The 114,047-nt window shown below is 60.0% G+C and carries 111 protein-coding genes and 1 riboswitch (2 of these 112 cut by a window edge); of the genes, 72 read left to right on the forward strand and 39 right to left on the reverse strand.

Annotation, left to right across the window (positions count from 1 at the left end; genetic code table 11):
* Positions 1–691 carry the start of an FAD-dependent oxidoreductase gene (locus IMCC20628_RS25770; RefSeq protein WP_052766325.1) on the reverse strand. The gene continues 1,373 nt to the left of window position 1, outside the view, so 691 of the gene's 2,064 nt are visible here — the first part of the coding sequence; the start codon lies at positions 689–691; its stop codon lies off the left edge, out of view.
* A 104-nt stretch (positions 692–795) separates the two neighbouring features.
* On the opposite strand from IMCC20628_RS25770, the gene paaG reads away from it, so the two are divergent.
* The 4 genes from paaG (at position 796) to IMCC20628_RS06320 (ending at position 4,047) form a co-directional block, all read left to right on the forward strand.
* Positions 796–1,593: a 2-(1,2-epoxy-1,2-dihydrophenyl)acetyl-CoA isomerase PaaG gene (paaG, locus tag IMCC20628_RS06305; RefSeq protein ID WP_197078401.1), complete on the forward strand. Its 798-nt coding sequence runs from the start codon at positions 796–798 to the stop codon at positions 1,591–1,593.
* Positions 1,590–2,033: a hydroxyphenylacetyl-CoA thioesterase PaaI gene (paaI, locus tag IMCC20628_RS06310; RefSeq protein ID WP_047029506.1), complete on the forward strand. Its 444-nt coding sequence runs from the start codon at positions 1,590–1,592 to the stop codon at positions 2,031–2,033. Before paaG ends, paaI begins: the two co-directional genes overlap by 4 nt.
* A 78-nt stretch (positions 2,034–2,111) precedes the next feature.
* A complete protein-coding gene (gene paaK / locus IMCC20628_RS06315; RefSeq protein ID WP_047029507.1) occupies positions 2,112–3,422 on the forward strand; it encodes a phenylacetate--CoA ligase PaaK in 1,311 nt (436 codons plus the stop codon).
* Positions 3,423–3,426: 4 nt separating this feature from the next.
* Entirely contained in the window at positions 3,427–4,047 is a 621-nt protein-coding gene (locus IMCC20628_RS06320) for a TetR/AcrR family transcriptional regulator (RefSeq protein WP_047029508.1), read from the forward strand.
* A gap of 61 nt (positions 4,048–4,108) precedes the next feature.
* On the opposite strand, the gene IMCC20628_RS24625 is transcribed toward IMCC20628_RS06320, so the two are convergent.
* On the reverse strand, positions 4,109–4,285 hold the full coding sequence (locus IMCC20628_RS24625) for a YegP family protein (RefSeq protein ID WP_082128038.1): 177 nt from the start codon (positions 4,283–4,285) through the stop codon (positions 4,109–4,111).
* Between the two features lie 269 nt (positions 4,286–4,554).
* Here IMCC20628_RS24625 and IMCC20628_RS06325 point away from each other — a divergent pair, with 269 nt between their 5' ends.
* Positions 4,555–5,904 carry a CoA transferase gene (locus IMCC20628_RS06325; RefSeq protein WP_245307887.1) on the forward strand — a complete coding sequence of 450 codons (1,350 nt, stop codon included), beginning with the start codon at positions 4,555–4,557 and terminating at the stop codon, positions 5,902–5,904.
* Positions 5,905–5,937: 33 nt separating this feature from the next.
* Here IMCC20628_RS06325 and IMCC20628_RS06330 read toward each other — a convergent pair whose 3' ends face one another.
* Complete coding sequence (locus IMCC20628_RS06330; RefSeq protein ID WP_047029510.1) at positions 5,938–6,615, reverse strand: DUF1295 domain-containing protein; 678 nt, start codon at positions 6,613–6,615, stop codon at positions 5,938–5,940.
* 122 nt (positions 6,616–6,737) lie between these two features.
* Complete coding sequence (locus IMCC20628_RS06335; protein ID WP_047029511.1) at positions 6,738–7,130, reverse strand: GFA family protein; 393 nt, start codon at positions 7,128–7,130, stop codon at positions 6,738–6,740.
* Between the two features lie 328 nt (positions 7,131–7,458).
* Here IMCC20628_RS06335 and IMCC20628_RS06340 point away from each other — a divergent pair, with 328 nt between their 5' ends.
* The 5 genes from IMCC20628_RS06340 to IMCC20628_RS06360 all read left to right on the forward strand — a co-directional run bounded on the left by IMCC20628_RS06340 (position 7,459) and on the right by IMCC20628_RS06360 (position 13,709).
* Positions 7,459–8,418, forward strand: coding sequence for a TAXI family TRAP transporter solute-binding subunit (locus IMCC20628_RS06340; protein ID WP_047029512.1), 960 nt, complete (start codon positions 7,459–7,461; stop codon positions 8,416–8,418).
* 95 nt (positions 8,419–8,513) lie between these two features.
* Positions 8,514–10,619, forward strand: coding sequence for a TRAP transporter permease (locus tag IMCC20628_RS06345; protein ID WP_245307888.1), 2,106 nt, complete (start codon positions 8,514–8,516; stop codon positions 10,617–10,619).
* Positions 10,620–10,988 (forward strand): DUF1850 domain-containing protein, encoded by a 369-nt coding sequence (locus tag IMCC20628_RS06350; RefSeq protein WP_047029513.1) that lies wholly within the window; start codon positions 10,620–10,622, stop codon positions 10,986–10,988.
* Positions 10,989–11,084: 96 nt separating this feature from the next.
* Positions 11,085–12,362 (forward strand): DUF3422 family protein, encoded by a 1,278-nt coding sequence (locus IMCC20628_RS06355; RefSeq protein ID WP_047029514.1) that lies wholly within the window; start codon positions 11,085–11,087, stop codon positions 12,360–12,362.
* 360 nt (positions 12,363–12,722) lie between these two features.
* Entirely contained in the window at positions 12,723–13,709 is a 987-nt protein-coding gene (locus IMCC20628_RS06360; protein WP_156174426.1) for a transcriptional regulator GcvA, read from the forward strand.
* A gap of 12 nt (positions 13,710–13,721) precedes the next feature.
* Here the strand turns inward: IMCC20628_RS06360 and IMCC20628_RS06365 are convergent, their stop codons facing one another.
* Positions 13,722–14,399: a TetR family transcriptional regulator gene (locus tag IMCC20628_RS06365; protein WP_052766326.1), complete on the reverse strand. Its 678-nt coding sequence runs from the start codon at positions 14,397–14,399 to the stop codon at positions 13,722–13,724.
* A gap of 79 nt (positions 14,400–14,478) precedes the next feature.
* Here IMCC20628_RS06365 and IMCC20628_RS06370 point away from each other — a divergent pair, with 79 nt between their 5' ends.
* From IMCC20628_RS06370 to IMCC20628_RS06430, 13 genes are all read left to right on the forward strand, one after another.
* Entirely contained in the window at positions 14,479–15,840 is a 1,362-nt protein-coding gene (locus IMCC20628_RS06370) for an NAD(P)-binding domain-containing protein (RefSeq protein ID WP_197078402.1), read from the forward strand.
* Positions 15,837–16,739, forward strand: a complete 903-nt coding sequence (locus tag IMCC20628_RS06375; RefSeq protein WP_047029517.1) for a bile acid:sodium symporter family protein — start codon at positions 15,837–15,839, stop codon at positions 16,737–16,739. Before IMCC20628_RS06370 ends, IMCC20628_RS06375 begins: the two co-directional genes overlap by 4 nt.
* Complete coding sequence (locus IMCC20628_RS06380; protein WP_047029518.1) at positions 16,736–17,674, forward strand: SDR family oxidoreductase; 939 nt, start codon at positions 16,736–16,738, stop codon at positions 17,672–17,674. The genes IMCC20628_RS06375 and IMCC20628_RS06380 overlap by 4 nt, the downstream gene beginning before the upstream one ends.
* On the forward strand, positions 17,671–18,438 hold the full coding sequence (locus tag IMCC20628_RS06385; RefSeq protein ID WP_197078403.1) for an SDR family NAD(P)-dependent oxidoreductase: 768 nt from the start codon (positions 17,671–17,673) through the stop codon (positions 18,436–18,438). The genes IMCC20628_RS06380 and IMCC20628_RS06385 overlap by 4 nt, the downstream gene beginning before the upstream one ends.
* An 82-nt stretch (positions 18,439–18,520) precedes the next feature.
* Complete coding sequence (locus tag IMCC20628_RS06390; RefSeq protein WP_047029519.1) at positions 18,521–20,059, forward strand: AMP-binding protein; 1,539 nt, start codon at positions 18,521–18,523, stop codon at positions 20,057–20,059.
* 114 nt (positions 20,060–20,173) lie between these two features.
* Entirely contained in the window at positions 20,174–20,845 is a 672-nt protein-coding gene (locus tag IMCC20628_RS06395; RefSeq protein ID WP_156174427.1) for a CerR family C-terminal domain-containing protein, read from the forward strand.
* Positions 20,845–21,798 carry an HlyD family efflux transporter periplasmic adaptor subunit gene (locus IMCC20628_RS06400; protein ID WP_047032324.1) on the forward strand — a complete coding sequence of 318 codons (954 nt, stop codon included), beginning with the start codon at positions 20,845–20,847 and terminating at the stop codon, positions 21,796–21,798. Before IMCC20628_RS06395 ends, IMCC20628_RS06400 begins: the two co-directional genes overlap by 1 nt.
* Positions 21,795–22,712, forward strand: a complete 918-nt coding sequence (locus IMCC20628_RS06405; protein WP_047029521.1) for an ABC transporter ATP-binding protein — start codon at positions 21,795–21,797, stop codon at positions 22,710–22,712. The genes IMCC20628_RS06400 and IMCC20628_RS06405 overlap by 4 nt, the downstream gene beginning before the upstream one ends.
* Positions 22,709–23,845, forward strand: a complete 1,137-nt coding sequence (locus tag IMCC20628_RS06410) for an ABC transporter permease (protein ID WP_047029522.1) — start codon at positions 22,709–22,711, stop codon at positions 23,843–23,845. The genes IMCC20628_RS06405 and IMCC20628_RS06410 overlap by 4 nt, the downstream gene beginning before the upstream one ends.
* Before the next feature lie 463 nt (positions 23,846–24,308).
* On the forward strand, positions 24,309–24,605 hold the full coding sequence (locus tag IMCC20628_RS06415; protein ID WP_047029523.1) for a hypothetical protein: 297 nt from the start codon (positions 24,309–24,311) through the stop codon (positions 24,603–24,605).
* A gap of 106 nt (positions 24,606–24,711) precedes the next feature.
* Positions 24,712–25,008 carry a hypothetical protein gene (locus tag IMCC20628_RS06420; protein WP_047029524.1) on the forward strand — a complete coding sequence of 99 codons (297 nt, stop codon included), beginning with the start codon at positions 24,712–24,714 and terminating at the stop codon, positions 25,006–25,008.
* 111 nt (positions 25,009–25,119) lie between these two features.
* Positions 25,120–25,416 (forward strand): hypothetical protein, encoded by a 297-nt coding sequence (locus tag IMCC20628_RS06425; protein ID WP_047029525.1) that lies wholly within the window; start codon positions 25,120–25,122, stop codon positions 25,414–25,416.
* Positions 25,417–25,557: 141 nt separating this feature from the next.
* A complete protein-coding gene (locus IMCC20628_RS06430; protein WP_047029526.1) occupies positions 25,558–26,154 on the forward strand; it encodes a transglutaminase-like cysteine peptidase in 597 nt (198 codons plus the stop codon).
* Between the two features lie 28 nt (positions 26,155–26,182).
* On the opposite strand, the gene IMCC20628_RS06435 is transcribed toward IMCC20628_RS06430, so the two are convergent.
* From IMCC20628_RS06435 to IMCC20628_RS06450, 4 genes are read right to left on the reverse strand one after another with little or no spacing between them, the layout of a single operon-like run.
* Positions 26,183–27,844 carry a phosphoethanolamine--lipid A transferase gene (locus IMCC20628_RS06435; RefSeq protein WP_047029527.1) on the reverse strand — a complete coding sequence of 554 codons (1,662 nt, stop codon included), beginning with the start codon at positions 27,842–27,844 and terminating at the stop codon, positions 26,183–26,185.
* A gap of 55 nt (positions 27,845–27,899) precedes the next feature.
* Entirely contained in the window at positions 27,900–29,270 is a 1,371-nt protein-coding gene (locus IMCC20628_RS06440) for a HAMP domain-containing sensor histidine kinase (RefSeq protein WP_047029528.1), read from the reverse strand.
* Positions 29,267–29,938 (reverse strand): response regulator transcription factor, encoded by a 672-nt coding sequence (locus tag IMCC20628_RS06445; protein WP_047029529.1) that lies wholly within the window; start codon positions 29,936–29,938, stop codon positions 29,267–29,269. The genes IMCC20628_RS06440 and IMCC20628_RS06445 overlap by 4 nt, the downstream gene beginning before the upstream one ends.
* A 5-nt stretch (positions 29,939–29,943) precedes the next feature.
* Positions 29,944–30,264, reverse strand: a complete 321-nt coding sequence (locus tag IMCC20628_RS06450; protein ID WP_052766328.1) for a PepSY domain-containing protein — start codon at positions 30,262–30,264, stop codon at positions 29,944–29,946.
* Between the two features lie 131 nt (positions 30,265–30,395).
* Here IMCC20628_RS06450 and IMCC20628_RS06455 point away from each other — a divergent pair, with 131 nt between their 5' ends.
* The 4 genes from IMCC20628_RS06455 to IMCC20628_RS06470 all read left to right on the forward strand — a co-directional run bounded on the left by IMCC20628_RS06455 (position 30,396) and on the right by IMCC20628_RS06470 (position 34,695).
* Positions 30,396–30,668, forward strand: coding sequence for a PepSY domain-containing protein (locus tag IMCC20628_RS06455; RefSeq protein WP_047029530.1), 273 nt, complete (start codon positions 30,396–30,398; stop codon positions 30,666–30,668).
* A complete protein-coding gene (locus IMCC20628_RS06460) occupies positions 30,668–31,249 on the forward strand; it encodes a cytochrome b/b6 domain-containing protein (protein WP_047029531.1) in 582 nt (193 codons plus the stop codon). The genes IMCC20628_RS06455 and IMCC20628_RS06460 overlap by 1 nt, the downstream gene beginning before the upstream one ends.
* 177 nt (positions 31,250–31,426) lie before the next feature.
* Entirely contained in the window at positions 31,427–32,833 is a 1,407-nt protein-coding gene (locus IMCC20628_RS06465; RefSeq protein WP_047029532.1) for a bifunctional enoyl-CoA hydratase/phosphate acetyltransferase, read from the forward strand.
* 332 nt (positions 32,834–33,165) lie between these two features.
* On the forward strand, positions 33,166–34,695 hold the full coding sequence (locus tag IMCC20628_RS06470) for a cache domain-containing protein (protein ID WP_047029533.1): 1,530 nt from the start codon (positions 33,166–33,168) through the stop codon (positions 34,693–34,695).
* 103 nt (positions 34,696–34,798) lie between these two features.
* Here the strand turns inward: IMCC20628_RS06470 and IMCC20628_RS06475 are convergent, their stop codons facing one another.
* The 5 genes from IMCC20628_RS06475 to IMCC20628_RS06495 all read right to left on the reverse strand — a co-directional run bounded on the left by IMCC20628_RS06475 (position 34,799) and on the right by IMCC20628_RS06495 (position 42,925).
* A complete protein-coding gene (locus IMCC20628_RS06475) occupies positions 34,799–35,653 on the reverse strand; it encodes a universal stress protein (protein WP_047029534.1) in 855 nt (284 codons plus the stop codon).
* A gap of 109 nt (positions 35,654–35,762) precedes the next feature.
* Positions 35,763–37,247, reverse strand: coding sequence for a SulP family inorganic anion transporter (locus IMCC20628_RS06480; RefSeq protein WP_047029535.1), 1,485 nt, complete (start codon positions 37,245–37,247; stop codon positions 35,763–35,765).
* Between the two features lie 219 nt (positions 37,248–37,466).
* Complete coding sequence (locus IMCC20628_RS06485) at positions 37,467–40,946, reverse strand: AAA family ATPase (protein WP_047029536.1); 3,480 nt, start codon at positions 40,944–40,946, stop codon at positions 37,467–37,469.
* Positions 40,946–42,250 carry a DNA repair exonuclease gene (locus IMCC20628_RS06490; RefSeq protein WP_047029537.1) on the reverse strand — a complete coding sequence of 435 codons (1,305 nt, stop codon included), beginning with the start codon at positions 42,248–42,250 and terminating at the stop codon, positions 40,946–40,948. The genes IMCC20628_RS06485 and IMCC20628_RS06490 overlap by 1 nt, the downstream gene beginning before the upstream one ends.
* A gap of 168 nt (positions 42,251–42,418) precedes the next feature.
* Entirely contained in the window at positions 42,419–42,925 is a 507-nt protein-coding gene (locus IMCC20628_RS06495) for a transglutaminase-like cysteine peptidase (RefSeq protein ID WP_197078404.1), read from the reverse strand.
* 458 nt (positions 42,926–43,383) lie between these two features.
* Between IMCC20628_RS06495 and urtA the strand changes: the two genes are divergently transcribed.
* The 5 genes from urtA to urtE all read left to right on the forward strand — a co-directional run bounded on the left by urtA (position 43,384) and on the right by urtE (position 49,295).
* Positions 43,384–44,670: an urea ABC transporter substrate-binding protein gene (urtA, locus tag IMCC20628_RS06500; RefSeq protein WP_197078462.1), complete on the forward strand. Its 1,287-nt coding sequence runs from the start codon at positions 43,384–43,386 to the stop codon at positions 44,668–44,670.
* 63 nt (positions 44,671–44,733) lie between these two features.
* Positions 44,734–46,683, forward strand: a complete 1,950-nt coding sequence (urtB, locus tag IMCC20628_RS06505; protein ID WP_047029538.1) for an urea ABC transporter permease subunit UrtB — start codon at positions 44,734–44,736, stop codon at positions 46,681–46,683.
* Between the two features lie 4 nt (positions 46,684–46,687).
* Positions 46,688–47,860 (forward strand): urea ABC transporter permease subunit UrtC, encoded by a 1,173-nt coding sequence (gene urtC, locus IMCC20628_RS06510; protein ID WP_047029539.1) that lies wholly within the window; start codon positions 46,688–46,690, stop codon positions 47,858–47,860.
* Positions 47,857–48,597 carry an urea ABC transporter ATP-binding protein UrtD gene (gene urtD / locus IMCC20628_RS06515; protein ID WP_047029540.1) on the forward strand — a complete coding sequence of 247 codons (741 nt, stop codon included), beginning with the start codon at positions 47,857–47,859 and terminating at the stop codon, positions 48,595–48,597. The genes urtC and urtD overlap by 4 nt, the downstream gene beginning before the upstream one ends.
* 2 nt (positions 48,598–48,599) lie before the next feature.
* Entirely contained in the window at positions 48,600–49,295 is a 696-nt protein-coding gene (gene urtE, locus IMCC20628_RS06520) for an urea ABC transporter ATP-binding subunit UrtE (RefSeq protein ID WP_047029541.1), read from the forward strand.
* Positions 49,296–49,583: 288 nt separating this feature from the next.
* Here the strand turns inward: urtE and IMCC20628_RS06525 are convergent, their stop codons facing one another.
* The gene (locus IMCC20628_RS06525; protein WP_047029542.1) at positions 49,584–50,702 is read right to left on the reverse strand and encodes a YeeE/YedE family protein; all 1,119 of its coding nucleotides are present in this window, start codon (positions 50,700–50,702) and stop codon (positions 49,584–49,586) included.
* Between the two features lie 103 nt (positions 50,703–50,805).
* Here IMCC20628_RS06525 and IMCC20628_RS06530 point away from each other — a divergent pair, with 103 nt between their 5' ends.
* Entirely contained in the window at positions 50,806–51,732 is a 927-nt protein-coding gene (locus tag IMCC20628_RS06530) for an MBL fold metallo-hydrolase (RefSeq protein ID WP_047029543.1), read from the forward strand.
* 40 nt (positions 51,733–51,772) lie between these two features.
* Here the strand turns inward: IMCC20628_RS06530 and IMCC20628_RS06535 are convergent, their stop codons facing one another.
* From IMCC20628_RS06535 to IMCC20628_RS06555, 5 genes are all read right to left on the reverse strand, one after another.
* Positions 51,773–52,486, reverse strand: coding sequence for a hypothetical protein (locus IMCC20628_RS06535; protein ID WP_052766330.1), 714 nt, complete (start codon positions 52,484–52,486; stop codon positions 51,773–51,775).
* Positions 52,483–53,493: a YHYH protein gene (locus IMCC20628_RS06540; protein WP_197078405.1), complete on the reverse strand. Its 1,011-nt coding sequence runs from the start codon at positions 53,491–53,493 to the stop codon at positions 52,483–52,485. Before IMCC20628_RS06540 ends, IMCC20628_RS06535 begins: the two co-directional genes overlap by 4 nt.
* Before the next feature lie 254 nt (positions 53,494–53,747).
* A complete protein-coding gene (locus tag IMCC20628_RS06545; protein ID WP_047029544.1) occupies positions 53,748–54,839 on the reverse strand; it encodes a YeeE/YedE family protein in 1,092 nt (363 codons plus the stop codon).
* A gap of 90 nt (positions 54,840–54,929) precedes the next feature.
* Positions 54,930–55,235 carry a metalloregulator ArsR/SmtB family transcription factor gene (locus IMCC20628_RS06550; RefSeq protein WP_047032330.1) on the reverse strand — a complete coding sequence of 102 codons (306 nt, stop codon included), beginning with the start codon at positions 55,233–55,235 and terminating at the stop codon, positions 54,930–54,932.
* 41 nt (positions 55,236–55,276) lie between these two features.
* Positions 55,277–55,762, reverse strand: a complete 486-nt coding sequence (locus IMCC20628_RS06555) for a transcriptional regulator (protein ID WP_343123253.1) — start codon at positions 55,760–55,762, stop codon at positions 55,277–55,279.
* 95 nt (positions 55,763–55,857) lie between these two features.
* Between IMCC20628_RS06555 and IMCC20628_RS06560 the strand changes: the two genes are divergently transcribed.
* The 14 genes from IMCC20628_RS06560 (at position 55,858) to modC (ending at position 68,720) form a co-directional block, all read left to right on the forward strand.
* Entirely contained in the window at positions 55,858–56,592 is a 735-nt protein-coding gene (locus IMCC20628_RS06560; RefSeq protein WP_047029545.1) for a cytochrome c biogenesis protein CcdA, read from the forward strand.
* Between the two features lie 10 nt (positions 56,593–56,602).
* Complete coding sequence (locus IMCC20628_RS06565; protein WP_047029546.1) at positions 56,603–57,190, forward strand: thioredoxin family protein; 588 nt, start codon at positions 56,603–56,605, stop codon at positions 57,188–57,190.
* A 128-nt stretch (positions 57,191–57,318) separates the two neighbouring features.
* Positions 57,319–57,780: a sulfur oxidation c-type cytochrome SoxX gene (soxX, locus tag IMCC20628_RS06570; protein ID WP_047032332.1), complete on the forward strand. Its 462-nt coding sequence runs from the start codon at positions 57,319–57,321 to the stop codon at positions 57,778–57,780.
* 24 nt (positions 57,781–57,804) lie between these two features.
* Positions 57,805–58,260 (forward strand): thiosulfate oxidation carrier protein SoxY, encoded by a 456-nt coding sequence (gene soxY, locus IMCC20628_RS06575; protein WP_047029547.1) that lies wholly within the window; start codon positions 57,805–57,807, stop codon positions 58,258–58,260.
* 21 nt (positions 58,261–58,281) lie between these two features.
* The gene (soxZ, locus tag IMCC20628_RS06580) at positions 58,282–58,605 is read left to right on the forward strand and encodes a thiosulfate oxidation carrier complex protein SoxZ (protein ID WP_047029548.1); all 324 of its coding nucleotides are present in this window, start codon (positions 58,282–58,284) and stop codon (positions 58,603–58,605) included.
* 66 nt (positions 58,606–58,671) lie between these two features.
* Entirely contained in the window at positions 58,672–59,520 is an 849-nt protein-coding gene (gene soxA, locus IMCC20628_RS06585) for a sulfur oxidation c-type cytochrome SoxA (RefSeq protein WP_047029549.1), read from the forward strand.
* Between the two features lie 233 nt (positions 59,521–59,753).
* On the forward strand, positions 59,754–61,454 hold the full coding sequence (soxB, locus tag IMCC20628_RS06590; protein ID WP_047029550.1) for a thiosulfohydrolase SoxB: 1,701 nt from the start codon (positions 59,754–59,756) through the stop codon (positions 61,452–61,454).
* Positions 61,455–61,548: 94 nt separating this feature from the next.
* On the forward strand, positions 61,549–62,832 hold the full coding sequence (soxC, locus tag IMCC20628_RS06595) for a sulfite dehydrogenase (protein WP_047029551.1): 1,284 nt from the start codon (positions 61,549–61,551) through the stop codon (positions 62,830–62,832).
* On the forward strand, positions 62,816–63,925 hold the full coding sequence (locus tag IMCC20628_RS06600; protein WP_047029552.1) for a c-type cytochrome: 1,110 nt from the start codon (positions 62,816–62,818) through the stop codon (positions 63,923–63,925). Before soxC ends, IMCC20628_RS06600 begins: the two co-directional genes overlap by 17 nt.
* Before the next feature lie 111 nt (positions 63,926–64,036).
* A complete protein-coding gene (locus IMCC20628_RS06605) occupies positions 64,037–64,690 on the forward strand; it encodes a c-type cytochrome (RefSeq protein WP_047029553.1) in 654 nt (217 codons plus the stop codon).
* 27 nt (positions 64,691–64,717) lie between these two features.
* The gene (locus IMCC20628_RS06610; protein WP_047029554.1) at positions 64,718–65,992 is read left to right on the forward strand and encodes an NAD(P)/FAD-dependent oxidoreductase; all 1,275 of its coding nucleotides are present in this window, start codon (positions 64,718–64,720) and stop codon (positions 65,990–65,992) included.
* Between the two features lie 160 nt (positions 65,993–66,152).
* A complete protein-coding gene (modA, locus tag IMCC20628_RS06615; RefSeq protein WP_047029555.1) occupies positions 66,153–66,944 on the forward strand; it encodes a molybdate ABC transporter substrate-binding protein in 792 nt (263 codons plus the stop codon).
* Entirely contained in the window at positions 66,937–67,635 is a 699-nt protein-coding gene (gene modB, locus IMCC20628_RS06620; RefSeq protein ID WP_047029556.1) for a molybdate ABC transporter permease subunit, read from the forward strand. The genes modA and modB overlap by 8 nt, the downstream gene beginning before the upstream one ends.
* Positions 67,632–68,720 (forward strand): molybdenum ABC transporter ATP-binding protein, encoded by a 1,089-nt coding sequence (gene modC / locus IMCC20628_RS06625; protein WP_047029557.1) that lies wholly within the window; start codon positions 67,632–67,634, stop codon positions 68,718–68,720. Before modB ends, modC begins: the two co-directional genes overlap by 4 nt.
* Before the next feature lie 16 nt (positions 68,721–68,736).
* Here the strand turns inward: modC and IMCC20628_RS06630 are convergent, their stop codons facing one another.
* Positions 68,737–69,609: a LysR family transcriptional regulator gene (locus tag IMCC20628_RS06630; protein ID WP_047029558.1), complete on the reverse strand. Its 873-nt coding sequence runs from the start codon at positions 69,607–69,609 to the stop codon at positions 68,737–68,739.
* A 99-nt stretch (positions 69,610–69,708) separates the two neighbouring features.
* On the opposite strand from IMCC20628_RS06630, the gene IMCC20628_RS06635 reads away from it, so the two are divergent.
* Both IMCC20628_RS06635 and IMCC20628_RS06640 read left to right on the forward strand, forming a co-directional pair.
* On the forward strand, positions 69,709–70,854 hold the full coding sequence (locus IMCC20628_RS06635) for a TauD/TfdA family dioxygenase (protein WP_047029559.1): 1,146 nt from the start codon (positions 69,709–69,711) through the stop codon (positions 70,852–70,854).
* A complete protein-coding gene (locus IMCC20628_RS06640) occupies positions 70,851–71,465 on the forward strand; it encodes an HD domain-containing protein (RefSeq protein WP_047029560.1) in 615 nt (204 codons plus the stop codon). Before IMCC20628_RS06635 ends, IMCC20628_RS06640 begins: the two co-directional genes overlap by 4 nt.
* Positions 71,466–71,471: 6 nt before the next feature.
* Here the strand turns inward: IMCC20628_RS06640 and IMCC20628_RS06645 are convergent, their stop codons facing one another.
* The 4 genes from IMCC20628_RS06645 to phnF all read right to left on the reverse strand — a co-directional run bounded on the left by IMCC20628_RS06645 (position 71,472) and on the right by phnF (position 75,089).
* Positions 71,472–72,125 (reverse strand): methyltransferase domain-containing protein, encoded by a 654-nt coding sequence (locus IMCC20628_RS06645; protein WP_047029561.1) that lies wholly within the window; start codon positions 72,123–72,125, stop codon positions 71,472–71,474.
* A complete protein-coding gene (locus tag IMCC20628_RS06650) occupies positions 72,122–73,366 on the reverse strand; it encodes a DUF3419 family protein (protein WP_156174429.1) in 1,245 nt (414 codons plus the stop codon). The genes IMCC20628_RS06645 and IMCC20628_RS06650 overlap by 4 nt, the downstream gene beginning before the upstream one ends.
* Positions 73,367–73,415: 49 nt before the next feature.
* Entirely contained in the window at positions 73,416–74,231 is an 816-nt protein-coding gene (locus IMCC20628_RS06655; protein ID WP_052766608.1) for a UDP-2,3-diacylglucosamine diphosphatase, read from the reverse strand.
* Positions 74,232–74,333: 102 nt separating this feature from the next.
* Positions 74,334–75,089, reverse strand: a complete 756-nt coding sequence (phnF, locus tag IMCC20628_RS06660; RefSeq protein WP_047029563.1) for a phosphonate metabolism transcriptional regulator PhnF — start codon at positions 75,087–75,089, stop codon at positions 74,334–74,336.
* 103 nt (positions 75,090–75,192) lie between these two features.
* Here phnF and phnG point away from each other — a divergent pair, with 103 nt between their 5' ends.
* Genes phnG through IMCC20628_RS06695 form a run of 7 tightly spaced genes read left to right on the forward strand, consistent with a single transcriptional unit; the run spans position 75,193 to position 80,504 of the window.
* Positions 75,193–75,675: a phosphonate C-P lyase system protein PhnG gene (phnG, locus tag IMCC20628_RS06665; protein ID WP_047029564.1), complete on the forward strand. Its 483-nt coding sequence runs from the start codon at positions 75,193–75,195 to the stop codon at positions 75,673–75,675.
* A complete protein-coding gene (gene phnH, locus IMCC20628_RS06670) occupies positions 75,675–76,295 on the forward strand; it encodes a phosphonate C-P lyase system protein PhnH (RefSeq protein WP_047029565.1) in 621 nt (206 codons plus the stop codon). The genes phnG and phnH overlap by 1 nt, the downstream gene beginning before the upstream one ends.
* A gap of 3 nt (positions 76,296–76,298) precedes the next feature.
* On the forward strand, positions 76,299–77,426 hold the full coding sequence (locus IMCC20628_RS06675) for a carbon-phosphorus lyase complex subunit PhnI (RefSeq protein WP_047029566.1): 1,128 nt from the start codon (positions 76,299–76,301) through the stop codon (positions 77,424–77,426).
* Between the two features lie 23 nt (positions 77,427–77,449).
* Positions 77,450–78,358 (forward strand): alpha-D-ribose 1-methylphosphonate 5-phosphate C-P-lyase PhnJ, encoded by a 909-nt coding sequence (locus tag IMCC20628_RS06680; protein WP_047032334.1) that lies wholly within the window; start codon positions 77,450–77,452, stop codon positions 78,356–78,358.
* Positions 78,358–79,182 carry a phosphonate C-P lyase system protein PhnK gene (phnK, locus tag IMCC20628_RS06685; protein WP_047029567.1) on the forward strand — a complete coding sequence of 275 codons (825 nt, stop codon included), beginning with the start codon at positions 78,358–78,360 and terminating at the stop codon, positions 79,180–79,182. Before IMCC20628_RS06680 ends, phnK begins: the two co-directional genes overlap by 1 nt.
* A gap of 3 nt (positions 79,183–79,185) precedes the next feature.
* Positions 79,186–79,893 carry a phosphonate C-P lyase system protein PhnL gene (gene phnL, locus IMCC20628_RS06690; protein WP_047029568.1) on the forward strand — a complete coding sequence of 236 codons (708 nt, stop codon included), beginning with the start codon at positions 79,186–79,188 and terminating at the stop codon, positions 79,891–79,893.
* Positions 79,890–80,504, forward strand: coding sequence for a DapH/DapD/GlmU-related protein (locus tag IMCC20628_RS06695; protein WP_047029569.1), 615 nt, complete (start codon positions 79,890–79,892; stop codon positions 80,502–80,504). Before phnL ends, IMCC20628_RS06695 begins: the two co-directional genes overlap by 4 nt.
* Here IMCC20628_RS06695 and bluB read toward each other — a convergent pair.
* The gene (gene bluB / locus IMCC20628_RS06700; RefSeq protein ID WP_047029570.1) at positions 80,501–81,181 is read right to left on the reverse strand and encodes a 5,6-dimethylbenzimidazole synthase; all 681 of its coding nucleotides are present in this window, start codon (positions 81,179–81,181) and stop codon (positions 80,501–80,503) included. The two genes, IMCC20628_RS06695 and bluB, sit on opposite strands and share 4 nt — an antisense overlap.
* 48 nt (positions 81,182–81,229) lie before the next feature.
* Positions 81,230–81,411: riboswitch (cobalamin riboswitch) on the reverse strand.
* Positions 81,412–81,592: 181 nt separating this feature from the next.
* On the opposite strand from bluB, the gene phnC reads away from it, so the two are divergent.
* The 7 genes from phnC to phnN all read left to right on the forward strand — a co-directional run bounded on the left by phnC (position 81,593) and on the right by phnN (position 88,476).
* Positions 81,593–82,474: a phosphonate ABC transporter ATP-binding protein gene (phnC, locus tag IMCC20628_RS06705; RefSeq protein WP_047029571.1), complete on the forward strand. Its 882-nt coding sequence runs from the start codon at positions 81,593–81,595 to the stop codon at positions 82,472–82,474.
* Positions 82,475–82,530: 56 nt separating this feature from the next.
* A complete protein-coding gene (gene phnD / locus IMCC20628_RS06710) occupies positions 82,531–83,442 on the forward strand; it encodes a phosphonate ABC transporter substrate-binding protein (RefSeq protein WP_047029572.1) in 912 nt (303 codons plus the stop codon).
* A 75-nt stretch (positions 83,443–83,517) separates the two neighbouring features.
* The gene (gene phnE, locus IMCC20628_RS06715; RefSeq protein WP_047029573.1) at positions 83,518–84,483 is read left to right on the forward strand and encodes a phosphonate ABC transporter, permease protein PhnE; all 966 of its coding nucleotides are present in this window, start codon (positions 83,518–83,520) and stop codon (positions 84,481–84,483) included.
* The gene (phnE, locus tag IMCC20628_RS06720; protein WP_047029574.1) at positions 84,480–86,024 is read left to right on the forward strand and encodes a phosphonate ABC transporter, permease protein PhnE; all 1,545 of its coding nucleotides are present in this window, start codon (positions 84,480–84,482) and stop codon (positions 86,022–86,024) included. Before phnE (IMCC20628_RS06715) ends, phnE (IMCC20628_RS06720) begins: the two co-directional genes overlap by 4 nt.
* Entirely contained in the window at positions 86,024–86,731 is a 708-nt protein-coding gene (locus tag IMCC20628_RS06725; RefSeq protein WP_047029575.1) for a DUF1045 domain-containing protein, read from the forward strand. The genes phnE (IMCC20628_RS06720) and IMCC20628_RS06725 overlap by 1 nt, the downstream gene beginning before the upstream one ends.
* Entirely contained in the window at positions 86,732–87,871 is a 1,140-nt protein-coding gene (locus IMCC20628_RS06730; protein WP_047029576.1) for an alpha-D-ribose 1-methylphosphonate 5-triphosphate diphosphatase, read from the forward strand.
* Complete coding sequence (gene phnN / locus IMCC20628_RS06735) at positions 87,871–88,476, forward strand: phosphonate metabolism protein/1,5-bisphosphokinase (PRPP-forming) PhnN (protein WP_047029577.1); 606 nt, start codon at positions 87,871–87,873, stop codon at positions 88,474–88,476. The genes IMCC20628_RS06730 and phnN overlap by 1 nt, the downstream gene beginning before the upstream one ends.
* Before the next feature lie 9 nt (positions 88,477–88,485).
* Here phnN and IMCC20628_RS06740 read toward each other — a convergent pair whose 3' ends face one another.
* Positions 88,486–88,743 (reverse strand): hypothetical protein, encoded by a 258-nt coding sequence (locus tag IMCC20628_RS06740; RefSeq protein WP_047029578.1) that lies wholly within the window; start codon positions 88,741–88,743, stop codon positions 88,486–88,488.
* 234 nt (positions 88,744–88,977) lie between these two features.
* On the opposite strand from IMCC20628_RS06740, the gene IMCC20628_RS06745 reads away from it, so the two are divergent.
* On the forward strand, positions 88,978–89,784 hold the full coding sequence (locus IMCC20628_RS06745; protein WP_047029579.1) for a metallophosphoesterase: 807 nt from the start codon (positions 88,978–88,980) through the stop codon (positions 89,782–89,784).
* 24 nt (positions 89,785–89,808) lie between these two features.
* On the opposite strand, the gene IMCC20628_RS06750 is transcribed toward IMCC20628_RS06745, so the two are convergent.
* Positions 89,809–90,213 (reverse strand): rhodanese-like domain-containing protein, encoded by a 405-nt coding sequence (locus IMCC20628_RS06750; protein ID WP_047029580.1) that lies wholly within the window; start codon positions 90,211–90,213, stop codon positions 89,809–89,811.
* Positions 90,214–90,452: 239 nt separating this feature from the next.
* Between IMCC20628_RS06750 and IMCC20628_RS06755 the strand changes: the two genes are divergently transcribed.
* The 3 genes from IMCC20628_RS06755 (at position 90,453) to IMCC20628_RS06765 (ending at position 95,130) form a co-directional block, all read left to right on the forward strand.
* Positions 90,453–91,334: a bile acid:sodium symporter family protein gene (locus tag IMCC20628_RS06755; RefSeq protein ID WP_047029581.1), complete on the forward strand. Its 882-nt coding sequence runs from the start codon at positions 90,453–90,455 to the stop codon at positions 91,332–91,334.
* An 11-nt stretch (positions 91,335–91,345) separates the two neighbouring features.
* The gene (locus tag IMCC20628_RS06760; RefSeq protein ID WP_047029582.1) at positions 91,346–92,998 is read left to right on the forward strand and encodes an FAD-binding dehydrogenase; all 1,653 of its coding nucleotides are present in this window, start codon (positions 91,346–91,348) and stop codon (positions 92,996–92,998) included.
* Positions 92,999–93,123: 125 nt separating this feature from the next.
* On the forward strand, positions 93,124–95,130 hold the full coding sequence (locus tag IMCC20628_RS06765) for a CocE/NonD family hydrolase (protein WP_047032335.1): 2,007 nt from the start codon (positions 93,124–93,126) through the stop codon (positions 95,128–95,130).
* A 24-nt stretch (positions 95,131–95,154) separates the two neighbouring features.
* Here IMCC20628_RS06765 and IMCC20628_RS06770 read toward each other — a convergent pair whose 3' ends face one another.
* Positions 95,155–96,144 (reverse strand): alpha/beta hydrolase, encoded by a 990-nt coding sequence (locus IMCC20628_RS06770; protein WP_047029583.1) that lies wholly within the window; start codon positions 96,142–96,144, stop codon positions 95,155–95,157.
* Between the two features lie 41 nt (positions 96,145–96,185).
* Between IMCC20628_RS06770 and IMCC20628_RS06775 the strand changes: the two genes are divergently transcribed.
* The gene (locus tag IMCC20628_RS06775; protein ID WP_052766331.1) at positions 96,186–96,905 is read left to right on the forward strand and encodes an HAD family hydrolase; all 720 of its coding nucleotides are present in this window, start codon (positions 96,186–96,188) and stop codon (positions 96,903–96,905) included.
* Positions 96,906–96,921: 16 nt separating this feature from the next.
* Here IMCC20628_RS06775 and IMCC20628_RS06780 read toward each other — a convergent pair whose 3' ends face one another.
* The 3 genes from IMCC20628_RS06780 to IMCC20628_RS06790 are packed head-to-tail and all read right to left on the reverse strand — an operon-like array spanning position 96,922 to position 100,429.
* A complete protein-coding gene (locus IMCC20628_RS06780) occupies positions 96,922–98,541 on the reverse strand; it encodes an ABC transporter ATP-binding protein (RefSeq protein ID WP_047029584.1) in 1,620 nt (539 codons plus the stop codon).
* Complete coding sequence (locus IMCC20628_RS06785; RefSeq protein ID WP_047029585.1) at positions 98,538–99,452, reverse strand: ABC transporter permease; 915 nt, start codon at positions 99,450–99,452, stop codon at positions 98,538–98,540. Before IMCC20628_RS06785 ends, IMCC20628_RS06780 begins: the two co-directional genes overlap by 4 nt.
* Positions 99,449–100,429, reverse strand: coding sequence for an ABC transporter permease (locus IMCC20628_RS06790; RefSeq protein ID WP_047029586.1), 981 nt, complete (start codon positions 100,427–100,429; stop codon positions 99,449–99,451). The genes IMCC20628_RS06785 and IMCC20628_RS06790 overlap by 4 nt, the downstream gene beginning before the upstream one ends.
* 405 nt (positions 100,430–100,834) lie before the next feature.
* On the opposite strand from IMCC20628_RS06790, the gene IMCC20628_RS06795 reads away from it, so the two are divergent.
* Entirely contained in the window at positions 100,835–102,442 is a 1,608-nt protein-coding gene (locus tag IMCC20628_RS06795; RefSeq protein WP_047029587.1) for an ABC transporter substrate-binding protein, read from the forward strand.
* A 56-nt stretch (positions 102,443–102,498) separates the two neighbouring features.
* On the opposite strand, the gene IMCC20628_RS06800 is transcribed toward IMCC20628_RS06795, so the two are convergent.
* The 7 genes from IMCC20628_RS06800 to IMCC20628_RS06830 all read right to left on the reverse strand — a co-directional run bounded on the left by IMCC20628_RS06800 (position 102,499) and on the right by IMCC20628_RS06830 (position 110,500).
* The gene (locus IMCC20628_RS06800) at positions 102,499–102,951 is read right to left on the reverse strand and encodes a PACE efflux transporter (RefSeq protein ID WP_047029588.1); all 453 of its coding nucleotides are present in this window, start codon (positions 102,949–102,951) and stop codon (positions 102,499–102,501) included.
* A 247-nt stretch (positions 102,952–103,198) separates the two neighbouring features.
* Positions 103,199–104,782 carry an indolepyruvate oxidoreductase subunit beta family protein gene (locus IMCC20628_RS06805; RefSeq protein ID WP_047029589.1) on the reverse strand — a complete coding sequence of 528 codons (1,584 nt, stop codon included), beginning with the start codon at positions 104,780–104,782 and terminating at the stop codon, positions 103,199–103,201.
* 3 nt (positions 104,783–104,785) lie between these two features.
* The gene (locus IMCC20628_RS06810; protein ID WP_047029590.1) at positions 104,786–106,933 is read right to left on the reverse strand and encodes an indolepyruvate ferredoxin oxidoreductase subunit alpha; all 2,148 of its coding nucleotides are present in this window, start codon (positions 106,931–106,933) and stop codon (positions 104,786–104,788) included.
* Between the two features lie 25 nt (positions 106,934–106,958).
* Entirely contained in the window at positions 106,959–107,555 is a 597-nt protein-coding gene (locus tag IMCC20628_RS06815; protein WP_047029591.1) for a VOC family protein, read from the reverse strand.
* Positions 107,556–107,615: 60 nt separating this feature from the next.
* Entirely contained in the window at positions 107,616–108,107 is a 492-nt protein-coding gene (locus IMCC20628_RS06820; RefSeq protein ID WP_047029592.1) for a MarR family transcriptional regulator, read from the reverse strand.
* Positions 108,104–109,681 carry an NAD(P)/FAD-dependent oxidoreductase gene (locus tag IMCC20628_RS06825; RefSeq protein WP_047029593.1) on the reverse strand — a complete coding sequence of 526 codons (1,578 nt, stop codon included), beginning with the start codon at positions 109,679–109,681 and terminating at the stop codon, positions 108,104–108,106. The genes IMCC20628_RS06820 and IMCC20628_RS06825 overlap by 4 nt, the downstream gene beginning before the upstream one ends.
* Positions 109,682–109,708: 27 nt before the next feature.
* The gene (locus IMCC20628_RS06830) at positions 109,709–110,500 is read right to left on the reverse strand and encodes a cyclase family protein (protein WP_047029594.1); all 792 of its coding nucleotides are present in this window, start codon (positions 110,498–110,500) and stop codon (positions 109,709–109,711) included.
* Positions 110,501–110,636: 136 nt separating this feature from the next.
* Between IMCC20628_RS06830 and IMCC20628_RS06835 the strand changes: the two genes are divergently transcribed.
* The 3 genes from IMCC20628_RS06835 to IMCC20628_RS06845 all read left to right on the forward strand — a co-directional run.
* The gene (locus tag IMCC20628_RS06835; RefSeq protein WP_047029595.1) at positions 110,637–112,211 is read left to right on the forward strand and encodes an NAD(P)/FAD-dependent oxidoreductase; all 1,575 of its coding nucleotides are present in this window, start codon (positions 110,637–110,639) and stop codon (positions 112,209–112,211) included.
* Between the two features lie 22 nt (positions 112,212–112,233).
* Positions 112,234–113,766 (forward strand): ABC transporter substrate-binding protein, encoded by a 1,533-nt coding sequence (locus IMCC20628_RS06840; RefSeq protein ID WP_047029596.1) that lies wholly within the window; start codon positions 112,234–112,236, stop codon positions 113,764–113,766.
* 64 nt (positions 113,767–113,830) lie between these two features.
* Positions 113,831–114,047, forward strand: the 5' end (the start) of a protein-coding gene (locus IMCC20628_RS06845; RefSeq protein WP_280949427.1) for an ABC transporter permease. Its footprint extends 794 nt past the window's final position; only the first 217 of its 1,011 coding nucleotides appear in the window; the start codon lies at positions 113,831–113,833; the stop codon falls past the right edge of the window.

The following is a 114,047-nucleotide window of genomic DNA, read 5'->3' on the forward strand; positions in this document are numbered from 1 at the left end:
AGCCCTTGGCTGATTTGGTGATTTCCGCCTTGAGAGCTGTCAGGTCAGCGTTTTCAACTGTGCGGACAGAGGTGTTTTGCGGTCGGGCAGGTAGGGCGTCGCGGAAGGTGGCAATCGCCGCCATGGGATCGCCTGAAAAGACGAGATCCAGTCCGCCGAACTCTTCAAAGGTTTTGGCCGTGACCGGCTTGCCATTGGCGGCCATGCGCGCGGCGCGTTCCAGTCCGATGACGCGAGGCAGACGCTGGGTGCCGCCGGCGCCGGGGATCAGGCCGAGGTTGACTTCGGGCAGGCCGAATTTGGTCTTCTCATCAGCAATGCGCCAGGCGCAGGCCAGCGCCAGTTCCAGCCCGCCACCGAGAACTGTGCCGTGCATGACGGCGATGAACGGTGTGGCACTGGCTTCGATGGCATCAAGCACATCGGGAAGATGTGGCAGCGGTGGCGGTCCGGCGAATTCAGAGATGTCACCGCCGGCCACGAATGTGCGTCCGGCGCAAACGATTGCGGCGGTGATGCATTTCGCTTCATTGACCAGTTTCAGCGCATCCATCAGTCCTTTGCGGACACTCACCGAGAGCGGATTGACCGGCGGATTGTCGATGGTGACCAAGGCGTGGCCGTTCTCGATGACGACATCAACAACCTTTGTGCCCGGACCTGATTGTGGGGTGGCGGAACGGGTGGTCACGATGGCGGCTCCTCGAGAATTTTCGGCAAATCTGACGGTGAATGATGGTGGATTATTAATTGACCAACCGGTCGGCCTATGCAACCATTATTTTCAGGAGGACCTTGGCGATGAGTGAACCTGTCTTGCATTCCTGGAACGGCGGCGTGCTGGAAATCACGCTGAACCGACCGGATAGACTGAACTCTTTCAACGACGAGATGCATGTGGCATTGGCTGAGTGCATGGACATGGCACGCGACGATGCGCGATGCCGGGCCGTGCTGCTGACCGGGAGTGGCCGCGGCTTTTGTGCCGGCCAGGACCTCAGTGCCCGCGACCCGGCGAAGATGTCCGGTCCACCGGATCTCGGCGATACGCTGTCCCGCTTCTACAACCCATTGATCCGGAGTATCCGGGCTCTTCCGAAGCCAATGGTCTGTGCCGTCAACGGCGTGGCAGCAGGCGCAGGGGCGAATGTGGCGCTGGCCTGCGACATCGTGCTGGCGGCGCGCAGCGCAAAGTTCATCCAGTCGTTTGCGCGCGTTGGCCTCATTCCCGACGCGGGCGGCAGCTGGATGCTGCCACGGCTGATTGGTGAGGCGCGGGCCAAGGCGATCGCCATGACTGCCGAACCGGTGTCTGCCGAAAAGGCTGCCGATTGGGGCATGATCTGGCAAGTTGTCGAGGATGCGGAGCTTATGAGCGAGGCGCGGTCGCTTGCCACCCGTCTTGCAGCAGGATCGACCGCCGGACTGGGCCGCATGAAAGGCCTGATCCAGGCTGCAGCCGGGCAGGAGCTCGACGCGCATCTTGACCTTGAAGCCCAAACCCAGCGCGAAGCCGGTTTTTCTGCTGACTATGCGGAAGGGGTAAGCGCCTTTCTGGAGAAGCGCGAGCCGAAGTTCGGAGGCTCGAAATGAGCGGGATTTCGGATCAGGAACGGGCCGAACGTTCGTCGGTCGCGATGCTGAAACATGACCATACCACAAAGGGCATGGGCATGAAGGTCGAGGCGGTGGGGCCAGGGACCGCGACCATTTCGATGGTGGTGCGCAAGGACCATCTCAATGGTCACGGCAGCTGCCATGGCGGGGCGATTTTCACGCTCGCCGACAGCGCTTTTGCCTTCGCCTGCAACAGCCACAACAAGGTGACCGTGGCGCAGCATTGCTCGGTGACTTTTCTGGCGCCGGGGCGCGAAGGCGACCGGCTGACGGCAGTCGCGCGGGAAGTGACGCTGGCCGGACGCTCGGGCATCTATGACGTGACGGTAACCCGTGATGACGGCGTGGCGATTGCCGAATTTCGCGGGCTGTCGCGCACTGTCTCGGGCGCGCATTTTGAAGAGCCTGCTGCCTGAGCCGCAGCAGGGCAGAATTTGGGAGTGGGCGCGCGAGACAAAATGACATCCGCGCCCTGGTGATTTGAGGAGATCCCGATGCTTGATCTGACGCCCGACCGGGCCAGTCTTGATCCGATTGAAATTGCGTCCCGCGACGAGATCGCTGCGTTGCAGCTCAGCCGGATGCAATGGTCGCTGGCCCATGCCTATGAGAATGTGCCGCACTATAAAGCGGCGTTTGACGCCAAGGGTGTGCATCCGGACGATCTCAAGACGCTGAGTGATCTGGCGAAATTCCCGTTCACCACCAAAAGCGACCTTAGGGACAATTACCCCTTCGGCATGTTCGCCGTGCCGCGTGAGCAAATCACACGCCTGCATGGATCTTCGGGCACAACCGGCAAACCGACCGTGGTGGGCTATACCGCGGGCGATATCGACACCTGGTCTGATCTGGTGGCGCGCTCGATCCGTGCTTCGGGCGGCAGGCAGGGCGACATCGTGCATGTCTCCTATGGCTATGGGCTGTTCACTGGCGGGCTTGGCGCCCATTACGGCGCCGAGAGGCTTGGCTGTACCGTCGTGCCGGTGTCGGGCGGCATGACCGAGCGGCAGGTGGCGTTGATCACCGATTTCAAACCCCGCGTCATCATGGTGACGCCGTCCTACATGTTGTCGATCCTCGACGAGTTTCGTGCCAAGGGCATTGACCCGCGCGAAAGCTCGCTGGCTGTGGGCATTTTCGGGGCCGAGCCCTGGACCAATGCGATGCGCAACGAGATCGAGCAGGCTTTCGACATGCATGCCGTCGACATTTACGGGCTGTCGGAAATCATGGGGCCGGGCGTTGCCAATGAATGCGTCGAGACCAAGGACGGGCTGCATATCTGGGAAGATCATTTCTATCCGGAAGTGATCGATCCGGTCAGCGGTGAAGTGCTGCCTGACGGTGAAATCGGCGAGCTGGTGTTCACCACGCTGTCGAAGGAAGCGCTGCCGATGGTGCGTTACCGCACCCGCGACCTGACCCGGCTGTTGCCCGGCACCGCGCGCTCGATGCGGCGGATGGAGAAGATCACCGGGCGTTCCGACGACATGATGATCCTGCGTGGAGTCAATGTATTTCCCACACAGATCGAGGAGCAGATTTTGAAATGCGCCGGTCTTGCGCCGCATTTCCAGATTGAACTGAGCCGCAGCGGGCGGATGGACGACATGACCGTGCATGTCGAATGCACGCTTGTTGCCACCGGCGAGGACGCTCGCGCCGCATCCGGCAAGGAACTGGCGCATCACATCAAGAGCGTGGTCGGCGTGACGGCACGGATCAATGTGGCGGAACCGGGCAACGTGGCGCGCTCCGAGGGCAAGGCCAAGCGGGTGGTCGATAACCGGCCGCGGAGCTGAATTTATGGCCCGGACCATTGCCAAGGACTATGAAGCCAAGCGCGAGGCGATCCTGAAGACCGCTGCCGTGTTTTTTGCCGAACAGGGGTTTGATCGGGCCTCTATGGGCAAGCTGGCGCAAGCCTGCGGTGTTTCCAAGGCGTTGATATATCACTATTATCCGTCCAAGGATGCGCTGCTTTTTGACATTATTGATACCCACCTGACGGAACTGGTGGATATGGTCGAGACAGCTGCTGCCGAGCCGGGCTCAGCCTCTGTGCGGCTGCGGGCGCTGATCAGGGCAATCCTGATCGCCTACAGGGATTCCGACGCTGAACACAAGGTGCAGCTTGACGCGCTGTCATCGCTGCCCGAAGAAAACCAGATCCATCTGCGCGCCCTGCAACGGCGGCTGGTGACCTGCATGTCGGACAGCGTGCGGGCGATCGAGCCGGAGCGGTTTGCAGACCGGCCCGAACTGGTGGGGCCGGTGACCATGTCGATCTTCGGCATGCTCAACTGGTTTTTTCTCTGGTACCGGCCAGGCGGTCCTGTCGACCGCGATGCCTATGCCGATATTGTCGCCGACATGGTGATCGGCGGCTTGCCGGCGGTGTGCGCGGCTGAAGCGGCCAAATCATAGCGAGGCGGGGACAGTCACTTCCGGCGCTGTGCGACCAAAGCAACGGTCCCCTGACTATGCCTCAGCTGTTGTCTTCGGTGGGCGCTCCCGGACCGTTTTTCTTGATCGAGTCGATGGCGTTTTGCGCACTGGCCTTGCTCGAATAGCCTTCCGTCGAAAACATCACTTCGCTGTTGTATTTGAATCGAACCCGGAACTCGCCGGCCTTGTCCTTGTAGATTTCGAACTTGTGGGCCATGTGCTTCCTCTCCATGCAGTGTGAATCATGCCAAAGCAAGGTGCCAGTATCCGGCTGCGTTCACAAGCGGGGAAAAGCATTCATGCGTGGACATGCAGGTCGGGCTTTGCGCGAGGCAATGGCTGGGTGCGTGGTCAATGATGCTTTCGGTTGGTTGATCAATCAACATTGACGAATTCCGGATTTATAGCTTGTGTGACGGCCTGACCGGAAAAAGGACCTCTGTGATGCCACAACACTCAAGCAGTGACAGTGCCAGGACCGAAAGGATGATGTCCGCATTGTGGGGTGCCCTTGGCGGCGAGCCCGATCTGATCGACAAGGTGCATGTCAAGGGCGAGGGCTCGTTGCCGTCAGTCTTTGCTGTGAGCGATTTTGCAGCTGCCGCGATTGCCACGGCCGGATCGGCGCTTGCCGAATGGACCGGGGCGCGGTCGGGCAGGATTCCAGATGTCAGTGTCGACCGGCGGCTGGCCTCGCTATGGTTCGGCTTTTCCATCGCACCGCAAGGCTGGGAGTTGCCGCCGGTCTGGGATGCCATTGCGGGGGATTACGCGACCGCGGATGGATGGATCCGGCTGCACACCAATGCGCCGCGTCATCGCGTGGCAGCGCTGAGTGTGCTGGGAACCGCGCCTGAACGTGACGCTGTTGCTGCCGTGGTGGCGACATTGCGGGCCGACGATCTCGAGTTGTCGATCGTGGCCAATGGCGGATGTGCGGCGGCGATGCGCAACCGGCAGCAATGGGCCGATCACCCGCAGGGCCGGGCGGTGTTGGCGGAACCTCTGATGCGGATGGACATGGGGGCAGGCGCGCCGGACTTTGCAGCCGATTTCGATGTGTCACGGCCGCTTGCGGGCGTAAAAATTCTGGATCTGACACGGGTTCTGGCGGGGCCGGTGGCAACTCGGTTTCTGGCCGGATTTGGTGCTGATGTGCTGCGGGTTGATCCGCCGGCATGGGACGAGGGGGCGGTGATACCGGAGGTGACGCCGGGCAAGCGCTGCGCGCGGCTTGATCTGAAAAATGCAAGTGATCGCGAGCGTTTCAAGGACTTGCTGGCCGAGGCCGACGTGCTTGTGCATGGCTACCGTCCTGACGCGCTGGAGGCTTTGGGATTGGGCGGCGAGGTGCGCGGGCAGCTCAATCCGGGGCTGATCGATGTGTCGCTGGACGCCTATGGCTGGAGCGGACCATGGTCGGGCCGGCGCGGCTTTGACAGTCTGGTGCAGATGAGTTGCGGTATAACGCAAGCCGGGATGGCGCTTGGAGGCGCGGACAGGCCGGTGCCGCTGCCGGTTCAGGCACTGGATCATGGTGCCGGGTATCTGCTTGCCGCGGCGGTGATGCGCGGGCTGACGCTGCGCCACAAACAGGCGACCGGATCGTGGTGGCGGACGTCGCTGGCCGGTGTGGGCGGTTTTCTCACTCGTTATCCGCAAAAACCGGAAGCCGGAGGGATCGGCAAGCCGGAGCGGGCGGATTATGCCGATGAGTGGGAGCAGACGGATTGGGGTCCGGCGCTGCGGTTGCTTCCGCCGATCCGGCTCGACAATGCGGCGATGGGTTGGGACCGGCCAGCCGGGAAGCTGGGCACATCAGCGCCAAGTTGGTAGAACCGGGCAGGGCTGGTCGGGCCGCATGTCGGCTCAGTAGATGAACGGAATGAATTTGGCGGTGCTGGCCGCGTATCGTTCAAATTCAGCGCCGTAACGGGCCGCCAGATATTTATCCAATGCCGGGATGTGAAACAACACAAAGCCGGCAGTCACAAAGATGGGGATGGCCCAAGCGAAGATCGATGCTGCCAGAATTGCCCATCCGGTGAACAATATCGCGTCACCAAAATAGTTGATGTGCATGGAATAACCAAACAATCCTTCAGTGTAGCAGTGGCCTTTTGCAGCAGGCTGTTTCTTCCACTTCCATCGTTGGAATTCGGAAGCCGTGTTCAAACCGGATCCGAGAAGAACCAGCGCGAGCGCAACCCAATCCATGCTGCCCAAAGGCGTAGGGGTATCATCAAGAATACCTGCCCCCAACAGCAGAAAGCCGATTTCAAAACTGGCCATGAACAGCAAAAGGCCAAAAACTTCGGACAATGCGACCTGCCGCTTGAGGAGAACAAACAGCGTCACGCAGTGTCGCGCCCAGTAAAGGACTGCGCAAAAAGCAAGAAGGCGCGCGCGCATCGGGTTAAGCCAATCATAGGCACCGAATGCCAGCCACAGGCACAGTGCGGCGATACAGCCATGAATCAAGGCGAATGTCAGCTTTTGCGGGAAGGATCGATCATGGTCACGACTAACACCACCAGAACCTGACATCGGACTCTCCTTAAGACGATTTGAAGATTACCAAGACCAAAGCCGCCAAGCGCGTCACGAAGGTTGTAAAAACCGCCTGATCTCACCGCCATGCGGTTCAGCCGTCTTCCCGTTGGTGTCGGTCAGACCTCGGACCGGTCTGTTGTGCCGCGATTGCGTGCGTATTGTCGGCTCAGCGGAAACGGTGGCAACCAGGACTCGCGACGGCTGATCCAGAGTTCATAGGTCGGCTTGAGTTGGTCAGGCGCATCCAGGGAGCCCAGATTGATCTCGATTTCGTCTCCGCTGCTTCCGAAAACTGTCGACCCGCAGTTCGGGCAGAAATGCCGGCCGGTGTAGTCGCGTGTTTCGCCCTCTATTGTCACTGCATCCTGAGGGAACACCGCGGATGCGTGGAAAAGCGCGCCATGATGTTTGCGACAGTCCAGACAATGGCAAAGGCCCACGCGGTAGGGGAGGCCCGACGCCACAATCCGGACCTCGCCGCACAGGCAACTGCCGGTGAATTGTTCCATGCTGCCTCTCCTGAGAAACCGGATGACAGAGATGTGTAAACCGAGCTACCTCATGCGTACACGGTGCTGGAATTGGCAGACCTTTGCTTTGGGAGATGTGGGATTATTACCAGACATCTGGACAAACAGCCTGCATTGCATCACATGTGTTTTTGCCAGTAGCTGCCTGCCATCTGGCAAGAAATCGGCGGTTCTCGGCTTCGGGTATGGCCAAGCTGCGGAAATCCTGTAAGGCTGAATACGGCACGCTCTTTGCTCGCAACATGCAGTGGCAAAGTGGTGTGGAGAAGAGCGCTTTACATGTCTTAGAACACGGAGGAAAATCCTGATGATCAACATCAATCGAAAAAGCTTTGTAACCCTTTTGGCCGCGACGGCCATGGGGCTGTCGCTGGCGCCGGCCAAGGCCGCCGACCAGTTCGTCAACATCCTGACCGGCGGCACTTCGGGCGTCTATTATCCGCTCGGCGTCGGCCTGTCGAAGATCTATGCTGAAAAAATCGATGGCGTGCGCACGCAGGTGCAGTCGACCAAGGCATCGGTGGAAAACCTCAACCTGCTGCAGCAGGGCAAGGGCGAACTGGCCCTGGCGCTCGGCGATTCCGTCAAGCTGGCCTGGGAAGGCGATGCGGATGCAGGCTTCAAGGCACCGCTCGACAAGCTGCGCGGCATTTCAGCCGTCTACCCGAACTACATCCAGATCGTGGCGTCGAAGGACTCGGGCATCGCCAATTTCGCTGACCTGAAGGGCAAGAGCCTGTCGGTCGGAGCGGCCAAGTCGGGCACAGAACTCAACGCGCGCAAGATCTTTGAAGCGGCCGGCATGTCTTATGAGGACCTGTCGAAGACCGAATATCTGCCATTTGCGGAATCGGTCGAGCTGATCAAGAACCGTCAGCTGGATGCGACGTTGCAGTCGGCTGGTCTTGGCGTCTCGTCGATCAAGGATCTGTCGACTTCGATCGATGTGCAGTTGGTGGCCGTGCCTGAAGATGTGGTCAAAGCCCTTGGCGCACCTTACATCTCCGCGACCATTCCCGCAGGCACCTACACTGGCCAGGACGCCGATGTTCAGACCGTGGCCGTGGTCAACTTCCTCGTCACGCATTCCGATGTCAGCGACGATCTCGCCTATGAGATGACCAAGCAGCTGTTTGAAAACCTGCCTGAACTGGAAGCCGCCCACAAAGCTGCTGCGCAGATCAAGCTCGAGAATGCGCTCAACGGCATGCCTGTACCGCTGCATCCCGGTGCAGAGCGTTACTACAAAGAAAAAGGCATGATGTAAGACCGGACGCAAGTTCGGTTAGCATCATCATTTGACCGTGGCGGCACCTCAGTAGAGGGCCGCCACGGGTATTTGCGTTTTGGGGAGGATACCGCATGCTTCATGATCAGACGCCGCATCAGATGCCGGAGGGGCAACCCGATCTGAGCCTGCATGATCCATTGGCTGAAAGTTTTCCGGCCACACGCGAAGGGCGATTGCTGTTCTGGATCGCGTTGGTTTTCTCGGTTTTCCAGATTGCCACGGCAGCCCATATTGTTGATTTCGCCAGCCAGATCGTGCGGGCGTTCCATGTCGGCTTTCTGATGTTGCTGACATTCCCTCTGATCGCGCTGGCGCGCAAATCCGGTCCGGCGGTCAAGACCATTGCCTGGATCGCAGGCGGTCTCGGCGTCGTTGTCGCCTTCTATCAGTGGTATGAATATACCGAACTGCTGTTGCGCGCCGGCGATCCGCTGGAGCGCGATATCGTGCTCGGCGTGATTGCGCTCGCAACAGTGTTCGCAGCAGCCTGGGTGATCATGGGGCCGGCGCTGCCGATCATTTCCGGCGCGTTCCTGGCCTACTGCCTGTTCGGCGAATATCTGCCTGCGCCGCTGGATCACCGCGGCTATGATTTCGCCCAGGTCATCGACCACATGGCCTATGGCACCGAAGGCATTTACGGCATCCCGATCTTTGTCTCTTCGAGCTTCATTTTCCTGTTCATCCTGTTTGGCGCTTTCCTCGAGAAGGCTGGCATGATCCAGCTGTTCACCGACGTGTCGCTGGGTCTGGTCGGCCACAAGCGCGGCGGGGCAGCCAAGGTCTCGGTGATCTCATCGGGGCTGATGGGCACGATTTCCGGGTCCGGCGTCGCCAATGTGGTGACCACCGGGCAATTCACCATTCCGCTGATGAAGAAGTTCGGCTACCGCTCGGCCTTTGCCGGCGGGGTGGAAGCAACCTCCTCAATGGGCGGGCAGCTGATGCCGCCGGTGATGGGCGCGGTGGCGTTCATCATGGCCGAGACTCTCGGCGTTGAATATTACGAAGTCGTCCAGGCGGCGATCATTCCAGCCGTGCTCTATTTCGCTTCGGCTTTCTGGATGGTGCATCTGGAAGCCGGACGGCACAATCTGGTCGGCCTACCGAAGGATGAATTGCCATCGCCCTTGAAGGCGCTGAAAGAACAGTGGTTCCTTGTGTTGCCGCTGTTGATGCTGATCTATCTGCTGTTTTCGGGTTACACGCCGCTGTTCGCCGGAACCGTCGGACTGGCGCTGACGGTGCTGCTCATTCTCGGCGGTTCAATCGCGTTGGGACTGCCAGCCGGGGTGATCCGGATCATCTTCTGGGTCGGGCTTGGCCTCATTGCCGCGGCCTTTCTGCAGTTCGGCATTATGGTGATCCTCGCCGCCGTGCTGGCACTGGTGGCCTGGAACGCGTTGAGCAAGGGCGGGCGGGAGACACTTGTAATCTGCCGCGATGCGCTGGCCGAAGGGGCGAAAACCGCACTGCCGGTGGGCGTCGCCTGCGCCGTTGTCGGCATCATCATTGGTACCATGACGCTAACGGGGGCCGCCAATACGTTTGGTCAGTTCATCGTTTCAGTCGGTGCGCACAGTCTGTTCCTGTCGCTGGTGCTGACGATGATCACCTGCATCGTGCTGGGGATGGGGATTCCGACAATCCCCAACTACATCATCACGTCGTCGATTGCCGGTCCGGCGCTGCTGGAGCTTGGCGTGCCGCTGATCGTCAGCCACATGTTCGTGTTCTATTTCGGCATTCTGGCGGATCTGACACCGCCGGTGGCGCTGGCCTGTTTTGCAGCCGCGCCGATTGCCAAGGAGAACGGGCTGAAAATCTCGATGGAGGCGATCAAGGTGGCAGCCGCTGGCTTCGTCATTCCGTTCATGGCAGTCTACACCCCGGCGCTGATGCTGCAGGATGGCGGGCCGCTGGCGGCCGAGATCGGCTATGTGCCTGCGGTCATCTATGTGGTTGCCAAGACAACGCTGGCTATCGGACTGTGGGGCGCGGCCGTGATCGGGTTCCTTGGCAGCCGGCTCGGCTGGCCGATGCGCGGTCTGGCGATGGTTGCGGCCTTCACGCTCGTTGCCTCCGTGCAATTGACCGACGAGATTGGTTTCGCGCTGGCGGCTGCTTTCGCGTTTCTGGCATACAGGCAAATGCGCGCCAGCGAGGCACTGGCCTAGATGGGACTTGCGCTGTGCGTCGCTGCTGCTGGCAAAGCGATCGTCATCGCCACGGGGATCTTCAGCCTGTCCTGGACCCATTCGGTTGAGAAGACCGAGTGGCGTGAGGACTGGCGGGTGACGCCAGGCGGGTTGGAACTGACCGAAGCGCGGGTCAAGGGCTCTGGTGCGGGCATGGATCCGGGCGAGGGTGCGAAGCTAGAGAACGGGTGGTGGGTATGGACCCCGGAGTTGCCATTGGTGCCGGAACTGGTGCTGGCCGCGTCCGGTGCGACAGTGTCTGGCTGGAACCTGTGTCATGCGGTTGAGTGCATGGAACTTGGCGCCGACGCGGAGGTGCCAGTGCGGATCGAGGCGTGTGAGCGCTGAATTGTCGCTTTGATCTGGTTGGTAAGCGCTTTATACATAGAATTAATGCAATGTTTAGGCGCGCATCGAGAGGCGGATTGAGAGGGACAGCAGAGCATGGGCAGATTTTCATTTCCGATGGCTGCGGGGCGGGCCGAGGCGCTGGGCGAGATCCATGCGCGGCCCTATGCGCTGGTGGGCCAGTCGCGGGTGATCTTTCAGCTGGCGTTTCTGACCGAAGGCGGCGCGGTGGTCGATCATGCGGTGCTGGCCGAACTGGCACGCGCCCGCGGCGTGGCGGTGCCCGGCCGTGATACCGCGCATTTTTCCATGGGGTGGGGTCAGGGCACGCTGCGCTGGGAGCGGCACACGGAATTTTCCACCTATTTCTGGGATGCGCCGGCGCCAGCGCGGTTTGGCGACAGCATCGACACGCATCCTTTTGGTGACCAGTTCTCGGCGCCAGGCAGCATGATCTCCGGAATCAGGCTTGAGGTGCGGGCGGATTCGGCCGAGACGCAAGCGGCGATGGACAGTTTTGATCCGACCAGCCTGTGTCTGAGCGAGGTCAAGGGTGGGCAGGCGATGATCGCCACCGATTTCCGCCAGGATGGCAACGGCCTGACCCGGATTCTGGTGATCGACAAGGGCATGACCGATGCCGGCCGCGGCGCAGTGGTGCAGCGGCTGCTGGACATCGAGACTTACCGGACGCTGGCAACGATCGGATTGTCGCTGGCGCGGTCGTTGTCGCCGGAAATGCGGCGGATCGAGGACAGTCTGACAAAAATCACCCAGGCGATGAAGACCGGCGCGCGCGAAAATGCCGACAGCCTGTTGTCGGACATCACCGGCCTTGCTGCCGAGCTGGAAGCCGGCGCGGCACTCAGCCTTTACCGGTTCGGGGCGAGCCGCGCCTATTACGACATCGTGCGCGAGCGCATTGCCTCGCTGGATGAAACCCAGCAGCCGGGGTTCGAGACCATCGGCGCGTTTCTGGAAAAGCGGCTGGCACCGGCAATGCGCACCTGCCAGTCGATCGAAGAACGTCAGGCCAATCTGTCGCGCAAGCTGTCACGCGCCACCACGCTGTTGCGCAGCTGGATCGATGTCGAGCTGGCGCAGCAAAACAGTGCGCTGTTGAGTTCGATGAACCGCCGCGTCAAGCTGCAACTGCGCATGCAGCAGACCGTGGAAGGGCTCTCGGTCGCCGCCATTTCCTATTATATCGTCGGCTTGTTCGGCTATCTGGCCAAGCCGCTGGACGGCTTTGGCCTGCCGATCAAGTCCGGCCTGGCCTCGGCGCTGTTCGTGCCGATTGCCATCGGATTTACCTGGATGGTGGTGCGCTCGATCCGCAAGAAGCATGACGCCGAGGATCAGACCGGCGAATAGCGCTCAGGTCTGTGCTACGCCCAAAACCGTCTAAACAGCATATTCAACGCATGGATCTTGGCCAGGAGCTTATGTTCGCCCCAGGCCAAAAGTGATTGTTCTCGGTGGATGCAAAGGCCCCGGGTTAACAACCGGAGCAGCAGGCGCAGTGGCTGTTACTTGGCCGACCGAAGCATTTTGGCGCCAGAATGCAAAATGGTTTCGATGCCAACCACAGCCCGGTAAGCTGCCCGGGAAAAAATAAGCGAAAGCGCGACTGACTGGTTTGGAAGCTGGGCGTTCATTGGTTTGTCTCCAAGGTTGGATTTGACATCAGGTCTATGGTCTCATCTAGCCTGCATTTGACAGGCTGGACAAACGGTGATTTCTATCTCGATGAATAAGAAAAACTTATTTGTCCACGATTGGAAATCCTGTATGCGCCGGTTGCCTCCACTAAAATCACTGCAAGCCTTTGAAGCTGCGGCCAGATGGTTGAGTTTTACTAAGGCTGCGGAGGAGCTTTTCGTTACCCCGGCTGCAATCAGCCAGCAAATCAAGCAGCTGGAGGCCTACCTCGGCATTCCGCTGTTTCACCGCATGACAAGAGCGGTGCAGTTGACCGAAGAAGCCAAGACCGTGCTGCCTTTGGTAACGGAAGGTTTTGACAGGCTCGCAGAAGCGGTCGAACGCCTGGCTCTCGAGGAGGAAACCGGCTTGCTGACCGTGAGCAGTGCCCCGACCTTCGCGATCAAATGGCTGGTCCATCAACTGACGGATTTTTCGAACAAGTATCCGGACATTGATGTGCGGCTCGACGCCTCGCTGGAGACCCGCGACTTTCAACGCGACGGCATCGATGTGAGCATCCGCCTCGGGATGGGGGATTATCCGGGGCTTCATGTGGACCGAATCTTTGGCGAAGAAGTCAGTCCGGTGTGCAGTCCGAAGCTGATGAGCGGTGCAAAGCCCCTGGGCTCGCTCGAGGATCTGAAGAACCATCGGCTGCTGCATGTCGAGTGGGGGGCTCTGACCTTGCAATCACCCGATTGGCGGATGTGGGCCAAGGCGGCCGGACTTGACGACATCGACGTCAAGCGTGGCCCGAGATTCACGGTTGAAAGCATGGCGATCGAAGCTGCGATCAACGGCGATGGCGTGGCCCTGGTCAGCCATTCCGCGGTAGTCGAGGATTTGAAGGCGGGCCGGCTGGTCAGGCCGTTCAATCTCGCCGTGCAAAGCGACATCGGCTATTGGCTTGTCTGCCCTCACAGCCATATGCGGCGTGCAAAAGTCAGGGTGTTTTGCGAGTGGCTGCTGGCGGGGGCCTCAAAGAACGCTCGGGAAGCGACACCGGCTCTGCCGTGACAGTGCTGGGCATCAACCGCTGATCGCGGCGCGCATACCTGCTTCGCAGAATCGGACCAGATCATCGGCCAGACGGTGTTTTGCAGCCTGCTGGCCAGATGCCGCCGACAGCGCTTCGATGCGCCAGGTCGAGGTTGACAGCGACAGCATGGCCGAGACCGAGAACACGAATGCTACGGCGATCGTGGCCTGATCCGCTTTGGGGAACAGTTTTGCGATCTCGCTGATGAAGGCACCGGCGGTGGGGTCGAAGCAGCGCTCCGAAATCGCGTGCCAGCGAGCATCCGCCGAAACGATGGCCACCAGCCTTGCATAGGCCAGCCATTGCGGATCGCCGGCGCCGGCCTTTTCCAGATAGGGGCGCAGGAAGGCCGACAGCACGGCGTCGAGCGTCAGTGGCTCGTCTTTGGCTTTCCGCGCTGCCAGCGCCTCAAGCCGCAACTGCGACAATTGTGATGCCCGTCGCTCGACGACGCGCTCAAACAATGCTTCCTTGCCGCCATGGTGAAAGCTGATTGACGCCAGTTGCGCGCCAGCGCTAGCGGCAATGTCGCGCACCGAGGCGCCGTCATAGCCGCGCTCGGCAAACAGGATTTCAGCCGCATCGAGAATACTCAGACTGGTGGCCAGGGCCCGCTGCGAAATGGCGCGGCGGCGTGGCGGGTTGGGGGCATCTGAAATTTCGCTCATGATTCATCTTGCCTTATTATGAACGATCGTTCAATTGTAGGTGGAAGAGATAATCGACTGAACCAGGGGAGGGGGACAGTTGGACACGCAATTGACACCGGCAGGCGAAAATCCGGCCGCGAGCCAAGACAGCCAGTCGCGCTATGCGCTGATCGGCGCCGGGCCGATGGGGCTGGCGATGGCCAAGACACTGATCGAGCAGGGCATTGCCTTTCAAGGGTTTGAGCTGCATTCCGATGTCGGTGGGCTATGGGACATCGATGGTCCGAAATCGACCATGTACGAGACCGCGCATCTGATTTCGTCGAAGAAGATGACCGAATTTGCGGATTTTCCGATGGAAGACCGGGTGGCGGAATATCCGTCACACCGCGAGCTCAAGTCCTACTTTCAGAAATTTTCCGATCACTATGGAATAAGGAATCATTTCCTGTTCAATACAGAAGTGATGTCTGCCGTGCCAATGGGCAAGTCCGCTGACGGATGGCGTCTGGTCTGGCGCGATGCAGAGGGCAAGGAGCACGAGGGCGAGTTTGCCGGACTGCTGATTGCCAATGGCACCCTGTCCGAGCCAAACATGCCGGAGTTCAAGGGGGATTTCGCCGGAGAGCTGATCCATTCCAGCGCCTATCGCGATCCCAAAATCTTCAAGGGCAAGCGGGTGCTGATCATTGGTGCCGGCAATTCGGGCTGCGACATTGCGGTGGATGCGATCCATCACGGCAAGAGCTGCGACATCTCAATGCGGCGCGGCTATTATTTCGTGCCCAAATATGTCTTCGGCCGTCCCGCCGACACGATGGGCGGGGCGATCAAACTGCCGATGTGGCTCAAGCGCCGCGTCGATGGCATGATCCTGAAATGGTTTACCGGCGATCCGGCGAAATACGGCTTTCCGAAGCCCGACTACGCGCTTTACGAATCCCACCCGGTTGTCAATTCGCTGATCCTGTTTCATGCCGGTCATGGCGACATCACGGTCAAGCCCGACATCGATCGCTTTGACGGCCATACGGTGCATTTCAAGGATGGCGGCCAAGCCGATTACGATCTAGTTTTGGCGGCGACCGGATACAGCCTGCATTACCCGTTCATCGACAAGGCGCTCTTGAACTGGCAGGGCGATGCGCCGCATCTGTTCCTCAATTGTCTGCATCCCGAGCGTGACGATGTGTTTGTGCTGGGCATGGTCGAGGCCTCGGGGCTCGGCTGGCAGGGCCGGCATGAGCAGGCCGAGATGGTGGCGCGCTATATTGCCGGGCTCAAATCGGGCATCATGGCAGCCAAGGCGTTGAAGGAAGAAAAGGGCGCCGGGTTCACCCGGGCAACCGGCGGGATGAAGTATATCGATCTGCCGCGCATGGCCTATTATGTCGACAAGGCCACCTACCGGACCGCCGTGACCAGCTGGATCGCGGCTCTCAAGGGGAATGGCAAATGACCGAAATCGATGCCGTACGGCTGAATTTCAGCCCGGAAAGCCTGACCTTGCTCAATGCCATCCTGGCCATTGTGATGTTCTCGATCGCGCTGGATCTGCGGCCATCCGACTTCCGCGCACTGCTGCGGGCGCCGAAAGCGCTGTTGACCGGCATGGTGTCGCAGTTCCTGGTGCTGCCGGCGCTGACCTACCTGATGTTATTGGTCACCAATCCACAGCCGTCGATTGCGCTGGGGCTGATCCTGGTGGCGGCCTGTCCGGGTGGCAATATTTCCAATTTCATCACCCATCGCGCCGGTGGCAATGCGGCGCTGTCGGTGTCGATGACCGGGGTGGCCACTCTTGCCGCGATCCTGTTCACGCCGCTCAATGTGGCGTTCTGGGGCAATCTCTACGAACCGACGCGGGCGCTGTTGCGAACAACCACGCTGGATCCTGTGTCCATCGCCATCACCGTGTTCTTCATGCTTGTGCTGCCTTTGATCCTCGGGATCGTGCTCAATGTGCAAAAGCCCAAGCTGGCGGCGCGCATCCGCAAGCCGATGCAAGGACTGTCGATGGCGATCTTCATCGGCTTCATCGTGCTGGCGCTGGCTGCCAATTGGAGCTTTTTCCTCGCCTATGTGGCCGCAGTTGCCGGGCTGGTGGTGCTGCACAATGCGCTGGCGCTGTCGGGCGGTTATCTGACGGCCACGGTGATGCGGCTTTCCGATTATGACCGGCGGGCGATCACCATCGAGACCGGCATCCAGAATTCGGGTCTTGGCCTGGTGCTGATCTTCGCCTTCTTCGGCGGACTTGGCGGCATGGCGGTGGCTGCGGCGTTCTGGGGCATCTGGCATGCGATTTCCGGACTGGCGCTCGCCAGCCTCTGGTCGCGCAGCGAGGCGAAGCGATGAGCCGGGTACTGGTTACGGGTGCTGCGGGGGCTGTCGGGCAGGTGCTTCTCGAAGAATTGGCTGCGTCGGGTTGCGAAACACTTGCGACCGATGTGCGGCGGCCGCAGGCACTGCCCGAAGGCGTTGCTTTTGAAACACTCGACGTGCGCGGCGACGATGCCGGCCGCTTGGTGGAAGCGTTTAACCCGGATGTGATCATTCACCTGGCCTCGATCGTCTCGCCGACGCGCGGCATGACCCGGAAATTTGCCTATGATGTCGATGTCCAGGGCACCCGCAATGTTCTCGACGCGGCGATCACCCACGGGGTCGAGCGGCTGGTGGTGACCTCGTCGGGGGCGGCCTATGGCTACCATGCCGACAATCCGGTGCCGCTCCACGAGACCGACGCGCTGCGCGGCAACAGTGAATTTGCCTATTCCGACCACAAGCGGCAGGTCGAGGAGATGCTGGCGCGGGCGCGCGTCACTCACCCGGATGTCGAGCAGGTGGTGCTGCGTGTCGGCACCGTGCTTGGCGCCGGGCTTGAAAACCAGATCACCGAACTGTTTCACCGTCCCAAGCTGATCGCGGTTTACGGCTCGGACAGCCCGTTCGTGTTCATCTGGACCCGCGATCTGGCCCGCATCCTGTTGCGCGCCGCCACGAACGGTCCGGCCGGTATCTTCAATGTCTGCGGTGATGGCGCGCTGTCGGTGCATGACATTGCGGCCAGTCTCGGCAAGCCGGTGATGGCGCTGCCGGCCTGGTTGCTCAAGGCCGCACTTGCCGTGGCCAAGCCGCTCGGTGTGTCGCGCTATGGACCGGAACAGGTGCGGTTTTTGCAATACCGCCCGGTGCTCGACAACACCGCGCTGAAGACGGTGTTCGGTTATCAGCCGGAATTGACCAGCGCCGAGACTTTTGATCTGTGGAAGAAGGCGGCCGGACTGTGAGCCCGGTGGCGGTGATCACCGGCGGCGCGGGAGGGCTGGGTCAGGCCTTTGCCGCTCAACTGGTGGCGGAGAGCTGGCAAGTGGTGCTGGTCGATCTGCCAACGGCGTTGGCGACTTTGTCCCCGGCGAGTGACCGGGTGGAGCGGGTCCGCTGCGACCTGACCGATGAAGCCGCGGTGGCCGCGGTCTGCGCCGGGATTTCAGCCGATTATCCGGCCATTGATCTGGTCATCCACAATGCCGGGGTGACCCAGATCGGCCTGTTTTCGGAGACCACGCTGGCCTCGCAGCGGCGGGTGATGGAGATCAATTATTTCGGCTCGGTGCGGGTGGCGTCGGGTCTGTTGCACGCGGTACGGGCGGGCAGGGGGACGCATCTGGCGATCTCCTCGGTGGCGGGCTTCGCGCCGCTTTGCAAACGCACCGCCTATGCGGCGAGCAAGCACGCGCTCAACGGCTTCTTCTCTTCGCTCGCATCGGAAGAAGCGCAGCATGACGTAAAGGTTGTGATTGCCGCGCCCTCCTTCGTGGCCACCAATTCGGGACGGCTTGACGCCGGGACGGATGGTATCGGCAGGCCGGGGGCTGCGACGGACGGTTTTGACGAGATGAGCCCGCAGCGGGCCGCCGAAATCATTCTCGATGGCTGGCGGCGCGGCAGACGCTTTGTCCCGGTGGGACGGGTGGCGACGCTTGGCTGGTTGATCAACCGGCTGTCGCCCCGGCTTTATCACTGGCTGATGATGCGAAAAATCCGCGACTGAGACATGCCCCTTGCCGCGTGGTGCATTGCCATTTGCCGGTGTCGGCGCGATGGTTTCTGCACTGAGGATTGGGGAGAGAATCATGAATGTCGCGGAATGGCTGGCGCGCAGCGGCCGGAAATATCCCGGCCATCCGGCATTGTTTTCAGGCGCTCAACAGATTGCTGATTATCGCGGCTTTGCCCAAAATGCTGCGGCTATCGGCGCGGGCCTGCGCGAGCATCATAGTGTCAAGCCGGGGGACCGGGTGGCGATCTTTGCCAAAAATACGCCCGCCTATCTGGAAGCGATGTTCGGCGCTTGGTTTGCAGGCGCTGCCATCGTGCCGATCAACGCCAAGCTTCATCCCAAAGAGGCCGCTTATATCATTGCCAATTCCTGTGCGTCGGTGGTGTTTTGCACCGCACCGCTTGGGGCGGAACTGACCGGGGCGCTGGCGCAGCCTATGCCTGTGCTGATTGATCTGGCGGGCGTGGACTTCGAGGCCTTGCGACAGAGCCAACCGCTTGCAGCCCACGTGGCGCGGGAAGGATCGGACATGGCGTGGCTGTTTTACACCTCGGGCACCACCGGCCGCCCCAAGGGCGTGATGATCAGCCATGCCAATATGCAGGCGATGGTGTTTTCCTATCTTGCGGATGTCGATGCGGTGCATGCGAGCGATGCGGCCTTGTATGCGGCGCCACTGAGCCATGGCGCCGGGCTCTATTGTCTGCAGCACGTGCTCAAGGCCGCACGCCACGTCGTGCCGCTGTCGGGTGGTTTCGATCCGGATGAGATCTTTGCGCTGGCCCGCAGCCTCGGCGACATCCACATGTTTGCCGCTCCCACCATGGTCAAGCGGCTGGTTGCATCTGCCCGGGAGCTTGGCGAAACCGGGGAAGGGATCCGCACCATCGTCTATGGCGGCGGGCCGATGTATCTGGCCGACATTGTTGAGGCGGTCGAGGTTCTGGGGCCGCGGTTCTGCCAGATCTATGGCCAGGGTGAGAGCCCTATGACGATCACCGCACTTGATCGCGCTTCGGTAGCTGATCGCACCCATCCGCGCTGGCGCGAGCGGCTGGCCTCGGTGGGCACGGCACAATCATGTGTCGAAGTCCGCATTGTTGATGATGCGGGCAATGTCATGGCCACGGGAGAGACCGGCGAGATCTTGGTGCGCGGCACGCCGGTCATGTCCGGCTACTGGCGCGATCCTGATGCCACCGCTGCAGCGCTGCGTGATGGCTGGCTCTGGACCGGCGACATGGGCGCGCTTGATGCGGACGGGTTTTTGACGCTGAAAGATCGGTCCAAGGACGTGATCATTTCCGGCGGTACCAATATCTATCCGCGCGAGGTGGAGGAGGCCTTGCTGACCCATCCCGGCGTCCGCGAGGTCAGCGTCGTCGGCGTGCCCGATGCCGAGTGGGGCGAAAGCATTCTGGCCTTTGTGGTCACAGATCTGGACGCGCCCCCGGATGCGGCGGAGCTTGATCAGCATTGTCTTGGCTCGATCGCCCGGTTCAAGCGGCCGAAGGTCTACCGTTTTGTGTCCGAACTGCCCAAGAACAATTACGGCAAGGTGCTCAAGACCGAATTGCGCAGGGTGTTTGCTGACGAGCAGGCTGGCAGCTAAGCCGGTCGCGGCGGGAACCATGGAGGCCGCGGGAGACGTTATTCAATCAATCGATTGATTAATTATTTCTCTGCGCTATCATCGTGGCAGTCACACCTGCCAGTGAGGATTGCCGTGCCGCCGAAACTCTCAGCCCAGACCGGAAAAGCCGGAGACCAGACCCGCATGGCGTTGCTGATGGCAGGCGTGCGACTGTTCGGCACCAAGGGGGTGGATGCCACCTCGACCCGCGAGATCGCTGCCGCGGCCAATGCCAATATCGCCTCCATTGCCTATCATTTTGGCGGCAAGGACGGCTTGCGGCTGGCCTGTGCCGAAATGGTGGCCGGGCGGATTCAGGCCGTGGTGCTCCCGTTTCTGCAGTCGATCGACGCGCACGACGATCCGGCGGCGGCGCAAGCGGCATTCGAGCGGGTGATCATGGGCGTGGCCGATTTCATGCTCGGGCAGGTCGAGGCGCGCGACATTGCCAGCTTCATGGTGCGTGAAATGGGCATTCCCGGTCCGGTGTTCGACAAGGTCTATGCCGATTTCATTCTGCCGGTGCATCGCAGCCTGTGCACGCTTCTGGGACTGGCCACCGGCCAGGATCCCGAAAGCGACCTGATCCGCCTTGGCACTTTCAGCATAGCCGGCCAGGTCGTCTATTTCCGCATCGGCCATGCCATCGTTGCCAGGCGGATGGAATGGAAGCATCCCGGGCCGGACGAACTCACGGCGATCAAGACCGTCATTCTCGGCAATATCCGCGCCTTTGTCGCCACCACCAGGAAACCAGTCCGATGATATCCTTTCTCTGTTCGCTTCCGCTGCTTGCCGGATTGTTTGCCGCCTGCAACGGCGCCGGTCCGCTGGCTGTCGGCTATGTCGAGGGTGAATATGTGCTGGTGGCGCCGATCGAGGTCGCCCAGATCGTCGAGATCAATGTCCGGCGCGGCGACCAGATTATCGCCGGACAGCCGCTGGGACGGCTGGAACGGCGCGATGCGGAGATCGCCGTTGCCCAGGCCGAAGCCGGGCTGGCGCAGGCCGAGAGCCAGCTGGCCAATCTGCAAGAGGGCCGGCGGCCGGAGGAAATCGCCAGCATCACGGCGGCACTGAGGTCCGCCCAGGCCCAGGCCGACGAGGCCGAGCGCGTGCGCCAAAGGCAGGCCGATTTGTTGAAGCAGGGGATATCGACGCAAGCAACCTATGATTCCGCCTCCACGGCGGTCGAGCTGGCCCAGGCCAAGGTTGCCGAGCTCGATGCCAATCTGGCCGTGGCGCGGCTACCGGCGCGCACCAACGAGATCAAGGCGGCGCAGGCCGCGGTCGAACAGGCCAAGGCGGTGCTGGAATCGGCCGAGTGGCGGCTGTCGAAGCGCACTTTGTCGGTGCCGCTGGCGGGCGTCGTCTCCGACATCATCCGCAACGCCGGCGAGGTCGCGGGTCCGCAGGCTCCGGTGTTGTCGGTTCTGCCCGACGGTGCACGCAAGCTCCGGGTCTATGTGCCGGAATTCGCGCTGTCGAGCATCCACGTCGGCAGCGTCCTTGTGGTGCATTGCGATGGCTGCGGCGAGGGCATGGGCGCCACCGTCAGCTATGTCTCGGCCGATCCCGAATTCACCCCGCCGGTGATCTATTCTCTCGAGAACCGGCAGAAGCTGGTTTACCTGGTCGAGGCGCGTCCGGATGCGGATGCCTGGGCGCTGGAGCCGGGACAGATTGTCGATGTCGATCTGCAAGGCGAGAGCCAATGAACGCCATCGAGGTCAGCGGGCTGGTCAAGCGGTTTGGCGACAAGACCGTGGTCGATCATGTGTCGATGCAGGTGGCGGAAGGTGAAATTTCCGGATTTCTCGGCCCCAACGGATCTGGAAAGACCACCACCATCCGGGTGATGTGCGGGTTGCTGACGCCGGACGAGGGCGAAGGCCGGGTTCTGGGACACGACATCCGCACCGAGGGCCGGCTTATCAAGCTCAATGTCGGCTACATGACCCAGAAATTCTCGTTTTACGAGGATCTGTCGATCGAGGAGAACCTGACCTTTGTCGCCCGTCTTTATGATCTCGACCCCGTGTCGACGGTGGTGCGCGATACGCTGGAGGATCTCGGGCTGTCCTCGCGGCGAAAACAACTGGCGGGCACGCTGTCAGGCGGCTGGAAACAGCGGCTGGCACTGGCCGCCTGCATCATGCACAAGCCGAAGCTGTTGTTGCTCGATGAGCCGACTGCCGGTGTCGACCCGAAGGCGCGGCGGGAATTCTGGGACGAGATCCACATGCGCGCCAGCGCCGGGCTGACGGTGCTGGTCTCGACGCACTATATGGATGAGGCGGAACGCTGCCACCGGATCCACTACATCTCCTATGGCAAGCTCCTGGCCAGCGGCACGGTGCCCGACGTGATCCGCGACGCGGCGCTGACCACCTACTTCCTCGAAGGCGGCAAGATCAATGAAGCGGCGCAAATGCTTGAGGGCATGGACGGTGTTGATCAGGTGGCGCCCTTTGGCCTGACCCTGCATGTGGTCGGTCAGAACGCGGCATTGCTGGAGCCGGCGGTGGCACGCGTGGCCCAGCAAACCGGGGCGACTTACCGCCAGGGAACCACCAGTCTCGAGGATGTCTTCATCCAGTTCATGGGCAAATCGACGGACAACATGGCATGAGCGCGCTGTTCTCGTTTCGCCGGCTGATGGCGATCATCGCCAAGGAAACCATCCAGATGCGCCGCGATCGCATCACCTTCGCGATGATGCTGGGTGTGCCGCTGATGCAGCTGGTGCTGTTCGGCTTTGCCATCAACAATGATCCCAAGGGACTGCCCGCAGCCCTGGTGACGACCAGCCAGGACCATTATACCCGCGCCATGGTCTCGGCGATGGAGAACACCGGTTATTACCGTTTCGTCCATGTGGTGGCGAGTGCGGCTGAAGCCGAGCGGCTGATCCAGTCGGGTGCTGTGTCATTCGTTGTCACCGTGCCATCGGATTTTGCCCGGCGGGTGCAGCGCGGTGATCATCCGCAGATCCTGATCGAGGCAGATGCAACCGATCCCTCGGTGGCCTCAGGCGCGATCTCGACGCTTGGCACGGTGGCAGCACAGGCGCTGCTGCGCGAACAATCGGCCGAAGCGCTGGCCGCGCAGCAATCGACAGCCGCGCTCGAGGTGGTGGTGCACCGTCTCTACAATCCCGAAGGCATCACCCAGTACAACATCGTGCCCGGCCTGCTCGGGGTGATCCTGCAACTGACCATGGTGATGATGACCTCGATGGCGCTGACCCGCGAGGTCGAGCGCGGCACCATGGAAAACCTGCTGGCGATGCCGGCGAGTTCGCTCGAGATCATGCTTGGCAAGGTGTTGCCCTACCTCGCAGTGGGCGGGGTTCAGGTGGTGGTAGTGCTGACTGCGGCGAAATTCCTGTTCAATGTGCCGTTTGTCGGTTCGCTGACGCTGCTTTTGGTCTCCATCCTGATCTTTGTTCTGGCGCTGGTGCTGCTGGGCTATGCATTTTCGACGCTGGCGCGGACCCAGATGCAGGCGATGCAGCTGACCTTCTTCTTTTTCCTGCCGTCGCTGCTGCTGTCGGGCTTCATGTTCCCGTTTCGCGGCATGCCGCCCTGGGCGCAGACGCTGGGTGAAATCTTTCCGCTGACGCATTTTCTCAGAATTATCCGCGCCGTCATGCTCAAGGGCGCCGACCTGCAGGGTGTGGCCACGCCGTTGGCGGCGCTGCTGATCTTTGTGGCGGTGTTCATGGCGCTGGCGCTGGCCCGGTTCCGGCGAACGCTGGATTAAATCCACTCTGATTTGCCTGCAGAGACGTTCGGGATTCGTTTTGGCGTCCAAACGGGTCATTTTTGGCCTGACGATGGCGACTAAAAAATTGCTGATTTTGTTCTCGGGTTGTTACGACGTCTGCTGAAAGCCGGTTTTGGTCGGCTTTTTATTATTTTGAACGTCGTTTTGTGAACGCTGCGGACACAACGTGGTGCACAGTCACGTTTCGCGTCATCTGCTCCATGACAAATTTGATTTCCTTAAGATACTGAAAAATAACGAAATACCACCTTGCTATGAACTCGCAACGTTGGTTTCAAGATATAGTTTCAGCACGTGTTCTCACAAAAGTGTGGTTGGCAATTTTATCTGGGCGAGCCCATTTGAAAGTCATCGGAACGCAGCGAACAAGCGCCTCCCAACGCCCCGCCGTTCCGCATGAAAATTTGAACAAGAACACAATGACGACGGAGAAAATACCATGAACAAGATCATCATCGCACTCGGCCTTACACTCGCAGCATCCACCGGCGCTTTCGCCGACTCCACAGCACTTGACGCCTACGATGTGCCTGCCGCACAGGGCTCCGCAACATACGCTGTTGGCGTTTCCAACGACCTGGTCAGCTACGACCGCACCGGCAATGACGGTTCGCCGTCCTTCCAGGCACCGCAGGGTGACGTTGACTACACGGCGACTGCTTCGGTCGGCGACGTGTCCAATGACAAGGTCACCTATGACCGCGCCGGCAACGATGGTTCGCCGCGCTTCCAGTAAGCCGCTCCCGCAGGTGGCGGAGCCAATGCTCCGCCGCCGCTGAGCCGGAAATCAAAACAACAGGTTGTCCTCCCAAGACACGACCCGAATTCAAAGGAATATCATCATGAACAAGCTCATTATCGCACTCGGCCTCACTCTCGCAGCATCCACCGGCGCCTTCGCCGACTCCACAGCAATGGACGCCTACGACGTGCCTGCCGCACAGGGCTCAGCCCCATATGCTGTTGGCACTTCCAACGATCTGGTCAGCTACGAGCGCGCCGGCAATGACGGTTCGCCGACATTCCAGGCACCGCAGGGTGGCGTTGATTACACCGCAACCGCTTCGGTCGGTGACGTGTCCAACGACCAGGTCGTCTATGACCGCGCCGGCAACGATGGTTCGCCGCGCTTCCAGTAAGCCGTTCTCGCAGGTGGCGGAGCCAATGCTCCGTCACCGTTGAGCCGGAACCTAAATAAAATCAATGTGTTGTCCTCCCAAGACACGACCCGAATTCAAAGGAATATTATCATGAACAAGCTCATCATCGCCCTCGGCCTGACCCTCGCAGCATCCACCGGCGCCTTCGCCGACTCCATAGCAATGGACGCTTACGACGTGCCTGCCGCACAGGGCTCGGCCACGTATGCAATTGGCACTTCCAACGATCTGGTCAGCTATGACCGCGCCGGCAACGACGGTTCGCCGTCCTTCCAGGCACCGCAGGGTGGCGTTGACTACACCGCAACCGCTTCGGTCGGTGACGTGTCCAACGACCAGGTCGTCTATGACCGCGCCGGTAACGATGGTTCGCCGCGCTTCCAGTAAGCACAGTCACATCGTGCAGACACAGCGGGGCATCAGGTCTGACCTGAGTGCCCCGTTTCTGTCTGAATATTCTGACATCGGTTACGTCATCATCAATGGGCGGGCCGCAATGCAACACTTACCGGGAACGAAAGGACTATCATGACCAAGTTCAATACCGCCTTTCTGCCTGCCGCTCTTGCGACCCTGATGCTGTCGGCGACATCTGTTCCTGTATCCGCCGCAAGTTGGTTGAGGCTTGGCACCTTTACCAGCCGTCCCTATGGTCACGTCGATTATTGTGCCCGGCATATTCGCGATTGCGGCGTGCGGATGAAACACACCGCCTTGCCGCCGGCCAGGCTGGCCGTGCTCGAACAGATCAACAGGGCGGTCAATCTGGCCATCACGCCTGTGACCGACGAAGAGCAGTATGGCCGCTACGAAGTGTGGAACGTGAATGCCAAGGCCGGTGACTGCGAAGACTATGCTCTCGAAAAACGGGCACAGTTGATGCGCAAGGGATTTCATCCCGAAAACCTGCTGCTGGCCATGACCCATACCGGAACAGAGTTCCACACTGTGTTGGTGGTGCGGACAAGAGTGGGTGATTTCGTGCTCGACAACCTCACCGAGGAAGTTTTGCCGGTGTCGGCGAGCCGGCTCGATTTCATCAAGGTTCAGTCACCCGATCATGGTGGCAACTGGCTCAAGGTGACCGGGAAAACCAGCGCGGCGCCCAAAGCTTCCACAAGTTAGAGCGCGCCGGGATTCCGGTCGAAAATTCTCATGGCTGGCGCCGGGAAGCGGACTGCAACTCGGCCTTGGGCGGCTTCGATGCCGCCCGACATTGAGCCGTGAGGTCAAGCGCCGGATCGTAATGCGCGGCTTCCACGCCCATCAAACCCAGAACCGTGTGAAACAGATTGTCCTGCGACACCGGATCATCCGCGTGGGTGGCGAGGCAAGCGGTGGTGCTGCCGAAAATATTGGAATGACTGTCCGACTCCCACATCAGGAACGGTATATGGGTCTGTTCCTGGGGTGCGAAGAGGTAAGGCATGCCGTGCAGGTAGAGACCCTTTTCGCCCAGCGATTCGCCATGGTCCGACATGTAGATCATCGCGGAGGCAATACGGTCTGAACGGGCTTCCAGCATGTCGATGACCTGGGCCAGCATATGGTCGACGGCGACAATGGTGTTGTCATAGGCGTTGGTGATTTCCTCACTGGTGCAGTCGGCGAATTCGGCGGTCTGGCAATCCGGCCGGAACAGCCGTTCCTCCTCCGAATAGCGGGCATAATAGGCTGGGCCGTGGCTTCCCAACTGATGCAGGACAAGGGTCGCATTGCCCTTGATCGAATCGAGCCAGGGTCCAAGCGCGTCGATCATGACCTGGTCGTGGCACTCGGTGTTGACACAAAAACGTGGGTCGTTTTCTGTTGAGAAATCCCGCTTCGAAATGCGTGTAGCCACTTCCTTGTCGCCAGTGTTGTTTTCCCACCATTCGACCGTCACGCCGGCGTGGGCGAGTACGTCCATCAGGTTTTCCTGGGCAAGTCCCTTGTCGCTCGAGTATTCGTCACGGCCATAAAGTGAGAACATGCAGGGAAGAGAGACCTCTGTCGCGGTTCCGCAGGACGAGGCGTTGCGAAAATAGACGATGTCACGTTTCTCAAGCTGAGGATTGGTTTTCCGCTCGTAGCCGTTGAGGGAGAAGTTCTGGGCACGGGAGGTTTCGCCTGCGACAATGATGGTCACCACTGGTTTGTCGGCATGGGCCAGTTGCACTCCCGGGTTGGCGTCCGGGTCGAGGGGGGCTGCGACTATGTTTTTCTCTTTTCCCTGACGAATATAGTATTTCGCCACGCTCACCATCGGCATGACCGGGTTGAGCTTCTTGATGATGATACGGTTGTTGCGCATGGTCGACGCAATGGTCGGGTACTGCCAGAACGACAGGATCAGGGCGATAAGCAGCAGCGGTACGATCAGTTTCAGGTTCGCCACCAGCTTGGAACCAAAAGTCAGATGCCGGATGCGCACCACCGCAACCAGCCCTGAAGGCAGCAGGGCGTAGATGAACATGTGGCGAAAGAACGCCGGTGTCATCAGATGTCCGGCCTCTGCGGGGGTTGTGTGAACAGCGTTGCGGATCATGTCGGTGTCTATGATGACGCCGAACTTTTGCATGAACCAGGAAGACGCGGCGGCGCTGACAATGGCCAGGATGAATATCGGCTTGGTGATGTATTTCACCGACACGCTCAGAAACAGCGCGGCCAGCAGCGCGGACATGCCGACGCAGAAAGCAACAAGTCCTTCGCGATGATCGCCAAAAGCCGTGAATATATCGGTCCAGAAGGCCGTATTGACGACGAAGATGATCCAGGCTGCGACGAGGAGACTCAAGGTGACGCTGCCGAAGACGGGTCGGTGAAAGTTCATAAAGGATATTCCTGACAATATTTTTGGTTCTGGTTGGTCTTGGCTCTGTCGGAAGTCAGGACGGAGGGTGGATAAGGGGGATGGAGACACGTGCTTCCAGTCCTCCAAGCGCTGAACTGCGCAATTCAAGCTGTCCGCCGAAGGATTCAACGATGTCACTGGAGATCGCCAGGCCAAGTCCGGCACCCAATGCCGATTGGTCCAGCCTCTGGTCCGGTTTCATCGCGCTGGCGATGCGGGCCGGATCCAGGCCGGGACCGTCATCGCCAATGCGGATGATGAGGGCGGTGGAAGATGTCTCAGTGTCCACCAGCACCCGGCTGCGGGCGAAACGAACTGCGTTTTCCGCGAGATTGCCTATGAGTTCATTGAGGTCATCGGGATCGACGGGGACGGTCGCCCTGGCGTCGACGCTACATTGCAGGTCCAGCTCTTCACCGGCCGGTGTGCGCTTGAGCGTCCGCAGAATGCCGTCGACAACCGGCTTGAGCGGCGTCTTGTCGTGGCTGCGGCCGTGGCGCAGCCGGGCGCGGGCAAGTTCGCGCTGCATATGCCGGCTCATACGCTGGGCGAGTTCGGCGATGTCATCGGCGATTTCGGTTTCACCCTTGGCGCGAAGCCGCTCGATATCGGTTTCCAGCGCCGATAGCGGTGTTTTCAGACCGTGGGCAAGATTGGCGGCCCGGTCCCGCGCCCGGCTGATTGCGGCATCCTGAGCGTCCAGCAGGGCATTGACCTCCTCGACCAGCGGCGAGACTTCGCGCGGAACGCCATCGGATTCAAGTCGCTTGCGGTCACCGGACCGAATGGCGCTGATCCCGGACAGAACGCGATAGACAGGCTTCAGGCCTTCGCCGATCTGCAGCAGAAAGCCGAGCAGCAGAACCACGCCGAGGATCGCCAGAACCGGGGCAAGGTCTCTTGCAAAACCGCTGGCCAACGCGCTGATCTCGGCCCTGTCGATGGCCACCGATACCCGCAATTTGTGATCGCCATCCGGAGCTGAAAGCAGCACCATTGATTCATGAACCAACAGTTGTGAAGCCTCGGGGCCGGTGACGTCGTGAACATGGGTCTCCCCCGGCTGCAACACGTCGCCGGGAATATCGAGAAACGTATCCCACAAGGACCTCGACCGTAGTTGCGAGCCAGCCGTGACATCGTCAACCTGCCAATACAAACCACCAAAAATGGACTGGAACCTGGGATCAACCGGCTCGCGAGCCAGCGACAGAGCCGAACCGGCATCGAGCCGCAAACCACCGGTGAGCTGGGTCAGGTGGGTGTCGAGTTCCTGGCCGACGCGGCGCTCGAGATGGCGGGCAAACAGAGCCGACAAGCTGAATCCGGTGACCAGCAGTGCCGCAGCGACAACGATGACAGCATAGGCAAAAAGCCTGAATCGCAGGGAGCGGGCAGGTTTCATGACGCCTCGACAGGCACGTCGACGATATAGCCGAAACCACGCCGCGTTTCGATGAGGGTGGACGGCAACTTGCGCCGCACACGTCCGACCAGCACTTCAATGGCGTTGGATTCGCGCTCGAAGTGGACTGACTGCAAATGTTCGGACAGTTCCTGTTGGCTCACCACACGTCCCTTGTTGAGCATCAGATAGGCAACCAGGCGATATTCCTGAGGCGATAGATTGACCGGGACGCCACGGACGCTGAGCCGCATTTGCCGTGTGTCGAGTTCTGCCTCGCCGACGATGACCACCGGGTTGGCCTGTCCGCCGGAGCGGCGGATGATGGCGCGCAACCGGGCAACCAGTTCTTCCATGCGAAAGGGTTTTGGCAGGTAATCATCGGCACCGGCATCGATCCCTTCGACCCGTTCGGTCCACGCGCCTCGGGCGGTCAGCACCAGAACAGGAAAGTCACGTCCGCCGGCGCGCCAGCGCTTGAGCACGCTCAACCCGTCCATGCCGGGCAGGCCGAGATCGAGGATGGCGGCTGCATAGGTTTCTGTGTCGCCGAGGAACCAGGCCTCTTCGCCATTGGTTTCAGTGTCGACCACATAGCCGGAAGCTTCCAGCGCACGGCTGACATCCTCCCGGATACGATCATCATCTTCGACAAGCAGAACGCGCATCAGGCTCAATCCTCGTCTTCAAGTCGGAGGATTTCCGCGGTGCGGGCATCGATTTCATACTCAAGACGGCGGCCTTCACTGTTGATGATATAGATCTCGTAAATCGGCATTTCCCGTGAGTACTCGAATTCAATTTCGACAATCCGACCTTGAATTTTCCCTTTCACCTTTTCGAGTATTTCAGTCAATTTCATGACCTCGCCGCGCTTTATGGCGGCGTCGAGACTGGCGCGCTGATGATGGTCATCGTCATCATCCGCAGAGGCGGATGCAAACACAGGTTTGATGGCTGCGAACAGCAGCAGGAGAAAGCCATATCGGTTCATGATCGCATCATCCGGGTTTCAACATGACAAAACGCTGACACTCCTCCTCAGCGGCTTGTCATGAGCGCCGTGCGAGAACAGCCAGGTCAATGGCCGGTGGCCAATATCGCACTTCTTGAAGGAGACAAAACATGAAGACCATACTCATCGCAGCAACCCTTGTCACACTGCTTGCGCCAGCCGCAGCATATGCCTCCCAGGACTGCCCCGACGTGCCGCGCGATCAGTGGATGAGCGACGCTGCCATCACCGAAAAGGCCAAGACCCAGGGCTTTGACGTACGGTCGATCAAGGTTGAGGACGGCTGCATGGAAGCCTATGCGCTCGACAAGGACGGCAAGCGCGTCGAGGTCTATTTTCATCCGGGCACCGGTGACGTGCTCAGGGTGAAGGCTGAAGACTGATGGCCGCAGTCACGACCACGATGGAAACCGGCGACACCCAGTCGCCGGCGACCGTCCGGGTGTGGGACCCGCTGGTCAGGATCTTCCACTGGTCGCTGGTCGGCTTGTTCAGCTTTGCCTTTCTCACCGGCGATGAATGGCAAGTGCCGCATGAAACCGCAGGCTATATCATTGCGGGCCTGATTGCGTTCCGCGTGCTCTGGGGTTTGGTCGGATCGCGGCACGCGCGGTTTTCGTCCTTCATCTACGGGCCGTCGACCGTAGCCGGGTTCGTTGCTGATACGGTTCGGCTGAAGGCGCATCGGTATCTGGGGCACAACCCGGCAGGCGGCTTGATGGTGCTCGGTCTGTTGCTGGCCAATTCGGTGATTTCGCTCAGCGGCTGGATGATGACGACAGACGCCTATTGGGGCGTCAAATGGGTTGGGGAACTGCATGAAGGTGCGGCTTTTGCAGCACTTGGCCTCGTCGCGCTGCATATTGGCGGAGTGGTGCTTGCAAGTTTTGAACATGGCGAAAACCTGGTTTGCGCCATGTTCACCGGTAAAAAACGTGCGGCCGGTCCCGATGACATAGCCTGAGTGTCATCGCCCCCTGATACTGAGTCTGACCTGCCAGTAGCTGACGCACTGGCGGGTCATTTTGTCTGTCTTGTATCTGTTGGAGCTGTGGGGCAAGGTCGCTTGCACGCGGGTCGTGCCCAGAACCCGGTTGCCGGGCACCCGCCGCTATCAAACGGACTGTCCTTGGAGCAACGCATGAACCTGATTGAAAACCGCACTCTTGATGAAATCGGCATTGGCGAGACTGCGGATCTCGAACGGATACTGACCCGTCAGGACATGGCGCTGTTTGCCACCGCATCAGCCGACGTCAATCCCGCCGATATCGATGCCGATGATGAGGAAGCCGCGGGTCTGCTGCAGGGCATTGCACATGGCATGTGGGCAGGCACTCTGATTTCGGCGGTTCTGGCCACGCGATTACCGGGGCCGGGAACTGTGCATCTGGGCCAGACGCTGGCCTTTCACCAGCCAGTCAGCATTGGCGACAAGATCACGGTGCGGGTTGAGGTGACCGGCGTCGACAGGAACTCGGGTCATGTCACGCTCGATTGCGCCTGTGTCAATGCAGACGGTGTGACGGTGGTGTCAGGCACCGCCGAGGTGCGCGCTCCGCGCCAAAAGATCAAACGCCCGGTCGCCCGTATGCCCTCTGCCGGACGGCATACACATGGTGTGCGGTTTGGGGCGCTGGTGGAGAAGGCCAGATCGCTTGACCCGCTGATCACCGCGATTGTGCATCCCTGCGATGATCTCAGCCTGGGCGGCGCGATTGCCGCGCGCGACGAAGGCATGATCGTACCGGTGCTTGTTGGTCCGCAAGCCAAGATCAAGGCAGCTGCCGAGGCGGCCGGACTGGATTTGCAGGGTCTGGAAATTGTTGATGCGCCGCACAGCCATGCGGCGGCCGAAATGGCCGTGGCTCTGGTGCATGAGGGGCGGGTGGGGGCCTTGATGAAGGGCAAGCTGCACACCGATGAATTGCTCTCCGCCGTGCTCGACCGGACCCATGGACTGCGCACCGAGCGGCGGTTGAGCCATGTCTTTGCGCTCGACATGCCAGGCCAGAACCGGACGCTGTTTGTCACCGATGCGGCGATAAATATTTCGCCCGATCTCGAGGCGCTCAGCGACATCGTCCAGAACGCTATTGATCTGGCGATTGCGCTGGGCGTGGAAACCCCGCTGGTGGCGCTGTTGTCGGCGGTTGAAACCGTGACCGGCAAGCTGCCGTCGACGCTGCTTGCCGCAGCGATCTGCAAGATGCATGACCGTGGCCAGATTGTCGGTGGCAAGGTGGATGGTCCGCTGGGGTTCGACAACGCCATCTCGCCGGCTGCCGTGGCGGCAAAGGGCATCGTCTCGGATGTGGCGGGCTATGCCGACATTCTGGTGACGCCCAATCTCGAAAGCGGCAACATGATCGCCAAACAGCTGATCCACTTGGCCGGCGCCTCATCGGCCGGCATTGCGCTCGGCGCCCGGGTTCCGATCATGCTGACCAGCCGGTCGGACACCGTCGACGCCCGCATTGTTTCAGCCGCGCTGGCCAAGGTGTTTTATCACTGGCGGCGGCAGAGGCCGTTGGGCTTGCCGGGGTAGGGGGCGTGTTCTGTGATCAGATTCGACTGAAAGCTGATGTCTGATGCCGTTTGATTTCGTACGGCTTTGCGAAGCGGCTGTTCGTTGAGAAAGGTTCTGGAACGACCGGGTAGTCCTATCGGATTCATTTGAATGATAACGTACATACATCAATCCATCGCGTTGCCGAATCCTTTGCACTTTCTGTTGGATGCAGTGCTGTTGCAGGTACATCACCGGGCCTTGCGAAAGTCGCATCGTTCCGTTCGGGGGATCTGTAGCAAAACCGCTATAGCCAACAAAATGCATTCTCGCTAAGCATTGCTGCTAGGCGATTTTGGAGAGGATGCTCAGTGGTCACCAAAGCGATTGCTGGTTCAGCGCGTGCTGCGATAACATTCATTATCGCAACCTTGCTCATCTATTCATTTATCGTTGGTTCCCTTGTCTATCAGGGGTTCAATGACGCGGAAGAGCGGGCCGAGGCTTCCGCAACCGCAGCTGCCAAGGCGGTGAAGATCAATACCGGGTGGATCGTTGAGGTCGCTGCGCAAGCTCTGCGGCGTATGGACTCCGCGCTTGGGCGAGATGTACAGCCCAATGATACATCGACTTTGACTAACGTAAGAGACGCTCTCGAAGGCCTGCCCGCCAGTGCCAAGGCTTACATCGTCGCGGCCGAAGGTCAGACCCTCTACACGACCGATTCCAACTTCGTAAACATCGACATTCGTGACCGAGAATATTTCTCCGCCCCGGCAGCGGGCAAGCCCTTCTTCACCTCGTCGCTTCTGATCAGTCGCCTTGATGGGAGTCAGATCTTTGCGTTCAGCCGACGGCTTGAGCGAGGTGGTGTGTTCATCGGCGTGGCAATAATTTCATTCGATGCGGCCCTGCTGGAAGACTTGCTTGAATCGCTGGACCTGGGAACTGATTCAACCATCAGTATTCTGCGCTCTGACGGAATGCTGGTTGCGCGTTACCCGCAATCGGACGCACCGGCAGACCTGAGCAAGTATGTCCTTTTCACCGATCTGCTCCCGAAAGCTGACTTTGGTGTCTACACCAGCAATTCTCCCGTCGATGGCGTACAACGAGTGGTTAGCTACCAGACGGTGCCGGGCACGGAACTTATCGCCCTGGCTTCGGTAGGGACGGCCGAAACGGTAGGTCGGTTCTGGCAACGTGTCTGGATATTCCTGGCGATCGTCATTCCGACCAGCCTGGCCCTGGCGATCTGCGCGATCTGGATCATCCGGCTCCTGCAACGGGATGGCCGTCGTCACGAAGAGCTAAGAACAGCTCTGGCCACGAATACGATGTTGTTTCGCGAGATCCATCACCGGGTCAAGAACAACCTGCAGTCGATGCAGTCGCTCGTCAGGATGCAAGATCTTCCTGAAGCCATCAAAACCGATATCCAGTTGCGGTTTGCCGCCATGTCCTCTGTCCACGAGCATATGTATAACCATGATGCCTTTGCCGCCCTTGATGCTCCGACGTTCATTGCTTCAATCACAGAATCGCTTTTTCAGGCGTATGGCTCATCGGCCAAGCTAACTCTCGACATAGATCCAGTCTCTATCAGCCATGATCGGGCGACGTCATTGGCGCTGCTGATCAATGAAGTCGTCACCAACGCCTTCAAATATGCTGATCTGGACAAGCCTGATGCTGCAATTTCCATCAGCCTCAAGCGCTTGACCCAGGGCAGGGCAAGGCTTGTCATTGCGGACAACGGGCCCGGGTTTGATATCGCAAGCGCCCGCACCGGCATGGGCACAAAAATCATCAAGGGCATGGTAATGCAACTCGGTGGATCGCATACCTATACGTTTGACGAGGGCACGGTCTTTTCCACCGAGATCAATATTGACGAGTAACCGGCACCCATTCGTCAGGACCTTCGGGTGGCGACCCCCCCCCCCCATCCAATCTGCCGAATTCAACTCATGCGATGGCCGGTGTAGTCAGGCTTTGCCGAGATCACCGCATCAACAGCACTGGCGCCTTGCAGGAGCGCAGCATTTCGGTCGTTGTCGAGCCGATGACGAAGCTGCGGATGCGGGAGTGGCCGTAGGCGCCCATAGCGACCATGGAGGCGCCGCTTTCCTCGACTCGCTGGGCCAATACCACGTCGGGCTGGCCCGACAGGATGGCGGTCTCGACGCTCAGGCCCGCGCCTTCGAGCAGGGCCTTGGCGTTTTCGAGCGCGCGTTCGGTGTCGCGGTTGCGGCTTCCGACGGTAATGACGTCGATGGTGAGGCCGGCAAACAGCGGATTGCGGGCGATGTGATCGACAACACGCTGGCTTGATGCGCCGCCATCATAGGCAATGACCGCCTTTTTGATCGGCTTGAAGGCGCGGGACGTTACAAAGACCGGCTTGTGGCTGGCGCGGATGAAGCGTTCGAGATGCGCGCCGAGGCGCAGGCTGGCGAAATCGGCTTCTTCGCCGCGCTTGCCGACCATGATCATGCTGGCAGGGCCTTCCTGCTCGATCACCGTGTCGACAATTTCGCCCATACGAAGATGGGCGCCGGCAACCTTCTGGCCAGCAGCTTCGATGATGGCGCGGGCATCGTCGAGGATGGCGCGGCCCTTGAGCTGCAACAGCTTTGCGCGCTGTTCATCGAGCGTTGACAGCTCCTCAAGCAGTGCCGTGCGTGCGCCCAGCGCAATCGAGCCGGACAGATCGGATGTGTCGCTGCCGGAGCGGCGGCCCAGCACGTGCAGCAGATCGACCTCGGCGTTCATGCGGCCTGCTGCCCAGGCCGCATGGTCGCAAACGCTCTTGGAATAGGTGGACCCGTCGACAAGGGCCAGAATGATGTTGGTCATGGTTCTTGTTCCCCTAAAGCGCGGTGCGTCCATTTGGAAGCAGCGTTCTCTCTCTTTGATCTAGGCATCTTGTCTGCAATCAGGCGATGCCGCCTGATCGCAGGATGCACTAATGCGACACCAGCTGATCCATCGCGCCGGGCTTGTCATGAATGGCAAGCCGGTCGACGATGGTCTCAGACGCTTCGTTCATGCCAACAATCTCCACCGTTGCGCCATCGCGCCGGAACTTCAATACTGCCATGTCGAGCGCCATGACGCTGGATATGTCCCAGATGTGGGCGCGGGAGACATCGATGACGATCTTTTCCAGCACTTCGCGAAAATCGAAGCCCTGCATGAAATCATCGGCGGAGGCGAAAAACAACTGGCCTTCAACGATATAGGTCCGCGTATTGCCATCTTCCGATAGGGTGGAGCGGATGCCGAACAACTGGGCGATCTTCCAGGCGAAGAACAGGCCGGACAGCAGCACGCCGACCAGAACGCCGATCGCCAGATTGTGGGTGAAGACCACGAACAGCACCGTTGCCAGCATCACCACTGAGGACGAGCGCGGATGGGTGCGCAGGTTCTTGATCGAGGACCAGGAGAAGGTACCGATCGAGACCATGATCATGATCGCCACAAGGGCTGCCATCGGGATCTGGGCAACCCAGTCGCCCAGCACAACGATGAAGAACAGCAGCATGGCGCCGGCCATGAAGGTGGAGAGCCTTCCGCGGCCGCCGGATTTCACATTGATGATCGACTGGCCGATCATGGCGCAACCGGCCATGCCGCCGATGAAGCCGGTGGCGGTGTTGGCGATTCCCTGGCCGATGCATTCCATGTTGCGGTCGGACGGGGTGTCGGTGAGATCGTCGACGATGGTCTGGGTCATCAGTGATTCGAGCAAGCCTACGGCTGCAACAGCGACCGAATAGGGCAGGATGATCAGCAGCGTTTCCAGCGTCAGCGGGATATCCGGGATCAGGAAGATCGGCAGGGTGTCAGGCAGGTCGCCCATGTCGCCGACGGTGCGCAGGTCGAAGCCGAAGAACAGGGTGACGGCTGTGAGCACGATGATGGTGACCAGCGGCGAGGGCACCGCCTTGGTGATCAGCGGAAACAGATAGATGATCGCCAGGCCAGCCGCGACCATGACATAGGTGAGCCATGGCACGCCGATGAGTTCGGGCAATTGCGCCATGAAGATCAGGATCGCCAGCGCGTTGACGAAGCCGGTCATCACCGATTTCGACACAAACCGCATGACATAGCCAAGCTTGGCCAGACCGGCGACAACCTGGATCAGACCGGCGAGCACCGTGGCTGCCAGCAGATATTCAAGCCCATGCTCCTTGACCAGCGTGACCATCAGCACCGCGGTGGCGGCGGTGGCGGCCGAGATCATGCCCGGGCGACCGCCGACGATCGCGGTGATCACGGCGATGGAGAACGAGGCATAAAGCCCGACTTTCGGATCAACGCCGGCGATGATCGAGAATGCGATGGCTTCGGGGATCAGGGCAAGGGCGACGACGAGACCCGAGAGGATGTCACCGCGGACGTTGCCGGTCCATTGCGCGAGATAGCTGTTGAACGAGATCATGGCGAGTTGGCGTCCTGTCCGGTGAAAGGATGGTTTGACGGTGCGAAGTTTGCAGAAGCGGCGCCTGCGGAGCGCATTTGCGGTCCGGCAGTCAAGCTGCCTGCAGAGTATGGAATCCAAACAAACGCATGGAGATTTGCGGGTTCGATACAGGGATAAGCCGCCGATGCCAAGCCAAGCCTGTTCGCAGGTGCAAAAAAACAGGGGAATTTAACCGGTTCAGGCGGTCAATTCGTGGATTTTGACGTCCGGACAGACGGATTTGGCGATGTCGCAGAGATGCTTGTGGTGGGTCAGGTAAATCACCTGACCGACGCCTGCCATTTCGGCAAACAGGCGAAAGGTTTCCTCTGCGCGGAAATCATCAAAGGTTTCCATGATGTCATCGGCGATGAACGGCACGGTCTGCCGCGTCTCGGCAAACTCATGATAGCCAGCGACCCGCAGCGCCAGATAGAGCTGGAAGCGGGCGCCCTTGGACATTTCGGCTGCCTGTTTGGACGAGCCGTCATTTTGAAGTGCGATCAGCAACTCGCGATCCTTGTCGGGCTGCGAGGCAAGCCCGGTGTAACGGCCACGGCTGATGATACGGACGGCGTCGGAGGCGCGCGCCATCATCGATGAGCGGTGGCGTTCGCGGTAGAGCGTCAGCGCCTGTTCCATGGCGATGATCCCGGCGGACAGTTTCAGATAGCGCTCGGCGCCCTCGGTAATGGCCAGAAGTATGGTCTTGCGCTGTTGCTCAATGCGGGCAACGGCATCGTCACCGCCGACGGCGTTGAGGTCTGCCGTGGCGCGGGTGCGTGCGGCGTAGAGTTCCTGGACATCGGCATCGAGCGTTTCGAGCGTGGCTTCGAGCTCCAGCTTTTCCGCGTTCAGGCTGGCCGGCTCGCTGGCTTCGAGCTGCGCCTGCGCCTCTTCATATGACGCTGCGTCGAGGCTTGCCCGGATTTGGTCGCGGATTTCGTCCACCCGCTCGGCAAGCGCCTTGCGCTCCAGCGCCCGGTCCACACATAACGCCGCCTCGGTCAGCGTCTCGGCGTTGAGAGCAGTCAGCATCTCGGTCTTTCTGGCACTATGAGCGGCATGGGCCTCCGATTGCGCCCGCTGCCGCTCGACCGCCGCCTCGATCTGTGCGGTTAGAGTGTCATGGCGGGATTGCGCGGTCTGCGCTCCAGCCAGACGCTCGCTCAGTTGCCGTGCCAGCGCGGATACGGGGACCTCGGTGGGGTCGATCCCTGCGTCGCGGGCAATATCGGCGAGGGCTGCGGCGTAATCGGCCTGATCGCGCTCCATCTTGGCTACGCGGTCGGCAAGGCCGGTGCGGTCATGGATCGCGGTGCCGAGTTCGGTCAGCAAAGGCAGCGCCTCGCGCACTTCGGCTGCGGTTGCGGCCCGGTCTGATTGGCCAAACCAGCTGCCGCTGCAGGCAGTTTTCCAGGCCAGCAACCAGGCCTGCAGCTCGTCTTCAGCGGTGCGCAGCTCGAGCTGGCGTGTTTTAAGCATGCGTTCCTGGGTCGCAACGATCTGGCGCTGGGCGTCGAGCCGGGTTTCGCGGCTGACCAGGTCCTGTGCCTGTGCGATCAGCACGTCAAAATCCTCGGCGTCAGAGGCCTCAACGCCGAGCGGCGCCAGTGCCTTGAGCAGCCGATCGGTTGCAGCTTTTTGATCCTGGGTGGCGATGTCGCGTTCGCTGACGCGGGCGCGCAGTTCCTGATCGGCTTCCAGTGCCAGTTCCCGCAAGCCAAGCCAGCTCTCGAGCGCGTCGTGGTGCATGTCTGTGGGTAATTTTTCCGACAGGTCGGCAAGCACTGCGACGATTTGGTCGAGCAGGTTGGCGCGGCTGGTTTCGATCGTGGTTTTTGCTGTGGTCGCGCCTTCAAGCTCAGACCGGGTGATGGCGATCTGCACCGAAAGCTCGTTGAGCTTGGCGACGTCGGCCTGATGGGCGGCGCGCTTGTCGGCGGCCGCGTCATAGGCCTGCATGGCAGCCTCGAACGCCTTGGCCGTGGCGGCGTCGAGAACCGATGCGTGTTGCGCCCAGGCCGCGTCGCGGGCGGCGCGCAGGGCTTCGATTTCACCTGTCGACAGCAAGGCCCGCGACTGGGCGATGGCCCCGGCTTCGGCCTCGTTGCGCCTGAGCGACTGGGTGAGGCGGCCAATGTCTGCTTCGGCCTTCTCAAAGTCGCGGGCTGTGGCTTCGAGATCGGTCTTCCAGCCGCGGAGCGTGGTGGCCGAAGGCGGGCGCATGGCGCTTAGGTCGCTAATGTCGCCCAGCCAGGGCGCGAGCGCCTGCAGCCGCGCTGCGCATTTGTCTTTCGCCGGACCGATGGCGCGCTCGGCGGCTTGCTTGCGCAGCCGATGGTCGTCATTGCGCACAGCGGTCAGGGTTTCGGTCAAAGCCGCAATCTGTGCAGGCCGGCGCTCGGATGTCGTGTCCGCACCGTTGCCCCCGACACTTTCCAGCTGGGCTCGCGCCTCATCACAAGCGGCCTTTGCGTCCGCCGCCTCTTTCCGCGCTGCCGCCAAGCGGACATCAAGGCTTGAGCGTGTATCGATGAGTTCGCGCAAGGCTGCGGTGCGGGCGGTGTCGAGCAAAACATTTTCGGCTTTGCCGCTTTGTCCGAGCCGCGCCAGCAATTGTTCGATGTGGCCTTCCATGCGGCCCAGCGCCAGCCGACGTTCGGGAAGGTCCTGCTCGGCGGTGTCGTGGCGGGTGCGCAACCGGTCGAGATCGTTGATCCGGCCCTGTAGCGCCAGGATCTGGTCATCGACGGCGCTGGCGTCAAGTTCGGTGGTCAGGCGCTCGATCTCATCGTTCAATGCACTGCGACTGGCTTCGAGTGTCGCGTCATCGTCGCGCAACCGGCCGATCTGGCCGCGCCAGTCCGGCGCCACGTCCGGCAGGCCGGACAGCGGTTCGATCTGCTGGTGCAATCGGTCGAGTTCGCCCAGGCGGGGCAGGGCAGCCAGCAGCCGGTTTATCGCAGCAAGGCGGGCCGAGACGCGCCGCCGTTCGGTGCTTGCCTCGACATGCCGCGCGCTGGCCTCTTCGAGACCCTTGGTCAGCTGGGCATATCGGCTGGCCTGGGTATCGATCCTGTCGCGTTCGGCTTTCAGCTCAGTCAGCTCTGACTTGAGCCCGGCCAATTGTCCCGACCGTGACCGGTATTTGTAAAACGTGTCGGTCTCGGTCCGGATTTTGCCGAGCTGTTGCGAGAGATCGCCAAGCCCGGCGCTGGCTGAAAACAGCAATTCGCCGAGATCGCCACGGCTGGCAAGGATGCTTTCGCCGCCCTGTTCGAGGGTCTCGTCATCCAGCGAAAACATCGTCCGGTAGCCGTCCCGGCCAAGACCGCCGAGACCGGCGAGCAGGGAAGTTTCCGGTATTTGCTGGTCACGGCCGTCGAACAGGCTGTTTTGAGGGCGTTTGATGCGGACGAATTCGCGGGTTTCGCCATCAATGTCGATGGAAGCACCAATGCGCATGGTCGGGTAGGGATGCAGGAAATTGTAGCTGCTTTGCGCCCCAATGCCGAACAGCAGGTCGAGCCAGCCATTGAACAGGGTGGATTTTCCGGCCTCGTTGGGGCCGTAGACAATGTGCAGATCCGGCTTGCCATCGCTAGGCGATCCGAAATCGATGACATGATCGGTGAACTTGCCGTAGCGGGTCAGGTCGAGGCGGTTGAGGCGCATCAGGCGGTCTCGCTCCCGGCGCCGGTTGCCGGATCGCCTTGCAGACGTGCCAGCACATCTTCAGCGCCTTCGCGGGCCAGTTTTTCGAGCGTCTCGCTGGTCCCGGTTTCGTCGGTTCCGAGCAGGTCGCGAAGCTCGGTGGGGAGTTGTGCCTGCAGTTGCTCAGCCAGTGTGGTGAGTGCCGCCGCATAGCCGCCAGAGCCCAAAATGTCGGTCTGCATCAGTGTCCGGAGTTCGTGCAGGGGATCGGTGGAGGCCGGGCCTTCGGATCTCGGCGGGACACAGTCGATTTCGATTTTCTCGATCCAGACCGCACCGATGCGTGCTGCACGGTCCTGAGCTTCGGTCATCAGCAGATCGGCATCGCGGCGCATGCGCCAGGCCAGGTCCGTGGCGCCGGAAAAACCGAGCCGCACCACAAGTTCAGGCGTGGTTGAATTGGCACGGGCCTGTTTCAGTGCATCGGTGATTTTCTCGGCCAGATCGCTCCATTCAGTGCTGCCTTCAGCGACTATAGTGACCCGGGCGAATTCGGCCAGCGCGGTCTGGCGTTCTTCCAGGCTGACTGTGCCGTCGTCTGTGATCGACACCAGTGTAACCGATTTGGCGCCACCCTCGTTGATGTCGCGGCCTTGCGGCATGCCGGGCATGACCACGACATTTCTGTTGGCGGCATCCGGTCTCGTGACCACGGAGCGTTTGTGAATATGGCCGAGCGCCCAATAGTCGTAGCCGGTGGCGTGCAGGTCGGTCGGACTGCAGGGCGCATAGGAATCATGGCCGGGCGCGCCGCCAAGACTGGTGTGCAAAATTCCGATGTTGATGGCATCGGGCACGGCTTGCCTGTATTTCGGAAGCAGGCTTTCGGGCGCGGTCGGATTGGCGAAACTCAATCCGTGGATGGCCACCGGCTTTTCGCCCGGAGCCCGGTCGATCAGCACATGTTCGGGCCGCCCGCCGAACAGTTTGACCAGATCCGGCAGTACCAGTTCCTTGGAAACCCTGGACAGGGCGTCATGATTTCCGCGGATGATGAAGGTGCGGATTTCGGCTGCGGATAGACGGCGCAGTTCCTCGGAGAGAAACCGGGCGGTTTTCATCGAGGTCTGGTCGCCGTCATAGAGATCGCCGGCTATGACAAGCGCGTCAACGCCTTCGGCGATGCACAGGTCGATGATGGCGCTGAACGCGGACCGCGTTGCCGCACCGACGAGGCTGGCAAGCTCGGGATCGCGCAAGGCTAGCGACTTCAGCGGCGAATCAAGGTGGATGTCAGCGGTGTGAATGAAACGATAGGCGGCGATCGGCGGCTCCTCCGGCTTTGTCTTTGCCGTTCAAGCTGTTGAGGAGTGCAGGCATAGCACAACTGACTGCTGTCACCACGCAATTTTCACGATCTCAGACAGTCCCTGATTGCGGGGCCATCCCAATTTATTCGGAGCGCCAAACAGATGGCTGCACCCGCCTTCGGATCAGGGTTTCTTGCCGGTCTTGCCGGTGATTTTCAACCAACGGCCGCCATGGTCGGGGGACTGGATCTTGCGAAAGCTCATCCGCGCTGACTGGACAGGAGTGACCTCGTCATTGAGGTTGTCGAGCACATAGTCGCCATCCCGGGTTCTGACCACAAGCACCGTGTGGGCCTCGCTGCCGCTATAGCCCATGGTTAGAAGCAGTTGCGAGGAGTTATAGCCTCTGCGCAACAATTTGGAGCGCTTGGCGAGTGCGAAATCTTCGCAGTCTCCTGAACGGGCTTTTTCTGTCCAGAACTCCCTGCGGCCGAAGGCTGTCTTGTCTGATGTCGGTTTGATCGCCCGGTTCACTGCAAGGTTGACGCTGCTCAACACACCCATGCGGGCGGATGGCAGGTTGGAACTGGCGGACCGGTTGCGGCAGTCCGATGCATTGCGGGAACAGTACTCCACATGGCCGTAGGGCCGGGAGGTTTCCTTTCCGGTCTTGAGCCAGGTTGATGCCATGCAAGGTGCCATCAAAGAAAACAGTGCCGCGATAGCGGCAAGCAAGAAAAAAGGCGTGGTCATGTGTACGACGGTGCTCCTAGATTGCCGGTTGTTGGCACAGTCATGCGACATCAACCGAGGACTTAAGAATTGGCGTCTGTAAAATGCATAAGAAGTGAAAAAACCTGTGTATGCAAGGGTGGGCTGGGGATAAGGCCTCATTCAGTGACTTGGCAGCAGGATGGCTTTGCTTCCGGGCACAACATTTTGCACCACAATTTCTGCGATGAAGTGGTGTCTAATAATTAGTCAATGCACATAAATTGGGCGAAATTGTGAAACGGTGGAGCCCGCCAGCCGTGATGCGCGGCCGCGAAACCTTTAAAAGTCCTTAATTTCTGGCTCAAAGCCCAACTGGCAAGGTGCTTGCATTGCTCAGCTCCGTGGACATAAACAGCACGGAGGCTGACATGACAATTACCACCAAATTGCGGATCGCAGGGGCGGCAGCATTTCTTACTTCATCCATTTTGACCCACTCGGCATATGCCGCGGACGACACCATCAAGATCGGTGTGTTGCACTCGCTTTCGGGAACGATGGCGATCTCGGAAACAACTCTTAAAGACACCATGCTGATGCTGATCGAGCATCAGAACGCCAAGGGCGGCGTTCTGGGCAAGCAGCTTGAAGCGGTCGTGGTCGATCCGGCTTCGGACTGGCCGTTGTTTGCGGAAAAGGCCCGCGAACTGATGACAGTGCAGAACGTCGATGTGATGTTCGGCTGCTGGACCTCGGTGAGCCGCAAGTCGGTTCTGCCGGTGATCGAAGAGCTCAACGGCCTGCTGTTCTACCCGGTTCAATACGAGGGCGAAGAATCCTCGAAGAACGTCTTCTATACGGGTGCCGCACCAAACCAGCAGGCGATTCCGGCAACCGATTACTTCCTTGAAGAACTCGGTGTCGAGAAATTTGCGCTGCTGGGTACCGACTATGTCTACCCGCGCACGACCAACAAAATTCTTGAGCAATATCTCAAGGACAAGGGCATCGCGGCTGAAGACATTTTCGTCAATTACACGCCGTTTGGTCATTCCGACTGGTCCAAGATCGTAGCCGACGTTGTTGCACTTGGCGCCGACGGCAAAAAGGTTGGCGTGATCTCGACCATCAATGGTGACGCCAATATCGGCTTCTATAAGGAACTCGCTGCTGCCGGTATTTCGGCTGACGACATTCCTGTCGTGGCCTTCTCGGTGGGTGAAGAGGAACTCTCCGGTCTCGACACCACCAATCTGGTCGGCCATCTCGCAGCCTGGAACTATTTCCAGTCCGCCGATGCCCCGGCCAATGCCGAATTCATCAAGGAATGGAAATCCTATGCTGGAGAAGAGCGGGTTACCAACGACCCGATGGAAGCCCATTACATCGGTTTCAACATGTGGGTTAACGCGGTGGAAGCCGCCGGTACCACTGATGTCGATGCGGTTCGCACCGCCATGTACGGGCAGAAGTTCCCGAACCTGACCGGTACGGAAGCAGAAATGCTGCCGAACCATCACCTGACCAAGCCGGTTCTGATCGGCGAAATCCAGGATGACGGCCAGTTCGACATCATCAGCCAGACCGAGCCGGTTCCCGGCGATGCCTGGACCGATTTCCTGCCTGAATCTGCAGTGCTGGAATCGAACTGGAAAGACCTCGAGTGTGGCATGTACAACACCGAGACCAAGACCTGCGTGCAGCTCAATTCCAATTATTGATCTCTGACACGGGAAGGGGGCCTTTTGGCCCCCTTCCGCCTTTTCAATCGGTTTTGATTTCCCATGCACCGCATATTTCTTATCGTTTTTGCCGCGTTGATCGTGCTCGCACCTGCCCATGCGCAGGAAGGCGGCCTCAATGCGCTTCTCGAAACCCATCGCGCCAAGATCGAAAAGCCGTCGCGCACCACCATCAGCCCAGTTCTTGACGCGCTGGTTGAGAGCGGGCTGCCAAGTGTTGCAGTGTTTTTGGAGAAATGGCGGGAGAAGGATCTCTGGCAACGCGAATCCGATGGACGATTCTTTTTCGTCAGGAAAGCCGATGGCGGCAAGCTGATGCTGATCGATGTCGACAGCGGCGCCGAAGCCGGATTGGTTGACAAGAGTGAACTCGACAATCTCAAGCCCAACAGTGGCGTGCGTGGTGTGATTGCTGCAGCACTGGTTCAATTTCAACTGTCCGACCCGGATCCGGAGCGACGTTTGCAGGCGCTGATGGCGCTGGAGCGCGACGCCAATCAATCACATCTGAGCATCCTGCGGGCGGCGATCGAAGCGGAAACCGTCCCGGCGATCAAGGCACGTAAGGAGCGGCTGCAGCGGCTGCTGACCATCAAGTTCGGCAGCGATCAGGCCACCCGCGTTGCTGCAATCAAGAGTTTTGCAGGAGACCCCGGCGTCGATGCCCGCGCGGCGCTCAATCCGTTGCTGGCCAGCAATGTTGCGGTTTTTGATGCGAAGCCTGAAGGCGTCAATGTCGCCAGACTGCTCACTCCAGGCAGCGACATCGAAATCGATGCCGCCTATCAATTGCTGGTCGATGCCGGCAAAGCGAGACCGATTGTTCCGCTCACCGATCGCAAGCATGCGCTGATTGCCAATATCAAGGATGGCGCGGTTGGCGGTGTTCTGGTGGCCGAGCTGGTCACGCAAGAGGCGCGCGACCGGGCCTATCTGGCACTGGCCGCCACGGAAACCGTTCCGCCGTTGGTGAGCCGGCAGGAACAGCGCGCTGCCGTTGCCGATCATGTGTTTGCGGAAGTCTACTCAGAACCCGATCCGGTGCTGACCACCGCTGCGCGGGAGACGCTGGCCGATATCAGCGGCACCGTCGGATTTTACCAGTTTGTCGACCTGGCCATGGACGGGCTGTCGCTGGCGTCGATCTACTTCCTCGCGGCTATCGGGCTGGCCATCACCTTTGGAGTGATGGGCGTCATCAACATGGCGCATGGCGAGTTCATCATGATCGGTGCTTATACCGGCTATGTGGTGCAGCAGATCATTCCGAATTACACCGTGTCGATCATTGTAGCGCTGCCGCTGGCCTTTGCGGTGGCGTTTCTGGCCGGCGTGGCGCTGGAACGGCTGGTGATCCGGCATCTGGCGCACCGGCCGCTGGAAACGCTGTTGGCCACCTTCGGCATTTCGATCGCGCTGCAGCAGATCGCCAAGAACATCTTTGGCACCCAGGCGCGGCCACTGACCTCGCCGTCCTGGCTCGATGGCGCCTGGGTGCTCAACGACGTGGTCTCGATAAGCTATATCCGCATCGCCATCTTCGTCCTGGCGCTCGCCTTTCTGGGGCTGCTGCTGTTCATCCTCAACCGCACCAGGCTCGGGCTCGAAGTCCGCGCGGTGACGCAGAATCCGCGCATGGCCTCGTCGATGGGGATCAATCCGGACCGCATCAACATGCTGACCTTCGGGCTTGGTTCCGGCATTGCCGGGATCGCCGGTGTTGCCATCGGGCTGTTTGCGAAAGTGACCTCGGAGCTTGGCTCGGGCTATATCGTCCAAAGCTTCATGACCGTGGTGGTCGGCGGTGTCGGCAATATCTGGGGTACGCTGGCAGGTGCGGGGATGATCGGCTCGCTGCAGAAAGTGATCGAGTTCTTTAATCCGTCCAACACGCTGGCGGCGCAGACCTACATGATCATCTTCATCATCATTTTCATTCAGTTCCGACCCAAGGGCATCATCGCTCTCAAGGGCCGTGCGGCGGGGGATTAGGCCTATGGAGCGTTCTCTGTTTGCCCGGCAGCCTTCGGTGCTCATCTTTATTGCTCTTCTTGCGGTCTTCACCATCGCCATGGTGGTGCTGTCTGAAGGCTTTGGCCTGGGGCTTATCTCGACCAGCATGATCAAGATCCTCGGCAAGACGCTGTGCCTGTGCCTGGTCGCCATCGCCATGGATCTGGTCTGGGGCTATTGCGGGATCCTGTCGCTCGGTCATTTCGCCTTCTTTGGTCTCGGCGGCTACATGATCGGCATGTGGCTGATGTATGAGCGGACCAAGGATATTGTCATCGCCTCGCTCGCCGGTGGTGAATTGCCGGCAACGGCCGAGGAAATCCGCGAAGGAATTGGGTCCCAGATCTTCGGCGTAGTGGGTGGTTCTGAAATCCCGGCGGTCTGGTATTTCGCCGACAGCCTGTTTGCGCAACTTGCTTTTGTGGTGCTGGTGCCGGGACTGCTGGCGCTGGTTTTCGGATGGCTGGCGTTCCGCAGCCGCGTCACCGGGGTGTATCTCTCGATTCTGACCCAGGCGATGACGCTGGCGCTGTCGCTCTATCTGTTCCAGAACGACAGCGGCCTGCGCGGCAACAATGGTCTGTCGGGACTGCAGAACATTCCCGGCCTCACCGACGTGCCGCAATCGGTGGTTTCGGTCTGGTTCTTCCTGGCTTCGGCATTTGCGCTGGGACTGGGCTATCTGGTTGCCGCCTGGGTGGTGTCCGGCAAATTCGGCAATGTCATCCGCGCCATCCGCGACGACGAGGCGCGCATCCGCTTCATGGGCTATCCGGTGGAAACCTACAAGCTGGTGGTGTTCACGCTGACCGCGGTGATCGCGGCCATCGCAGGTGCCCTGTACTATCCGCAGGCAGGCATCATCAATCCGGCGGAAATCGCACCAATTGCCTCGATCTATCTTGCCGTCTGGGTGGCGATCGGCGGGCGCGGGCGGCTTTATGGTGCTGTCATCGGGGCTGCCACCGTCTCTTTGCTGTCGTCCTGGTTCACCGGCGGTCAGGCACCGAGCATTCCGCTCGGGTTTTATACCGTCGACTGGGTCGACTGGTGGCAGGTGCTGCTTGGCCTCGGCTTCGTGCTGGTGACGCTGTTCGTGCCCAAGGGCATTGGCGGGCTGTTTGACCGGCTGGTCAGAAAGGATGCCGCATCATGAGTGCGCTACTGGAAGTGACCTCGATTTCGGTGTCGTTTGACGGCTTCAAGGCGATCAACAATCTCTCCTTCGAGATTGGCGGGCAGGAGTTGCGCGCCATCATCGGGCCGAACGGGGCGGGCAAGACCACCTTCATGGACATTGTCACCGGCAAGACCAGGCCCGACGAAGGCCGGGTTCGTTTCGGCGAGCCGCAGCTCGATCTGCTCAGGCTGTCGGAAAGCCAGATTGCGCGGGCCGGGGTAGGGCGCAAGTTCCAGCGCCCTACGGTGTTCGAGACGCAAAGTGTGCGTGACAATCTGATGATGGCGCTGAGCAATGACCGGCTGCCGTTTGCGGTGCTGCGCTACAGGCCTTCCAAACAGGACAGTGGCCGGGTGACGGCGCTTGCCGAGGAAATCGGCTTGTCCGATGTGCTCGACCGGACCGCCGGTGAGCTCTCGCATGGCCAGAAGCAATGGCTGGAGATCGGCATGTTGCTGGCGCAGGACCCTCAGCTTTTGCTGGTGGATGAGCCTGCTGCCGGGATGACGCTAGGCGAACGTGAGCACACCACCGACCTGTTGCGCCGGGCTGCCGAAACCCGCGCGGTGGTCGTTGTCGAGCATGACATGGAATTCGTCCGCCGGCTCGATTGCAAGGTGACGGTTCTTCACGAAGGCTCGGTGCTGGCAGAGGGGACACTCGACCATGTCACGGCCAATTCCGAAGTCATTGACGTGTATCTGGGGCGCTGAGAATGCTTGATATCGAAAACCTGACGCTGCATTACGGCCAGTCACAGATCCTCAAGGGCATTTCGCTGAAAGCCGATGTCGGGCAGGTGACCTGCGTGATGGGCACCAATGGCGTTGGCAAGACAAGCCTGCTCAAGGCAATCTCCGGAGTGCATCACCGGTCCGGCGGCGACTACACACTTGATGGCCAGGCCATCGGCAAGATTCCGGCGCATCAGCTCGCTGCGAAGGGCGTGGGCTATGTGCCGCAGGGCCGCGATATCTTCCCGCTGCTGACGGTGACGGAAAACCTCGAAACCGGCTTTGCCTGCCTGCCGCGCTCTGAGCACAAGATCCCGGATCACATCTATGAGCTGTTTCCGGTGCTCAAAGACATGCGCAATCGGCGCGGCGGGGATTTGTCGGGCGGGCAGCAGCAGCAGCTCTCCATTGCCCGGGCGCTGATTACGCGGCCCAAGCTGTTGTTGCTGGACGAACCGACCGAGGGCATCCAGCCCAACATCATCCAACAGATCGGGCGGGTGATCTCGCTGCTGCGTGATGAAGGCAAGATGGCGATCGTGCTGGTCGAGCAGTATTTCGAGTTTGCCTATGGTCTGGCTGACCGGTTCTGCGTCATCGAGCGCGGCGAGGTGAAAATGGCCGGTGATTGCGAGAGCCTGAGCAAGGAGACATTGCGCGAGGCGGTTTCGGTATGAGTGGGTCCGTCAAATGCAGCGATGCGGCATATGCCCAGGATTTGGGCGATTGCCGCATTTCTGGTGGAGGCCTGCTTATTGCGGGTGCACTCTTTTCAGTGGCTTGGCCGGGAAAAGGCTGAAGAGCGGGAATTTGAGGCGATAGGCGAACTGGCACGCTTCCTGCATTGTTAAGATCAGATCCAGAGGGGATCATAAAAGACGCTCGCAAAGAGCGCTTGAACAAGGGCCGTCAGGCAGGATCACGCAGACCCGAATGTCGGGGATTGCGCCTGTCTGGCGGCTTTTCTATTCGGTTGGCAACAGGCTGGCCGATCCGGATGCCGGAGCCAGGCCAAGGGTTTGGGTCTTGCGCGCGGGCAGCTTCCGATCAACCACCCAATCGGTCGTCGCTGCGGCGATCCAGATGGCAAACAGGGTAACCCATGCCGTCAGCGCGAAGATGCTGGCGCCGGTGACGCCGGCACCGACAGCGCAGCCGCCGGCCAGCATGCCGCCGAACCCCATCAGCGCGGCGCCTGCGAGATAGCGGCGCATGGAATCGCCACCCTCAAAACCCTGAAGCTCCAGTTCACCGGTTACCAGGGCTGCGAGAAACGCGCCGATGAAGACGCCGGGCACCAGGCCGACATCGAAATCGATCATCGAACCGGGCTGCGACAGGAACAGCATCAGCGTGTTGGCGGAAGGTCCGGTGAAACTCAGCGCTTCGAGTTGCACCGGCTCGAAGGCGACTGCAGTCATGGCGCTGGTGAACCACCAGGCCAGTGGAATGCAGGCGCCGACGGCAAAGGCGGCGATGGTCTTCCAGACGCCGATCTTGCGCCACAGCGCCAGCGTCAAGCTGGCGGCAAGGCCGATCAGGACCAGGGTGAGGGCGGTTTGTTCGGAGACGCCAGACAGCGTCAGCAAATCGTTGGACCCTATCGACAGGGTTGTCAGCGGGGCTGCCAGCGCATCGCGCACCGGCGAGAGAAAGCCGTGCAGGCTGGCTTGGGCGACGACAGCGAAAACGAGACCCGAGAGCAGGGCGCGCAGGTTTCCGGTGGCCGAAAGCACCAGCAGCCGCGATGAACAGCCGCGTGCCAAAACCATGCCGATGCCGAATAGTAAACCACCGATGGCTGCGCCCGAGAGGCTTTGCGGCGAGGCCAGTTGACGGGCTTCGGTGGCGGTGAACATATCGAACGCCGCCAGCAGCATGGTTCCGGCAATGGCGGTGGAAAACACGATCAGCCAGATCGCCATTTTGCCACCCACCCGGCCGCGCGAGAATTCGATTGCCGCAGCGCGCAGGCAGAAACGGCTTTGCTGCGCAAAAGCGCCAAACAACGCGCCGATGATGGCGCCGCCGATCAGCAGCGTCCACTTGTCACCAAAACGGTCGGCAATCAGTGCGAGGTCCATGATATGTCTCCTGGATGCTAAATGTACCGAATTCCGACGCGGGGCATTGACCTCGGTCAAGACAAAGGCAAATATTCATATAAATCTATATGGGAGACAATTCATGGCATCGCTTGATCTGACGCGACGCACACTCATGCAAACCGGAATGGCTGCTGCTGCGACCGCGATGCTGCCGATGGGCTTGCGCTCTGCCAATGCGCTGGCCATCGGCGACGCGGTTCTGACCAGCGTCAGCGATGGCAATCTGGTGTTGCCGCTGAGCTTTTCCTATCCGGATGCGCCGCAGGATGAGCTGATTGCACTGCTTGAGGCCAACGGGTTGCCCACCGACAGCCTGGTGCCCGACTGCAATGTGCCGATCCTGAAATCCGGTGATCGGACAATCATGTTCGATGTCGGCTCTGGCGCCAACTTCATGCCATCAGCGGGCAGGCTGCTCGACAACATGGCTGAGGCAGGATTCGATCCCGCCGACGTCACCGACGTCGTCTTCACCCATGGCCATCCCGACCATCTCTGGGGGCTGATCGATGATTTCGACGAGATCGTGTTTCCCAATGCTAGCTTCCACATGGGCCGCGCGGAATGGGATTTCTGGCGCGATCCCGGCACCGTCGATTCCATGCCGGAAGCGCGAAAGACCTTTGCGGTGGGGGCGCAGAACCGGCTCAGCTATCTCGAAGACATGATCAACCTGTTCGAACCTGGCGCCGAAGTGCTGCCGGACGTCGAGGCCGTCGACACATCGGGCCACACGCCCGGCCACATGTCGTTCATGCTGCATGGCGGGGCCGAGCCGGTTCTGGTCGCCGGTGACGCGATCCTGCATTTTGCCGTCTCCTTCGCGCATCCTAGCTGGCCGAGTGGCTCGGATCAGGACCCGGAAATGGGCATTGCCACAAGGCTCAAGCTGCTCGACCGCTTGGCGACCGACAAGGCATCGCTGACCGCCTATCACTTGCCCACGCCCGGCGAGGGCAGGGTGGAGCGCGACGGAACGGTGTATCGGTTTGTGGCCGAGGGGTGAGCGGTCTCGCGCCGGACTTAGGTTGGATTATTATGGCTTCCTAATCGGAAATCGTCATGCGGCAGAGCAATGTGTTGTCCTGCACCAGATCTTCGCTCCACACCAGCTTGGCTGACGGATCCCAGCTGATCTCGTCATATCCATCTTTCGGGCTGACCTCTGCCGCACTATGTTCAACAGCGGCGGGCCAGCTGCTGTCATCAAAGTCGGAGGCTGTCCAGTTTTCCGGAAATGCTGTCTCGCTGAAGTTACAGACGCCTTCCCCCGCAACAGGGCTCTTTTCATCGGCGCAGGCGCGGTCCAGAGGCGCCCGGTGCACGACGAGGCAGCGCATGGTCTTGTCGGTGGCTCCGAGTATCTTGTCCGTTGCCGCGTCGCGAAACTGGGCAATCATGCCACCATCGCCCATTTGCTGACGATCCGACCCGATATATTCAAGGCCGGTGTCATTCTCCTTGAAGTCCCTGATTTCGAAGGCCAGCGTCATCGGCATGTTTGCAGCAAAGGTGACACGTTCGGCGTTGAACGAGCGTTCGGTGTTGTAGGCCACGCTGTCTTCAATCAATGGCTCGCCATTGACGGCGAGACTGAACCAGTTGTCGACCCAGATCTCGCCAATGATCTTGGTGCCGCCTTCTCCCTCGATCACGCGCTCATTCAAGACCACGCCATTGCTTTTCGGCTTGTAGTTGCATCCGGAAAGAAGCGCTGCTGCAGCAAGTGCGATGACCGACAATTTGACGGTATTATTCATCGGCAATATTCTCCTGTTTCGACGGAGCCTCCATCGGTGATGGTCCGCGTCTCGAAAGCGTAGCAATCAGGCGTCCGGGTTGGCGTGTAGCGCATATAGTAGGCCTCGCCTTGGTAGATGTAGTCCATGCTGCGCCGACCATTCCCGTCCTGCGTGAATGTAAGGTTTTCGACACCGCCTCTTGGCGGCACACCTGCAGATTTTCCGCCCCAGCTGAACCAGCCACCTGCCGCCTTTAGCGGGGAAACTCTGGGCAGATCGTCCATGTCTCCGACCTCACCCATCAGACATTGGATGATGTAAGGTGCCTGGGTCGAAGTGTGATAGCGGTAGATGAAGGTGTCATCTGTCTTGCCATTGCAGACATCGAGCTCACCAATTGCGATTGGCGTGCCGTCAGGATTGTTGTCGCCATAGATGGGAAACCCGTCAAAAGCCCAACCGATAATGGCAGCGTCGCCGGCGTTTTTCATCTGTTCGATCATGCAGTTTGGCTTGACGTGATAATGATAGTCGTCACCCCACCCTGCGTGCCCGCCACACACGTCCAGCTGCTTGGTTTGCAGCGTGTCATGCTGCGCCTGATGATGTTTCAGGTCGTCCAGGGTCATCTCGCCGCCGCCGGTATAATCATAGATGGGGACGCCATTGACCGCGACACCCAAAGCCGCATCACGCGTCTGCGGCGTGGTTCCCAGAGCAGGTTCAAGGAGAATGGGGGCCGCATAATCCTTGGCAGGCACTGGCACCTGCTCGTTGGTGCCGACAATGCCGGTCATCAGGGTATGCGCAGGATAGGTGTCTGAGGTGATGATCGCCTTGCCGTCCTCGCATGTCACCTTGGCGACATCAGAAAACCCCGCATCCGCAACGGATGCCTTTACCGCCATGCAATGATCCTCTTCGCCATGGGCGAAAGCGAAATTCGGATAGAGGGCAAGCAGCAAGGCAATAAGTGCGGCGGCTTTTGCTGTAACCGAAAACAGTTCTGTCTTGTGCAAAATCAAGCGGAGTTTCCTTTGCAAGTATCATGACCCGTCGAGCTTATTGCCTTGGTCCTTGTCACCGACATAGACATGTTGCGCTGCAAAACATCAAGTTACGGTTTTCTTGTCAGGATTACCTTTTGGCAATGTAACGGATGAGGCAGCCTTCACTGAAGGCTGCCAAGCTGAACTCATGGAAGATCAGATGTTCAGAGATTCGCGAACGGGCATCTTCCGGTTCGGTCAAATTACAAACCCGGCCTGAGAGCCCCTACTCAAGTCTTTGTATCAGTCGCCCGCCAGTCGGCCAGAAAGCCGAAGGCATTTCCTTCCATCAGCAGGCCGAGGCCCATGCGGGCGCCCGCGGCGATGGAGAGCATCACGATCGGGGCGGAGATGGCCATCACCGAGACGGCGCTGACGCCCTGGCCGATGGTGCAGCCGAGCGCGAAGACGCCGCCGGTTCCCATCAGGAAGGCACCGAGCAGGTGGCGGCTGAGTTCACGGGCGTCGTCGCAGGCTTCCCAGCGCATGTCGTCGGAGCGGAAGGCGGACACAGCAGCGCCAATGAACACCCCGATCACCAGACCGACGCCATAGTCGGGGAGTTCGCCGGTGACGGTGATGATCTGCATGATGGTTTCGCCGACCGGCATGACAAAGGATCCGGCCTCGATCTGAACGGGATGCAGAGAGTGTGCAGCCCATAGGCTGGTGATGACCCAGCCGGCAGCAATGGCCAGGCCGATGACAATGCCAGCGACCAGACGGCTGCGGTCGGCGCGGAAACTGGCCGATTTGAACACCCACCACAGACCGGCAGCACCGATCGCCAGTGCCAGCGGCAGAGTGACGTCAAAGCCAACAGCACCGGAGAGCAGAGCGCCGCCGGATTGTCCGCCAAAGCTTGAGAGGTCAATCGCGAGCGGATCAAGCAGGGCAGCGCGAATATGGGCAGTGACGCCGCGCTGGGCGGCCAATGCTGCCAGTCCGAGACCGGTGAGTACCACCAGCGCGCGCAGATTGCCGCCGCCGAGCCGCACCAATGCGCCAAAGCCGCAGGTGCCGACCAGCGCCATGCCGAGCCCGAACATCAGCCCGCCGATGATCGCGCCGGCGAGTGAAAGGGGTTCGGTCAGGTAGAAGGATTTTTCGATGCTGACGAGGCCTGCAGCACTGAGCAATTGCGTGGCTATCAGCGCGGTAAACGCTGCCAGCGCCCAGGCCCGCAACGGTCTGTCGTCATTCGCATACCAATGGCGCTCGAGCGCTGCCATGGTGCAGAAATGGCTCTTTCTGGCGGCAAATCCGATTATGCCGCCGACCAGGCAGCCCGACAGCGCAAGCACCCATCCCGAATCGATCATATGGCTGTCTCCTCCCATTGCAGGCCGTCCCACGGGCCTTGTTTGAAAGCTTAGGCAGGGGCTGCACCAGGCGCAAGCCATGCTTCCGTATCACCTGTCCCGTTTCTCGGGCCCGCACAGCAGCTCGTAAAGTGTTCTCACCACCGCCGAAACCTCCGGGTTGGTGATCGAATAATGGATCATCCGGCCCTCGCGGCGGGTGCTGACAAGATCATCCAGCCGCAGCCGGGCCAGTTGTTGCGACACGGTGGCCTGTGGCAGCGCCAGCAGGTCTTCGAGCTCGGAGACTGATTTTTCATCTTCCGACAGCAGCCAGAGGATCAGCAGCCGGGTTTCATGCGACAGCGCCTTGAGAAGATCGCTGGCCTTGCGGGCCTGGCCGGTGAGCAGGATGATGTCCTGACCGCCAAAATCCTGGCCTGCTGAGGGAGCGCCGGTCACGGGTCCAGCTTTGCCAACATCTCGTCGACAAGCGCCCAAAAGAACTGATCACCGGGATAGCCGCGCAAACGCCCAATTTCCTGACCGTCATCGACCAGCACGAAGGTCGGTGTGAACCTTTCCACCGGAATGTCCGCAAGGTCGGCCGGGATGGTGTCGTGAATATTGACCCGGCGTAGCGGCGCGCGTTTTCCTTGTTCGGTCTTGGGCCAGGCCGGTGCTACTTCTTCATTGAAGCGTTTGCACCAGACGCAGCCGGGCTGCTCGAACATGATCATTTCGGCCGCCACCACGGATGCTGAAAGGCTCATGAAAACAGCGAAAACGGCTGCGAAGCGTAACGTCATGGCACCGGTCCAAATCCTGAAAATAATGATTGCAATATATAGTATGATTTGCATATCTTGCAAACGCATTCTGATTGACTCCTGGCTGGCGACCGCAGGAGGGGGCCCGTCGCGGTCGGTCTGCGCGGTTGACATGGCATGAGCGAAACGGGCATGCGGCATTTTTGAAATGTGGTGGTGGAGTTTGAGCGCTGGACTTGGCGCGCAGTGCCGCCAGGGAGGACAGGCAGATGATTGATGTCGGGTATGGAGCCGCTTTTCTGGCGGGATTGCTGTCGTTCTTTTCGCCCTGCGTGCTGCCGATCGTGCCGCCCTATCTCGCCTATCTGGCCGGGATGAGTTTCAACGAAGTCAAGAACGCCGATGCCGACAGGGTCGCGTCGCGGCGCATCGCGCTGGCCTCCATTGCATTCGTGCTGGGTTTTACCACGGTGTTCGTGGCGCTGGGCGCAACGGCAAGCGTCATCGGCCAGTCGGTGGCGCGCTATTTCGACGTGCTGTCGATTGTCGCCGGGGTTCTGATCCTGCTGATGGGGCTGCATTTCCTCGGCGTGTTCCGGTTTGCGCTGCTCTACCGCGAGGCGCGGGTTCAGGTTGAGCGCAAGCCTGCAGGCATGGTCGGCGCCTATGTCATGGGATTGGCTTTTGCCTTTGGCTGGACGCCTTGCGTCGGGCCGATCCTGGCGGCCATCCTGTTCATGGCGGCGGCCAAGGAATCAGCCGGGCAGGGCGCTCTGCTGCTGGGGCTTTATGCGCTCGGCATCGGGATCCCTTTTGTCGTCGCCGGGTTTTTTGCCAGCCGTTTCATCCGGTTTTCGACCCGAATCAAGAAACATATGGCTGTGATCGAGAAGGCCATGGGCGTACTTCTGGTGATCACCGGCATATTGTTCATGACCGGCCAGATGTCGCGGATCGCGCAATGGCTGCTTGAGATGTTCCCCGCATTCGCTACGATTGGTTAGGAGAAATATCATGATCAGACACGCATTTTTGGTTTTCGCCGCTGTTGCGGCCCTGACTGCTCAGGCCTGGGCTTCCGAGGTTGGGGAAGATGGTCTGCACAAGGAGGACTGGTTTGCCCTGACCTTCCGCGATGTCGCTGAAGACATCGAAACGGCCAAGGAAGAGGGCAAACGCCTGGTGATGATCTTCGAGCAGCGCGGCTGCATATATTGCGCCAAGATGCACGAGGCGCTGTTGTCTGATCCCGAAGTCTCGGACTTCATCAAGGCAAATTTCAAGGTGGTTCAGTACAACATGTTCGGTGATGAGGAAGTCACCGATCTTGACGGCGAGGTGCTGACCGAAAAGACCGCCGCGCGCAAATGGGGTTATGTGTTCACGCCGACGCTGATGTTCCTGCCCGAAGATGTGCCGGAAGGCAAAACCGCCGCCGAAGCAGCGGTGGCGACCATGCCGGGCGCCTTCGGCAAGTGGACCTTTCTCAACATGTTCAAATGGGTATCTGAAAAAGGCTATGAGGGCGATGAGCACTTTCAGAAGTATCACGCTCGCATTATAAACGAGTTGCGCGCTTCGGGTCGACTGGACGCGGAGTGAGCCGGAATTTGATACATTCAAGAAATCATATTTTTGCATTGATTGTATTGGGAAGTATGGTTATCTTGGAATCGGAGCGGATCCGGGCCTGATGTGCCCGGGCAATTTGGAGGAGGGAGCGCCAAATGATGAGGCGAATGAAATTTACAATGGGGGCGGTCGCGGCACTTGCGTTGTCGACTGCGGCTTTTGCCAGCGAAGTTGCGCCTGACGCGGTGGATTTCACCGATGACGGGGTGACCATGTCGCTGACCGGTGTCGCAGGTGATCCTGCTGCCGGCGCGGAAACCTTCAAAAGCCGTAAACTCGGCAATTGCCTGGCGTGCCATGCCAATACCGACATGTCGGGCGAATTGTTTCATGGCGATGTCGGACCTGCGCTGGACGGCGTGGCTTCGCGCTGGGAAGAGCCGATGCTCAGGGCGATCGTTGCCAATTCAAAGCAGATATTTACCGACGAGACCATCATGCCCGGATTCTACTCGCTGGAAGTCGGAGCGCATTTGAACAAGGGCCTTGAGGGCAAGACGATTCTTTCCGCCCAGCAGGTCGAGGACGTCGTGGCCTATCTCGGCACACTCAAGGAATAACTGGAGCAAAGGAGCTCGAAGCCAATGCAACTGACAAGACGAAATGTCTTAGGACTGACGGCCGGCGCCGCCGCATTTGCGGTCGCTGGAGCGCGGGTCACACCGGCCTTTGCCTCGGCAGAGGATACGGAAAAGTCGATCATGGACTTCACCGGCGGCGCGACAGCAGGCGAGGGCAAGATCACCCTGACTGCACCGGAAATCGCCGAAAACGGCAATACCGTGCCGGTCTCGGTCAATGTGGAAAGCGCCATGGAAGGCGATGATCTTGTCGAATCGATCATCATCTTCGCTGACGGCAACCCAAGCCCGGCTGTCGCCACGTTTCATTTCACTGAAATGAGCGGTGAAGCGCTCGCAACCACACGCATGCGTCTTGCCAAGACCCAGAACGTCATCGCTGTTGCGAAGATGAAAGATGGATCTTTCTTCATGGACAAGAAGCAGGTCAAGGTAACCATCGGCGGCTGCGGCGGCTGAGCCAGGACAGGATTTACGAAAATGGCATCAAAACCACGCATCAAGGTGCCCAAGTCGGCTTCGGCCGGTGAGGTGATCACCATCAAGACGCTGATCAGCCACGAAATGGAATCTGGCCAGCGCAAGGACAAGGATGGCAACCCCATTCCGCGTCAAATCATCAACAAGTTCACCTGCACCTTCGAAGGGCAGATGGTGTTTGAATGCGATCTGGATCCGGCGATTTCCGCCAATCCCTATTTCGAATTCAACGCCAAGGTGCCAGCCAGCGGGACCTTCAAGTTCACCTGGCTCGATGATGACGGAACGGTCTACGAGGCCGAGGCACCGATCGAAGTCAAATAACTTTGGGAGGGATCCTGCGCGGGGGGAGGCTCACGCAAGGGACATCCCGGGAGGACGGAGACTGTTATGAAAAGACTTTTGATAGCCGGTGTCGTGTTGGCGGCTGCATTTGCGGGGTCAGGTCCGGTTTGGGCCGACCCGGTGGATGACACACTCGAAATTGACGGCATGCCGATAGTCACACGGACAAAGGCGCCTGAAGGACATCCTTTTGACGAGGTCTATTCGGGCTGGCTTTTCCGCGAGGCTGAAACCCGTGACGTCGAGCGCGATACCATCGAGAACCCCGGCATGATTGCTGTCGAAGATGGCGAAACGCTGTGGAACACGGTTGACGGAACAGCCGGGAAATCCTGTGCGAGCTGTCATAATGATGCTGCGGAAACCATGAAGGGCGTCGGAGCCAGTTTCCCGAAATGGGATGCGGATTCCGGCAAGCCAATCAATATCGAGCTGCAGATCAACAAGTGCCGCACCGAGCAGATGGGTGCAGAAGCTCTGCCCTTCAACAAGGGCGGCCAGCAGGAACTGACGGCCTATATCAAGCACCAGTCGCTTGGTATGCCGGTGGAGCTTGATCTCACTGAAGGCGACATGCAGTCCTGGTGGGAAAAGGGCAAGGATGTCTACTACACCCGCACCGGTCAGCTCAATCTGGCCTGCGCAAGCTGCCATGAAGTGGCGATGGGCAAGTTCATCCGCGCCGACCATTTGAGCCAGGGGCAAGTCAACGGCTTCCCGACCTACCGGCTCAAGAGCGGCCTGACATCGCTGCATCAGCGGTTCCGTGGATGTATCCGTGATACCCGCGCCGAACAGCCCAAGGCGTTCTCGGACGATCTGATGGCGCTGGAAACCTATGTGACATGGCGTGGCACCGGCCTTTCGGTCGAAACCCCGTCGGTCCGCCAGTAGGCTCTGAATAGACCGGAGGCGTTTGGGCGCCTCCGGCAGCCGCGGCTTGGCCCTTGTGTTAGTTCTGACCCGGAAGGCAGCCGTCGCAGTACAAGAATGCGCACAGGCGCTTCATCAAGCCGGCTCCGGTTGCGGTGATAATGCGATAACGAGTTGAAATTTTGGCGAAATCTGAATCTGGCACAAGCCGGAGCGGGACACTTTGTTCGTTTTTCCGCTGAATGGAGAATGGGATGCATACCAGACGCGATTTCCTGCAATATGCCCTGAATGCCGGTTTCGTGCTCGGCGCTGCTGGCCTGGGCGCCAATCCGACACGGGCGCTGGCGCAGCAGAAGCTGACTCAGGACGACCTGTTGAAGTTTGATTCCAAGGGCCAGGTGACGCTGCTGCATTTCACCGATTGCCATGCTCAGCTCAAGCCGGTGTTCTTCCGCCCGCCCGACACCAATATCGGCGTCGGCGACTATGCCGGTGTACCGCCGCATCTGGTGGCCGAAGAGTTCCTCAACTATTTCGATATCGAGAAGGGCAGCCCCTACGCTTACGCCCACACGATGGTCGATTATGTCGATCTGGCCCGCACCTATGGCCAGCTTGGCGGCCTTGACCGCACCGCGACGCTGGTCAAGGCGATCCGCGCTGACCGCGGCGACGACAAGGTGTTGTTCCTCGATGGCGGTGACACCTGGCAGGGATCTTATACGGCACTGAAGACCAATGGCATGGACATGGTCGAGTGCATGAAGTTGCTCAAGCCAGACGCGATGACCGGGCACTGGGAGTTCACGCTTGGCCAGGACCGGTTCCTGGAACTGGTTGATGCCATGGGTTACCCGTTCCTAGCATCGAACATTTTCGATGCCGAATGGGATGAACCGGCGTTTGAGCACACTGCCTATTTCGAACGCGGTGGTGTGAAGGTGGCGGTTATCGGCCAGGCCATGCCTTACACTCCGATCGCCAACCCAAGCTGGATGTTCCCGAAATGGTCGTTCGGCATTCGCCCCGAGGTCTTGCAGGCCAATGTCGACGCCGCACGTGCCGAAGGCGCGGAAGTGGTGGTGCTGCTGTCGCACAACGGCTTTGACGTGGACCGAAAGCTGGCCGGTGTTGTCAGCGGACTTGATGTGATTGTGACCGGTCACACCCATGACGCAACTCCGGTGGCGCTGGAAGTCGAAGGCACGCTTTTGATGTCTTCGGGATCGCACGGCAAGTATCTTGGACGCATCGACCTGGACATCAAGGATGGCAAGGTAGCAGGCTACAGCTCGACACTGATTCCGGTCTTCGCTGACGTGATCACGCCCGATCCCGAAATGGCAGCGAAGATCGCCGAAGTGCGTGCGCCCTATGAGGCCGAGACACAACGGGTGATCGGTACAACCGATACCATGTTGTACCGTCGTGGCAATTTCAACGGCACCTGGGATGACCTGATCTGTCAGGGGATCATGGAAGAGCGCGACACCGAAATTGCGCTGTCGCCGGGCTTCCGCTGGGGCACGACGCTGCTTCCGGGCTCGGAGATCACCATTGACGATCTCTACACCGAGACCTCGATGAGCTACCCGTCGGTCTACCGGCTAGAGTTCACCGGAGCGCAGCTCAAGGACATCATGGAAGATGTCTGTGACAATCTGTTCAACAAGGACCCGTTCCTGCAACAGGGCGGCGACATGGTCCGCGTCGGCGGGTTCACCTATTCCTGCACGCCTGAAGCCAGTATGGGCAACAGGATCACGGAGATGCGGTTGACCGGCAGCGGCGACCCGCTTGAAGCCGACAAGACCTACACGGTCGGCGGCTGGGCATCGGTCAACGAGGGGGTCGAAGGGCCCGCCATCTACGACCTGATGGAAGACTACATCACCAAGAAATCGGTGGTCACGCTGGATCCTGACGCTGCGGCGGTCCGGGTGATCCGGTGATCCTGATTTGAACTGAAAGGCCGGGCTTCAAAACCGCGGCAATGACGACGGAGACAATGATGCAGATGCTGGACATGCACCACGGGAGGCTCTCATGGTAGACCGGACCGATACGAAATCGACGCAACAGACGGCGTCACGGCGCGGCTTTCTCAAGGCGGGTCTGCTTGGTGGAGCCGCGGTTGCGGCAAGCGCCGGCGTGGCGCGGGCAGCGGGCGATCCGCTGATCACTGAAATCCAGGACTGGAACCGCTATCTTGGCGAGGGCGTTGACGTCGCGCCCTATGGCAAGCCGTCGGAATTCGAGGCGAATGTCGTGCGCCGCAGCGTGCCGTGGCTGACGGCCGATCCGGTCTCGTCGATCAATTTCACACCGCTGCATGAGCTTGAAGGCATCATCACGCCGAATGGGCTTTGCTTCGAACGCCACCATGGCGGCACGGCAACGATTGATCCGGCCGATCATCGCTTGATGATCAATGGTCTGGTCGACACGCCGCTGGTCTTCACCATGGAGGACCTGAAACGGTTCCCGCGCGAAAACCGGGTCTACTTCCTCGAATGCGCCGCCAATGGCGGCATGGAGTGGAAGGGCTCGCAGCTCAATGGCTGCCAGTTCACCCACGGGATGATTCATTGCGTGGTCTATACCGGCGTGCCGCTGCGCTATCTGCTGGAAGAGGCGGGCGTCAAGACCAGCGGCAAATGGCTGCTGGCCGAAGGCGCAGATGCCTCGGCGATGACCCGCTCGATCCCGATGGAGAAGGCGCTGGACGACTGTCTCGTCGCTTTCAAGATGAACGGCGAGTCCTTGCGCCCCGAGCAGGGTTATCCGCTGCGGCTGTGCGTTCCCGGCTGGGAAGGCAACATGTGGGTCAAATGGCTGCGCCGGCTGGAAGTTGGCGATAAGCCATGGGCACAGCGCGAAGAGACGTCGAAATACACTGACCTTCTGGCCGACGGAAAGGCTCGCCGCCACACCTGGGTGATGGATGTCAAATCCGTCATCACCAGCCCGAGCCCGCAAGCGCCGGTGACACATGGGAAGGGGCCACTGGTGATCTCCGGCCTGGCCTGGTCGGGCAGCGGCACGATCAAGCGTGTTGATGTGACGATTGATGGCGGTCGCACCTGGCAAACGGCGCGGATCGACGGGCCGAGCCTGCCCAAGGCGCTGCACCGGTTCTATCTCGACATCAACTGGGACGGGTCGGAGCTGCTGCTGCAGTCCCGTGCGATTGATGATCAGGGACTGGTTCAGCCGACCAAGAATGAACTGCGCGCTGCACGCGGCGGCAACTCGATCTATCACAACAATGGCATCCAGACATGGCACGTCAACAACGACGGGGTGGTTGAAAATGTTGAAGTTTCCTAAGTCTGCGGCGCTGGCCGTTGTTGCAATGGCTGCCTTTGCCGCCCCGGCATTTGCCGATGGCGACATTGATGCTGGTGAAAAAGTGTTCAAGAAATGCAAGGCCTGCCACGCCGTCGGCGAGGGAGCCAAGCACCGGGTCGGCCCCGAGCTCAACGAGCTGTTCGGACGCGAGGCAGGGTCTGCGGAGGGCTACAAGTACTCCAAGGCCATGATCGAGGCAGGTGACGGTGGGCTGGTCTGGGATGCGACAACCCTGACCGAGTACCTGATCAAGCCCAAAGATATGATCAAAGGCACCAAGATGGCCTTTGCCGGGCTGAAGAAAGACGATGATATTGCCAATGTGCTGGCCTATCTGAAGAGCTATTCGGCAGAACAGGCGGCAGCAGCCGAGGCTGTGGTCGAGGCCGAACCAGTCGAAACCGCGGAAGCGGCTCCTGCTGCCGAAGAACCGGCGACAGAGCCGGCAATGGCGGTCGAGGCAAGCCAGGGCGCCTTCGGGCTTGGCCGGGTGGCGATGCCCGACGAGATTTCAGCCTGGGACATCGACATTCGCCCCGACGGCACAGGACTGCCTGAGGGCAAGGGCACCGTGGCGCAAGGCGAGCCAATCTATTCGGACAATTGCGCAGTCTGCCATGGTGATTTCGGCGAGGGTGCCGGTCGCTGGCCAGTGCTGGCTGGCGGTCAGGACTCGTTGCTCAGAGACCGGCCGGTCAAGACCATCGGCTCCTACTGGCCGTATTTGTCGACGGTGTTCGATTATGTCCGCCGCGCCATGCCGTTCGGCGACGCCCGCTCGCTGTCGGACGACGATGTCTATGCGCTGACGGCCTATCTGATGTATCTCAACGATATCGTCGATGATGAAGAGTTCGAGCTTTCCAAGGCGAACTTCGCTTCGATCCGGTTGCCGAATGAAGATAATTTCATCCCAGATGACCGGTTGAGCGAGCCGCATTATGCCAAGGGTCTTGAGCCCTGCATGTCTGACTGCAAGCCGGGGCCGGTGGAAATCACCGCCCGTGCCCAGATCATCGACGTGACGCCGGAAGGCGAGGGTGACGAGAATTCCGGAGGCGGGATCGATTGACAGATGGGTGCTCGAAAGCGCCCTTGAGGAGCCAGGAATGATTGAACATGGCAGGCACCAGACGCGCAGCAGAATGTTGCGCGCTCTGGTGCCTGCCATTTTTTTGGATGTTTGGCCACATCTGCCGGTGCGACCGAGCCGGACGCATCGTTCAAACCCTGTGCTGCTTGTCACGAGATTGGCGCGGGTGCGAAACACAAGGTCGGCCCACATCTCGACAGATTGTTCGGCCGCACAGCCGGCAGCCTGGATGATTTCCGCTATTCCGACGGCATGCGCGCGGCAGGCGAGGCGGGGCTGGTGTGGACCGCCGAAACACTGAGCGCCTATCTCGAGAAACCGCGTGATTTCATCAAGGGCAACCGCATGTCGTTTCGCGGCATGGCTGACGCGGCTGACCGCGCAGCACTTATCTCCTGGCTTGAAGCTGCGACACAGACAGCTCCGGCGCAGGACCCAGTGGCTGGCGCCGCCTCGGCTGATGGCCAGGTTCACGGCTTTGCCGACATCGTGCTGCAAATGGAAGGCGACCCGGACTATGGCGAATATCTCGCCGGTGAATGCGTTACCTGCCATCAGGCCAGCGGCCACGCTGACGGCATTCCGTCAATTGTCGGATTGCCCAGGGACTATTTCGTCCTCTCGCTGTTTGAATACGTCACCAATGTGCGCTCCAATGACGTGATGAAGCTGCGCGTCGCCAATCTTGGCAATGAGGAGATCGCCGCGCTGGCCGCCTATTTCAGTTCGCTGGAACCGCAATAAACTGCAACCTGCAATCGGGAGGATATCATGGCAGGCCTGACAAGACGCCAATTCGGACTTTTCACCGGCGCCGGTGCTGCGGCGCTGACGCTTCCAACCTATCTGCGTGCACAAGGCAAACCGCGGGTCGTTGTCATCGGCGGTGGCGCAGGCGGGGCCACTGCGGCGCGCTACATCGCAAAGGATTCCGATGGCGCGATTGATGTGACGCTGATCGAGAATTCGGAGGTTTACACCACCTGCTTCTATTCCAATCTTTACGTTGGCGGGTTCCGCAGTTTTGAATCGATCACTCATAGCTACGACGGGCTGCAAACGAATTACGGCATCACCAAAGTGACCGGAATGGCAACCGGCGTCGACCGTGAGGCCAAAACGGTAATGATGGCAGACGGGGCCTCGGTTCCCTATGACCGGCTGGTGGTGGCCCCGGGCATCGATCTGATCTGGGATTCGGTCGAAGGCTATTCGGAGGAACTGTCTGAAATTGCTCCGCATGCCTGGAAGGCCGGGGCCCAGACCAAGCTCTTGAAAGCCGGTCTAGACGGCATCGAAAACGGCCAGCAGATCCTGATGGTGGCACCGCCCAATCCCTATCGCTGTCCGCCGGGGCCTTATGAACGCGCGTCGATGATGGCGCATGTGCTCAAGGCCAAGGGGCTGACGGACTCCAAGGTGATCATTCTCGATCCGAAACCGAAATTCTCGAAGCAGGGGGTGTTCCAGGAAGGCTGGGAGAAGCATTATCCGGGCATGATCGAATGGTACGGGCCCGACGTGCATGGCGGCATCGCCAGCGTCGATGTTGGCAATGGCACCGTTGAAACCGATCTCGACACCTTCAAGGGCGCGTTCATGAACATCATTCCGGCGCAAAAGGGCGGCGCGATTGCCGCTGCTGCGGGGCTGACCGACGACAGCGGCTTCTGCCCGATCGAGGCTGACAGCATGCGCTCGACAATGGACGAGTCCGTGCTTGTCATTGGCGACGCCTGCATTGCCGGTGACATGCCGAAATCCGGTTTTTCCGCCAATAGCCAGGCCAAGGTGGCGGCGATGACCATTCGCGGCGATCTGCTTGACGCAAAAGTGTTTCCGGCCAGATACGCCAACACCTGCTGGTCCCTGATCGAGACCGATGACAGTGTGAAGGTCGGCGCGCAATATGCCCCCGGCGACGGCAAGATTGCCTCGACACAAGGCTTTATCAGCCAGATGGACGAAACGGATGCGGTGCGCAAAGCCAATTACGAGGAGTCCGCCGGCTGGTATGCCGGGATTACCGCCGACATGTTTGGCTAGGTCGCTTTTGATGACAAACCGGGAGCAGGAAGCAGGGGTGTCCTTGCTTCCTGTTCTCATCTCGACCACGCGCCACCACGCCGATAAGGCCTTGGTGCTTGCCAGTCACTGGTTCCCGCTGGTACGTCCCTACAGACCTCAAATTAAGGGAGCTTGCCGGATGCCTGCCCGTTTGATCCGTCGCATGCTTGGCGTTCTGGTTGTTGCCGGGTTGACGCTGTCTGCCGTCGGCGCCCGGGCAGACGATGTGCTGGTGTTTGCCGCAGCCAGCCTGAAGACCGCGCTGGACCAGGTGGCGACGGACTGGCGCAGTGCTACCGGCAAATCGGTGACCATTTCCTATGCCGGCAGTTCCAGCCTGGCGCGGCAGATAGAGCAGGGCGCGCCGGCCGATATTTTCGTTTCCGCATCGGTTGACTGGATGGACTATCTGCAGACGGCCAAGATGATCCACCCCGACACCCGCACAAACCTGTTGGGCAACCGTCTGGTGTTGATCGCACATGGCCGTGATGCACCGGGAATTGATCTTGGCCCGGACACCGATCTCGCTGGCTTGCTCGGCGACGAGTGGCTGGCGATGGCGCTGGTCGATTCCGTGCCGGCCGGGATCTATGGCAAAGAGGCACTCAGCAGTCTGGGTCTGTGGGACACGGTGTCCTCAAAGGTGGCGCAGACCGATAATGTGCGGGCGGCACTGGCGCTGGTGTCGTCGGGCGAAGCACCGTTTGGCATCGTCTATGCAACCGATGCGGTGGCTGATGGCACTGTCAGCGTGGTCGCGGTTTTTCCCGAAGAGAGCCATGCGCCGATCATCTATCCGGCGGCCATTGTCAGCACGTCAGTGCATCCGGAAGCGGCTGCCTTTCTGGAGGTTCTGAGAGGTCCAGTTGCGGCAGAAGTTTTCAGGGCGCAAGGGTTCTTGCCGCTGATCGGGCAGGGCGATGGCTGACTGGCTCACTCCGGATCAATGGAGCGCGGTTGCGCTGTCGCTCAAGGTGTCGTTCTGGGCAACGGTGCTGAGCCTGCCCTTTGGCGTGGCGGTGGCCTATGCGTTGGCGCGCTACGAGTTCTGGGGCAAGCAGGTGCTCAACGGGCTGGTGCATCTGCCGCTGATCCTGCCGCCGGTGGTCACCGGCTATCTGCTGCTTTTGACCTTCGGTCGTCGCGGCGCGATTGGCGGCTTCCTTGAAGAGACCTTCGGACTGGTGTTTGCGTTCCGCTGGACCGGGGCAGCACTTGCTGCCGCGGTGATGGCGTTCCCGCTGATGGTGCGCGCGATCCGGCTGGCGATCGAGGCGGTTGATCCAAAACTGGAACAGGCGGCGGCAACACTCGGCGCCTCGCGGCTCTGGGTGTTTGCCACGGTCACCTTGCCGCTGATCCTGCCCGGCATCCTGGCCGGTGTCATTCTGGCCTTTGCCAAGGCGATGGGTGAGTTTGGCGCGACCATCACATTCGTCTCCAACATTCCGGGCCAGACCCAGACCCTGCCATCGGCGATCTACAGTTTCCTGCAGGTTCCCGGCGGCGATTCTCAGGCGATGCAACTGGTGCTGATCGCGGTCGCGATTGCACTTCTGGCGCTGTTTCTGTCTGAATGGATCGGCCGGGCCGTGGCGCGGAGGATCTCGGGATCATGAGCCTTTCTGTCCGACTGTCACATAGCTTTGGTGATTTTGCGCTCGACGTCGACTTCGAAGCGCCTGCGGGCGTCACTGCCCTTTTTGGCCGTTCCGGCTCTGGCAAGACCTCTGTGGTGAATGCCGTGGCCGGGCTGTTGCGGCCAGATGCTGGGAAAATTGTGCTCGACGGGCGGGTTCTGTTTGATTGTGGCCAGGGCGCGTCGGTGCCGGTGCATCAGCGCCGGCTTGGCTATGTGTTTCAGGAAGGCCGGTTGTTTCCGCATCTCAGCGTGCGCCAAAACCTCAGCTATGGACGCTGGTTTGCGCCGCGCGGGCCGGGCGCAGAGTTCGATCATGTGGTGGAGATGCTCGGCATCGGCGATCTGCTTGGTCGGCAACCGGCTCGCCTGTCGGGAGGCGAGAAACAACGCGTGGCCATCGGCCGGGCGTTGCTCGCCAGACCGCAACTGTTGCTGATGGATGAACCGCTGGCGGCGCTGGATGAGGAGCGAAAGGCGGAGATCCTGCCGTTCCTCGAGCGGTTGCGCGAAGAAACCGCCGTGCCGGTGCTCTATGTCAGCCACTCGATGGTCGAGGTTGCCCGGCTGGCCACGACACTGGTGTTGATGGATTCGGGCCGGGTTGTCCGAGCCGGTCCGGCCGACGACATGCTCTCCGACCCCGACAATGTGCCGGCGCTCGGCATCCGCACAGCCGGCGCATCGCTTCATGCGGTGGTGACAGCGCAGGAAGATGACGGTCTGACGCGGCTTGAAGCATCTGCCGGGCCGCTTTATCTGCCCAGGGTGGAAGCCAGGATCGGGGCGCGGCTTTCGATCCGGATCCTGGCGCAGGACGTGATCCTGTCGCGAACCCGGCCCGAGGGATTGTCAGCGCTCAATGTCTTGCCGGCGACCGTGACCGCGGTGCGGCTCGGCGAGGGACCCGGTGCGATCATCCAGCTCAAGGCCGGCGATGATCTGCTGCTGGCGCGGATCACCCGGCGGTCTGCCCTGGCGCTGGAACTTGCGCCCGGTGCGGGCTGCTTTGCCATCATCAAGACGGTTGCCGTCGCCCGGACCAATGTCGGCGGCGCCGGCTGAGGCCTCGCTGTTTTTCTCACAGCTGTTGCGTGGGTTCGCAGAGCATGTCGACGATTTCTTCCCAGTTCTTTCGGGTCAGCATATCCTCGTTCGCTGTCATCCAGTATCCGGCGTCCGGTGTCAGCACCTTGTCTGAGAGGCGGACCAAATTCCCGCTTTCAAGATCCTGACCGGAAAGCGGCAGTGATCCCAGAACCACACCGAGCCCTGCCTTTGCGGCGGCATGCGCAGAGACGTAATTGTCAAACCGAAAAATTGGCACTGAGGTTGCTGCAACGCCGGTTTGCACTGCCCATTCCTGCCAGCCGGGGCGCGGCCCGGACACGGCGATACGAGGCAATTTCCACCAGGGTATGCCACCCTCAAGAAGCGTCGGAGCAGCCAGAGGAACAAGGCTTTCCCGGTACAGCCGGGTGGCGCGGCCCTCGGGACGGGATTCCCGGATGTAGCGGATTTCGATGCTGGCGTTGGCCTTGGCAAAATCCGGTTCGATGATCATGGTGGTCATCGAAATCTGAAATTTCGGCTTGTTTTCCAGGGCTGCGAGGCGCGGAACAATCCACATCTGGGCAACCGAGGCGCTGGCTGAAATGACAATCCGGTCAGGCGCCTTGCCGAACAATTCGTCCGCGCTGCGGTTGAGTGCCTGCAGGGCTTGCGTGACATAGGGAAGCCAGGCTTCGCCATCCACAGTCAGGATCACGCCGCGTGGCTGCCTTGAAAACAGGCTGACGCCGACAAGCTGTTCAAGGTTCTTGATGCGCTGGCTTACGGCAGCCTGCGTCAATCCGATTTCGGATGCGGCAGCGGTAAAGCTGCCGGTGCGACCCGCCGCCTCGAAAACACGAACCCACTCCAGCGGCAGGCGACCAATCTTGTTCAGAGGCATAATGAAAACCGTATCTAAGCATGGTTATTGTTGAGTTGTCATTATGGCAAGGATTGTCGAGACTGTCATCAACGCCAAGGCTCTAGAGGACACCAAAAAATGGACCATGTTGAACTCAGTGATGATGGTCAGATCGTGACCCTGATTTCCGATGCTGGCGCGCGGACACGGTTTCACGCCATCTGGCTGCGTGACAATGCCTGGGACGCTGAAACCCGATCGGCAGGAAACGGACAACGGCTGATCGCGCTTCGCGATATCCCGGTCGACCTCAGAATCGATAGTGCGCGAATTGCTGGCACCAGATTGGAGCTCGAGTTTCAACCTGAAGCCAGGAGCATCGATTATGACCTCGATTGGCTGATGGCGCACAGCTATGACAGCGGATCCAAGCGCGAGACCGGATGGCTGGCGGCGGATATCGAGACTTGGGACAATGGTCTGATGAGCGCGATCCCGCTTGCTGATTTCAATCTGGCCAAAGCTGACAGCCGTGTACTGCGCGACTGGCTGTCCCAGTTGCGCAAATATGGCTTTGGCAAAATGGCGGGCGGACCGGTGGAGCCGGAGGCTCTCTTGAAGATTGCGGCGCTGTTCGGCTATGTCCGGGAAACCAATTACGGCAGATATTTCGAGGTGCGAACCGAAGTCAATCCGACCAATCTGGCCTATACCGGGCTGGGATTGCAGGCCCATACCGACAATCCCTACCGCGACCCGGTGCCGACAGTGCAAATTCTCTATTGTCTCGAGAACTCGGCCGAGGGTGGCGAGAACATGGTGGTTGACGGTTTTGCCGCAGCGTTGCGGCTGAAGGCGGAGAACCCGGCCTGGTTCGAGGTTTTGTCAAAACACTGCGCCCGGTTTGAATATGCCGGGGAAAAAGGCGTCTGCCTGCGTTCGCGACGTCCGATGATCGAATTGTCCGCCGATGGTGAATTGATCGGCGTGCGCTTCAACAATCGTTCGACAGCGGCGATTACCGATGTGCCCTTCGATGAGATGGCAAGCTATTATGCCGCCTATCGCCGGTTCGGCGAGATTATTGATGACCCTGCCATGGAAGTGACCTTCAAGATGACGCCGGGCGAATGTTTTCTGGTCGACAACACAAGAGTGCTGCATGCCCGCAAGGGCTATTCCGGCGCGGGATCACGCTGGCTGCAGGGATGCTATGCCGACAAGGACGGGCTGTTGTCGACATTGGCTTCGCTGGAAACACAATCCCTGGAGGCAGCAGAATGAGCATGACCAAATCGGAAACCCTCTCGGCTGAAACGATTGTCGATTTCCTGGCAGAGATTTTTGAACGTCGGGGCGGCGAGGAGTATCTCGGCGAGCCGGTAACCATGGCCGAACACATGCTGCAGGGTGCGCATTTCGCCGAGCAAGCCGGTGAGCCCGAGATCATCATTGTGGCTACGCTTTTGCACGACATCGGGCACTTCACCTCAGAATTCGGTACCTTCTCGATGGATGATGTCGAGGACAGGCATCACGAAGAAGCCGGCGCTCAGGTGCTGGAGCCGTTTTTCCCCACGCTGGTGACTGATTGCGTCCGCTACCATGTCGCTGCCAAGCGCTATCTCTGCGCGGCCAGACCCGAATATCTGGGCAAACTTTCAGAGGCTTCGATCCACTCGCTCAATCTGCAGGGTGGGCCGATGAACGACGGCGAAGTTCTGGCGTTCGAACTGAACCAGAATTGTCCGGCGATCATCCGGGTTCGCACCTATGACGATGCCGGCAAGGAGGCAGGGCTGACAACGCAGCCATTTTCCTATTATGCACCGATGGTTCAGCGGATCGTCGATGCCCATTGCAGTGGCATGGCCGGCCAAGGGCGCTCGGCTTGACGGAACTCAGGGCAAACGGATCACGCCAATCCGGGCGTAATCACGGTAGATCGATGAAAACGTCAATTGACCATGGCTATCCCCAGCCAGCGCGGTCATGACGCCTTCGATCTGTTGGCGCGGTGTAACGTGAAAGCGCGCCAGCCAGGCTTTGAGAGCTTTGCCGAACCAGTCGGGCAGCGCGGAATGCTGGCCGAAATCCACCACATGGAGTTCGCCGCCGGATGCAACGGCCTGCATGGCCTGTTCGAGGGCTGCTTCCCAACCGGGGATCATCGACAGGCTGTAGGAAAGAAACACCCGGTCGAAACCTGATACGCCGAACAGCTTGCCGGAATCGAAGCGGGTCGCGTCGCCCTGGGTCAGATGGACACGATCGCTCATGGCGCGTTTCGATACCATCGCTTCAGCCGATTTGAGCATCTCGGCGGAGATGTCGAGACCGTACACCCTGGCATCAGGATAGCGCTTTGCCGTCAGGATCAGATTGCGGGCGGTGCCGCAGCCGATTTCGAGCACGGTACCTCCGGTTGGCGGCTTGAGGGCGGCGATCAGATCATTGCGGCCAAGCAGATAGTAGCGCCGGGTCAGATCATAGATATGGCGCTGATGGCGATAGATGCCATCCATCACCGAGGCGTTGGCGGAGACGCTGCTCATGCGCCGGCGTCGCGTTTGACGTGGAGATGAAAGCCGCCGTATATCGCCGAGCGATCGCGCGCGCCGAGCTCCCGGCTTTGCTCAATTCGGTAATCCCATTTGGTGAGAATTCCGTCGGGAACCCGGCCCGGAAGTGGTGAGTGCGCGGCGGCGGTGCGGTAGATGACGCGGGCATACGGGGTCGCGGTGCGAGTGATTTCGGCCCACAATTCGGACAACTGGCTGTCTGTCATCCAGTCCTGCGCATCGAGAAGCACGAAGGCGTCAACCGAAGCTGCGGGGCGGGCGGCGAGCATGGCTGTGATGTTCTCGTTGACGATCTCGACCCGGCCGGCATTGCGGCGGATGGTTTCGAAATTGCGGGCTTCGAGATAGGGCGGCAGGCTGGCTGTCTCGCCTGGCTGATAGCCGCGGCCGAAAGCCTGCCAGGCAAAGTAATTGTCCTTGAGCGGAAAGCCGCAGGCCAGCTTTTCGGTGCGGGTTTTCAGCGCGCCGGTCATGCCGTCGGGCGCATCACCTGCCAAGGCATCATACTGCGCCGGTGGAATGCCAAGTCCAAACAGCGACGCGCGCAGCGAAGTCAGCGCCTTGAAACTGCGGCTGTCGAATACAGGTGCAATCCGCGTTTCGAAGAATTCACGCTGCTTTTCGATGCTGTCCATGCGCAGCAATTCGCGCGGGTCGATACCGTAGAGTTTGCCGGTTACGTGGGCGGCAGAAATGAAGCGTCCGAGCAATCCGGTCGAATAGAAGCCGCGGGTGAAACGGCTGATGCGGCGGCGTCCGTTGATTTCCCGCCCGCCCCAGTAGGCCCGCGTCTTCTCATCAAGATGCGGGCGGATGTGACGCTCATAAAGCGCAACATTGGTTTTCAGATTGGCGTGCCGGAACAGGTTGGAAAACGAGGTGTGGTCGGGCAGATGCGCAGCAGCTGCGAGCTTGAGCTTACCCAAAGCCACATGGGCGGGGGAGAGATCCACGGCAATAATCTTGGCCGGGTTCGCGGTCAGGTAGGACATGACATTGCATGAGCCCGAAGCGATGGTGACAAGGGTATCGGTCTCCTTGAGCGCCAGAGCTTCCATATCGACCAGCGGATCTTCCCAGATCTGCGGATAGACCAGGCCGCGGAACGCTGCCGAGAACACCCGCTCGAGAATGCCGGTCGAGGACAAGGCCGTGTTGCGGACGACCGCACCGTCGATACGAGCGCCGACGGCGGTGGTTTCAATCATGGTCATTGTGATAACTCCGAGGGAGAGAAGAGGGGGCGGCCAGTCATGATAAGAATCATGCCGCTTGGTCCTGCTTGCCTGGTATCTGTTTGAGGGGGGCGCTCTTGGCGACCTGTCCGGCCTTTTCCGGGATGCGGCGTGACCAGTCGATGATCTCCATACGGCCGTCGGAATGCTCGACGACGGCGGTGCAGCTTTCCACCCAGTCGCCGGTGTTGATGTATCGGATGCCGCCGCGCATCTCGTTGGCGGCGTGATGGATGTGACCGCAGATGACGCCATCGGCGCCATGTTTACGGGCTTCATCAGCCAGTACTTCTTCGAAGTCGGAGATGAAGTTGACGGCGCCCTTGACCTTGAGCTTGGCCCAGCGGGAGAACGACCAGTAGCGCAGGCCCAGCAATTTGCGGGAGCGGTTGTGCCATTTGTTGGTCCACATCGCCAAGCCGTAGGCCATGTCGCCCAGATGGGCGAGCCAGCGGTGGTTCATCACCACCATGTCGAATTCGTCGCCGTGGATGACCAGCAACCGCTTGCCGTCGGCGGTTTCAAACACATCGCGTTCGCGCACTTCGATGCCGCCAAAATGAACGCCCTGATAGTCGCGCAGCATTTCATCGTGATTGCCCGGCACATAGATGATGCGTGTGCCCTTGCGGGCCTTGCGCAGCAGCTGTTGCACCACGTCGTTGTGAGATTGCGGCCAGTAAAAGCCCTTGCGCTTCATGCGCCAGCAATCGACGATGTCGCCGACCAGATAGATCGTCTGTGCATCATGCTCGCGCAGGAAATCGATCAGGATATCCGCCTGACAATCGGGAGTGCCGAGGTGGATGTCGGAAAGGAATATCGTCCGGAATTTTTTGGTCACGGAGCCCGCCTGAACCTTGAGCAATCGTCTTGCTGGCAGGCTTAAACACGATTCAGTTCTCAGTTTTGTGACGGTGATTGTGACAATGCGGTAGCGGCGGGGTCAGCCTGTGTCGCCATTTCCCTTGGATGCATCGTTGTCGATGAGCAGTTCGACCCTGTCGGCAGCAAAGCGGGATTCGCCGTAGAGGACCGGCTGGCCTCGGGAATCAATATCAATCGCGCGGGTCAAGAGGACGATGGCGCCGGGCGAAAGTGCGAGCAGATCGAGATCTTCGCTGCTGGCATGCCGGGCTTCGATTGCCGTGGTCTTGCGGGTGTAATCGTCAACGCCGAGCAGCGCCAGGGACGCCGTGATCGAGCCGGTCTCGGCATAGAGGTCGGCGATCTGAGCGAACCGCGCCGCGTCAAACCAGGAAGTGGCGGCCGAAACCGGCACGCCGTCAGCAGCCGAGACTGTCGACAGTTCGATGACTGGCGTGCTTTCAGGCAATGACAGTGCCGTGGACACATGGAGCGGGGCGGGCAAAGTCTTGCTCGACAGCAGCTTGCCGGACCGGGTTTGCGCCTGATTTTCCAGGCCTGAGGAAAAACGCGTGCGCTGGCCGATGGGATAACGAAGACGCTTGCGGTCATTGAGAAAGGTGCCGCGGCCTTGCTCGGCGCGCAGGATGCCTTCCTTCTCCAGCGCTGCAATCGCGGCGCGGACGGTATGCCGGTTGACGCCGAAGCGGGTCGCCAGTTCCGCCTCCGAGGGCAGGCGCTCATCGGGCGCAAGTCCAGTGAGAACCGATTGGCGGATCTGGTCGGCGACCTGCCGCCACAGCGCGATCCCGGTGCGTCTTTGCACAGTTTTCAAACCGGCTTTCCTTTCGTGGTGTCACAGGCTCGTCATACGCGCCGTTTAAGTGTAGCGTAAGTTATATAATTGTCTAGATAAATAGACAAATAAGGAGTTCTCAATGTCGCTTGCGAAGAACGTGCAGGAAAACGCGCTAGCTCCGGACATCGCAGCGCGTCAAAGACGCCTGTCAGTACTGGCGAAGGCGCCAGGCAAGGAGTTGTTGTCGTGCTGGAAACAGGCCGAACTTGACCCCGAGGTGCATCTGTTGCGCGGCCCGGAATCGGGCCTTGTCGCCTTGCGCGGCCGTATTGGTGGAAACGGTCAGCCATTCCATGTCGGTGAGATGTCAGCCACACGGGTGACTGTGCGGATCGGGTCCGGTGAGGTCGGGCATGCAATGATCAGCGGGCGCGACACACGCAAGGCGCAACTGGTCGCAGTCATCGACGCGCTGGCGCAGGATCCCGCCCATGCGAACACGATTGAGCAGGTGATCGTTGCTCCGCTCGAAAAACTGGCTAGCGAGACAGATGCCAAGCTGCGCGAAGAGACCGAAGCGACCCGGGTCAATTTTTTCACCATGGTGCGAGGAGAAGACTGATGTCTGCTGCAACACACTCATCGACCGTTTATGAAGGCGGGTTCGCCGATCCTGTCGGCGCGTCGCAAAGCGTGTTCCGGGCATTGATGGACGCGATGGCGCGCCCCGGCTCGGTACATGCGTTACCGGTTGTGACTGCGCCGCCGGCACCGCTCACGGCCTCTGCAGCTGCGCTGATTGCCACGTTGGCCGATGCCGATACACCGGTCTGGCTTGATCCAGCACTGAACAAGACTTCTGCAGTCAAGGACTGGATCGTGTTTCACACGGGTGCGCCGGTTACCGTGCATCAGTCGGAAGCTGCATTTGCGCTGGTGGCGAGCCCGCAGAGCCTCTCGGCGCTCAACGGATTTTCGCTTGGCACCCAGGAGTTTCCGGATCGCTCGACGACAATCATCCTGCAGGTTTCCAGCCTGACGGACGGTGCCGCGCTGAAGCTCGAAGGTCCCGGCATCAAGCAGCAGGCAAGCCTGTCGCCCGATCCGATGCCGCCGCATTTCGAGGCGCAGTGGCAGGCCAACAGGGCCGCCTTTCCGCGCGGCGTTGACTTGATCCTCGCCGGTCGTGATTGCGTGGCGGCTCTGCCGCGCAGCACCCGTCTTGTCCGTGAGGGAGCGTAAGCCATGTATGTTGCAGTCAAGGGCGGGGAAGCCGCCATCGCCAATGCTCACCGTCTGCTTGGCGCACGTCGCCGGGGGGACACGCAGGTGCCGGGGCTGACGCTCGAGCAGATTGCCGGGCAGTTGTCGCTCGCCGTCGATCGGGTGATGGGCGAGGGCTCGCTTTACGATCCCGAGCTTGCCGCTCTTGCTATCAAGCAGGCGCGCGGTGACCTGATCGAGGCCGTGTTTCTGCTCAGGGCCTACCGGACAACCCTGCCGCGGTTTGGTCATTCCGAGCCGATGGACACCGGCGAAATGCTGGTCGAGCGGCGAATTTCGGCGATCTACAAGGATCTGCCGGGCGGCCAACTGCTGGGCCCGACATTCGATTATACCCACCGCCTGCTTGATCCGGCTCCGGCTGGCGACGAGCCTGTGCAGGCACCGGAGACCGCGCCAGAGAGAGGTGAGAAAGTCACTCGCGTCTCCGACATTCTGGGCGATGAAGGGTTGATCGAAGATGATCCGGTGACGGACGCATCGCGGCCGGTGGCCGACATCACCCGCACGCCGACCGAATACCCGATGGGTCGCGATGCGCGGCTGCAGACACTGGCGCGTGGCGATGAAGGGTTTTTGCTGGCGCTGGCCTATTCAACCCAGCGCGGCTATGCGCGCAGCCATCCGTTTGCCGGTGAAATCCGCATCGGCGAAGTCGATGTCGAGGTGATGATCCCCGAACTCGGCTTCACCGTGGCAATCGGCCGTGTGAAACTGACCGAATGCCAGATGGTCAACCAGTTCCAGGGCTCGGCCAAGGCGCCGCCGCAGTTTACCCGCGGTTATGGGCTGGTCTTCGGACAGGCCGAGCGCAAGGCGATGGCGATGTCGTTGTGCGATCGGGCGCTGCGCGCGTCCGAGCTCGGCGAGGACATTGTTGCTCCGGCGCAGGACGAGGAATTCGTGCTGTCGCATTGCGACAATGTGCAGGCGACCGGCTTTGTCGAGCATCTCAAGCTGCCGCATTACGTCGACTTTCAGGCCGAACTTGATCTGGTGCGCCGCATGCGCGCCGAGCATTTCGCCAGTGCGGCGAAGACCGAAGACGAGACATCCGCGACTGACGACGCCATGGAGGCCGCAGAATGAACGCGCCGTTGAAAGACGCTCCCGTGCAAAACCTGGCGAGCTACAATTTTGCCTATCTCGACGAACAGACCAAGCGGATGATCCGCCGGGCGATCCTCAAGGGCATTGCCATTCCCGGCTACCAGGTGCCGTTCGCGTCCCGCGAAATGCCGATGCCCTATGGCTGGGGCACCGGCGGGGTGCAGGTGACGGCAGCGATCATCGGGCGCGAAGACGTGCTCAAGGTGATCGATCAGGGCGCTGATGACACCACCAATGCGGTGTCGATCCGGGCGTTTTTTGCCAAAACCGCCGGTGTAGCGACGACCACGTCAACTCCGGATGCCTCGATCATCCAGACCCGACACCGGATTCCGGAAACGCCACTGACCGAGGGCCAGGTTCTGGTTTATCAAGTGCCGATCCCTGAGCCGCTGCGATTTTTAGAGCCGCGCGAGACCGAAACCCGCAAGATGCATGCGCTTGAGGAATATGGCCTTATGCACGTCAAGCTCTACGAGGATATCGCCCGCAACGGCCATATCGCCACAACCTACGCCTATCCGGTCAAGGTCGAGGGGCGCTATGTGATGGATCCGTCGCCGACGCCGAAATTCGACAATCCGAAAATGCATCAGTCTGAAGCGCTGCAGCTTTTTGGCGCCGGCCGCGAAAAGCGGATCTACGCGATCCCGCCCCACACCGAGGTAGTCAGCCTCGATTTCGAGGATCACCCGTTCGAGATCCAGCATTTTGAGCAGCCATGCGCGTTGTGTGCCGCAGAGCAGGTCTATCTCGACGAGGTGGTGCTCGATGACAAGGGCGGGCGCATGTTCGTCTGCTCCGACACCCATTATTGCGAAAGCCGCCGGGCCGATGGCCACCGCGGCGCTTTGCTTGGCGATGAGCCGGAGCTGGGCGATGAAACCGATACCGCAAAGGAGGCGATGTGATGAGCCTTTCCGAGACACTTGAAGCGCCCGTCGACGCACTCGTCTCTGCAGCCAAACAGCCGCTGTTGAGCGTAGATAACCTGACCCGCGTCTACGGCAAACGCATCGGTTGCGCCGATGTGAGTTTTGATCTGTGGCCGGGCGAAGTGCTGGCGATTGTCGGTGAATCCGGCTCCGGCAAGACCACGCTTCTCAACTGCATTTCCTCGCGGATGACGCCCACTTGCGGTACGGTTCATTACCGGATGCGCGACGGCGCGAGCGCCGACATCTACAAGATGGCTGAAGCCGAACGGCGCTACCTGATGCGGACCGACTGGGGCTTTGTGCACCAGAACCCGATTGATGGGTTGCGCATGACAGTGTCTGCCGGCGCCAATGTCGGTGAACGGCTGATGGCGGTGGGCAACCGGCATTACGGCAATATCCGCAACACGGCGATTGAATGGCTGTCCCGCGTCGAAATCGATGAAGACCGGGTTGATGATCAACCGCGGACCTTCTCCGGCGGCATGCGCCAGCGGTTGCAGATTGCCCGCAATCTGGTGACCGAACCACGGCTGGTGTTCATGGATGAACCCACCGGCGGGCTGGACGTCTCCGTGCAGGCACGACTTCTCGACCTGCTGCGCGGGCTGGTCTCCGATCTCGGTCTTGCGGTGGTGGTGGTCACCCACGATCTTGCGGTGGCGCGGCTTTTGTCGGACCGGATGATCGTGATGAAAGAGGGCAGGGTGATCGAGGCCGGTCTCACCGACCGGGTGCTCGATGATCCGCGTGCGCCCTACACCCAGCTCCTCGTCTCCTCCATTCTTCAGGTCTGATCTATGAAAACGCTGCTTGTCGCTTCGGAAGTGAAAAAGACATTCGTCATGCATATGCGTGGCGGCGTCGAATTGCCGGTCGTCACCAATGTGTCGTTTTCGCTGAAATCGGGATCCTGCGCGGTGCTTGGTGGCCCGTCAGGCGTCGGCAAAAGCTCGATCCTGAAAATGCTTTACGGCAATTACGGCTGCGACAGCGGGCAGATTCTGGTCAACCATCACGGTCGACACATCGATATCGCCAGTGCCGATCCGCGCATGGTGCTGGCGATCCGGCGTGACACCATCGGCTATGTCAGCCAGTTCTTACGCGCGGTGCCACGCGTCTCGGCACTTGATGTCGCCGCCGAGCCGTTGATGATCCGGGGTATTGCGCAGGAGATCGCGCATCAGCGGGCGCGGGATCTGTTTACTGAACTCAATCTGCCGGAAAAACTCTGGTCGCTACCGCCAGCGACGTTTTCGGGCGGCGAACAGCAGCGCGTCAATATTGCCCGCGGCTTCATTACCGATCACCCGATCCTGTTGCTCGATGAGCCGACAGCATCGCTGGATGCAGCCAACCGCGAAGTCGTAATCGATCTGATTGCCCGCAAGAAGGCCGATGGCGCTGCACTGCTCGGCATTTTCCACGATCAGGACGTGCGCAATGCAGTGGCCGATCATGTGATTGACGTATCGGCTTTTGCCACCGGAAAGACGGCAGCATGACCCGGCTGTCCGATACGCCGCTGGTGCATGACAGCGCCAAGATCGTCGAATCCAGTCTAGGCCGCTACACCGAAGTAGGCGCTCATTGCACTGTGGCGCACTCGACCATGGGGGATTATTCCTACTGCGTCGAGAACACCCAGATAGCCTATGCGAGCATCGGCAAATTCGCCAATATCGCCAGTCATGTACGGATCTATGCCAGCATGCACCCGATGGAGCAGGCGTCGTTGCATCACTTCAGCTATCGCTCGTCGTGGTATTTTGACGGTGAGACTGACAATCAGGATTTCTTCGACTGGCGCGCCGGGCAGCGGATCACGATCGGCCATGATACCTGGATCGGGCATGGCGCGGTGGTGATGCCGGGTGTGAGCATCGGCAATGGCGCCATCATCGGCGCCAACGCGGTGGTCACAAAAGATGTCGCTGATTTCGCCATCGCCGTCGGCGTGCCGGCGCGCACCATCCGGCAGCGGTTTTCCGATGACATCGCCCGCCGCCTCGACGCGCTGGCCTGGTGGGACTGGGAGCACGAGAAGCTGCATGCGGCGCTGCAGGATTTCCGCACGCTGCCGGTCGAGGAATTCATCGAAAAACAAGGCGGCTAGGTTTCGTCCTGCCAGCGCTCCTCGAAAATCAGATCGTCGAGCGGCAGCCTCCGGTTCCAGCCTTTGACCTCCAGTTCCGGCTGCTCATAGAGCTCATCGACATAGCCGAGGCAGAGATAGGCGACGATTTCGATCCGCTCGGGAATGTCGAGAATGGATTTGAGATCAGCGTCGCGAAAAATGCTGACCCAGCCCATGCCAATGCCTTCGGCGCGTGCGGCGAGCCAGAGGTTCTGCACTGCACAGACCGTGCTGTAGAGATCCATGCTGGAATTGTGGGTTTTGCCCAGAACCACCTCTCCGCTGCGGTTGCGGTCGCAGGTGATGCAGATGTTGAGCGGCGCCTTGCGAATGCCTTCAAGCTTCAATGATTTGTATTTGGATTGCCGTTCTTCGGGAAAAAGTTTGACGGCTTCATCATTGGCGCGCCCAAACGCATCGGCAATTTGATCGCGAACCGACTGGCTCCGGATGGTGATGAAATTCCAGGGCTGCATGAAACCCACGGACGGCGCGTGATGCGCGGCTTGCAAAAGCCGCCGCAGCACGTCACCCGGAACCGGGTCCGGCAGGAACTGGTCGCGCACGTCGCGGCGGGTGAAGATGGCCTTGTATACGGCGTCTCGTTCCGAGCTTGAAAAGCTGACAGCAGGCGCCAGCATATATGTCTTCGGCATTGTTTGATCCCCAACAATCCGTAACACCCCACTGCACCGTCCATGTGCGGCAAGGCTATGACATCTGGCCGGTCTTCTGACTTCGGATCATCTGACCTGCGCGCCTTCCCGGGCTTGCCCAGTGGCATGTCGCGCAGACCATCCCCGTTACAGCGTTGGGCACGTTCCGGAGTCTCACCGAATTCCCGATTCTCCCGCTTTTGACGGGCACCAGACCTGCGCATAGGGCCACGGCGGAGACGGGAGCGCAAGCCCGCCAACGGCACAAATGCCGGACGGTCGGCCGTTTTGGAAGCGGGCCTGTGGAGCGTAACAAAACTGACATCAAACCGACATTGGCCTTTCACATGGCTGGGCTAGGTCACTCCTCGAAGGTCGCAAGACCAAAAATGATTTCGAGGGAATTTGCCCATGCTTGAACTGACCGACGTGACCCGCCGATTTGGAACAAATATCGCTGTTGATGCTGTCACGCTGTCGATCCCGGAAGGCCAGATGGTCGGCGTTATTGGGCGCTCTGGCGCCGGAAAGTCAACGCTTTTGCGCATGATCAACCGGCTGACGCCGACGAGCAGCGGCGAGATCCGGTTCAAGGGCAAGACGGTATCAGGTCTCGGCGGTTCAAATCTGCGCAACTGGCAGCGTGACTGCGCAATGATATTCCAGCAGTTCAATCTGGTGCCGCGGCTTGATGTGCTGACCAATGTGCTGCTCGGTCGCCTCAATCATCGCTCCACGGTGCTCAACATCCTCAACATCTTTACGGTCGAAGAGCGCGCAAGTGCTCTGATGGCTCTGGAGCGTCTCGGCATCGCCCAGACCGCATTGCAGATGGCGGGCACCCTGTCGGGCGGCCAGCAGCAGCGCGTTGCCATCGCGCGGGCGTTGATGCAGTCGCCCTCGATGGTGCTGGCCGACGAGCCGATCGCCTCACTTGATCCGCTCAACGCGCAGATCGTGATGGACGCGCTCAAAGACATCAATGAGCGCGAAGGCATCACGGTGATCACCAATCTGCACACGCTTGATACGGCGCGCGCCTATTGCGAGCGGGTGATCGGCATGGCCGGCGGCAAGGTGGTGTTTGACGGTTCGCCCGACGAGTTGACCACCGAGGCCGTGCGGATGATCTACGGCGCCTCCGCCGACGGCGCCGAAATATCCGAAGCCATCACCTCGACATCGATTTCCGCCGGACGCCCAGTGCTGCCGGCCGAGCCGAAATCCACCGGTCCGTTGCAGCCAGCGCTTTGCGTCAAACCTGCAGCCGCCGGGGTCGCCTTGCCCGCGTGACAGGCCCCATCAACGGAATAGCCGGCATCCTGCCGGATCTCACCAGGAGCAGATCAATGTTCAAAAAAGCCCTTCTCGCAGCGGCCTCGTTCGCTGCCATCATCGCTGTCCAGCCTGCTGTTGCCGAAGACCTCAAGGACTTCCGCATCGGCATTCTCGGTGGCGAAAACGAAGCCGACCGTCTGCGCAGCTTCCAGTGCATGACCGACACCCTGCCAGCCGTTCTCGGCGTTGAAAAAGTCTCGCTGTTTCCTGCCGCCGACTATGACGGCGTGATCCAGGGCCTGCTTGGCGGCACGCTCGATTACGCCGAACTTGGCGCATCCGGCTATGCCAAGGTCTATCTCGAAGATCCGAAAGCGGTTGAGCCAATCCTGACCACGATCCAGACTGATGGCGCCACCGGCTACTACTCCGTCATGGTTGCGCGCAAGGATTCGGGCATCACCACGCTTGAAGATCTCAAGGGCAAGAAGCTTGGCTTCGCCGATCCCGACTCGACTTCGGGCTTCCTGGTTCCTTCTGTCACGCTGCCTGCCGCCATCGGCATGCCGATCGCAGACTATTTCGGTGAGACCGGCTTCGGCGGCGGTCACGAGAACCTGGTTCTGGAAGTCGTCAAGGGCAACTTCGATGCAGGCACCACCTGGGCTTCCGGCGTTGGCGAATTCAAGGACGGCTACACATCGGGCAATTTGAAGAAGATGGTCGACAAGGGCATCGTCGACATGGGTGATCTGGTTCAGGTCTGGCAGTCGCCGCTGATCCCGAACGGACCGATCGTCGTCCGTTCAACCATGGACACCGACATGAAGGCCAAGTTCAAGGACTTCATGATGACGCTGCCCGAGAGCGATCCCGAGTGCTTCGCTTCCATTCAGGGCGGCGATTACAAGGGCTACACCGAAGTTGACGCCTCGTTCTACCAGGCCATCATCGACGCTCGCAAAGCCAAGATCGGCTCGTAAGCCTTCTCACTGCCTAACGGCCGCGGTCTCTTGCAAAGGGGGCCGCGGTTTTCCTTGTCGCAACAGGACCAGATTATGAAATCGCCCCAACATTCCCCCATGGTCACCGAGACAGAGCGGCACTGGCAGGCGCTGGCGCGGCAACGCCGCATCTATACCGGGTTGGGACTGGCTCTGCTGTTGATGGCGCTGGCCGGTTCACTGTGGTTCGCCAACGAGACCAATGCCGGCAAATTCTGGGACCGGCTGCCGCATTTCTTCGATTTCTTTGGCGACATGATCCCGCGCGACGGCTGGGAAATCTGGCGCGCGCTGTTTGATCTCGAAAGCCCCTATGCCGACGGCTCGCTGAAATATGATTATCCCGTCGGCCGGATATGGCTGACAGACAATTTCTATATGCCCGAATATGTGTTCAAGATGATCGAGACCATCAATATCGCCATTGTTGCGACCCTGGTCGGATTCTTCTTCGGGTTCCTGTTGTGTTTTCTGGCGGCGTCGAACCTGACGACGCGGGGCTGGCTGCGCAGTTTCGTGCGGCGTTTCCTGGAAATCCTGCGCGCCTTTCCGGAAATTGTCATTGCCGGCTTCTTTGCCGCGATCCTGTCTCTGGGACCGGTGCCGGCGATCATTGCCGTGGCGATCCACACCATCGGCTCGCTCGGCAAGATGTTTTTCGAAGTGGTCGAGAATGCCGACATGAAGTCCGATGAAGGTCTGCGCGCGGTTGGCGGCAATTGGGTCGAGCGGGTGCGTTTCGGCATGGTTCCGCAGGTGCTGCCCAATTTTCTGAGCTACACCTTGATGCGGCTTGAAATTAACGTCCGGGCTTCGACCATTATCGGTGCGGTTGGCGGTGGCGGCATTGGCGAGGCACTCAGACTGTCGATCAGCCGAGGCCATGAGGCCAAAACCATCGCCATCGTCATCCTGCTTTTGTCCACGGTGATAGCCGTCGATCAGTTGTCGGCCTGGCTGCGCAAGCGCGTGGTTGGCGAGCAGGCTTTCGCCAGTGCCCGTGCAGGAGCCTTGTCATGACCGCTATCACCGCAAGCCAGCTGGACGAGATCGCCGGGCGTTATCCTGATGTGTTCAACCGTTCGTTCCTCACCCGCTACAGCAAGATATTGATGGTGGCAGCCGTTGCCATCTATCTGGTGTTTGCCTGTAACCTGTTTGCCATCGGCCAGGTGATCCAGCGCGGCAGCTGGGACATCGCCGGAAGTTACCTGGCCGACTGGATCTCTTATGAAGTGCGACCGGATATTGTCTATCACGATGGCTATCTGGAGGTGGAGTTTCCAAAATATTCGCCGCTGGGCTCTGATCCCAAGCCGGACTGGCTGGTGACCGAAAATGCCGAAGTGACGGTCGTGACCAAAGCGACGACTGCGGCGCCCGTTGCAACGCCGCCAGCTGCTACAGGCTTTCTGGTCCCCGGCGCCAAGGGGACTTCAACCGGCTTCATGGCACCGGGTGCGGCAACCGGGGGGGCTGCGGTAGATGCCGGGCAACCGGCTGTCGAGACGCCGGCAACATCGGAGCGTAAAATGGTGCCGGTTCGCGCCGAAGTCAGCATGGGCTCTGCGGGTTCGGTACTGGTGGAACCTTACCGGGTGAGGCTGAAACGCGGTGACCACACTGTTCTGATCAATATCGGGTCCGACGGCATCGTCCGCGCCGAGGGCGCATTGCCGGAATGGGTTGACGTGCGCCGGGGCGGCGAAAAGATCATCGCCAGTTTCGGTTTTGCCGGCCGGGTTGAAATTGAAGGTGACGAGGTGAAAATACGGCAGCGGTTCCTGGGCTGGGAGAATTTTGTTTTCGATACGTCCTCGCCGTTCTGGGACCGCGGCTTCGGTGATGTGATGGCGACGATACTGTGGGGCGAGCGGATCAAGCCGGCTCAGTCGAACCTGTCGCTTGCGGTGGACAATTTCCTCAACAATGCCGAATGGCAGCATGGTGATGTGTACATCAAGCTGGGTCAGACCATCGTCATGGCCTTTGTCGGGACCCTGTTTGCCACGGCGATTGCCTTTCCGCTGTCGTTCATGGCGGCGCGCAACATCACGCCGAGCTTCCTGACCAATCAGGTGACCAAGCGGTTGTTCGACTTCCTGCGCTCGGTCGACATGCTGATCTGGGCGCTGTTTTTCACACGCGCCTTCGGGCCCGGACCGCTGGCCGGTATTTCCGCCATTTTCTTCACTGATACGGGAACGCTTGGAAAACTCTATTCGGAAGCCTTGGAGAATATCGACGAGAAGCAGCGTGAGGGTGTACGTTCGCTGGGCGCAAATCCGGTTCTGGTGCAGCGTTTCGGGGTTGTGCCGCAGGTTTTGCCGGTGTTTGTCAGCCAGTCGCTGTATTTCTGGGAATCAAACACGCGCTCGGCAACAATCATCGGAGCGGTCGGCGCTGGTGGCATCGGCCTCAAATTGTGGGAAGCGATGCGGACCAATGCGGATTGGGAGAACGTTGCCTATATGGTGCTTTTGATCCTTTTTGTGGTGTATGTTTTCGATACTATATCTTCGCGCTTGCGTGGATTGCTGATCGGCAGGGGACAGGCTTGATGCGTTACGCGTTCTATTTTTCTCCCGGTCCTGGCGAAGCGCTGGCGGATCTGGGCGCCAGCTGGATCGGTCGTGATGCGGCGACCGGCAGACCGGTCGATCACCCGCATATTGACGGTTTGGGCGCAAGTGGACTGGCTTCAATCACCGGTCCGGCCCGGCGTTACGGTTTTCATGCAACGTTGAAAGCGCCGTTCCGTCTGGCCGAGGGCATAAGCGAGGCGGACCTCATCGACGCGCTCGAGGTTTTCGCAAACGCTGCCAGTCTTTTTGATATTCCGTCGCTGGTCATTGGAAACCTCGACGGGTTTCTGGCGCTGGTGCCCGGTGGTTCCGTCAGTGAGCTCAACAGCTTTGCCAATTCTGTTGTCGAGGCGTTCGAGCCGTTTCGGGCGCCGTTGACGGAGCGCGATATCGAACGGCGCAATCCGGACTCGCTGTCCTCAATTGAGCTGAAGAACCTGCTGCGTTGGGGCTACCCTTACGTTTTTGACAGCTTCCGCTTTCACATGACCCTGACCACGCGTCTGCCAGGCGCCGATATTTCACGTATCACCGCGGCTGCCGAAACGCATTTCGCCTCGATCCTGTCCAGGCCAGTGCCGGTCAGCGCTTTGTCGCTGTTTGTCGAACCTGAACCGGGTGCGCCCTTTGAACTTCATAGCCGGACGCCTTTGGCGTCAGACAAATTGAGAAAGACCGCCTGAATGAGCACCGAGACAGTTTTGACCAATGCCCGCCTGGTGCTGGAAGACCGGGTTATCTCCGGGAGTATAGTTTTGAAGGATGGGGTCATCGTCGAGCTTGCCGAAGGCAATTCTGCCTCTGGTGTCGATATGGAAGGCGACTACGTAATCCCCGGATTGGTGGAATTGCACACTGATCACCTCGAAGCGCATTATTCGCCGCGTCCGGGCGTGCGCTGGAATGCGATTTCGGCGATCCAGTCGCACGATGCGCAAATTGCATCCTCCGGTATCACCACGGTGTTTGATTGCCTGAGGTTGGGATCGGATGCCGGCGACGGTTTCGAGGTTGGCGAAATGCGGGCAATTGCCGACGCACTGGCTGAGGCACGGGCGGAAAACCGGCTGCGCGCCGATCACCTGATTCACTTGCGTTGCGAGGTGTCGGCGGCGGATGTGCTGGATCATTTTGCCGATTTTCTGACCGACACTCAGGTCCGGCTTGCCTCGCTGATGGATCACGCGCCCGGACAGCGACAATTCCAGACGCTGGAGCAATATGCGCTCTACCACAAGGTCAAGCGCGGGCTGACCGACGAGGCGTTCGACATTTTCGTCACCCGGCGGCAGGCGGCTTCGGCGCAATACTCCGACGCGCATCGCAAGGTGCTTTCCGCAGCCTGTGCAGAGCGCGGCATCACGGTTGCCAGCCACGACGACGCCACCCTTGATCATGTCGAAGAAGCGATCGGCTTTGGCGTCAAGCTGGCGGAATTTCCGACCAGCATCGAGGCAGCACAGGCATCGCACAAGGCCGGCATGAGCGTGCTGATGGGGGCGCCGAATGTGGTGCGCGGCGGCTCGCATTCCGGCAATATCGCCGCAACAGACCTTGCCCGGGCCGGTGTTCTGGATGTGCTGTCTTCCGACTATATTCCCTTCAGCCTGATTCAGGCGCCTTTCGTGCTGGCCGACGAGATCGAGGATCTTGATCTGGCAACCGCCATCCGGCTGGTTACGTCGACGCCGGCAAAGACCGTGGGACTGGATGATCGCGGCAGCCTGACGCCCGGAAAGCGCGCAGACCTGGTGCGGGTGCGCCGGCAAACCGGTATTCCGATTGTCCGCTCGGTCTGGCGCCAGGGCGAACGGGTGGCGTGATGGCAAGCCTCGATAGTGGTTCGAATGTTGCCCAGCCGGTTGGCGGTACGTTCATCGTGCTGCTCGGACCAAGTGGCTCGGGCAAGGACACACTGATCTCTCATGCGCGCCGAGAATTTTCGGGCTCGTCTGACGTGCTGTTTGTGCAGCGCGTGATCACCCGACCGTCCGATGCAGGCAGTGAGGATCACATTGCCATGACCGATGACGAATTTGATGCTGCCATTGATGACGGGCAGCTTTCGCTGACCTGGGCGGCCAATGGGTTGCGCTACGGCCTGCCGCGCAGTGTCGAAGTGCATCTGGCTGCGGGCAGGGTGGCGGTCGCCAACGGTTCGCGCGGCGCGTGGGACGTGATCCGACAGGTGTTTCCAAGTGCGGTGGCGGTGGAAATCAGGGTGGATCCGGAGGCGCTGGCCAGCAGGCTGGAAGCCAGAGGGCGCGAAGACGCCGTCGAGATCGAGGCGCGGCTGAAGCGAGCGTCTGATCTGACAGACAGATTTGAGGCAGACATGATCATCGACAATTCCGGACAGGTCGAGACCGCAGGTGCGGTGTTGACCGATTACATCCGGCAAGCGCATGAGGGCCGAAACGGCGGATAGCCGTTGAACCTAGTCTGCTTCATCCTCCTCAGAATCCGGACCGCCATCAAGCCGGTGCTTGATGGCCAGCGCGTAAATCACGTTGAGAACATTGCGGTCCTTGACGTCCGGATCGCTGAGCGCCAGCAAGGAGGCGCGCACCAGGCGTTTGCTGGTGGCCTTGGAGCAATTGGCGAAAACATAGTCGTGCAGTTGCACATCCGACAGACCGAGATATGCCCCTTCGAGCAGCGTCTCATAGACTTTGCGGATCTTTTTCTTCGGCACTCGCGCCTCCTCGCTGTTTGTGGATTTTCACGTTGCATTCTGATTGTTAGGGATGTGCAGTGTCACAAACAAGCGTGGCGAAGAACTTGGTTCCGGATGGTGTGTCGGTGTTGGGCTAGCATGCCGGAAACGATTGTGTCCTTAAATCAGCCTGCCGGAACGCCGGGGCTGGTGTGCTGTCATGGAACGGCGACATGACCGGGATAGACACACTGAACTGCGATGGAGACCACGATGAAACTTGTGCATATTTCCGACATTCACATCAATGCCGTACCGATCCTGGGGCTTGATTCGATTGCCAACTTCAAAAAATGTCTGGCCTATGTCGAGGCCAATGACCAGGACGCCGACCTCGTGGTGATCACCGGCGACCTGACCCACTACGGTCAGGAAGAAAGCTACCGTGAACTTGTCGAGATCCTTGACGGCAGTTCGCTGAAGGGCAAACTCGAACCACGGCTGATGATCGGCAATCACGACAACCGCGAGACATTTGCTTCGGTGTTTCCACACACCAACCGCGATGATGACGGTTTCATTCAATGGACCGAGGAGACACCTGCAGGTCTGTTCGTCTACATGGATACAGTCGACGCGGGCCGGCATAGCGGGCTCTATTGCGAAAAACGGATGGCCTGGCTCAGGCGCGTGCTGGATACCGCTCGGACCAAGGGCCAGACAGTCTTTCTGTTCATGCACCATAACCCGGTTCGGGTGCATGTCGCCAATGCGGATGTCATCGGCATTCTCAATGAGAAGGAGCTGCAGTCGCTGCTCAAAGAGTATTCTGACACGATCGGGCACATGTTTTTCGGTCATTGCCACTACACGCTGAGCGGCGCTGTCGGCGGCATTTCCTATTCAGCGCCGCGCTCGACAAATCACAGCTGCTGGCCGGATTTTTCAGGCCAGATCAACCGGATGGGCTATGGCGATCTGGCGCCGAACTACAATGTCTGTTTCCTGGAAGAGGACAGCGTGGTGGTGCATTCCATCGATTTTCTCGACGCTGAAAAGGTTCAATGGCGGCTTGATTGAATCGCGGGCTGCCCGGGAGAAACTCTAGGAGTTCCGCTCGGGTGGAAACTCGACCGGACCGCCCTGGGCTTGCCATGTCGAGAACCCCTCTTTCAAATGGGCTGCCTCAAAGCCCATGTCATTGAGCGTGGCCGTGGTCAACGCCGAGCGCCAGCCCGAGGCACAGTGAAACACGAATGTCTTGTCCTGACCGAAGACCTGCTTGAAATAGGGGCTTTGCGGGTCAACCCAGAACTCGACCATGCCGCGCGGGCAGTGAAAGCTGCCGGGAATGAAGCCTGAGCGCTGGCGTTCGCGGACGTCACGCAGATCGACGATGACGACATCCGGATCGTCAACCATGGCGATGGCGTCGGGGGTTTCGATTTCCTTGATGCGCGCACGGGCGCTGGCGACGAGATCGGCGACGGGGGTGATGGCTTTGACCATGAGGAACCTGTTGGAATTTGGCGCGGGCTGGCTTGCATGTGTGCCCCAATCCGAATTTGGGCGCAACACCGCTCGTCCTGATCCGGCCGGCCGGTGAAGCTCCGATGGAACGCATTGCCCATCGACAAGGCTCGAAAATTATGGTCCCGTTCACGACTGCACCGTCCGCTCACATTGCGGCCAGGTGAGCAGCATGCACAGGACACCAGCAAGAGTGTCTGTGCAAACGGGAGGGGATTATGGGCACTGTCGTCGGGGTCGTTTTGCCTTTGGGCTTGGCGTTCATCATGTTTTCACTGGGCCTCGGCCTGACGGTTTCAGATTTTTTGCGGGTGATCAAACGGCCGTTTGCCTTTGTCATCGGTGCACTCAATCAGGTGGTGCTTCTGCCGATCGTCACGTTCCTGCTGGTGCTGGCGTTCGGCCTCGGCCCTGAACTGGCGATCGGTTTCATGATCCTGGCGTTTTGTCCGGGCGGCGTCACCAGCAATATTCTGACCCGCCTTGGCAAGGGCGACGTGGCGCTTTCGGTGTCACTGACGGCGGTGATCAGCCTTGCTTCGATGTTCACGGTGCCGCCCCTGCTGGCGCTGTCGATCGGCTATTTCAGCGGCGCTGATGCCACGCCGGTCAATATTGGTGGCATTGCCGTGCAACTGTTCTTGTTGACCACGGTGCCGATCCTCATCGGGTTGGCGATGCGTCATTTCGCACCCGCCGTGACCGGGCGCATCGCGCCGGTGGTGGCGCAATTGGCCAATGGCCTGTTCGTGGCCATCGTCGTGCTGGCCGTGGTGCTCAATTGGGATGTTTTCATCACCAATCTGCCGATACTGGCGCCGTCGCTGGTGGTGCTGATTGTCGTGCTGCTGGCCGTCGGTTTCGGCGTTGCCCGGTTGGCAGGACTGTCGATGGCCGAGGTCAAGACGATTTCAATCGAGACCGGCATTCAGAATTCCACACTCGGCATCACCGTGGCCGCGATCCTCACCGGTCACGAGGCGGGCTTTCCGGCTTATGCGCTGCCGGCCGCAGTCTATGGCATCTTGATGTATGTGGTCTCGGCACCGGTGATCTGGTGGTTTCGCCGGCTTGCGGCAGGCGCGGTAAATGCAGAATAGGGTGAGATGAAATGGACAGTTGCGATGTGATCGTGGTGGGGGGCGGCCTGGCCGGACTCGTTGCTGCGAATGAGCTTGCCGACCGCGGCAAGCAGGTCGTCATCCTGGACCAGGAGTCGGAGAACTCGCTTGGCGGGCAGGCATTCTGGTCACTGGGCGGGCTGTTTCTGGTCGATACGCCCGAACAGCGGCGGATGGGCATCAAGGACAGCCGCGAACTGGCCTTGAACGACTGGATGGGCTCGGCGCAGTTTGATCGCAATGAAGACTTTTGGCCGCGCAAATGGGCCGAGGCCTATGTTGATTTTGCAGCCGGCGAAATGCGGCCCTGGCTGCATGGCATGGGCATGCGCTGGTTTCCGATTGTCGGATGGGCCGAGCGCGGCGGCTCGTTTGCCGATGGCCACGGCAATTCGGTGCCGCGGTTTCATGTCACCTGGGGCGTCGGCCCCGGCACGCTGGCGCCGTTTGAAAGCCGCGTCCGGGCACATGTCAAAGCCGGGCGGATTGAACTGAGGTTCCGGCATCGCTGCTCTCAAATCATCACTGAAAACAACGTGGTCAAAGGGGTTTCCGGCGAAGTTCTGGCCGATGACGTCAAGGACCGCGGCCAATCGACCAGCCGCGAGATCCGTGGCGAATTCGAGCTCAGGGCGCCCAGCGTTCTGGTGACTTCGGGCGGGATTGGCGGAGATTTTGATCTGGTTCGGAAGTCCTGGCCGCGACAACGCCTTGGCGAACCGCCCCAACAGATGATCTGCGGCGTGCCTGCCCATGTCGATGGCCGGATGATCGCCATCACCGAAGCCGCCGGGGGGCGGGTGATCAATGCCGACCGGATGTGGCATTACACCGAAGGCGTCAAGAACTGGGACCCTATCTGGCCCAATCACGGCATTCGAATCCTGCCGGGACCATCGTCGATGTGGTTTGATGCCGAGGGCAACAGGCTGAAGCCGCCGTGCCTGCCGGGTTTTGACACGCTGTCGACGCTGCGCGAGATCTTGTCCACCGGGCATGATTACTCCTGGTTCGTGATGACCCAGAAGATCCTCAAGAAGGAGGTGGCGCTTTCGGGCTCGGAGCAGAACCCGGATTTTGCCGCCAAGAGCTGGCTCAAGGTGATTCAGCAACGGCTGTTGAACAAGCAGGCGACACCGGCGGTGGAGGCATTCAAGAGCCACGGCGAGGATTTTGTCGTTGCCGATACGCTGGAGGATCTGGTTGCAGGTATGAATCAGAGGGGCGGCGATCTGCTTGATCTGGAAAAACTGCGCGCCCAGATCGTTGCGCGGGACAGCCAGATCGACAATCCCTTCACCAAGGACGCGCAGCTGATGGCCGTGCATGCGGCGCGGAATTATCGCGGCGACCGGCTGATGCGCACCGCCAAGCCGCACCGCTTTCTCGACCCTGACAACGGCCCGCTGATTGCCATCAAGCTGCACATCATCACCCGCAAGACGCTCGGCGGATTGGAGACTGACCTCAACGGTCAGGTTCTCAACGCGCAGGGTTCGCGGATCGAGGGCTTGTTTGCCGCAGGCGAGGTCAGCGGCTTCGGTGGCGGTGGATACCACGGCTACAACGCACTTGAAGGCAGTTTCCTCGGCGGCTGCATTTTCTCGGGCCGGCAGGCGGGGCGCGGCGAAACCATAGCGTGAGCAACGTGATTAGTCCGGGTCATCCCTTGACCGGGGCGTTGCGGACCTGACATCAGCAGGTGTCGGGCTTGGTCTGACAATTGTTCCCGTCGACCGAAGCAAGGATAAACGCCATGACCTCATTCATGCCGGACATAGAGACGGACTTCGAGCGCGATATTGTCGAGATTGCCGATCAGCCGATCGTCATGCCGGATGGCTGCCGATTGTCGGCGCGGATCTGGATGCCGAAGGATGCTGCCGACAACCCTGTGCCGGTGATCCTGGAGCATCTGCCCTATCGCAAGCGAGACGGCACCATTGTGCGCGACAGCCTCACCCATCCGTGGATGGCAGGGCAGGGCTATGCCTGTATCCGGGTGGACATGCGCGGCAACGGCGATTCCGAAGGTCTGATGGAAGACGAGTACACGCCGCAGGAATTGCAGGATGCCTGCGATGTCATTGCCTGGGCGACAGCACAGCCATGGTGTTCGGGCACGGCCGGGATGATGGGGATTTCCTGGGGTGGGTTCAATTCGCTGCAGGTGGCGGCGCTGCATCCGCCAGCGCTGAAGGCAATCATCACCATCTGCTCCACGGTCGACCGCTTTGCCGATGACATCCACTTCAAGGGCGGCTGCCTGCTGGGCGAGAATTTCGGCTGGGCAGCCAACATGCTGTCCTATTCGTCACGGCCGCCGGATCCGCTGCTGCTTGGTCCGGGCTGGCGCGAATTATGGCTCAACCGGCTCGAACAGATGCCGTTTCTGGCGCGCGAGTGGATTTCGCGGCAGGCGCGCGACGACTACTGGAAGCATGGCTCGGTCTGTGAGGATTTTGGCGCCATCGAGGCTGCGGTGTTATCGATCGGCGGCTGGCATGATGGCTATCGCAACACGATTTCGCATCTGGTCGAAAATCTGGATGCGCCGGTCAAGGGCATTGTCGGGCCGTGGATTCACAAATATCCACATTATGCCGGCCCCGAGCCGCGCATCGGTTTTCTGCAGGAGGCCAAACGCTGGTGGGACCATTGGCTCAAGGGCATCGACAATGGCGCCGAGAGCCTGCCGGCCTACCGGGCCTGGCTGATGGACAGTATCGCGCCAAAACGCTGGGTGGATGAACGTCCCGGCCGCTGGATTGCCGAGAGCGCATGGCCGTCTCCGCAAATTGACGAGATTGCATTTCAGCTCGGAGATGGTTGTCTCGGCGAAGCTGAGATGACGGCGCCCGTTTTGGTCAGTTCGCCGGGCGATTGCGGCAGTCAGGCAGGAGAATATTTTCCCTTTGCCTATGGCCCGGAATTACCTGACGAGCAGACACTGGATGATCTGCGGTCCGCATGCTTCGATGGTGAGGTTCTCACGAATCCGCTGGATATTGTCGGCGCGCCAAAGCTTGTGTTGCGGGTCGCATCGGACAGGCCGATGGCGCAACTGGTGGTGCGGCTTTGCGATCTGCGCCCGGACGGAACCTCGGCGTTGATCACCATGGGTGTGCTCAATCTGACCCACAGCAAATCCAGCGAGAGGCCGGAATTGCTGACACCCGGAGAGGTGTTCGAGACGGCGGTCACTCTCGACCAGATCGCCTATCGAATCCCGGCCGGTCACAGGTTGCGGATCGCGGTGTCGACCGCCTGTTGGCCGTTCATCTGGCCCACGCCTGAACGGGCGACAGTGACGCTTGAAGCTGGAACGCTTGCGCTCCCATACCGGTCGGAGATTGCTGATGGGGATGAGTGCAGCTTTGAAAAGCCGGTTGGGGCCGCGCCTTGGCAGCATGAAAACCTCAGGCCTTCGGTCTCGACCCGGCAAAGCGAGACAGATCCCGTAACTGGCGTAGTCACCACGACCATTTTCAATGATGCCGGCGAGAACCGTGATCTTGAACATGGTTTGATTTCCGGCAGCACCACGCATGAGCGCTGGTCAATCCATCCTGATGATCCGCTGTCGGCGACATCGCATATCCGCTGGGAGCAGACCAATGGTCGCGATCACTGGCACACCGGCACGGTCGCGGACATGGAGATGCGCTGCGACAAGAACTGGTTTTACATCACCGGCAAACTGGTGGCGACCGAGAACGGGGAGGTGATGTTCGACAGGGACTGGGAAAAACGGATTGCGCGCCGCTTCGTTTGATCCGGCCAACGGATAGCGTCGTGTCTAATAGGGCCAGTCGCCGGCGCCGAGTGACTTGATTCCGGTGATCATTCGGGAAAAGCTGTCGTGAGCGCGGGTGACGGAATGCCTGGCACGCAGATAGCCGTGAACAAGGCCTTCTTCCTCAAAGCAGATGGCCTTGCCGCCAGCCTGGGCGAGGCGAGCGCAGTAATCGGGTCCGTCGCCTGAGAGCGGGTCGCATTGTGCGGTGAAGACGAGTGTCGGCGGCATTCCGGAAAAATCCGCTGCGGCAAGCGGCGTGAACGACGGGTCGTCATGGGGAGACGGGCCACCTGAGCGCAAATCGTCGTAGTAGAGCATGTCTGCGGTGGACAGCATGGGCGCGTTGGCATGGCTGAGGAATGTGCCTTTGGTCACGTCCGCGCCGAGGGCAGGGTAGATCAACACCTGTCCCGCCGGGGGGAGGGCTTCGCCGCGTGTCGCCCAGGCAACCGCAGCGGCGAGATTGCCGCCGGCGCTGTCGCCGCTCAGGATTACCGGTAGACCGTATGCGTTGGCGATATGGCGGAATGCAGCAAGAGCATCTTCAAACTGTGCCGGATGCAGATGTTCAGGCGCCAGACGGTAATCGACGGAGACAACGGCATAACCGGAGCTGTCACAGATCTCCGCGCAAATGCTGTCGTGGCTATCAAGACCGCCGAGGATAAAACCACCGCCATGCAGATACATTACCAGTGCCGGCGGATTGCCAGATGTTGGCATGTATTCGCGCACCGGGACGGGTGACGTCGGACCGGGAATGGAAAAATCCCTGACTGTCACACCGGCCGGCCGGCCGGCGTCGAAAGCCTTGCATAGTTCGTCATAGACGTGGCGTTGGCCAACATGGTCGAGACTGGTTGCATCCTCGGGATAGAATGCGACCGACTTGTCGATGAAACGCCAGGTTTCGTCGTCGAGTAAATTGTCATAGGGCGAGGGGCGCAATGGTAAATCCTTGAAGAATTGGGTCTCGGTGTTGACGCCCATGCAAGCGCGGGGCACAGCTTGAGTCAAACCGGAAACACATCATGACATGGAAAATGAGCAAAACCATCAAGGCTATCCTGTTCGACAAGGACGGCACGCTGATCGATTTTGATAAAACCTGGGCCGCGACCAACCGCAAGGGCGCCTTGATCGCTGCTGACGGCGAGCCTGAACTCGCCGACATCTTGCTCAACGAATGCGGCACAGACCCTGTTACCGGCAAGACCCGGGCAGACAGCATGTTCGCTGCGGCCAATGCCAGCGAAATTGCTGCGCATATGGTGATCCATGGCAGCCCTATAGAGCATGGAAAGCTGGTTCGCCTGCTCGATCAGATTTTCATCGACGGCGCGGAATCACCTTGGCCAATTTGTGACCTGAACAGCCTGCTGGACAAACTCACTGGTGCCGGTCTGACGCTGGGGATAGCCTCGAGCGATGGTGAAGCCAGCATCCGCCGTACTGTCGAGGTGCTGGGCTTGTCGCGGCATATCAGCTTTGTCGCCGGCTATGACAGTGGCTATGGACCCAAGCCCGAGCCGGGCATGATCAATGCCTTTGCAGCGCATCTGGGTGTGAGCCCTGCGGAAATCGCCATGGTTGGTGACAATGGTCATGACATGGAAATGGCCCGCGCAGCCGGCGCAGGTGCTGCGATCGGGGTGCTATCAGGAACAGGCACACGCGAGACGCTGACTCAGTTGGCTGATGTTCTGGTCGGTTCGGTGGCGGATCTGCCAGCCCTTCTGGCTGACAGATAGAAAGTCGTACTTCCGCTCAGGTGTCGCGGCTCTCCAGGAGATTGGTGAGCCAGTCGGGGTCCATTTCCGGCACCGATGACAGCAGCAATTTGGTGTAATCGGGGAAGGGCGGTGACAGGATCTCGCTCTTGAGCCCCTGTTCGACAACCTTGCCCTCCAGCATCACCACGATCTCATCCGAAATCGCCTTCACCGTGGCAATGTCATGGGTGATGAACATATAGGTGATGTCGTATTTCTTTTGCAGCCGCAGCAGCAATTGCAGGATGCCCTCCTGGACGATCTGGTCGAGCGCAGAGGTGACTTCATCGCAGATGATGATGTCCGGCCGGGCGGCAAGCGCGCGAGCGATGCAGATCCGCTGCTTCTGGCCACCGGACAGTTCGGATGGCAATCGGTCCAAGAAACTCTCGTCGAGCTCGATCATGTCCAGCAGTTCGAGGATCCGTTCCTCACGGGCCTTGCCGGTCAGGCCGAGATAGAACTCGAGCGGGCGTCCGATGATGTCTTCCACGGTCTGGCGCGGATTCATCGCCGTGTCCGCCATCTGGTAGATCATCTGGATCTGCTGCAGCTGTTCCTTGCTGCGATCCTTCAAGGCGGCCGGCAAAGGTTCACCGTTGAAAATGACTTCTCCGGCCGATGGCGGCAACAGGCCGGTGATCACCCGCGCGACGGTTGATTTTCCCGATCCGGATTCGCCGACCACCGCGACAGTCCGTCCACGCGGAAACGACATCGAGACATCATGCAGAACCTTGATGTCGCCATAGGCCGCTTCAACATTGTTGACTGACAGGACGATATCCGTGCCCTTGACCTCGGGCTTTTCCAGCGCCCGAACCGACCAGAGTGATTTGGTGTAGGGCATTTCCGGCTTGGTCAGCATCTGACGCGTCGGCGCCTCTTCAACCTCTTCGCCGTAGCGCAGCACCTGAATGAAATCGGCCATCTGGGCAACTACTGCCAGATCATGGGTGATGTAGATCGCTGCGGTGTTGAACTCCTCGACGATGTTGCGCATCGACGCGAGAACCTCGACCTGGGTGGTGACGTCGAGCGCGGTTGTCGGCTCGTCAAAAATGATCAGGTCCGGGCGTGGTGACATTGCCATGGCCGTCATCACCCGCTGCAACTGTCCACCTGAGACCTGGTGCGGATAGCGGTTGCCGATGGTTTCGGGATCGGGCAATTGCAGGGCCCGGAACAGTTCCACCGCATCGGCTCGGGACTCGGCATCGGGCCGGATACCGCGCCGGGTGGCGGCTTCGACGGTCTGGTCGATCAGTCGGTGTGCAGGGTTAAAGGACGCTGCGGCGGATTGTGCCACATAGGCGATGCGGGTTCCCCACAGCAGCCGCTTGTCCCGGTCTTTGGCTTTTGCCAGATCGATGCCGTCGAACATGATCGAGCCGCCGGTCAATTTGCAGCCGGGCTGGGTGTAGCCCATGGCGGCCTTGCCGAGCGTCGACTTGCCAGCGCCGGACTCGCCAATCAAGCCCATGATTTCGCCACGGCGAAGCGTCAGGTCGACACCCTTGATGATCGGGTGCCATTGCTCGTCGGAATAGCCGTCGATGCGAATGTCGCGCATCTCCAACAGGATATCGTTGTTGGCTTCAGGAGTGTCGGTCATTCGCGAAGCCCGCTTGTTTTCTGAAGGAACCAGTCAACGATGAAGTTCACCGCAACGGTCAGCAGCGCGATAGCGGCAGCTGGCAGCAAGGGGGTGATCGCTGCTGTCATGTCGTATTTGGCGAACTGGATCAGCGAGGCGTTGGCACGCACCATCGAACCCCAGTCGGCGGTCGGCGGCTGGATGCCGACGCCGAGGAATGACAATGCCGCGATGGTCAGGAACACAAAGCAGAACCGCAGCCCGAATTCGGCCACCAGCGGCGGCATGATATTGGGCAGGATTTCCCGGCGCATGATCCAGCCGAGGCCTTCACCGCGCAGCTTGGCGGCCTCGACATAGTCCATCACCGCGACATTGACGGCGACAGCGCGGGTAAGGCGGAAGACCCGGGTCGAATCGAGCACGGCGATGATGATGATCAGGCTGGTGATGGTCGATCCGAAAATCGACAGCAGCATCAACGCGAAGATCAGGCTTGGAATGGCCATCAGCACATCGACAAAGCGGCTTAGCGCCTGGTCAAGCCAGCGGCGGTTGATGGCTGCCACAAGGCCCAGTCCGCCGCCAATGAGAAATGACAGAAATGTGGTCGCTAGCGCGATGCCCATGGTGTTGCGGGCGCCATAGATCAGCCGGGTGAGTACGTCGCGGCCGATCTGGTCGGTGCCGAAAAAGAACTCATCACCCCATGGGGCAAAAGCAACGGCATGGATCTCGGCCTCGCCATAGGGCGCAAGCACATCTGCCAGTACCGCCACAAGGATATACAGTGAGACCACGATCATCCCGAACCAGGCGCTGGGCGGTGCTGATTTCAGCAGCAGGCCAACGCGCTCCAGGCGGCTTCGGCGCTTGCGGACAGCGCCGACTTCCGAGGACGCAGTGTAAGTGTCTGGTTGCTCGCTCATCTGGGGTGCAACAATCGCGGGTTGGTGACGATGCCGACGATGTCGGCTGTCAGGTTCAACAGGATGTAGGTGGCTGCGAAAATCAGCGCGCAAGCCTGGACCACGGGAATGTCTCGGCTGGTCACGGCGTCGACCATCAGTTGCCCTATGCCGGGATAGACGAACACCACCTCAACCACGACCACGCCAACCACCAGATAGGCCAGGTTGAAGGCGATGACGGTGGCGATCGGCGCCCAGGCATTGGGCAGTGCGTGCTTGAGAATGATCTCCGAGCGCGACGCACCCTTGAGCCGGGCCATCTCGATATAGGGGCTGGCCAGAAGATTGATGATGGCGGCGCGTGTCATGCGCATCATGTGCGCGACAATCACCAAAGTCAGTGTGAGGGCCGGCAGCGCTACGCGGTAGAGCCGCTCGCCAATGCCGGTCGAGGCGTCAACATTGGCCAATGAGGGAAACACTGGCCAAAGCGACGCGAGGAACAGGATCAGGATATAGGCGACGAAAAACTCCGGCGTCGAGATCGTGGTCAGCGTCGCAGCATTGACGATGCGGTCATAGGCCGTGTTGCGGTAAAGAGCTGCGGTCAGCCCCAGAAATAGCGCAAGCGGTACGGCGATAACCGCGGTGACACCGGCGAGAAACAGCGTGTTCCAGAGCCTTGGCATGACAAGTTCGCTGACTTTGCGGGAGCGGTCCTGACCCGACGCGTTGCGGCCTGAGAAAGAAGTTCCGAGATCGCCTTGCAGGACAGAACCAACCCATTCGAGATAGCGAACCGGCGCGGGCTTATCCAGGCCGAGTTCCTTGCGGAACGATGCGACGGTTTCCTTGGTTGCGGCCTGGCCGAGCACGGCTTCACTGAAGTCTCCCGGCAGCATTGAAATGGAACTGAAGATGATGGCTGAAACAACGAAAAGCGTGGCAACGCCCATTCCGAGTCGTTTCAATATGGTCGACAGCACTGCATTCAAGTGCGCATTCCTTCCCGCTGATTGATGGTCTTGACGCCATTTTCCTGGCTCTGATTTCCGATGGGTATCGGCGGCCGGGTACTGGTCAGCATTGTTGACCAGCCTTACGGTGTTGTAAACCGGCTAATCGAACATAACGGGATATGTGCGGGGCATAAGGCATTGTTTGTGCCCCGGTTTTGTTCTACTTATTCAGGACCGCTTGGATTTGCCGTTCGGCATGACAGCCGGCTGTGCTTTGGCCGTTTTATTCGGCCTGATCTGTGAAAAGCTTACAGTATCATCGCCTTGGCTCGTGCTGTTGACAATCGCCGTCAGGAGGACAGGATAGGCGCAGCCCCCATTTCGTCGCGTTTAGCGTGACGTCAAAAATCAATAAAAATTCGGGAATAGATGGAGAATATCATGAAAGACGAATATCTGAATAAACAGGCACGCTGGCTCAGCGAAGGCCAGATTGGCCGTCGGCAGTTTATCACGACTGCCATTGCAGCAGGCTTGGCTGTGCCTGCGGCGCTGACGTTGGCGACGGATGTGCTCGCTGCAACACCCAAGAGTGGCGGCAAACTGCGCTATGGCTCTTCCTACGGTTCGACGACCGATGCGCTTGACCCGGGCACCTCTGAAAACGGAATGTCGCAGGCTATCAACTACGCTCGCGGTAACCAGCTTACCGAAGTTGGCAATGACGGCAAACTGATTGCTGAACTGGCCGAAAGCTTCGAGCCATCAAACGGCGCCAAGACCTGGGTGTTCGATCTGCGCAAGGGTGTGGAATTCCATAACGGCAAGACCATGACCGCCGACGATGTGATCGCGACGTTCAACTACCACCGAGATGAAAACTCCAAGTCCGCCGCTAAAGGCCTGTTGAGTGCGGTCAAGGAAATCAAGAAGGACGGCGACAACCGGGTGATCTTCGAACTCGAAGGCGGCAATGCCGACTTCCCGTATATCGTTTCCGATTACCACATCATGATCATGCCCTCCGTGGATGGCATGATCGAAGATGCCAACAGCCCGATCGGTACCGGCGGATATATCATTGAAAGCTACGAGGCAGGCGTGCGCACGTTGATGAAGCGCAATCCTAACTTCTTCAAGGAAGGCCGCGCGCATTTCGACGAAGCTGAATTCATCACGCTGGCCGACACCACAGCGCGCCAGAACGCGATCATGAACGGCGATGTCGATTTTATCGACAATGTCGATCCGAAAACCGTGTCTCTGCTGGCGCGTGTGCCAACGCTTGATATTCTTCAGACAACCGGTACGCAGCATTACACATTCCCGATGCGGGTCAATGCGGCTCCGTTCGACAATTACGACCTGCGCATGGCGCTCAAATTTGCCATCAAGCGTCAGGAACTGGTCGACAAGATCCTGCTCGGCCATGGTAAGGCCGGCAATGACGTGCCGGTCAATGCCTCGATGCCGTTCTTCAACACCGAACTTCCGGTGCATGAATTCGACGCCGAAAAGGCTGCCGAACACTACAAGAAATCCGGCCATTCCGGTGCGATCCAGCTGTCGGTCTCGGACGCTGCATTCCCCGGCGCCGTCGATGCGGCTCAGCTGATTGCAGCTTCCGCAAAGGAAGCCGGAATCGAGATCGAACTGGTTCGCGAGCCCAGCGATGGTTACTGGTCCAACGTCTGGAACAAGAAGCCGTGGAGCGCTTGCTACTGGAGCGGCCGTCCGACTCAGGACTGGATGTATGCATCAGCCTACACTGCCGACACCGAGTGGAACGATACCGCCTGGAAAACCGGCGAATCCGCTGACAAGTTCAACGATCTGGTTGTCATGGCGCGGTCGGAAACCGACGAAGACAAGCGCAAGGAACAGTATTGGGAAGCGCAGCGGCTGCTGCAGGACGATGGCGGCGCCATCATCGGCATGTGGGCCAACTTCATTCATGCCCACTCCAAGGGGCTGACGCATGATGACCAGGTTGCAGCCAACTGGCAGGCCGATGGCGGCAAGTTCACCGAACGCTGGTGGTTCTCCTGATTCCAGTCCTTGACTGAAAATCATTCGGCCGCGGAGCAATCCGCGGCCGTTTTCGTTCAGCGCTGCATCTCAGCCTCTGGTGTCTTTGGACTGCTTGGCTGCATGATGGGAAAGACAACATCGTAAGCCCAGTTGAAGACGAAGGCGTAGACCAGATAAAAGGCTGCGAATGACACGTCCATCAGGAACGCCTGAATGAGGCTGACGCCAAGATACCAGGCAATGAACGGCAGCAGCACGACAAGCAGGCCAGCTTCGAACACGACAGCGTGGAGAACGCGCAGGGCAAACGTCTTGCTGACATGGCCGGCAATTCTCAACAGCGCATGGTCGAACAGCAAATTGTAAAGATAGTTCCAACCGGTGGCGATGGTGGCGCTGATCACGGCGATGACGCCGATGTCCCCGAGCGGCAGACCAAAGCCCCAGGCACCAAGCGGTGTGACAACAAACAGCGCTATGATTTCAAAACTCAAGGCGTGGCGGATTCGGTCAAAGGTGGTTCGCATGGAAGTCCCCAATAGATTGCCGGGTCGTCCCGGCTGGTTTTTCCGATTGGGGAGGTCGTCCTCGCTTGCCTGTCCTATGTATGATCTTGCAGCATCGGCGCAAGCCCCATTTTTGCGTCAGCCCTTCACGAAACGGTGTCTGGCCGGTTGCTGCAGCCTTGATGCCCCGTCGCTGATTGAGCTCGCAGGGCGAACCTGGAAAGCCGAGTCAGTCCAGCGTCTTGCGGCGGTTTCCGGGTGATCTGATTCAAGCCTGATGGCCGGTTTCGCTCTGTTCTGCAAAGGAGCGGACTGTCTTGAGGGCGCCTTCGAGTTGGTCGCCTTTTTCGTCGGCCAGTGCTGCTTCGCGCAACAGGCGGCACCAATGGGCGGCATCGTCGCGACCGGCGAGCAGCGCTACGCCGTTCATTACCCGGTCAAATTTCGACAGGCCACGGGTGTGGGTGTCCGAATAGCCCTTGACCAGGCGGCGGTTGCGCAGGGTTTCGACCGCCAATGCGTAGTCGATCTTGCGGTAGGTCATCACCAGCTCGAGCCAGTGTTCCATATGCTGCTTTTCGATGCTGTGACGCAGGGTGCCGCGGCGGTATTTGCGCAACCCGCCGAGCACATAGAGCTGCGCAAACGGCAGCAGGCGATCGGTGCGCAAGCGGCGTCCGCGATTGAACAGCTTGTCGATCAATCGCATGACGCTCTGGCTCGCCGACAACCTGCGGCCAAGCCGTGACGGCATCATGCCGACGATTTCCTCGGCACGCGGATGCATGAACTCCGTGAGTTTCATCTGCGCGCCCTTGGCCGGCTTCATCTCGGTCTGAATCCGGGCAAAACGGCTGCCGCGGGTTTTGAGATCTGCCACCCGGAAGACGTCATCATAGGCCATCGCCTTGGCGATATATTTGGCGGCCTCAAACGTCAGTTCATGATCCTTGGAGGCATCGTCCTGGGCCAGCACGGTCTCAACCCGGTCGAGATACTCGCTGCCGTAATCCAGGTCCTGGAAATCCACTACAGCGCGCAGGCCGGTCAGCGCCATGTCGCGGGCGCTCGCGGGCAGGGCCATTGCCCGGGCTTCAAGGGCATTCCATTTCTCGACCAGCCGGGTCGGACCCGCTGGTGTGTTGGCTACAGCGAGCTTTGTCTTGCCGGATGAAGGCCGTTCTACGATGCCGCCGGCTGCGGCTTCGAAACCCGCCGCAAAGGCGCGCAGGCTGGCCTCGACGCCACGGCCCGAGGCCCTGATGGCGGCTTCAAAGCTTTCGCGTTCGAAAGGCAAGGCGCCGGAGCCTGCCAATGCCCCGAACAGGCTTGCCGAGATCATCGATCCGGCATCGACCGCCATTTTTTCCATATCGAAGGCGATGAAGCGTTGGGATGCGATTTCAGCCGTTGCGATCACTTCCTCGGAATCGGCGATCCCGTCACCGGGCACCATTTTCTCGGAGACCGCCAGCGCCCGGTGCGAAGACGCAATCAGCGTGGTGCGGTCGGGAGTGACAAAGCCGCGCATGATGGCGCGTCCGGCTTCCATCATCTCGGCCGCCACCAGAATGTCGACATCGCCGGCGGCCGGCATTAGCGAGAAAACCGGATTCCGCTCCTGCGCCGGTGCCATTTCCATGTAATAGATCGTCGCGCCGGTGCGCTGGGCGACACCTGCGACGGAGGTGGCCTGAACGACATAGCCGTTGCGGTGGGCGCAGTCCTCGATCCAGTTGGTCAGCACGCCGCCGCCCTGGCCACCAACGGCCATGACGGCGAGCTTGATGATCTGGTCAAGCGCCGGGTCTTGCCGTTTCGGTGTGAATTCGGATGCGATGTTGAGTGCCATGGGTCAGGTCCGGACGAATTCGATGCGGCCGCGGGAGCGGCGGGTTTGCAGCCAGGCGATGGTGCTGCTTCGGATAGTGCCGAGCCTGGTTTCGATCCAGCCCGGATTGTCGACCACATCAGCACGGTAGAATGAGGGGCAGAGCACCGCGGCGTCGGCGACTTCGCCGCAATTGCCGCAGCCGACGCAGCTCTGGTCGATGCTGGCGACCGGATCGTCGCGCAACGGATCATCGAGCTTCTTGAGCGACAATGACGGGCAGCCCGACAGACGAATGCAGGCGTGGTCGCCGGTGCAGATGTCTTCATCAACACCAAAACGCGGTTTTTCGACCCTTCGCCCTTCCTTGATCGCCTTGTTCACCAGTGGCTTTTCACGCCGCTGCTTGTTGAGCATGCATTCCGATGCGGCAATGATGACTTTCGGTCCGACATGATCGGTGGTCAGCGCCTCGTTGAGGATCTCGCGCATTTTCGGCACGTCATAGGTGCGGTCGAGCTGGCGCACCCATGTGACGCCAACGCCCTTGACCGCATCGGCAATCGGGTGGCCGGTGGCCTTGGACGGATTGTCGGCGCGCGACGACAGGATGTCCTGTCCGCCGGTGGCGGCGGAATAGAAATTGTCGACGATGACGATGACACCGTCGGACTTGTTGTAGACCGCATTGCCGATCGAGGATGACAGGCCGTTGTGCCAGAAACCGCCGTCGCCAAGAATGGAAATCGAGCGTTTGTCACCGCCGCCATCAAAGGCGGCATTGGAGGCCGGCCCGAGGCCGTAGCCCATGGTCGAGCCGCCGATCTCGAAGGGCGGCAGGCTGGCAAACAGATGGCAGCCGATGTCGCCGGCGATCTGGTGCTTGCCGAATTCCTGCTCGGTCATTTTCAGCGCCGCGAAGATCGGCCGTTCCGGACAGCCGGTGCAAAAGCCCGGCGGGCGCATCGGCACGGTCTTGGAAAGATCGGGCAGCGCCGGCTTGTGGTCGGAATTGGGTGCGCGCAGCCGGGCGGGCAGCAATTCGGGGGCAGCCTTTTTCAAAAATGCCTCAAGTCCGTCGAGCAAGACCTGGCCGGTGTATTCGCCGGCCATCGGCAGCATGTCCTTGCCGTGCAGTCTGATGGTCTTGCCGGCCTTGTAGAGTGCAGCACCCAGAGCTGTTTCGATGAATTCCGGCTGGCCTTCCTCGACAACCAGAACCGCCGATTTGCCGTCGCAGAAATCGAAGAATTCGTCATTGACCAGCGGGTAGGTGACGTTGAGCACATAGAGTGGAATCTCGGTGTCGCCGTGGATGTCGGCCAGTCCCAGTCGTTGCAACGCCCGGATCACGCCATTGTACATGCCGCCCTGCAGCACGATGCCGACCGGTGCGTCGCTGGGGCCAAAGAATTCGTTGAGCTTGTGCTCGACGATGTATTTCTGCGCCGCCGGCCAGCGGTTCTGGATCTTGTCGTGTTCCTGCAGATAGGACATCGGCGGCAGCACGACGCGGGCGTAATCGCTGCGCGGATTGGCAAGCGCATCCTTGACGGTGAATGGCGGGCGCTTGTTGTCCTTGGCCTGGAAACTGCCGGTGACATGGCAGGAGCGGATCCGCACCATCAGCATCACCGGGGTGTTGGTGGCTTCCGACAGCTCGAACCCTTGATGGACCGATTGAACGATGGAGGGCAGGTTGGGGCGCGGGTCGAGCAGCCACATCTGCGATTTCATCGCGAAAGCATGGCTGCGCTCCTGCATGATCGAGGAGCCTTCGCCATAATCTTCGCCGATTATCACCAGCGCGCCGCCGGTGACGCCGGATGACGACAGATTGGCCAAAGCATCAGACGCGACGTTGACGCCGACCGGTCCCTTGAAGGTGACTGCGCCACGGATCGGGTAATGCACCGAGGCGGCCAGCATCGCTGCAGCGGCGGCCTCGGATGCATTGGCTTCATAGCGCACGCCAAGCTCGGTGAGAATTTCCTCGGCATCGGCGAGCACGTCCATCAGGTGACTGATTGGCGCGCCCTGATAACCGCCGACATAGCCGACGCCTGCTTCCAGAAGGGCTTTGGTCAGCGCCAGAATGCCCTCGCCGGAAAAGGTTTCACCTTCTCCGACCTTGAGCTTCTGGACTTCCTTGGCGAATGAACGTTCAGCCATCTGATACCCTTAATGCTGGTGATGTTTACTTGGCGGGATCGGTGTTGGACCACAAAACCGGTCCGCCGTCTTTTTCGTAGGCCATGCCTTCGGGGAAGGAGATTGCTTCCATCTGCAGCCCCCAGGGCGCAAAGAAATAGATGATCGACTGGCCCGCGGCTGGTCCCTCATTGACCGGGAAGGGGCCCATCAAGGTGCGGATTCCCTTGTCCTTGAAATAAGCCGCAGCCGCCTCGATATCGTCGACGTAGAAGGCGATGTGGTGCCCGCCGATGTCGCTGTTGCGCGGCCGCACGGTCTTCTGGTCGGGCGCATCATAGGAGAACAACTCGATGTTGCTGCCGAAGCCGCAACGCATCAGCGTGATCTGGTTGACTACGGCGCGCGGGTCGACGTCGAGCAGATCCTGCATGAAGCTGCCGGTATCGTCGCGAAAGGGACCGAAAGACGTAGCTTTTTCGCAGCCCAGAACATCGGAGAAGAAGCCCTCTGCTTCGGCGATGTCGGGGACAGTCAGCCCGATGTGATTGACGCCGCGAACGCCCGGCAGTGTTTCAGCCTCAGCGGAAAATGCTCCAAAGCTCATGGCAAGTGCGGCAATGGCGAGAATGCTATGCTTCATCGGTTTTCTCCTGGGCTGATCGACGGGATTCGAGGTAGTAAATTCGGAAGGTTCATATGGTCAAAAGTCGTGCTTTCGAATGTTCTGCAGCATTGTTTTCAGCGTCGCGACAAAAGCCGCCCGCTCATCAGCGGGAATGCCGTGAAACATCTGTGAATAGACCCGCGACATCGATGGCCACATCTGGTCAAAAGCAGCGCGACCGGCATCGGTGATGGCAATGCGGGTAACACGGCTGTCATTGGGGTCAGGATCGCGTCGCACCAGGCCATCGGACGTCAGTTGCTCGAGCGAACGGCTGAGCGTTGATTGCTCGATAACCGCATAGACTGCCAGTTCGGAGATCGGCAATGTATCGATCACCGCCAACACCGCCAGCGCACGCATCTTTGCTGTGGTCAGTCCGAGTCCGGCCAATTCCTGCCTGAGGTCGGCATTGTAGCGGCCCATGATGCGGTTCATCAGATAGGGCGGAAAATTCGACAGGCCGATTTCACCCAGCCGCTGCAAGGGTTCTGATTTGTCGGTTTCTGGTGGTTTGACCTCGTTCATCCGCCCAGCCTCTTTGCCAATAGGAAGCCCGATCCGCCTCCAAGCCCCGGACCCGGATGGGTCGAGGCGCCGATGTGATGCAGGTTTTTGATCGCAGTTGCGTTGTTCTTCGAGTGGGCGAAGGGCCGCCAGATAAAGAACTGGTCGAGCGCACAGGATCCGCCATAGGGATCGCCACCGACCAGATTGATATTCATGGTTTCCAGATCGACTGGTGAGTAGGCCTTGCGCGCCAGAACGGAGTTGGCAAACCCCTCGATGTGGTTGGCGAGGATTGCCTCGATGCGGTCGGCAAAAGCCTCGCGGGTGGCTACGCTCCAGGCACCATCGGTCTCGATCTCACCCGCGGCATCGCCCTTGATGCTGCGTGGCGCATCGGGGATCTGCAGCCAGAGAATGGATTTGCCATCGGGGCAGCGGCTGGGATCAAGACTGTGCGGCTGGCCGACGCAGATGGTCGGCGTTACCGGCAGCATGCCGCGCTCGGCTTCGTTGGATGATTTGGAAACCGAGTCGATGCTTTCGGCCAGGTGGACGAGGGCGACTTGATCCAGTCCTTCGGTTTTCCAGCGGATCGGTCCATCTATGGCGTAGTGGAGCTGGAAATTGCCGCGGCCATGACGGAACTGGCTGAGACCGGAGGTTGTCTCCTGCGGAAGCTTTTTCGTGTCGTCGCGCAGAAGCCGGTTGTAAAGCTGTCCCGGCGCTACGGAGCAAATCACATCGGCGGCGGAAATCACGGTGCCATCGGCGAGCTTGACGCCAGCGGCCTTGTCATCGCGGGTGATGATCTGGTCGACATCGGCATTGGCGCGCAGTTCGCCGCCATTTGCCTCGATCAGGCCTTTGAAGGCAGCCGCGGCCTGACCGGCGCCGCCCTTGACCACCGGCGCACCGGCCGCTTCCAGCGCAAAGGCAATGACCTTGCCCATCTGGCCGCCATAGGTGGATTCGGGGGTCAGCCCGGTGTGAAGCGCCCATGGCGCCCACAGAGCCTGGACCAGTTCAGAGGTATAGGTGGTTTCAAGCCAGGCGCGCATCGGGCGCAAGGCTTCTCCCATCCAGGCGGCAAGACCGCGCAACCCGCGCTTCCAGGCCTGGCTGGCCAGCAATTTGGCTGTCGGCCAGCTCCATAATTCGCCGCCCAGCAGCGCGAACAGGAAAGGCGCGTCGGTCTCGATCGCTCCGACGTCGGCGCCGTGACGGTCACCGTCGCCGGGAGCAAGGGCGTTGAATGTCTTGATGTTGGCGGCCCGGTCTGTGGTCAGCACCAGCGAAGAGCCGTCAGGCCGCAGCACCGCTGTGGGGTGCGGCGTATGGCAGAATTCCAGCCCATGCCGCGCCAGATCAGGTCCGAGCGCGGCATGGGCGGGGGAGGTAAGGAACAGCACAAAGGTTGCCGCCATTACGTCATGGTGGAAACCCGGCAGCGTGATTTCCTCGGTGCGCATGCAGCCGCCGAAGCGGCTCTCACGTTCGAGAACCAGCACACGCTTGCCTTTGGAGCTAAGCATGGCTGCAGCAACGAGCGCATTGATCCCGCTGCCCACAATGATGTGGTCAAAATCTGCCATTGTCCTGGTCCCCGGCGTGGATACGCCTTAGCCGCGCGCGACCAGCGCCATGGCGCGGATCGGGCTGCCGGTGCCCTTGACGATCTTCAGTGGCGCGGCAATCAGGATCGCGCCCTTGGGGGGGAGCTTGTCGAGATTGGCGAGCGAAGCGAGGCCGTATTTGTTGGCAGCATGCAGCAGATTGTGCGCCGGGTAGGGCGGTTCCATGCCGCCAGCCTGTCCAGCGTCGGTGCCGATGCACTGGTTGCCCCAGCCGATCACGCCCTTGGACAAGATGTACTGAATGCAATCGACAGTCGGTCCAGGCGAATGCGGGCCGGTTTCATCGGCGTTGAGATAAGCCGCTTCATCATTGGAACGGGCGTCCCAGTCAGAGCGCATCACAACCCATTCGCCGGCTTTGATTTCGCCATGCTTGGCTTCCCAGGCCTTGACGCCGGCAGCGTCGAGCAGAAAGTCAGGGTTTTTGGCGACTTCAGCGGAGCAATCGATCACATTGACCGGTGCGACGAAATTCTGCGGCGGGATGGAATCGGTGTAGCCATCGGTGTAGTCCTTGCCGGTGATCCAGTGATGCGGCGCATCGAAATGGGTACCGGAGTGCTCGCCGAGTTTGAGCCAGTTCCACGCAAAGAACGGACCGTCATTGTCATATTCCGAAATCTTGTGAATTTCGATCTTGGGCGTGTTCTTGGCAAAATCTTCCGGCAACTGGAGAAGCGGTGTGTCGGGACCCAGCGTGCCGGAGAGATCGATCACCTCGACTTTTCCTTCAATCAGCATTCCAGCGAGATTACCCAGAGTTTCTGCAGCGTTCATGTGTGACTCTCCCCTGACAGGCGTGTTGTGGCTTCGTTTCAACTCCCGGATGACGGGATGTGTATCTGCGATAAATAGATGCTAGACAGAATAATATGCATTTGCAATTATAAATCTCGAATGGAGAGCGGGCTCAGTGCAAAACGAATATGATGCGGTCATAGTGGGCGCCGGTGTGAACAGCTTGGCTTGCGCTGTTCACCTGGGGGCGAAAGGCTGGCGTGTCGGCGTTTTCGAACAGGCAGGCAAGCCTGGCGGAGCCGTCAAGACGCTGGAGTTGACCTCGCCGGGGTTTCGGCATGACTGGGCTGCGATGAATCTCAGTCTCTTTGCAGGTTCCGTGTTTTTTAGGACATACGGGGAAGACCTGATAGGTCATGGTCTTGAATTCGCTCCTGCCTCCAACTGTTTCGCCAGTGTTTTTGATAATGGCAAATGGCTCGGTGTCAGCACCGGGCCGGGTGAGACGCGGGCACGGATCGCAGCGTTCTCGGAGGCGGATGCGAATGCCTGGGATCAGCTTTGCACAGACTTCCCCGGGACTGCGGAATATATCTTCGCGCTTCTCGGAAATCCCATGCAAATGCATATACAAGGCAAGCTCCTGGCAAAAGCGCTGTTCCGCAAGGGCTTTTCCTGGACGGCTGATCTGGTGCGTTTGCTGCTGTCGTCGCCGCGCAAATGGCTGACGGAGACATTTCAATCCGATCATGTGCGAGCCACCATGGCCACCTGGGGCATGCATCTGGACTTTGCGCCCGATATGGCTGGCGGTGCAGTGTTTCCCTATCTTGAATCGATGGCCAACCAGCATTTTGGCATGGTCATCGGCAAGGGCGGCGCGGACACGCTGACTCGGGCGATGGTGGCCAAGATCGAAGCTTCCGGCGGCGCGGTTCATTGCGGCAGCCGCGTGGCGCGTATTGTCCGCAAGGGCGGCAAGGCGACAGGTGTCGAGCTTGAAGACGGATCCGAGATCACGGCAAAGCGGGCAGTTATTGCCAATGTTGCGCCCTCCGGGCTGATGAATTTGCTCGACGGGCAATCCGGCGATTCAGCGTTTGATGGCAAGATGGTCAAATTCACCCATGCGCCGGGAACCATGATGATCCATCTGGCTCTCGATGGTCTGCCGGATTGGGCGGCCAGCGAAGAACTCAAGACATTTGCCTATGTCCATATTGCGCCATCACTCGATCAGATGGCCCGCACTTACCAGCAAGCGGTCGCAGGGCTGTTGCCGGATGAACCGGTGTTGGTTGTCGGGCAGCCGACGGTCGTTGACCCGAGCCGGGCACCCGAAGGCAAACATGTGCTCTGGGTTCAGGTTCGCATGGTGCCGGGCGAGATCCGCGGCGATGCGGCCGGCAAGATCACGGAAACCGACTGGGCAAAGGTCAAAGAGATCTATGCCGATCGCGCGCTGGAAATGATCGAGCGGCATGCGCCGGGCTTGAAGGCGAAGATCATCAGCCGCGCCGTCGTCTCGCCACTGGATCTGGAAGCCGACAATCCGAATCTGGTCGGTGGCGATCAGATCGCCGGCAGTCACCATCTTTCACAGAATTTCCTGTTTCGTCCGGCCTTGGGCCACGCCACTGGAAAGACCCCCGTTGACGGTCTGCATCTCACCGGAGCCAGTGTCTGGCCTGGTGCGGGGACCGGAGCGGGCGCAGGGTATATGCTCGCTCAGAAACTGGGCGGGAAATGAAGCAAAAAGCAGGGAGAACAGCATGAAACAGATTTCGCGTCGCACGATACTCAAGGGCTCGGCAGCAGCGCTGGCGATCAGCGCCTTTGCCGGGCCGTCGTTTGCTCAGGGCATCGATGAACTTGTCATCGCCTATAATGTGAACTTGCCGTCTTGGGATCCGACTGTCGGCCCGTCGGCGGTCAATCCGACAATCCAGGGGATCTACCAGTCGGTTTTCGACCAGTTCATCCTGCAGAAGCCCGACCTGTCGCCGGCGCCCGGTCTTTTGACCGATTGGGGTTGGAACGATGACAAGACCAAGGTCATGATGACGGTGCGCGAAGGCGTCACCTGGCATGACGGGTCGCCATTTACCGCCGAAGACGTCGCCTGGTCGTTGACCCGTGCGGCTGACGAGACAACCGGCAATCCGATCCAGTTCATCTGGTCGACGCTGGCCAACATCAAGGCCGAAGGCAATGTGGTGACGGCTGACGTCGCCCGCTTTGAGCCGACGATCTTCAAATGGATGTACTTCCTCACCGGCTATGTGTTGCCCAAGGCCTACTATGAAAAGGTCGGCGCGGACGGGTTTGAAGCTGCTCCGATCGGCACCGGCCCCTATATGGTCGACAAGTTCGAGCGCAATGCGTTTGTGCGGCTGAAGGCCAACCCGAACTACTGGGGCGGCAAGCCTGACTTTGAAACCGTGACCATCAAGTTTGTCACCGACGCCGCAAGCCGCGTCGCCGAAATTGAATCCGGCAATGCCCACGTCACGCTGGAAATGCCCTACGAGGAATATGACCGCCTCAAGGGCGGCAACGGTATCGTCGGCACTGCCGCTCCGATTTCCGACATTGGCATGATCTTCCTCAATGACATCGATGTGATGCTGGATCCGAACGTGCGCATGGCTGCTGCCATGTCGATCGACAAACAGCTGATCATCGACCGGTTGCTGTCAGGCTACGGTGTTGCCCTTGATACGCTGGAGACGCCTGAATACACAGCCTACGATGCGTCGATCAAGGTTCCGTACAATCCTGAAAAGGCCATGGAACTGCTGGCCGCTTCCGGCTACTCACCGGAAAACCCGGTGAAGTTCAAGATCCAGACCACGCGCGGCTTCAAGCCGAAGGATTATGAAATGATCCAGGCCATTGTCGGCCTGTGGCGCAAGGTCGGTATCGAAGCCGAAATCGAAGTCTACGAAATCGCCAAGCATTATGAACTGCGCGCCGCCGACCAGCTCGCACCGGCTGCGTTCTACAACTGGGGCAACTCGGTTGCTGATCCGACGACATCGACCGGCTTTGCCATGTTCGGCCCTACACCGCATTCGGTGTGGGACGGTCAGGATCTCATCGACATGATCGGCCCGCTCTGGGGCGAGGCTGACGAAGAGAAGCGGATTGATGGCTGGAAGGCGGTCGACAAGTACATTGCCGACAACGCGCTGGTGATCCCGCTGTTGCAGTATGTGCAGCCGATCCTTCATGCGGATGGCATCGAAGTGACGCCGCATGCTTCGGGCGCACTGCTTCCGCATCTGATGAAGCGGGTTTCGTAAGCCTCGACTATAAATACGGACCGCCGCCACAGTGCGGCGGTCCTGTTTTTCAGGACATTTTGATTTGAAATTGTTGCGCGCGACCTTGCTTCGCCTGATGACCATGTCGGTTACCCTGATCGGGGCGGCCGTGGTGGTGTTTTTTGTTATCCGCGTGGTGCCGGGCAATCCCATTGCCATGATGCTGCCCCCGGGCGCCACGGACGAGGATGTGGCGCGGCTGACGGCGCATTACGGGCTCGACAAATCGATCATCGAGCAATTCGGGATCTGGTTGGGCG

The organism is Hoeflea sp. IMCC20628 (assembly GCF_001011155.1).
Taxonomy (GTDB): domain Bacteria; phylum Pseudomonadota; class Alphaproteobacteria; order Rhizobiales; family Rhizobiaceae; genus Hoeflea.

Coding starts and splice junctions, on each gene's coding strand:
- IMCC20628_RS06525 (WP_047029542.1), bottom strand. CDS start 50,702: ATGGACCTCGCACTGATTGCCGACCGTTTTGGTGACAAGTGGACGCTG.
- IMCC20628_RS06610 (WP_047029554.1), top strand. CDS start 64,718: ATGGCAGGCCTGACAAGACGCCAATTCGGACTTTTCACCGGCGCCGGT.
- IMCC20628_RS06675 (WP_047029566.1), top strand. CDS start 76,299: ATGTATGTTGCAGTCAAGGGCGGGGAAGCCGCCATCGCCAATGCTCAC.
- urtC (WP_047029539.1), top strand. CDS start 46,688: ATGGAGCGTTCTCTGTTTGCCCGGCAGCCTTCGGTGCTCATCTTTATT.
- paaK (WP_047029507.1), top strand. CDS start 2,112: ATGCTTGATCTGACGCCCGACCGGGCCAGTCTTGATCCGATTGAAATT.
- IMCC20628_RS06565 (WP_047029546.1), top strand. CDS start 56,603: ATGATCAGACACGCATTTTTGGTTTTCGCCGCTGTTGCGGCCCTGACT.
- IMCC20628_RS06475 (WP_047029534.1), bottom strand. CDS start 35,653: ATGACCAACATCATTCTGGCCCTTGTCGACGGGTCCACCTATTCCAAG.
- bluB (WP_047029570.1), bottom strand. CDS start 81,181: ATGCCGAAGACATATATGCTGGCGCCTGCTGTCAGCTTTTCAAGCTCG.
- phnE (WP_047029574.1), top strand. CDS start 84,480: ATGACCGCTATCACCGCAAGCCAGCTGGACGAGATCGCCGGGCGTTAT.
- soxC (WP_047029551.1), top strand. CDS start 61,549: ATGGTAGACCGGACCGATACGAAATCGACGCAACAGACGGCGTCACGG.
- IMCC20628_RS06425 (WP_047029525.1), top strand. CDS start 25,120: ATGAACAAGCTCATCATCGCCCTCGGCCTGACCCTCGCAGCATCCACC.
- modC (WP_047029557.1), top strand. CDS start 67,632: ATGAGCCTTTCTGTCCGACTGTCACATAGCTTTGGTGATTTTGCGCTC.
- IMCC20628_RS06390 (WP_047029519.1), top strand. CDS start 18,521: ATGAATGTCGCGGAATGGCTGGCGCGCAGCGGCCGGAAATATCCCGGC.
- IMCC20628_RS06800 (WP_047029588.1), bottom strand. CDS start 102,951: ATGCGAACCACCTTTGACCGAATCCGCCACGCCTTGAGTTTTGAAATC.
- IMCC20628_RS06775 (WP_052766331.1), top strand. CDS start 96,186: ATGACATGGAAAATGAGCAAAACCATCAAGGCTATCCTGTTCGACAAG.
- IMCC20628_RS06340 (WP_047029512.1), top strand. CDS start 7,459: ATGATCAACATCAATCGAAAAAGCTTTGTAACCCTTTTGGCCGCGACG.
- phnK (WP_047029567.1), top strand. CDS start 78,358: ATGAGCCTTTCCGAGACACTTGAAGCGCCCGTCGACGCACTCGTCTCT.
- IMCC20628_RS06825 (WP_047029593.1), bottom strand. CDS start 109,681: ATGGCAGATTTTGACCACATCATTGTGGGCAGCGGGATCAATGCGCTC.
- IMCC20628_RS06495 (WP_197078404.1), bottom strand. CDS start 42,925: ATGGCATCAACCTGGCTCAAGACCGGAAAGGAAACCTCCCGGCCCTAC.
- soxZ (WP_047029548.1), top strand. CDS start 58,282: ATGGCATCAAAACCACGCATCAAGGTGCCCAAGTCGGCTTCGGCCGGT.
- IMCC20628_RS06440 (WP_047029528.1), bottom strand. CDS start 29,270: ATGAAACCTGCCCGCTCCCTGCGATTCAGGCTTTTTGCCTATGCTGTC.
- phnH (WP_047029565.1), top strand. CDS start 75,675: ATGTCTGCTGCAACACACTCATCGACCGTTTATGAAGGCGGGTTCGCC.
- IMCC20628_RS06730 (WP_047029576.1), top strand. CDS start 86,732: ATGAGCACCGAGACAGTTTTGACCAATGCCCGCCTGGTGCTGGAAGAC.
- IMCC20628_RS06430 (WP_047029526.1), top strand. CDS start 25,558: ATGACCAAGTTCAATACCGCCTTTCTGCCTGCCGCTCTTGCGACCCTG.
- IMCC20628_RS06725 (WP_047029575.1), top strand. CDS start 86,024: ATGCGTTACGCGTTCTATTTTTCTCCCGGTCCTGGCGAAGCGCTGGCG.
- IMCC20628_RS06785 (WP_047029585.1), bottom strand. CDS start 99,452: ATGAGCGAGCAACCAGACACTTACACTGCGTCCTCGGAAGTCGGCGCT.
- phnD (WP_047029572.1), top strand. CDS start 82,531: ATGTTCAAAAAAGCCCTTCTCGCAGCGGCCTCGTTCGCTGCCATCATC.
- phnG (WP_047029564.1), top strand. CDS start 75,193: ATGTCGCTTGCGAAGAACGTGCAGGAAAACGCGCTAGCTCCGGACATC.
- IMCC20628_RS06600 (WP_047029552.1), top strand. CDS start 62,816: ATGTTGAAGTTTCCTAAGTCTGCGGCGCTGGCCGTTGTTGCAATGGCT.
- IMCC20628_RS06335 (WP_047029511.1), bottom strand. CDS start 7,130: ATGGAACAATTCACCGGCAGTTGCCTGTGCGGCGAGGTCCGGATTGTG.
- IMCC20628_RS06450 (WP_052766328.1), bottom strand. CDS start 30,264: ATGAACCGATATGGCTTTCTCCTGCTGCTGTTCGCAGCCATCAAACCT.
- IMCC20628_RS06820 (WP_047029592.1), bottom strand. CDS start 108,107: ATGAACGAGGTCAAACCACCAGAAACCGACAAATCAGAACCCTTGCAG.
- soxX (WP_047032332.1), top strand. CDS start 57,319: ATGAGGCGAATGAAATTTACAATGGGGGCGGTCGCGGCACTTGCGTTG.
- IMCC20628_RS06640 (WP_047029560.1), top strand. CDS start 70,851: ATGAGCATGACCAAATCGGAAACCCTCTCGGCTGAAACGATTGTCGAT.
- IMCC20628_RS06355 (WP_047029514.1), top strand. CDS start 11,085: ATGGGCAGATTTTCATTTCCGATGGCTGCGGGGCGGGCCGAGGCGCTG.
- IMCC20628_RS06325 (WP_245307887.1), top strand. CDS start 4,555: ATGATGTCCGCATTGTGGGGTGCCCTTGGCGGCGAGCCCGATCTGATC.
- IMCC20628_RS06770 (WP_047029583.1), bottom strand. CDS start 96,144: ATGGGCGTCAACACCGAGACCCAATTCTTCAAGGATTTACCATTGCGC.
- IMCC20628_RS06560 (WP_047029545.1), top strand. CDS start 55,858: ATGATTGATGTCGGGTATGGAGCCGCTTTTCTGGCGGGATTGCTGTCG.
- urtD (WP_047029540.1), top strand. CDS start 47,857: ATGAGTGCGCTACTGGAAGTGACCTCGATTTCGGTGTCGTTTGACGGC.
- IMCC20628_RS06695 (WP_047029569.1), top strand. CDS start 79,890: ATGACCCGGCTGTCCGATACGCCGCTGGTGCATGACAGCGCCAAGATC.
- IMCC20628_RS06830 (WP_047029594.1), bottom strand. CDS start 110,500: ATGAACGCTGCAGAAACTCTGGGTAATCTCGCTGGAATGCTGATTGAA.
- IMCC20628_RS06405 (WP_047029521.1), top strand. CDS start 21,795: ATGAACGCCATCGAGGTCAGCGGGCTGGTCAAGCGGTTTGGCGACAAG.
- modA (WP_047029555.1), top strand. CDS start 66,153: ATGCCTGCCCGTTTGATCCGTCGCATGCTTGGCGTTCTGGTTGTTGCC.
- phnE (WP_047029573.1), top strand. CDS start 83,518: ATGAAATCGCCCCAACATTCCCCCATGGTCACCGAGACAGAGCGGCAC.
- soxB (WP_047029550.1), top strand. CDS start 59,754: ATGCATACCAGACGCGATTTCCTGCAATATGCCCTGAATGCCGGTTTC.
- IMCC20628_RS06465 (WP_047029532.1), top strand. CDS start 31,427: ATGAACCTGATTGAAAACCGCACTCTTGATGAAATCGGCATTGGCGAG.
- IMCC20628_RS06535 (WP_052766330.1), bottom strand. CDS start 52,486: ATGAATAATACCGTCAAATTGTCGGTCATCGCACTTGCTGCAGCAGCG.
- IMCC20628_RS06815 (WP_047029591.1), bottom strand. CDS start 107,555: ATGAAGCATAGCATTCTCGCCATTGCCGCACTTGCCATGAGCTTTGGA.
- urtE (WP_047029541.1), top strand. CDS start 48,600: ATGCTTGATATCGAAAACCTGACGCTGCATTACGGCCAGTCACAGATC.
- IMCC20628_RS06635 (WP_047029559.1), top strand. CDS start 69,709: ATGGACCATGTTGAACTCAGTGATGATGGTCAGATCGTGACCCTGATT.
- IMCC20628_RS06555 (WP_343123253.1), bottom strand. CDS start 55,762: ATGTCAACCGCGCAGACCGACCGCGACGGGCCCCCTCCTGCGGTCGCC.
- IMCC20628_RS06840 (WP_047029596.1), top strand. CDS start 112,234: ATGAAACAGATTTCGCGTCGCACGATACTCAAGGGCTCGGCAGCAGCG.
- IMCC20628_RS06530 (WP_047029543.1), top strand. CDS start 50,806: ATGGCATCGCTTGATCTGACGCGACGCACACTCATGCAAACCGGAATG.
- IMCC20628_RS06420 (WP_047029524.1), top strand. CDS start 24,712: ATGAACAAGCTCATTATCGCACTCGGCCTCACTCTCGCAGCATCCACC.
- IMCC20628_RS06460 (WP_047029531.1), top strand. CDS start 30,668: ATGGCCGCAGTCACGACCACGATGGAAACCGGCGACACCCAGTCGCCG.
- phnN (WP_047029577.1), top strand. CDS start 87,871: ATGGCAAGCCTCGATAGTGGTTCGAATGTTGCCCAGCCGGTTGGCGGT.
- IMCC20628_RS06805 (WP_047029589.1), bottom strand. CDS start 104,782: ATGGCACTCAACATCGCATCCGAATTCACACCGAAACGGCAAGACCCG.
- IMCC20628_RS06755 (WP_047029581.1), top strand. CDS start 90,453: ATGGGCACTGTCGTCGGGGTCGTTTTGCCTTTGGGCTTGGCGTTCATC.
- IMCC20628_RS06545 (WP_047029544.1), bottom strand. CDS start 54,839: ATGATCGATTCGGGATGGGTGCTTGCGCTGTCGGGCTGCCTGGTCGGC.
- IMCC20628_RS06350 (WP_047029513.1), top strand. CDS start 10,620: ATGGGACTTGCGCTGTGCGTCGCTGCTGCTGGCAAAGCGATCGTCATC.
- soxA (WP_047029549.1), top strand. CDS start 58,672: ATGAAAAGACTTTTGATAGCCGGTGTCGTGTTGGCGGCTGCATTTGCG.
- modB (WP_047029556.1), top strand. CDS start 66,937: ATGGCTGACTGGCTCACTCCGGATCAATGGAGCGCGGTTGCGCTGTCG.
- IMCC20628_RS06320 (WP_047029508.1), top strand. CDS start 3,427: ATGGCCCGGACCATTGCCAAGGACTATGAAGCCAAGCGCGAGGCGATC.
- IMCC20628_RS06485 (WP_047029536.1), bottom strand. CDS start 40,946: ATGCGCCTCAACCGCCTCGACCTGACCCGCTACGGCAAGTTCACCGAT.
- IMCC20628_RS06415 (WP_047029523.1), top strand. CDS start 24,309: ATGAACAAGATCATCATCGCACTCGGCCTTACACTCGCAGCATCCACC.
- IMCC20628_RS06375 (WP_047029517.1), top strand. CDS start 15,837: ATGACCGAAATCGATGCCGTACGGCTGAATTTCAGCCCGGAAAGCCTG.
- IMCC20628_RS06330 (WP_047029510.1), bottom strand. CDS start 6,615: ATGTCAGGTTCTGGTGGTGTTAGTCGTGACCATGATCGATCCTTCCCG.
- IMCC20628_RS06630 (WP_047029558.1), bottom strand. CDS start 69,609: ATGCCTCTGAACAAGATTGGTCGCCTGCCGCTGGAGTGGGTTCGTGTT.
- IMCC20628_RS06365 (WP_052766326.1), bottom strand. CDS start 14,399: ATGAGCGAAATTTCAGATGCCCCCAACCCGCCACGCCGCCGCGCCATT.
- IMCC20628_RS06650 (WP_156174429.1), bottom strand. CDS start 73,366: ATGACCATGATTGAAACCACCGCCGTCGGCGCTCGTATCGACGGTGCG.
- phnL (WP_047029568.1), top strand. CDS start 79,186: ATGAAAACGCTGCTTGTCGCTTCGGAAGTGAAAAAGACATTCGTCATG.
- urtB (WP_047029538.1), top strand. CDS start 44,734: ATGCACCGCATATTTCTTATCGTTTTTGCCGCGTTGATCGTGCTCGCA.
- IMCC20628_RS06455 (WP_047029530.1), top strand. CDS start 30,396: ATGAAGACCATACTCATCGCAGCAACCCTTGTCACACTGCTTGCGCCA.
- IMCC20628_RS06645 (WP_047029561.1), bottom strand. CDS start 72,125: ATGAGCAGCGTCTCCGCCAACGCCTCGGTGATGGATGGCATCTATCGC.
- soxY (WP_047029547.1), top strand. CDS start 57,805: ATGCAACTGACAAGACGAAATGTCTTAGGACTGACGGCCGGCGCCGCC.
- IMCC20628_RS06750 (WP_047029580.1), bottom strand. CDS start 90,213: ATGGTCAAAGCCATCACCCCCGTCGCCGATCTCGTCGCCAGCGCCCGT.
- IMCC20628_RS06410 (WP_047029522.1), top strand. CDS start 22,709: ATGAGCGCGCTGTTCTCGTTTCGCCGGCTGATGGCGATCATCGCCAAG.
- IMCC20628_RS24625 (WP_082128038.1), bottom strand. CDS start 4,285: ATGGCCCACAAGTTCGAAATCTACAAGGACAAGGCCGGCGAGTTCCGG.
- phnC (WP_047029571.1), top strand. CDS start 81,593: ATGCTTGAACTGACCGACGTGACCCGCCGATTTGGAACAAATATCGCT.
- IMCC20628_RS06445 (WP_047029529.1), bottom strand. CDS start 29,938: ATGCGCGTTCTGCTTGTCGAAGATGATGATCGTATCCGGGAGGATGTC.
- IMCC20628_RS06345 (WP_245307888.1), top strand. CDS start 8,514: ATGCTTCATGATCAGACGCCGCATCAGATGCCGGAGGGGCAACCCGAT.
- IMCC20628_RS06810 (WP_047029590.1), bottom strand. CDS start 106,933: ATGGCTGAACGTTCATTCGCCAAGGAAGTCCAGAAGCTCAAGGTCGGA.
- IMCC20628_RS06760 (WP_047029582.1), top strand. CDS start 91,346: ATGGACAGTTGCGATGTGATCGTGGTGGGGGGCGGCCTGGCCGGACTC.
- paaI (WP_047029506.1), top strand. CDS start 1,590: ATGAGCGGGATTTCGGATCAGGAACGGGCCGAACGTTCGTCGGTCGCG.
- IMCC20628_RS06745 (WP_047029579.1), top strand. CDS start 88,978: ATGAAACTTGTGCATATTTCCGACATTCACATCAATGCCGTACCGATC.
- IMCC20628_RS06435 (WP_047029527.1), bottom strand. CDS start 27,844: ATGAACTTTCACCGACCCGTCTTCGGCAGCGTCACCTTGAGTCTCCTC.
- IMCC20628_RS06765 (WP_047032335.1), top strand. CDS start 93,124: ATGCCGGACATAGAGACGGACTTCGAGCGCGATATTGTCGAGATTGCC.
- IMCC20628_RS06480 (WP_047029535.1), bottom strand. CDS start 37,247: ATGATCTCGTTCAACAGCTATCTCGCGCAATGGACCGGCAACGTCCGC.
- IMCC20628_RS06780 (WP_047029584.1), bottom strand. CDS start 98,541: ATGACCGACACTCCTGAAGCCAACAACGATATCCTGTTGGAGATGCGC.
- IMCC20628_RS06795 (WP_047029587.1), top strand. CDS start 100,835: ATGAAAGACGAATATCTGAATAAACAGGCACGCTGGCTCAGCGAAGGC.
- IMCC20628_RS06380 (WP_047029518.1), top strand. CDS start 16,736: ATGAGCCGGGTACTGGTTACGGGTGCTGCGGGGGCTGTCGGGCAGGTG.